The following is a 115,343-nucleotide window of genomic DNA, read 5'->3' on the forward strand; positions in this document are numbered from 1 at the left end:
ACGATGGATGCCAGCGCCGACCAAGGCGGGGCGGCGATGTTGCAACAGCCCCAGGAGGGAGACAACTCCGCGGCTCAAAAAACACTGCCTAGTTCAGCTCACGATGGCACGCGGGACGCGGCCATGCACGTCGGTGAGGCGGTAATCACGGCCTGCATAGCGATAGGTCAGGCGCTCGTGATCGATGCCGAGCAGGTGCAGGATGGTGGCATGCACATCATGGACGTGCATTTTATCGACAGCGGCTTTGAAGCCGAAATCGTCGCTCGCGCCGTAAGCAGTGCCGCCGCGTGCTCCACCACCGGCGAAGAACATGCAGAAGCCATGCGGATTGTGATCACGGCCATTGCCATTCTCGCTGACGGGCGTGCGACCGAATTCGCCCCCCCAGACGATGAGCGTATCCTCCAGCATGCCGCGCTGCTTCAGATCGCTGATGAGTGCAGCGATGGGGCGGTCGATATCTGCTGCGAGTCGGCGTGTGGTGGCATCATGATTGGAGTGCGAGTCCCAGGGCTGACCATTGCCATAATAGACCTGCACGAAGCGCACCCCACGCTCCACCAGCCGCCGCGCCATGAGGCAGCCGTTGGAGAAATGGCTGCTGCCATAGAGTTCACGCACCTTGGCGGGCTCCAGATTCACATCAAAGGCATCTGTGGCAGCGGATTGCATGCGGAAGGCGGTCTCCATGGCCTGGATGCGGCCATTGAGAGCGACATCCGCGCCACCGCGGAGGGCGAGATGCTCCGCATTGAGTGCCTGCATGAGATCGAGCTGTCGCCGCTGATCGGTGCGGGCCATTTTCTCATTATGCAGCCAGGGGATCATCTGACGTGGATCGAGATTGCTGTGATTGATGTAGAGCCCCTGATGCTGAGCGGGCAGAAAGGCACTGCTCCAGAGGATGGAGAAGCGCACCGGCCTGCCGGGGCACAGAACGACGTAGGAGGGCAAATTGGCGTTCTCATTGCCTAGGCCATAGCTGAGCCATGCGCCCATGCTCGGCACCCGCTCGGTCATGGTGCCATTATTCATGAGTAGCAGGGCGGGGCCGTGATTCGGATTATCCGTGTGGCAGGAGCGCAGCACGCAGAGGTCATCGGCCTGCGTAGCGAGCTTTGGCAGCAATTCACTGATCTCCAGGCCGCTACGACCGTGCTTGGAGTATGCGTAGGGACTGGCCAGCAGGCCACCGGTGGGCCGCTCCGTGCGTAAATCGGCCCCGGCGGGCTTTTGACCCGAGTATTTCACCAGCGAGGGCTTGGGATCAAAAAGGTCCGGCCCAAATGGCCCGCCATTCATGAAGAGGTGAATGATGCGCTTCGCTTTGGCTGGAAAATGGGATCTGGGCAGCCCACCTGCGGCCTCCAGGCTCGATGCCAGCCCAAGCGCCCCCATGCCGCCGCCCATACGGGCTAGCAGCTCGCGGCGAGAGAGTGCGAACAGCGTTTCAGAATTCATGCAGACATCCACTACGCGATGAGGCGGGTATTTTGTTCCGTGATAAAAAGGCATCGCCATGCACGACTCCTGCATCCCATGCGCTCGATCCTTTTCCTTTTCGCCCTCAGCCTCTCCATCGCCTCCGCCGCCTTGCCGCCGGAGAAGCGTGTTCTTTTCCTCGGTGATAGCATCACGCAGGGTGGTGGCTACATCGAGATCATCGAGGCCGCACTCATCGCCCAGCATCCAGATTCGCAGATGGAGATCATCCCGCACGGCCTCAGCAGCGAAACGGTGAGCGGCCTGAGCGAGGAAGGGCACGCCGGGGGCAAATTCCCCCGCCCTGACCTGCATGAGCGGCTCGACCGCGCTTTGGAAAAACTGAAGCCCCAGCTCATCTTCGCCTGCTACGGCATGAATGATGGCATCTACCTCCCACTCGGTGCCGAGCGCACCAAGGCCTACCAAGTCGGCATGCAAAAACTACGTGCCAAAGCTGCCGCAGCCGGTGCACGCGTCATTCACCTCACACCGCCGGTTTTTGATCCGGTGCCCATCGCGGCCAAAGTCGTGCCTGCGGACAAAGTGGACGGCTCACACCCCTTTCAGGGCTACAATGAGGTGCTGGACTTTTATAGCGACTGGCTGCTCGACATGCGTGATGAGAAAAAATGGGAAGTCCTCGATGTGCACGGCACGATGGCGGCTGCGCTGGCTGAAAAGCGCAAGAGCGACCCGCAGTTCACCTTCTCACGCGATGGCGTGCATCCAGGCCCAGAGGGCTACGTCCTGATGGCGCGGCCAGTGCTGGATGCCTGGGAGCTAAAAATCCAAAACGACGGCACTCCAGCGCATCTCAACGGCGCAGCGATCCTCGCAGTGATCAAAAAGAAGCACGCCATCCTCCGCCCAGCCTACCTCACGCATGTGGGGCATAAGCGCCCCGGCAACGCCGCAGGCCTGCCTTTGCCAGAAGCACTCCGCCAGGCCGCCACGCTCGATGCAGAGGCCCGCAGGCTCGCCAAATCGACGCAGATCGAGTTCCCCGATCTCAAAGGCGAGTGGAACGGCTACGCCAAGCACGAGCTGAGCATCGCGGGCAAGCCCGTCACCGTCATCGCACCGAAAAAAGCCGCCGCTGGCCGTCCGTGGGTCTGGCATGGCGAATTCTTCGGCCACAAGCCCGCGCCAGACATCGCGCTGCTCGGCAAAGGCTTCCACATCGTCTATATGAAGATCAATGACATGCTCGGATGCCCGGCAGCCGTCGCCTTGTGGAATCAATGCTACGCAGGGCTCACTTCCAAGTATCAGCTCGGTCCAAAGCCTGCGCTGGTGGGCCTGAGCCGTGGTGGGCTGTATTGCTACAACTGGGCCATCGCCAATCCGACGCATGTCGGCTGCATCTACGCCGATGCACCGGTCTGCGACTTCAAAAGCTGGCCCGGCGGCAAGGGCAAAGGCAAAGGTGATCCGCGCAACTGGTCGTTCGTGCTGAAACTCTGGGGCTTCCCAGACGAAGCTGCCGCACTCGCCGCAAAAGTGAACCCAGTGGACAATCTGGAGCCACTCGCCAAAGCCGGCGTGCCGCTGCTGCATGTCTTTGGCGATGCCGATGATGTGGTGCCCTGGGATGAAAACACCGGCCTCATCGAATCACGCTACAAAGCCCTGGGCGGCAGCATCACGCTGATCCGCAAGCCCGGCATCGGCCACCACCCCCACGGCCTGGATGACTCCACTCCGATCATCGACTTCATCGCGAAGCATGCGGCGAAGTAGCGGTCCCTACGATTAGGATATTTACCCCTCATGATGAAATGGAGCGAGCTCTAGCGAGTCTGGGCCTATCCTTTGATCATTAAACCTTACGCTGGGATGAAAGCCATACGATGCATACCACGGTGAGTGCGCCGCCTCCCCATAGCAGCCAGGAGGGGGAATCGGATGTCGTTTGTGGGGCATTCTGCTGAGATGACGGCGCTGCGGCGCTTTTCTTGGGTGGGTGTGTTTTGACCCACTCCTTCATGTCGATCTTCATTGGTGGAGGTTCCTCGGGGACCGTGGTTTTCGCAGGCTGCCGATATTTCGCGCTGGCGTCAGAAGCCCACCAAGCCTTGAGACGTTTGAGGCCGTTAGTCACATCAGCAATGAAGCCGCCGTTGGCCTTTCGTAGGTCAATAACAGGCGAGTCGTCTCCGAGTGCGAGGTCAAGGTGCGGGACCACATCAAAAGCCATCGCCTGACTGTGACCGATAAATGGGTAATCGGACTTGCCTCGGATCTCATCCGTGCGGCGCATGACTTCTTTGATTTCCTCTGGGGTGAGCTGCCCGCGCGTGTCGTCTAAAAAGCGTGCAAGTTGCTGAATGGCTTCCGGGCTTTTGATCCTCTCAAGTGCTCTAAAGTTCGCCTGGCGCAAATAGCTTGGGTGCTTGTCTAGCTCATCCCCCAGCAACTTTGCGTGACCGGGGACTAGTACCAGCAACCTGCTCACATAATCGAAGACCTCATTACTATATTCTTCGCGAACAGGCTGCGGCATCCCAAATCTATTTTCAGCTTCGTTAGTTTTACCAAATCCAAACGCGACTCGGCGCGACAGCTCCCAATATTGCCACAAAAGCCGTGCGTCCTTGGACAAGTATGCCTGATAAATGCCACTCCAATCTCCCTTGCTGACCAACACGATTCGTTGCTCATCCTCTTTTTGTTCAATTCCGCTCGGGAATTCGGTATCGTCGGTTAGTTGGGCATCCAAAATCGAAAGAACCGTTCCTCTATTTCTCGCAGTCTCTTGTGAGATGGCTCCATTTCCTCCGAATAAACACATGCATAGAATTGCTGTTATCGTTTTCATGGATTTGGACTCACTGACCACATTAAACCTTACGCTGGGATGAAAGCCATACGATGCATACCACGGTGAGTGCGCCGCCTCCCCATAGCAGCCAGGAGGGGGAATCGGATGTCGTTTGTGGGGCATTCTGCTGAGATGACGGCGCTGCGGTGCTTTTCTTGGCTTGATATGCTTTGAGCCACTCTTTCATGTCGATCTTCGGCGGGACGGGTTCGGGCGCTAGCTGGGCAGCGGGGGGCTGGCGGTATTTGAGGCTGGCATCCGATGCCCACCATGTTTTCAGCCGCTTCCGCGCCGCGATCACATCCGCCAAAAAGCCGCCATTGGCTTTACGCAGATCCAGAACAGGAGAATCATCCTCCAAAGCGAAATCAAGAAAACCGACCATGTCATAGCAGAGTCCCTGCCCGTGGGCGACAAAGGGGAAGTCAGACTTGGACGACTGCTCTTGCGCCCATTTGATGTAGCGGTCTTTTTGCTCCTTCGTCGGCTCGCCTCGCTCGTCATCGAGAAAACGAGCGAGCTGTTGGATGGCTTCCGGTGTTTTCATTTTGCTCAATGCACGTAAGTTTCGAATTCTGACATCACCCTTCAATGGATAACGATCGATTTCGTCTGCCAAAAGCAATGCATGCCCAGGTGTTTTCGTTAACAGCTCTGTTATGTAGGTGGAGACATCTTTGCTATATGATTCTCTCGCGGAATGCGGCAATCCAATTCTACCTTTAGAATCATTTGTTTTGCCAAATCCAAACGCGACTCGGCGCGACAACTCCCAATATTGCCACAAAAGCCTTACGTCCTTGGATAGGTATGCCTGATGAATGCCGCTCCAATCACCCATGCTGACCATTTCAATCCGTTGTTCATCCTCTTTTTGTTCAATTCCGCTCGGGAATTCGGTTTCGTCAGTTAGTTGAGCATCCAAAATCGACAGAACCGTTCCTCTATTTCTCGCAGTTTCTTGTGAGATGGCTCCATTTCCTCCGAATAAACACATGCATAGAATTGCTGTAATCGTTTTCATTGATTTAGAACTCAGTTTAGTTGTTATCTCGATTTTGAAGATAGGAAGACTCGTGTACCTTTTTCCAATCCGCCTTCACCAAGCGCTTGGGACTGGCGTAGCTTTTGGGACCAAAGCGACCGGTCATCAAGCGTGCCTCGCTATCACTGTGGCGCACGTAGCCAGCGTAAGGCACCGGGCTGAAGGTGAACTTATCGATCATGTCGGGGCTCTGTGTGTGCCCCAGTCCCAATAGGTGGCCGATCTCATGCGCGATGATCCAGTTCTGTTTATTGGAACTGCCGCTAACATCCACCGCTGAGGCCACCCAGGCGACGTTTTCCATTTCCAGCCGCAGTGCCCCGCTGGCCCAGCCCCGGTAACTCCAGGATTGCAGGTCATTCCGGTTCAAATTTGAAGGGTTCGCATCTGCTAGCCACTCATGCACAGCCACATTCCCCCCGCTTGCCACCACGTAGATATTCACGCCGCTGTTATCCGGCGCAGAGGCCGCCAGGATGGCATCCTCCTCCGCGCTACGGCGGTCTTGCATGGGCGGGCGCCCTGCGATAATATCTAGTCGGTTGTCATTGATGGTATCATCTGTGCCGGTGCCATTGGGCAGGCCCAGTCCCACATCAAAAGGCACCGTCTGTGCGTCCATGAGGGAGACCTCGCACTCAATATTGGCCTGCACGAGGTAGATGCTATCGAGGTATGTTTTCAATACCGCTACGTCCGGCACATGGGGTGGAGCGCTCACATCGCTTCCATTCTGGCGGCTAATACGGTGAATGAAGACCTTCAGCAGCTTCGGTGGCAGCACACAAAAGCGGGCGGCACACTGGATATTGTCGGGGTCCGCAGCGCCCCCTCTGGGAAAACCCCAGGGGTTGCATAGTTCTTGGACACACCCATTTTCAAATAAGCGGTATCGCCCACTTGGCTGCCGACGAAAGGGATCACGCTGGGCCCGGCCGGCTGTGGGAGCTGGACATCCGGCGTGACATTGCCCACGACCTGGAAGACATTCACACCTGGCTGGCTGCGACTAACGAAGCCGATGTTCCGTTGCTCGTCCTTTGGGAGCATGATCCAGAGCTGCGGGCCGTTGGTGCCGTAGGAGACCGTGTCAAAGGCGAAAGACTGGCCCGTCTGCATGTATAGGTCTGGCCGGGCGAGCACATGGTAACGCTCAATATTGTCCTCCATATCTTGTTCCAAGGTCACTCGGTCCCCCACCGCAGTGCAGACTTTGTTCGGGTCCATCTTCAGTACGCGAAAGCTCACCTCCGAGATTTCCACATCAGGATTGGATGGAGCTGCCGGGTTGCGCGTTTTTTTATACTTGTAGTCCAGCACGCGGATGGCGTTTTCCCAAGGCACCTTACTGCCATACGCGATGCCTAGTCCTACGCGTTCACGGGCACGGCTGACCTTCCCGCTGATACTCAGGTTCGGATTTGTTCCAAACACGTGCTTCGAATAGCCAGCGAAGGTGTATGGATTGAAACGAAAGTCTTTATCCTGCCCAGCCTGTGGCGGATAGACTAGGCTTTGCCACTTCTCAGACCACTTGGGTGTAAATTCTTCATACGTGCTACTGCCAGGTGCTATCGTATCATCATCCCATGATAAATCAGCATAAATGCCCACAGGTGGGCTATCGGGATCCGTCTTGAACCAATAGTTCTCGACCATCATGCCATGGGTGGCCAGATAGACCACAGGCTGCGGTGGGTTCTTTTCCGCCTCCCCGCCAAACGCAGGTGCGGGATTACCATTGTTTGGATCATTGCTATTGGCGACCTCATCCCCATCAGACACGCCATCATTGTCACTATCTGCTAATAAGGGATTGCTACGCACCTCGACGGAAACCTCCAATTCGTTGCTCAAACCATCACCATCAAAATCCGCCTTGCCAACGGACCCGACATAGAACTGATCGGTGTACATCAAGCGCACGAACTGCCGCTCCTCATTCGAGGTCAGCGAAAAAGTCAGCACCGCATCACCACCTGCCTCCACCATCGGCAGGAAACTCCAACTCCCTACCGCCAGCGTGCTGCTCGATTGCATGAAATACGACCGCCCCGCCTTTCCCCACCATTTGATGAGAACTTGCCCGGATGTCGCCGTGGACTCTGCCCGCAAGCCCTCACCTGGATCAGTCGCCGTTTGGGCGAATGACACCGCACCCTGGCCCAGCAGCAGCGCCAGCACCGCGACGAACTGCCATACTTGAAGCCCTACGCTCTTCGCACCCGCACTCATGGCTGCACCTCCCCATTCGTCGAGTTCGTGGCTGCATCCTCGCTGGGAGGCGGAGTCGGAGACGACGGCGGATTTGGGGGAGGAGTCTCCACCTTCCAGAACTGAATGATCGTATCCTTCGGCTTCGCGGGCGGAGGAGGATTAGCCGCCAGCTCCGCAGCCGCAGCGGCAGCCGCCGCCTCACGCTGCGCACGCCGGGCCACCAGCGCCTCATAATTCGCCTCCACATACGCATGCAGCGCATCCAGCTCCAAGCAGGCCGCATCCGCCTCCACCGCAGAGCCCGTGAAATCCTTCAGCACATACCACGCCCGCTTCCCCGGAGGCGCTACCGCCAGCACCTCCCCCCGTCTCGAACCGCTGCACCCCACTGAGCAGATTAAAATCCACACTGCTCCAAGCCGTCACCAGCCTGCCATCATGGTTCCACTGCACCTCCGTCAATGAGCCCTCATAGACCCGCGCCGTGACCAACATCATGGATCGCATCGGCTTTGGCACCGAGCCATCCGCCCGCGCCGCCGCAGCCTGAGCCGCCTGCTGCGCCGCCTTCGCATCCTGTGCCGCCTTCATCTGCGCCAATTGCTCCGCCGTCGGCGGCTCGATACGCTGCATCGTGAGTAGTGATCCATCCGCCTGCCGCACCGTACTCTGCACCATCACCCGCGCCGAAGGCACGAGCCGCGAGGCCCCTTCGTCCGTAGCTTGCTGCGCGGCAGCGCCGCCCGTCATCGAACCGAAACACATGCAGGCCAACGTGCCTGCGAAATTAAAGAGTGAGAATGTCATTTTCATGGCGCTACTGGAGTCAAAACAGGAAGAATATTGTTTTGGGCCATAAAGAGGGCGCGAACCTGTCACGCCCCCACTTCAGGCACCGTCAAGCGCCTCTCACAGTAGGCGCAGCAAGCCGCGCCCCATGGTGGTGCGCTGCCTCTGAATACTGTGAGCGTGTGGGCGGATGAATTTGACGGTTTCGAAGTGGCCCCGCTGCCCTAGCGGGCAGCACGCAAATTGGTTTATGTCAGTGGTAAATCGTTCTGGGTCGTAAAAAACGTGGGTAGGTGTTTCGGCGGCGGTTGTACCGGAAGCCACTCATGGAGGCAAGAAAAAGATGAATGTGACATCCCGGATGTTTGGCTCCCACCTAGGATCAGCCTCCAGAGCCCGCTTTGCCCCGTTGCGTGCTTTCGCGGCTCAGAAAGAGACTGCCGCACCCGATTGCCGAAAGCAGGCTGCCGTTCCAGGCACGTTTGACGCTGGATTTTTGACCCGGACACGGCGGTGGCAGGGCTGCGCGGCTCCCGTTTGGTGTTGCCACGGCGGTGGCAGGGCTGCACGGCACCCGTTTGGTGCTGCCACGGCGGTGGCAGAGCTGCACGGCTCCCGTTTGGTGCTGCCACGGCGGTGGCAGGGCTGCACGGCTCCCGTTTGGTGCTGCCACGGCGGTGGCAGGGCTGAACGGCTCCCGTTTGGTGCTGCCACGGCGGTGGCAGGGCTGCGCGGCTCCCGTTTGGTGCTGCCACGGGCGTTTTGGGGTATTTTGTCGAAATACAGTGGGAGAGGCTCAAAAAAGGACTCTTGACCTAAAACGGCGATTTATGGTAAAACGCCTGCAAATCCGTCTGAAATACTGTCGGGCAAGTGCACGGCGGGGGCGGGTTTCACGACCAGCAACTCGAACGCTGACTTTCCCACCCCCCGCAACCACGTGGCACGCTTCGGACAAGCCTATTTTGGTACCGGCACACGCTTCGGAGAGGACAGCCCGCGCTCCATCCCACGAACACGCACCATGGCCTCCAACCGTCTCCCCGATCAACGTGACCGTCTTTTCGCCCTCGCTGAGGATATGATCGACGGTCTCACCGCCCACGAAGCCACCATCGGCATCAAACAAAACACCGGCACCGTGCTGCGCCCGGCACTGACTGCCGCCCGTAGTGCCGAAACCACCTTTGGCGAATGCCAGGTACTCAAAAAAGCCGCCAACGCGGCCCTCACCAGCGCCGATGCCTCTGGAAAAATCTTCCTCAACAACGCCCGCAAGCGCCTTTCCAAATTCTTTGGCGAATCCGCCAGCACCGAATGGGCCGCCGCAGGCTGGCCACCTGGCACCACCGCTGCGCCCGCTACCCAAGACCAGCGTTTTGACCTCATCGCCAGCCTGCGGGCCTACTTCACCACGCACCCAGAGCACGCCAGCGCCGACATGGAGGTCACGGCGGCACTCGCCGATGCGGCGCATATTGCCATCAGCAATGCCCGCGCCGCCCTGGGCCAAAAAATCACCGAAAACGGTCAAGCCAAAGCCACCCGCGACAGCACCGAGCGGAATCTGCGCATCCGCATGAGCGGCCTCATCACCGAGCTCGCCACCCTGCTCAGCGATGAGGACCCACGCTGGCATGCCTTTGGCCTGAACCGCCCAGCGGATGCGGAGACGCCGGAGTCGCCCAGCTTCACCACTGCCGTGCCCGGCCCGAACCATAGCCTGCTGGTGGACTGGGACGACAGCCTGCGTGCTGACCGCTGGCGTGTGTGGATCAAAGTCATCGGCGTGGATGCCGACTTCCGCGCCGTGCAAACCGTCACCGAAAGCGATGCCACGATCCCCGGCCTAACCGCCGGTGCCACAGTGGAGGTACGTGTGACCAGCGTGAACGAGGCAGGCGAGAGTAGCCCTGGTCCCGTCGCGAGCGCGGTGGTCGGCTAGCCCTCCGCAGGTGATCTTACTCGTCCTCCAACTCCTACTCCCGGAAGCGCGGGCCAAACTGTCGGGCGAAAGCCTGGAGACGCCCCTTCCGGGAGGAAGAGTAAGAGAAAGAGTCGGAGGAAGATTCAGAAACCAAGAACGAAGAACCACGAACCAAGAACACATCATGCCCTACGACCCCAACTGGCCGCAAAACGGCCTCCTCATCGACGGCGATCGCTTTCGCGAGCAATTCGCCTCCCTCAAAACCCTCATCGACGCCATTCAAAGCGGCATCACCAGTGTGGAAGTGGACAGCGTCAGCACCTTACCACCGGGCAGCGCCGCCAGTGTCGGCATCAGTCTCAATGGCAGCGTGCTGCACTTCAGCTTCGGCCTGCCAGAGGGCCAACAAGGCCCCCAGGGCAGTAATGGCAACGATGGGGGCACTGGCCCCCAAGGCCCGCCCTTCGCCAGCGCAGTCGTCGATAACGTCAACACGCTCGATCCCGGCCAAAACGCCACCGTCAGCGTCAGCTTCGACGGGTCGAACGTGCACTTCACCTTCGACATCCCACGCGGCAACGACGGCACCCAAGGCCCGCAAGGCAACCCCGGCGAAGTGACGCAAACCGACCTCAACAACGCCCAGCAAAACACCCTGAGCCAATGCAGCAACAACTCCAACAACGTGACAACTCTGGACGCACCCATGGCTGATCCCGACATGGAGTCGCTGCGCAACGCCTACAATAATCTGGTGAACGCTCTGCGGCGGTAGTGGGGCTTTGGTCGTATGCCTCACAGTGGATCAAATCAGATCAGTTTGTTTCACGAGGCCATCACCAAACCGGTCCTCGTTTCCTCCGTCGAGGAGTTTAAGGAAGATTCATTTTCCTTTTTTGGGCTCTTCGGGTGGGAGTAGGCTTTTTTGGCGGGCTTCCCATTCGGCGTAGCCTTTTTTGCTGCGGTTGCCGAGGTATTTGTAGGTGTCAAAAATGGCGGCGTTGCCGGTTTCGCGGGGGTCGTGCTCGGCTTTGAGCAAGGCATCGAGCTGGGCGCGGAGTTGGGCTTTTTTCGCGGCGTGGGCGGGGTTTGTGGCGAGGTTTTTGAGGCACTGCGGATCGGCCTGGATGTCGTAGAGTTCTTCTTCCGGCCGGTAGTTGAAGGCGAGATCGTAAAACTTGTCTTTGTGCTCGGTGATCCAGGTTTTGGTGGGGCCGTCGTCGCAGTTGCCGTAACCGGTTTCTGGATTGCAGGCGGGCCAGCGCTCGGGGTGGTAGTTGTGGCTGTAAAAGTAGTCCGTGGTGCGGATGGCGCGGACGGGATAGCCCCAATCGTTCGGTCTGCCGATGTCGTGGCGCTCTTTGCCAGCGAGCATGATTTTGCGATCTTCGATGAAACCGCTTTTTTCACTGCGGAGGATGTTGGTGAGGCTCTTGCCGGTGATCTGCGGATGCATGGGCTGACCTGCGAGCTCTAGGTAGGTGGGGGCGAGGTCGCGGACGTTGATGAAGTCATCGACGACGCGGCCGGGCTTGATCCCCTTCCCCCAGCGCATGGCGAGGGGCAGATGGTAGCCGTCTTCATAGATCTGGCCTTTCACACGCGGGAATGGCATGCCGTGGTCGGAGGTGATGACGATGAGGGTGTCCTCTAGCTGGCCGCTTTTGCTGAGCACATCGAGCACGCGGCCGATCTGCGCATCTGCCCACTCGACCTCGATGGCGTAGTCGGCGAGGTCGCCACGCACGACTTCATTGTCCGGGAAGTAGCCAGGCACATCGACATCGGCGAGTTTTTTGCCGAGGCGGACGCCACTGCCTGCTTCATAGGCACGATGCGGTTCTTTGAATCCGCACCAGAAACAAAACGGCTGGTCTTTGGCCTGCGTGGCGAGGAAGTCGGCAAAGTTCGCGGCGTAATCGGTGGGCTGGATGCCTTTGGCGGGCACTTGGAGCTTATGCATGTCAAAAGACGGGCCTGCGGGATTCCGCGTGCGGCCTTCCAGCTCAAATTTTCCCGGTCCCCAGCCTTTTCCGGTCAAACCGACCAGGTAGCCGCCTTTTTCGAGCAGGTCGGGATAGACGGCGAATTTCGGCGGGAAGATGCCGCCATGACAGACGGCTTCTTCGAGCTGCCAGGAGTTCCTACCGGTCAAAATGGTGGCTCGGCATGGGCTGCACTTCGGGTTCGAGGTGAAGGCATTTTTGAAAAGCACGCCTTCACGGGCTACGCGGTCAAAATTCGGCGTTTTGACCCAATCACAGCCGTAGGCACCTGCGTGCTGCCAGCCCCAGTCGTCAAAGATGATGAAGAGGATGTTCGGACGCGGGGCCTTTTCCTGTGCCGGTAGCACCGTGGTGAGGAACGAGGTCAGGAGCAGCAGCAAAGCGGTCAATCTCATGGTGCGATGACAACGTGTGGCGTACAGCTCGTTATCAGGCGGTGCTGAAAAACTGCTGTTTATCCCTCCCATGACTGTGCGCTCACTTTTTATCGCCTTGGCGGCGCTGCTGCCGTTTTTGACCTCACATGCTGCGAGGCCGAATTTCCTGCTCATTTTGGCCGATGATCATGGCTACGGCGATGTCTCTGCCTACCACGCATCGGATGTGCAGACGCCGAACATCGACCAGATCGGCAAGCAGGGCATGCTTTTCACCGCGATGCGGGCGAATTGCACGGTGTGCTCCCCTTCCCGTGCGGCGCTGCTGACGGGGCGCTACGCGGACCGTGTGGGTGTGCCGGGCGTGATCCGCACGCGGCCAGAGGACTCCTGGGGCTACTTCAAGCCGGGAGTGCCGACGCTGGCGGATGAGCTGCGAAAGGCGGGCTATCACACCGGCATCATCGGGAAGTGGCATCTGGGCCTAGAATCGCCCAACACGCCGAATGAGCGCGGCTTTGACCATTTTCACGGCTTTCTGGGTGACATGATGGACAGCTACACCACGCATCTGCGCCACGGGAATAACTACATGCGCCGCAATGATGAAGTGATCGATCCGCAGGGCCATGCGACGGATCTTTTCACGGACTGGACCGCCGATTATCTGCGTGAGCGAGCGAAGACGAAGGAGCAGCCGTTTTTCCTCTACCTAGCCTACAATGCGCCGCACTTCCCCATCGAGCCACCCGCGGAATGGCTGGCAAAAGTGAAAGCGCGTGCTCCACAGCTCGATGAGAAACGTGCGATGAATGTGGCCCTGGTGGAGCATCTGGATGACCGCATCGGCAAGGTGCTAGCAGTGCTGAAGGAGACTGGGCTGGAGCAAAACACGGTCGTTGTCTTCAGCGCGGATAATGGTGGCTCGCTACCCCATGCGCAGAACAATGATCCCTGGCGTGGCGGCAAGCAGGATCATTACGACGGAGGTCTGCGTGTGCCCTTTTTGCTGCGCTGGCTAGCGCAGATTCAGCCTGGCAGCCACAGCGATTACCAGGGGCTGAACTTTGATCTGTTCCCGACTTTCCTCGAGCTCGCAGGAGCGAAAATCTCGCCAGAAGTCGATGCGGTGAGTCTGGTGCCGATCCTACGCGGCGGCAGCATCCGCTCACCGCGTGATCTGTACTTCGTGCGTCGCGAAGGTGGCAAGCAATACGGCGGCAAAGACTACCAAGCGCTGATCCGTGGTGAGTGGAAGCTGATGCAAAACGATCCATTCAGCCCCCTGGAGCTCTACCATCTGAAGAACGACCCCCAGGAGAAAACCAACATGGCAACGAAGGCGCCGAAAGTCTTCAACGAGCTCTCCACCGCGCTACGCCAGCACATTCAACGCGGTGGTGCTACTCCGTGGCAGCGCCCAGCGACACATTGATTCACCACACAGCTCCTCATCATGCGCAGAACACTCCTATTCATCCTCCTCACGCTCCAAGCTCCTGCTGCTCAGGTGCATGAGGCGGAGGTATGCATCTATGGCGGCACGAGCGGCGGTGTCGCGGCGGCGGTGCAAGTCGCTCGCATGGGGAAAAGCGTCATCTTAGCAGAGCCAGGGCAGCATCTCGGTGGCATGACCAGCGGTGGACTCAGCGCGGTGGACATCGGAGATCCACGCAGCGTCGGCGGCATCGCACGGGAGTATTTCACACGGCTAGTGGGCAAGTATGGCAAGAAACTAGCCTGGGATCAGCCCTTCATCAGCAATGGTGGCCCTGCTACGGGCGGTGCCTATGCCATCGAGCCGCATCTGGCCGAAAGGGTGTTCGAGGAGATGGTGAAGGAAGCCGGTATCCGCGTGCTGCGCGGTGCCCGCCTAGCGGAGGTGAGTCGTGAGGCCGCACGCATCACTTCGCTGACGCTGGAGAATGGCGATACGATCCAGGCGAAGATGTTCATCGACACCACTTATGAAGGCGATCTGATGGCGAAGGCCGGAGTGAGCTTCACCCTGATGCGTGAGGGCAATGCGAAGTATGGTGAATCGCTCAATGGCATCCAGTATGACGCGAAGTATCAGCCCCGCTCCGGCCACCTGATGCCAGGAGCGAATGGACGCGTCACGGGTGGCCAAGGCGTGTGGGACCGGGATTTCCCGCTCGATCCGTATGTCGTCCTGGGATGCCCAGACAGCGGCACCCTGCCCCTGGTGGAGATGGATGATGTGGGGAAGCCCGGTGAGCCAGCTCCCGGCGTGCAGGCCTATTGCTACCGCCTCTGTCTCACCACCGATCCGGCGAATCGCCTACCGATCACGCCACCCGCAGACTATGATGCAAAGCGCTACGAAATCGTCGCACGCTTCATCGAGGCCTGTGTGCAAAATGGTGATGACATGGATCTGCGCTGGTTTTCCAAGCATGATCCGCTGCCCAATGAGAAGTGGGACTTCAACACGGCCACCTTTGGCGGCAATCTACCCGGTGCTAGCCATGCCTGGCCCTCGGCGAGCCATGCGCAGCGTGAAAAAATCGCCCAGGCACATGAGGGCTACCACCGTGGCCTGCTGCACTTCCTCGCCACGGATAAGCGAGTGCCAGAGAAAGTCCGCCGCGAGATGCAGCGCTTCGGTTTGCCGAAGGATGAATTCCGCGACACGGGCGGCTGGCCACACCAGCTCTACATCCGTGAGGCACGCCGCATGGTGAGTGATCTGGTGCTCACGGAGCATCACACCTTTGGCAAGCAGGTGGCGGATAAGTCTGTGGGCCTGGGCAGTTACGGCACGGATGTGCATGAGATACGCCGCATCGTCAAAAATGGCGTCGTCATCCGGGAGGGGAAGCTGGCGGGTGGGCGCGGTGGTTTCGGTCCCTATCAGATCGGTTATGCGGCGATCGTGCCGAAAGCCTCTGAGTGCGGGAATTTGTTCGTCACCTTCGCTCTGAGTGCCAGTCACAGTGCTTTTGCCAGTATCCGCATGGAGCCCGTGCTGATGATCACCAGCCAGAGTGCCGCCACAGCAGCATGCCTCGCCATCGACGAGCAAGTGCCGGTGCAGCAGGTCGATTACGACGAGCTGCGTCAGCACCTGATCAAGAGTGGCCAAGTCCTGGAATGGAAGAAGCGGCCTACAGAGCCAGCGGCTGATCTTCACCGATGACCTTCACTTCGAGATCGAGTGTGACGCCACGCTCCTCGAGGGCTTTCTCTTTGATCTGAGCGATCAGATCGAGCACTTGGCGAGCTGTGGCACCACCTTCATTGACGATGAAGTTGCCATGCACGGGCGAAACGACTGCCTGGCCGACACGGGTGCCTTTGAGGCCGAGTTCATCGACGAGCTTGCCTGCGCCGCAGAGCTCTGGGTTTTTGAAAATGCAGCCAGCGCTGGCTCCGATGGGCTGGGAGGTGCGGCGCTTCACGCGGCTAGCCTCCAAACCGGCATCGATCTGCGTCTGCGGCGCGGCTTTGCCCTCCAACACGGCTCCGACGATGTAGCGGTCCTCAAACTCCGGCACGCTGCGGTAGTGATGCTGGATTTCCGCGAGCGGCTTCGCCTGAATGCTGCCATCTGCGGCGATGAAGCGTACGCTGACGACGTGATCGAACACCTCTGCACCCATCGCTCCCGCATTCATGCGCAAAGCACCACCGAGATTCCCTGGGACCCCCTCCATCCACTCTAGGCCGCCGATACCGGCATTCCGCGCGGCGCTGGCGATCTTCTTCAAGCGAGCTCCGACACCGACGATGAGGCGCATGCCTTCCGCTTTGACTTCCTCGAACTCGCCTTTGCTCGGATGAATGACGGCTCCGCGGATGCCGCCATCTTTGACGAGCAGATTCGAGCCGCGACCGATGACCCGAATCGGCACGGAGGTGGCGCGGAGGTGCTTCACCACCTCTGCAAAGGCCGCGACGGTGTGCGGCTCGATCCAATACTGCGCAGGGCCACCGATGAGGAAGGTGGTGTGCCGATTCATCGGCTCATAGAGCCTGGCAGCACCGCCACCATGCGCATCGAGGATGGAGCAGAGTTTTTCGAGCACGGGGAGATCGCGGGCGATGCAGCGGCCGACTTCATGGACGTTCCCTGCACCGAGAGTGATGAGTAGATCGCCGGGACGCAGTGCATTGCCCACCTTATCGCGTGCGATGGGCATGGTGGGCGTGCTGCCGGTCTTGGTGTGGTCATTTTGCAGCCGCACTTCTTCGAGGATGGTTTCACCGCTCACGCCGGGCAGTGGCTTTTCACTGGCGGGATAGACATCGGTGACAAAAAGCTCGTCCACATCGCCGAAGCTGGCTCCGAACTCCTTTTTGAGCAATTGCGTGCGGCTGAAGCGATGCGGCTGAAAGAGACAGACGATGCGTTTGGCCTGCAATCCCTTCGCAGTGGCCAGTGTGGCGGCGATTTCACTCGGATGATGGCCGTAGTCGTCCACCACGGTGAAGCGCTCACTGCTGTGACGGATTTCGAAACGGCGCTTGGCTCCACGGAAGGAGCGCAAAGCATGCTGGATGGCCTCAAACGTCACTCCGCTCTTCGTCGCGAGTGCGATGGCGGCGAGAGCGTTGCTGACATTGTGCTTACCGGGGATGCCCAGCGTCGCGGTGCCGAGAAGTTGGCCTTTTTGATACACTTCGAACTCTGAGTGATCTGGCCGCATGCTGAGGATATTCGCAGAAAAGTCGTGCTCACGGCTCCAGCCGTAACTGACGCTCTGGGAGCCCGCGCAGACCTCGCTCGCGACGGGGTCTTCAGCACAGTAAACCCAGTGTCCCGGTGTTTGACTGAGTACTTGGCGGAAGACGGCCTTGATTGCCTCGATGCCATCATAGAAGTCGAGATGCTCGGGCTCGATATTAAGCACGATGGCGTGCTGAGGGTGGAAATGAACGAGCGTGCCATCACTCTCATCCCCCTCAGCCACAAACAGCTCTCCCTCGGTATCCCAATGCGCATTCGAGCCGAGGATGGGAATCTCCGCACCCACGTAGTGACTGGGCTTGAGGCCGCCTTGGCGCAAAACATGGGCGGTGAGCGCAGAAGTCGTCGTTTTGCCATGCGTGCCACACACGATGACGCCTTTTTTGTTCGCCATGACAGCCGCGAGCGCCTCTGCACGGCGAATGAGCGGGATGCCCTGCTTGTAAGCGGCTTCGTAGGCGATATTGCCCGGCTTGATGGCGCTGGAGTAGATGACCATGTCACAGTCCTCGACCTCCTTCTCCGTGTGACCGTGGAAGAACTGGAGCCCGAGCTTTTCGAGCCGCTCCGTTTCGAGCGTGGTGGCCTTGTCCGAGCCACTGACCTTATGCCCCAGGCCGAGTAGCAGCAGTGCTAGACCGCTCATGCCACTGCCTGCCACGCCGATAAGGTCGATGCGCATGGGATGACGGTGTTCTTTGAGGAGGCTGAGTACGGCGTGAGTCATAAAGGAGGCCGCCGATGGTAGATAGGACATAGGACAGGGCAAGGAGTCCCGCAGGAATGTGACGGCTCCTATCCTGAGCCTATCAAAATCGCGATTTGCTCATGATTTATGCTGCCGCATCGCTATGCATCCGGCCCCATGGAACGACTTCGACTTCTCCTCCAGCAACGGCTCGATTTGATCGCGGATCACGCGTTCAGGGACCGTGATGCAGCGGCGCATCTAGCGGCGCTGGGGCAGGTCTCGCAGGAAATCACGGCGGAGCATGCTGCACGGCGTGCGGAGCTGCCTCCACGGCTGAACCATTATCTCACGCAGGCGAGTTTTTCGAAGGCGCTGGAGTTTATCCAGCAAGGGGCGGCCTGAGCCTCAGCGAGATTGCTCATAGGCATGAGCGACGCGGAGCACGGTGGCTTCATCGAGCGGCTTGCCGATGATTTGGAGGCCGACGGGGAGATGCACACCATCGACGGCGACTTCACCGCAGGGAACGCTGATGCCAGGGAGGCCGGCGAGATTCACAGGAATGGTGAAGACGTCTTCCAGGTAGGCGGCGAGTGGGTTGTCCTTCAGTTCTCCGAGCTTGTGCGCGGGAGCGGGGCTGGTGGGGCTGAGGATGACATCGACTTTGGCAAAAGCATCCGTGAAGTCGCGACGGATGAGGGTGCGAGCCTTCTGCGCCCGGATGTAGTAGGCATCGTAGTAGCCGCTGCTGAGCATGTAAGTGCCCAGGAGGATGCGGCGCTGCACTTCGGGGCCGAATCCCTCTGCGCGGCTCTGCGTGTAATGGCTCATCAGATCCGTGGCGGTGCTGCTGCGGTGGCCGTAGCGCACGCCATCGAAGCGGGCGAGATTGGCGCTGGCTTCTGCGGGGGCGAGAACATAATAGGTGGCCACGCCCAGCTCGGTGTGAGGTAGGCTGATTTGCTCGATGATGGCTCCGAGGGATTCGAGTTTCTTGATCGCGGCATCGACTGCGGCGGTGACTCCAGCATGCGTGCCGTCGATGAAATACTCCTTTGGCAGGCCGATGCGAAGGCCACGGATGTCCTGGCCGAGTGTGGCGGTGAAATCCGGCACAGCAGCATCGAGTGAGGTGCTATCACGCGGGTCTTTGCCGCAGAGGTGATTGAGCACGAGCGCGGCGTCTTCCACCGTCTGCGTGATGGGGCCGATCTGATCGAGCGAGGATGCGAAGGCGACGAGCCCGAAGCGTGAGACGCGGCCATACGTGGGCTTCAGCCCCACGCAGCCACAAAGAGCGGCGGGTTGGCGGATGGAGCCGCCGGTGTCACTGCCGAGCGCAGCGATGGCGATGCCACCAGCCACGGCGGAGGCGCTGCCGCCACTAGAGCCACCGGGGACGCGGCTGAGATCGCGCGGATTGCGGGTGATGCCAAGTGCAGAGTTTTCCGTGGTGCTGCCCATGGCGAATTCATCCATGTTCATGCGGCCAAAGGGCACCGCACCGCCAGCGCGGAGCTTTTCGATGGCTCCGGCATCGTAGGGCGAGGAGTAATTTTCCGCGAGGATCTTCGAGGCGCAGGTGCAGGGCTGGCCGATGACGTTGATGTTGTCTTTGATGGCGATGGGGATGCCACCGAGGGGCTTTTTCAGGTCCGCGGCATCGGCTTCCTTCAGCGCGGCATCGAGATCATGGCTCAGGTAGGCTCCGAGATCGCCATTCCGCGCGGCGATGGCGGTGGCGAGCTCTTGAACAATGTCGCGGGAGGTGATCTCACCTTTTGTGAGGCGTGCGCGGAGCTGCGAGATGGTCTGGGTAGCGAGGGACATCAGTGGGTGCAGGCGTTATTCGATGACTTTGGGGATTTGGAACTGGTCGGCGATGCGTTTGGGGGCGTTTTGCAGCGCTTGCTCAGGTGAAAAGCCCGCACGGGACACATCCTCACGCAGCACATCATAGACGGGCATGGCATGCGCGGTGGGCTCCACATCGCCCAAATCATGCGCGGTGAGCGTGGCGATGTACTCGAGCACGCCATTGAGCTGCTGTTCGTAGTGCGCAGCTTGCTCAGGCGTGAGCGTGAGACGGGCGAGCTTGGCGACGTGCTGGATGTCAATATGGGCGGCGGCGGGCATGGCGGGGCGCTTTGATGGCTGCTTAGGCGTGTTTTTGCAAAAAGAAAAGGCGCAGGCCGGTGAACAGCCTGCGCCCGAAAAAAATCTCACCTCCAACGGATTACCACATCTGAGTGCGGGAATAACCAGCGTGGGAGACGGAGCCGAGGTTCTGATTGAACTCGGTGTAGCCCCACCAGTTGTCCACATACTCCTTGCGGTAGTATGGTGGGCGGTAGGTCATCTTCCAGGATGGGAAGGGGAAAGTGGCGACTTCATACACGCCGTAGAAAGCGCGGACGATGGTGCGCTTCGTGCCCTCGATCAGGCTATCAGAGAAGGCAGCGACGGGGCCTTCCTGCTGGTTGGTGTAGCGCCAGCGGGAGAAATATTCACCAGGAGCGAAGGCGAGGTTGCCGAAACCACGGCTCAATTTGCGGCTCCAGTTAAAATGATGTCCGGGAGGGGACTGAATGTCACCGAAAGCGGTGCCGACGAGCGTAGCGGCGGTCAGAGCGAGTAGAAGAAGGCGATTTTTCATGAGGCAGTGCTTGTTTAGCAAAAATTACACTGGTTTGGCAACAGGGAATATCAGGAAATTGTGCTCAAGGACAGGAATCCTTTGCTACCATCCCATCAGCGTCTAGTCTGCCCGTCCCATGAATCCAGAGGTGCAAAATCTTGTGGCCGCAGGAAAAATTTCCTCCGCCGACGCTGAAAAACTCGCCAAACTCGAACCCGGAACCGTCGTCCAGCATAAAAGCTGGGGAGTCGGCAAGATCACCGAATGGGATCTGCTCGGTGATCGGATCGGCATCGACTTCGAAGGTAAACCCGGCCACAGCATGAAGCTGGGCTTTGCCTCCAACTCGCTGGAAATCCTCCCCTCCGATCACCTCCTCGCTCGCCGCGTCGCCGATCTCGCAGGTCTCCAGGATCTCGCCAAAAACAATGCCCCTGCCCTCGTCGAGCTGGCCCTGAAGAGCCACGGCAACAGCCTCACGCTCGATGCCCTTGAAGGCCTGATCAAAGGCCTGATCGTCCCAGAGGCCGACTACAAGCGCTGGTGGGAAGGTACCAAAAAAACACTCAAAGCCCACCGCCATGTCGTCGTCCCGGCCAAGCGCAGTGAAAAGCTCCTCCTCCGTGATCAGGGTGAAAAGCCCTCCTCCATCATGGTCAACGGCCTCCTCTCCGCCCGTGACTTGAAGGCCAAGCTCGCCGCTCTCGCCAGCATCCAAAAAGACATCGACCTCTTTGAAGACCCGAAGACCGAGCTCATCCCCGCCTTCCAGGATCTCTCCGACAGCGTCCGCAAAGCCTACAAGCTCAATCCGAAAGAGAGCCTCCAGCTGCTCCTGGCCCGTGATGAACTCATCGAGAACCTCCCTGGTGCCACCGCCCCGCTCGGCAGCATGAAGCTCTCCGACCTCGTCAGCGAGACACGCACCACCTTGGCAGATACGATCAAGTCCTTCCCCTCCGCCAGCCTCGGCCGCATCTACCGCGCCTTCCCAGATGCCTTCCAGAACCGCGCTTGGGTGCCGGAGATCCTCCTCCACCTCACCAAGACCGGTGGCAAAGCCGTCGCTGAGATCGCCACCGTGCTCGATGCCAATGACGAGCTCGATGTGCTGGCCGATGCCCTGAAGAAATCCCTCCGCAACCGCGATCTCTCCTCCGACCTCCTCATCTGGATGGCCCGTGAGCGCAAAGCCCTCGCCGAAAGCGTCTTCGACATCGATCTGGGTCACGCCATCCTCGACGTCATCGACCACGATCAGATGGAAGGCGGTCCGAAGCGCACTGGACGCCTCCAGAGCCTGCTTTCCGATGACACCACCCTTCTGGGTGAAATGGTCGCAGAGGCTGAAGAGGAAGACATCCGCCTCCTCGCCAAGCGACTCCTGGGCAATACTTCCTTTGACGACCTCACCCGTCGCTCACTCATGGCCCGTATCATCAAATCCCGGCCTGAGATGGAAAGCATGATGGAGGAAAACGTCAGCGCACGGCAGGATAACCGCCTCATCGTCTCCTGGGAAAGCCTGGAGCGGAAGAAGAAAGAACTCGAAGACTTGGTCAACGTCCAGATCCCCGAGAACAAACGCGAAATCCAAATCGCCCGCGACGAAGGCGACCTCCGCGAAAACGGCGGTTACAAAGCCGCTCGCGACCAGCAGGCCGTCCTCCTGCGTATGCAGGGCAAATACGAACGCGAAATCCGCCACGCCCACGGCACGGACTTCGCTGGAGCCACCACCGATAAAATCGGCATCGGCACCGTCACCGACCTGCTCGACATCGCCGCTGGCACCACCGAGTCCCTCACCATCCTGGGTGCCTGGGACGGCGACCTCGATAAAAACATCATCAGTTACCTCTCGGAGGCCGCAAAGGCCCTCATCGGCAAAACACCGGGTGAAGAGCTCGATCTGCCGACCGATACCGGCGGCGTCCGCCGTGTCCGCGTCGGAGCCATCCGCTCCTACGTTTGATTCAAATACGACCGCAGAATGGAATCGCCATTCTGCGGTCATTTATCTCTCGGACGGCCGTTCCTCAGCTCTGAGGCTTTTGGGGCACTTTGGGCACATCAGGGGCCTTTTTGGGCACCTCGGGCACTTTGGGAGCATCAGGAGCCTTTTTCGGCACCTCGGGCAGTTTCGGGGCTTCTGGGGCCTTCTTTGGAAGATCAGTCTTTTTCGGCTCGCTGGTGGTTTTGGGCTCCGCAGGAGTCGATTTGGCTTTCTCGGTGCTTGTACTGGGCGGCGGGGTTTCTTTTTTCGCCGGGATGTCCTTTTTCGGCGACTCAGGGGGCATGGCAGGGCCGTCCAACTGGGCGGGGCCAAAATCACTCCGCGCCTTCTGATGCAGCGCCTCTGCCTCTGAGGCTTGTTGGGCCTCCAGACGGATCATGTTTGGCACGGCACCTTCGGTGAGCGGCGGCAGCAGCGGATTCGGTGCGCTAGACCAGGCTCCGAGCGTGGGCAGGCCAGAGGCATCCACGCTGGATGCGAGGCGGTCAGGATTGGTCAGGCGGTGCGGCCCGATGACGCGTAGCCGTGTACCGAACATGTAAAAAATCGTGTAGTCGTCGATCCCCTCCACCGTGCTATTCCCACGCTGGAGCACGGGTTTGCCACGCAGGATCAGCTCCTCTGAGCTCAAGAGCAATTCCTGGCACAGCGCCTTCGCGGGCTCTAGGTAGCTCATTTCGATGAAGACGCGGCCCTTTGCCCGCACGCGGCGCGGGGTGCCGTCTTCGTTCTTTTTGGTGATCTCGATTTCATCCGCCGCGATTTTGTAAAAGGGCGGGATTTCGAGGAAGTTCGCGCTCAGCGTCTTGGCCTCCGCATAGCTCATGCTCAGGAGGAAGGCGACGTCGATGGGCGAGCTGTCTGCGGCGCCTGGGGTCGGCGGCTTGCCCGCCTCATTTGCCGGGGGGACGGGCGTTTGCTCTTTGCCGTCTTTTTTTGCCTTCGGGTCAGCTGGCGCTGCCGCTGCGTCCTTGGTTCCATCCTTGGCGGCATCCTTGCCAGGAGCCTTCATGCTTTTGCAACCCAGCAGCATACTCATGAGGAGTACGCTGAGGGCAGCAGAGATGGCAAAACGGCACAAATTCATGCGGTGGGGGTGGGCAGCGTACACAATAGACGCCTTTGAGACAGTAAAAAGAAGGTTTTGCTCACCTAGAGTCTGTCAGATCTGGCCATGGCACGGCGCGGATTGGTATCTAGCACCTTCTGGAGCTCCGATTCACTCATGCCCAGGTGGCGCAGGGCGTTTTCTTTGATCCGGGGCACTGTCACGGTGCTACCGACAAAGTGACTGCCATCCGGCGAGCGTGCGACAAGATCGTCACCGATCAAAATGTCCCACCCAGCCAGCGTGTAGCGCCCAGGTCCCAGCCGGGCGGCAGAAATCGCATCCGTCACGAAAATGGTGCGCTCCAGGCCGATACCGCGCAGCCAGTTTTTCAGCACATAGAAGGGCACATGTACCCCATCTGGGATGAAGCACAGCCAGAGCCGCTCATGCAGTGCGAGCGCACGCTGGATCACATTTTCATGCCGGTGCATCTGCACGGGGCAGCCATTCCCCACATGGGTGAACATGCTCAGTCCCGCATCACAGGCCGCATTCAGTTGATCCAGACTCGGGTCACAATGCCCCGCAGAGACCACGATCCCCTGCCCTGCGAGGAAGGCCGTCGTCCGACTGCCCTCATCATGCTCGGGTGCCAGCGTGATCAGGCGTGCGAGCCCACCAGCGGCATCGAGCAGGCGCTTCGCATCCTCCACATTGGCGGGCCTCACGGCCTGGGGTGGATGGGCTCCCACGTAGCCTTTGACCGGATTGATGAATGGCCCCTCGATGTGAATCCCGGCGATGACACGCTGGGCTAGCTCATCCTTTGCACGCAGTTCCGCCAGCGCACGCATCCGCCTTTCCAAAACCGGCACCTCATCCGTGATGAAAGTCGCGAGGATCTGCTCACAGCCATCTTCGACGAGGCACTCGCACGCATGGTGCAGCGCCTCAGCCGTCAGGCCATCGCGGTTGAAGTCGGTGCCGGCATAGCCGTTCACCTGGAGGTCAAAAGGAGACATAAGCGATTTCAAAAAAGTCGTACGGGATGGATTACAGACGGCGCAGTCCGTCCTCCGTCATCGGAGTGGGGATTTCCGCGTCTATCTCATCAATACGGGCCAGCGTCGCAGCATCGAGCACCAGATCAGCAGCTTTCAGGCTCTCTTCAAACTGCGCCAGCGTCACCGCACCCACGATGGTGGATGCCACAAAGTCATGCTGCCGGCTCCAGGCCAGCGCCAGCGCCGTCACACTCACACCGAGATCAGCGGCGATGACTTGCAGCCGCGCCGTCGTCTCCAGCGTGCGCTCATTCACAAAGCGGGCCGCCATCCGCTTCTGCCGGGGCTGCCCTTTGGTGATGTAATCGGTGAACCGCGCCCCTGGTGGCAGTGCTCCGCCATTGTACTTCCCCGTCAGCACCCCACCGCCTAGCGGCGAGTAGGGCAGCAGTGATACGCCTTCCTTTCGGCACACCTGAGCCAGCTCGCTCTCACAGCGGCGATTGATGAGGGAGAAATTATTCTGCACACTCGCCATGCGGGCCAGTCCATGCTTCTCCGCCTCCCACAGATTCTTCATCACGCCCCAGCAGGTCTCATTGCTGCTGCCCCAGGCGCGGATCTTCCCCTGGTCGATCAGGGCGGTGAGCGCAGACAGCGTCTCCTCCTGCTCCATGCCGTGATCAGGCCAATGCGTCTGATACAGGTCGATGTAGTCCGTCTGTAGCCGCCGCAGGCTATCCTCACAGGCCTGAAAAATCTGCCGGCGATCCAGCGCCGTGAATCCACCACGGATCGGTGGCCGGAACCAGCCGTGGCCCGGTCCCGTCACCTTACTCGCCACGATGATCTCACCGCGCTTCTGCCCCTTCAGCCAGCGCCCCACGATCTGTTCCGTTACTCCAAAGAGCTCCGCACTCGGCGGCACCGGATACATCTCCGCCGTATCGAAAAAGTCGATCCCCGCCTCCAGCGCACGGTCCATGATGGCAAAGGCAGTTTTTTCATCCGATTGGAGTCCGAAAGTCATCGTCCCCATGCAGATATCCGTGACGACGATTCCTGTGCGACCGAGGCGATTACGTTTCATAGCGAGATTTTAAAAGTGGGAGTGAGTCCGTTGATGAGCCCGACACTTATGCGCAGCCCCGCCTGTGAAAACAAAAGAAATCCCGCTCACGCCTTTCAGATCGCAAAATCGGGCATCATCTAGTGCACAAAACCACTTTGCAGCGCCGCTCCACGCGTTAAGGCGTTCATCACTCATGCGTTTTGTGTTTTTTCTTCTGCTGGCCGCCTTCGCCCAGGGCCAGATCGTCACGGTAGGACCCGATTTCCAGCCTCCGGCCAACTCTGTTCCCACGAAATATAAATCCACCATCCAATGGCGTGCCGTGCGGCCCCTGGATGATCTGCCACGGGGCAACTGGTGGCGTGTCTTCCGCGATAGCCAGCTCAATGAGCTGCTGCGCCAGGCCACCGCTGACAATCAATCCCTGAAGGCCGCCATCGCACGCTTCGATCAGGCCCGCGCCGCCGCAGGCATCGCACGCGCGAATTTTTTCCCCAGCGCCAGTGCCACGGGCAATGCCACCAATCAGATGACCTCGGAGAACATGCCCAGCCCCTTCCCGCTCCATGGTCTGCGCTACGATGGCCCCTCCTACGACGTGCCATTGGAGTTCAGTTGGGAAATCGACTTGTGGGGGAAAATCCGCCGCCAGGCAGAGGCCGCGCAGGCAGAGGCCGCCGCCGCTGCCAATGCGATGCAGAATGTCCTCCTCGGGCTCCACGGCGATGTCGCCGCGAACTACTTCCGCCTCCGGGCACTCGATGGTGAGCTGCGCACCGTGCGTGAGGCCGTCGGATGGCGCAGACGGGCACTGGAGATCGCCCAGGCACGCGTGAAAGCCGGTGCCGGCAGTGAGCTAGAGCAGGCGCAGGCAGAGACAGAGATCGCCACCGCAGAGGCAGAAATCAGCGCCCTGCAAAACCAGCGTGACCAGCTCGAAAACGCCATCGCACTCCTCCTCGGAGCCAATCCCTCCCGTTTTAAAATCAAAACCCAGGACGCCACCCTCCCCGCACCGCCCAGCGTGCCCGTAGGAGTGCCCAGTGACCTGCTGGAGCGCCGCCCCGACATCGCCGCCGCCGAGCGCACGCTCGCCGCCACCACCGCCCAGATCGGAGCCACCAAGGCACTGTTTTTTCCCAGTGTGAAGCTCTTCGGACGCGGCGGCTTCCTCAGCGGCGATGTGGATCAGCTTTTCGAGATCACCAGCCTGAACTGGAATGTCGGCCCCAGCATCAGTGTGCCGCTGTTTTCTGGCGGAAAAACCCTCGCAGGCATGGAGCGCGTCCGCGCTGCCCATGATGAAGCCCTCGCCCACTACCGCCAGGCCGTGCTCACCTCCCTCCATGATGTGGAAAATGCCCTGGCTGCCCTGCGCAACCTCAGCACCCAAAACGAGGCCCAAGTCCGCGCCACCGGGAGTGCTCAAAAAGCCGCCGAAATGGCCAAAACGCGTTACGAAGCCGGCACCGGCCCCTACCTGGAAGTCATTGAGGCAAATCGCACCCTCCTCATGGTCCAGCGGGCGATGGCGACACTGGCTGGACAGCGCCTCATCGCCACCGTGAGCCTGATCAAGGCCCTCGGCGGCGGCTGGGACCAGACCCTGCCCGTCACCGTCCCCGCCGCCAAACTCGACCCTGAGGCGAGGAGTGTGACCTCCGAGAAAAAAGGCATCTGGCAGCGCATGCGCGGCCTTTTCCGCCGCGGAGAGTAAAAGGCTGAAAAACCGTGCGGGAGTGCCTTTTGGAGAAAATATGGAATCCGTCCTATTTTTTGGCGATTTCTGAAAATAATGAATTTCCCAAGACCTGCCAAAAGGAAGGCGACCGGAAAACCTTTTGGAAACGACCTCTCGATTTTACCAGTAGGCGGGAAAACAGTTCCCCGAGGCCTCCCAAAAGGCGGATGACCGGAAAACCTTTTGGAAACGACCTCTCGATTTTACCAGTGGGCGGGAAAACAGTTCCCCGAGGCCTCCCAAAAGGCGGATGACCGGAAAACCTTTTGGAAACGACCTCTCGATTTTACCAGTGGGCGGGAAAACAGTTCCCCGAGCCCTCCCAAAAGGCGGATGACCGGAAAACCATTTGGAAACGACCTCTCGATTTTACCAGTGGGCGGGAAAACAGTTCCCCGAGGCCTCCCAAAAGCCGGATGACCGGGAAACCATTTGGAAACGACCTCTCGATTTTACCAAGTAGGCGGGAAAACAGTTCCCCGAGGCCTCCCAAAAGGCGGATGACCGGAAAACCATTTGGAAGCGGCCTGCCGATTTTGCCAGTGCGCGGGAAAAAAACAGGCCGGTGGAGCTTTTTGCGCTCCAACCGGCCTGTGGTCATTTTTGGCAGGGCTTACGCATGAAATCGAAAACTGAATCAAGAGGCTCTTCATTTTTCCAGCAGATTCAGGGAGGCCAACAGATTCCTTCTGAAGCCAATCTGCTGGCCTCCCTGAATCTGCTGGAGATCATCTGTTTTCTGTCTTTGAGATGGAGCGTCGAGTTTGGGTGCGTAAGCCCTGCATTTTTGAGGGCTTTTTTCCTTATGCGATCATTTCCGCCACAAAGGAGCGCTCATCGACGAGTTCCTTGTTCGTCGCGGCGATCTTCGATTTGGCGAAGTCGTCCATGGCATAGCCGGTGATGACTTCGTAGCTGCCAGGCGTGGTGGTGCGCACGGGCATACCGGCCCAGACCTCTGGATCAAAGCCGTAGAGCCCATTGCTCTTCACCGCGATGCTGTGGATCGCCCCTGGAGTGACGAGCGAGCGCACATGGTCCACCAGCGCATTCGCCGCGCTTGCAGCAGAGCTAGCGCCACGCGCCGCGATGATGGCAGCACCACGCTTGCCCACCGTCTCGCAGAAGGGGCCTTCCAGCCATGCCTGGTCATTGATCACCTGAGCGGCCGCTTTGCCACCGATCGTGGCGTGGGCAAAGGCGGGGAACATGGTGGGGCTGTGATTGCCGTAGATGAAGATGTCCTTCACCTCGGTGAGGTCCACACCGGCTTTCTGAGCGAGCTGGCTCTGCGCACGGTTCTGGTCCAGACGCACCATGGCGGTGAAGCGCTCTTTTGGCAGGCGCTTGGCCTGGGAGGCGGCGATCATGCAGTTGGTATTGGCGGGATTTCCCACCACAGCGACGCGGGCATCCTCCGCCGCGACGGCGTCGATGATCTGGCCCTGCTCGATGAAGATTTTGCCATTGTCTTTGAGCAAATCGGCACGCTCCATGCCGGGTCCACGCGGCTTCGCGCCGACGAGCAGGCACCAGTTCGCATCTTTGAAGCCCACCGCGGGATCGCTGGTCTGCACGATGCCTTTGAGCAGCGGGAAAGCGCAGTCATCGAGCTCCATCGCCACACCGGCGAGTGCCTGCATCGGCTTTTCAAAAGGAGCCTCGATCAACTGAAGGATCACAGGCTGATCTGGGCCAAACATGGCACCGGAGGCGATGCGGAAGAGGAGAGCGTAACCGATCTGGCCGGCTGCGCCGGTGACTGCGACTTTAATGGGGGCTTTGGACATGTATTTCTGGGGGTGAGAACGTGAATGAGAGCGAGCCATGAGGAGCGATCAAGCGCAGAGAATGCGAAAGCCGCCCGCACCGCGCATTCCTTGGTGTGGATGCTGCACATGCTGATGTGCGGAAGCCCGCCTTGCATGCAGGGCGGCTCTTTTTACCATCGCACACACCATGTCTGCCGAAGCCATCTCCACCCGCCGATTCGTCACCGCCGCTGAAAAAGTCGATTACCTCTCCCCCTGGACGCTGGAGGAGTGGCTCTGCCGCAGCGACATCGTCAATAACCAGGAGCTCATGATCGTCCGCGCCAACATGCAGCCGGGCCGCAGCCACCCCTTTCACACCCACCCCACGCGTGAGGAATGCATCTACATCCTCAGTGGCAAAGCCGAGCAGTGGGTGGGCATGGAAAAGAAAATCCTCGGCCCCGGTGACATGGCCTTCATCCCCATGGGGGAGGTCCACGGCACCTGGAATGCCGGGGATGAGGTGCTCGTCTTCCTCGCCATCCTGTCCCCCGCCAAAGCGGACGAGCCGGGCCTCGTCGATGTCAGTGACCAGGAGCCCTGGCGCTCCCTTCGTGCCGCTTGATGGATTTCTGAATGACGAAGGCCGAAATCCAGACGAGTGACCGCCCCCCACATGAAAGTCCCTCCGCACATGCTCGATGAAATCGTCGCCTCACTCGGCGAAATCTTTGGCAACAAACGCTACGCGGACCGCGCGATCGAATTCACCTTCAAACGGCATCGCAAATGGGGCAGCCGTGACCGGCGCATCTTTGCCGAGTCCATCTACGAATGCGTGCGCTGGTGGCGCTGGTTCTGGCACCTCGCCGGACTGCGGGATGAAGACCACGCCCGCACCGAGGAGATCACACCAGAGCGCATTAGCCGCGTGTGGGCCGCCTACTGGCTCTCTCACGGCCGTGAGCTGCCCCATGAAGAAAGCGGCCCCCTTTTGACCACCGCAGACGTGCAGAAACGCTCCAAAATGAAGGTCAGCGATGCCATCCGCGCCTCCATCCCCGATTGGCTCGATGCACGCTGCACCGCCGAGCTCGGCGTGGAGTGGCCCCGGCTGCGTGAGGCGCTCAATGAGCCTGCAGAGGTCTTTTTGCGTGTGAACACGCTCAAAGCCGACCGCCGCACCGTGCGCGAAAACATGTCCGCCAACGGTTTCGAGTCCGAAAGCGTCGAAGACGTCCCTTCCGCACTGAAGCTGGTCCAGCGCCAGAACGTCTTCGGCACCGAAGCCTTCAAAAAAGGCCTCTTTGAAGTCCAAGATGCCGCATCACAGCTCATCGCTCCCTTTTTAGAAGTGGCACCCGGCATGAAGGTCATCGACGCCTGTGCCGGTGGCGGTGGCAAAGCGCTGCACATGGCCGCCATGATGCGCAACAAGGGCAAAATCCACGCCCTCGATGTCCACGCCTGGAAATTGGCCGAGTTGAAGAAACGTGCCGCCCGTGCCGGAGTGGACATCATCGAAACACGCGAGATCGAAGGCTCCAAAACCATCAAGCGCCTCGCCGCACACGCAGACCGTGTCCTGCTCGATGTCCCTTGCAGCGGCCTCGGCGTCCTGCGCCGCAATCCAGACTCCAAGTGGAAACTCAGTGAGGAGGAAGTGAACCGCCTCGTCACCCTCCAGGCCGAAATCCTCGAAAACTACGCCCGCATGGTCAAACCCGGCGGCAAGCTCGTCTATGCCACCTGCAGCATCCTCGCCAGTGAGAACGAGCGTCAGGTGCAGCACTTCCTCCACCGCCACAGCGATGAATGGCAGCTCGAAGCCGAACTACGCCGCAATCCGGTCCAAGGCGGCTTTGACGGCTTCTACGCCGCCCGCTTGATCCACATCACCGCCAAACAAGAGCCCGCTCCCGAAGAAGCCCCCATCGAGCTGCCCGCCGCAGCGTGATAGGGACTCGAATAACTCTCTAGGGACCGATTTCGGCAAGCGAGTGCTGCGGCACTCCGTACTCTGCCGCCCATGAAACTCGCCGCTTTTCTATCTCTCGCTTTTTGCGCACTCTCGCAGGCCCAGCAGCCCATCGGGGATGGCAAAGCGGACGACACCGCCGCCATTCAGCACCTCATCGACACCCAGGGCAGCCTGCGGCTCGGCAAAGGCACCTATCGACTCACAAGCACGCTCAAGGTCGATTTGGCCAAAACTGGCTTTGCCGCCATCTCAGGAGACGGCACCGCGCGGCTCGTGATGGAGGCAGCCGGACCCGCGATTCATTGCATCGGCACCCATGAGGGATCTGCCGCACCAGACACCTTCAAACCACAAGTATGGGCTCATGAACGCACTCCGATGATCGAAGGCATCGAAATCGTCGGATCACATGCCGAAGCAGATGGGATCGAAGCCACCGGGACCATGCAGATCACCCTGAGCCGCGTCGTCGTAAGAAAATGCCGCCACGCCGTGCATCTCACCCAGCGAAACCGCAACGTGCTCATCAGCGCATGCCACTTTTACCACAACACAGGCATCGGCGTGTTCTACGACAACGTGAATCTGCATCAGTCGAACATCGTCGGCAGCCACATCAGCTACAATGGCGGTGGCGGCATCGTCTCCATCGGCGGAAACGTGCGCAACGTCCACATCGGCACCTGCGACATCGAGGGCAATCACGCCAAAGATGGCCCACCCACCGCAAACATCCTCCTAGACTCCACGGGCGGCTCCATCGGCGAGGTAGCCATCACCGGCTGCACCATCCAGCACACCAACAAAGCCCCCAACAGCGCCAACATCCGCATTTTAGGCGGCGGACACGATCCATCCCTCGAACGCCGCCAAGGACGCGCCACCACCCGCGAAGGCAACGTAACCATCAGCGCAAACGTCTTCAGCGATGTGCAGGTGAATGTCGAAGTTCGTGATTCACGCGGCGTCGTCATCACCGGCAACACGTTCTGGGAAGGCTTTGCGCATGACCTCATCGTACAAGACAGCTCGAACATCCTCGTAGCAGACAACAACTTTGACCGCAATCCACGCTACCTCGTCAACGGCTTTGATAATGCCGAGAAAAACGGCGTCGTCTTCCTCCGCTGTGAAGACAGCAGCTTCTGCGGCAACACCGTGAGTGGCGTCACCAACCAGCGAGCCGCACTCGACGTCGCAGAATGCCGCCGCATGCGCCTCACCGACAACAGCATCCTCGACAGCGACGGCGCCGGCATCCGCCTCGAGAATGTGAGCCACAGCATCGTGACAGGCAATCTCATACGCGATGACCGCGCCACAGCCCCCAAAAACCGAGAAAAATCCCTCCTCATCCTCGGCGGCAAAGACACCCTCACGAGCCCCAACCTCCTCGGGAATCCCTGACTCGACTCGGACACTCCCCATTGCTTGAGAGCTCCATTCATGACTGCGGAAATTTAGCCCTCCGCATCATTCAAATCGCGCAACGCATGAATGTCGCTCTCGGTCTCCCGGATTCTCCGCGCTCCACTTCGTCGTGAAGGGCCAAACAACGCACGATTCGCTCCAAAGAACGCATCAACGAACTCCCGCGACCCAATCACCGCCCCCTCCGTGAAATGCCGCACCCGCATGCGCACCAACCACCCAGCGACAGCTTCCCACTCTGCGCCAAAACCTCCTCGGCCTGCTCCCCACTCACTCCACGCCGCGCCACAGCCTTCCCATCCGCCGTTTTCACCTCTCGCCCCACCGAAAACAGCATCTGCCGATACCCCTCCCGCGCTCCACTCTTCACCCAGTCCGTCTCCGCAGCATCACGCCCCGTCACACGACATATCCCCCGCTGGCACTCCCTATTCCCTCCCAGCGCCTCCGCATACCCACTCCACCGGTATTCCTTCGGATCACTCACCAGCCCACCTCGCACTGGATTGAGGTCAATATACGCCGCCATAGCCAGCAGCGGATTCCCCTTCCCCTCCACCAGCACACTCCGGTAACGATCCATCCACAGCGTCCCCTTCCGCTTGTGCCGCTTGTTGTACCACCGCGAAAACCGCTGCTTCACCTCCTTCACAAACACCGCCACATCACAAAAACGCCTCTTCAGCAGCCCCAACCGATGCTGCACCACCGCCTCCGAGCCCCGCTTCCGCAGTTCAGCGAATTCCTCCTGCAACTGCTCCACGAACACCTTGCTATACAGCACCCGCAGATGCCGCATCAGCCTTTCCTCCCCCTCTGGTCCACCAAACGGCTCCTCCACCCGCCTCTTCTGATCCGGCACCTCCACCAGCGCATGAAAATGGTTCCCCATCACGCAGTAAGTCAGCAACCGCACCCCACAAAACTCCGCCAGCCTCCAGAGCACCCTGCGTAGCGACTCCTTCTCCACATCATCCCAAAACACCGCCCCACCACAGGTGCGCGACATCACGTGGAAGCAATTCGTCTGTGACTCAAACCCCTTCACTCGTCGCAGAGACCTCCCCGCCTGGAGATAAGGCCCCGTCTTTGCATTCACCCCCAAGAGTTGCTCTTCGAGCGGCAGTTCTCGGATCGAATCGACAGATTGGGGAGCGGAAGCAGTGTTCATGAGGTGAAGACGTTGGAGGTAGGCAATGCAGACTTTAGGGAAAGGTTATCAGCGGCAATAACAATTATAACTTTGGACCTGGCTACTTATTCGAGACCACCCCTCAAGCTCCAAAGGTGCAGCCCTGATAAATCGTCCGCTCGCAGCGCATGAAAATTTACACTTATCAAGGCTGCTCCAACTGTAAAAGCGCCACCAAGTGGCTCAAAGCACGCGGGATCAGCTTTCAAGAAATCCCCATTCGTGAAACGCCACCGACTCTCTCCGAGTTAACCGCCATGCTAAAGGCGCATGAAGGTCAGCTACGCGCCCTCTTTAACACGTCCGGCCAAGATTACCGAGCCCTCGGCATGAAAGACAAGCTGCCGCTAATGACCGAGGCTGAAGCCCTCAAACTGCTCTCCCAGCATGGTAATCTGGTGAAGCGCCCATTTGTCATTGCAGAAGACAAACCCATCTATCTCCTCGGCTTTCACTAGCCCACTTGGGCCACCGCATTCACTGATTAGAATGTCTGCTAAAAATCTGTTTCCAGTTTAAAGTTCAAAGTTTCATGCTCCGAGGTTCAAAGAATTTTGATCGCGGTATTCCACACTTTTTGAGTGTTTCTGATATGCCTCATAACACCATGATTCAGAGAGTCTGGAACGTGAAACTGGAACTGGAGGCAAAGAGGGGGCCCCTCATCATCGAGTGTGATCGAGGCGAGCACTGACTAATCCACCTCAGACCTGTTTCACAGAGATGGGACAGGCTGCGAGGGAACGGAGCGAGCACCTTTGTTTACATATTCGATTTCGGTCAGCCCATTATCGCCATTACTATCGAGTTTACGGAAGCGCTGAGGAGCATCGGAGAGGTCGCGTTGCCGGGCGGCGAACTCATCGTAGGTGACCTTGGCATCGTTGTTCTTGTCCATTTTGTGGAACTGCGCTGCGCGGTCGGATGCATCGGTTTTTTGTTTTCCATCCACAGGTTTTTCGGTGGTTGCTGCTTTGCTGCGAATCTGAGCTTTAAGGGCAGGTTGATTGGCTAGGATGGCCTTGAGTTCAGCGACCACAGCCGGTTGGGCGGCGGCAAGGTTGACGCTCTCACCGGGATCAGTCTGATAGTCGTAAAGCTCCATCACTCCGGTGCCAGATTTGGCTTCAGGTTTGCTCCACTCGACCAGACGATAGCGGTCATTGCGCACAGCATTGCCAAGGAGGTTACCGCGTGGGTAGATGTGATTCACGAACTCCCGATGCGCCTTGGCGGGAGTGCTGAAAAGAGATGCGAAGCTCCGTCCGTCGATGTTGGGTGGTGCGGGCAGTCGTGCGAGCTCGGCCAGTGTGGGATAGATATCGACGGTCTCGACCAAAGCGGAGGTAACAGCTCCTGCTTTGCCGGGGAGAGCCACCAGGAGCGGGATTCGGGCAGCCACTTCGAAGTTGGTGTGTTTTCCCCAGATGCCGTGTTCGCCGAGGTGATAGCCGTGATCTCCCCAGACGACGACGATGGTATTGTCTGCCAGTCCATTGCTTTCCAGAGCATCCAGGACGCGCCCGACACAGGCGTCCACATAGCTGCTTGCGGCATAGTAGCCGTGGAGAATCAGGCGCTTTTGAGCTTCGCTGAGCACGGCCTTGCCTTGTGGTATGTTTTTGTATTTGCGGAGTTCATCCGTGTTTGGACCAGCGGCTTCCGGAGCGCCTTGTGGCAAGGCATCACTGGCAGGCAGAGGCAGCTTCGCCGCGTCAATGCGATCCCAGTATTTCTTGGGCGCGACGAATGGCAGGTGCGGGCAGCGGAAGCCGACGGCGAAGAAAAAAGGAGCGTTCGCGCTTTTCAGGACGGCAAGTCTCTTCACCGCTTCGGCGGCGAGGATGCCGTCTGAATAGGTATCGTCGGGCACATCTGCAGATTCCGTCGCGGCACCATACACGCCAGCACCTCGGGAGCCGCCATCGTGATCCGAGGGGCGATTCTCCGGCAAGGCGTAATAATCAACTTTGGGATGAACGGGCTTCTCCGACCAGGAGGCTGGGTCTTCATGATTGCCATGCCCTGTATGCAGGATCTTCCCCATCGAGGAGGTGTGGTAGCCCTGATTGAGGAAATGCTGCGGAAGCGTGATCGCGTCAGGGCGGGATTCACGGAAATTGGTCGAGAGATCATAGATGCCCAGAGTTTGCGGCCGCAAACTGGTCATCATCGCATTGCGCGAGGGGCCACAGACGGCCTGGTTGCAATACGCATGCTCGAACCGCAAAGAACGGCTGGCGAGGCGGTCAAGATTCGGAGTGCTGGCGTGCGCATCCCCATAGCAGCCAAGTGCGGGCTTGAGGTCATCAATGGCGATAAACAACACATTGGGCCGGATGGGGCTATCCGCCGCGTGCACGGCGCTGAGACAGAGCAGGACGAAAAGACAGCGAAGGATTCGATTCATTGTAGATGAGGCATTAAGTTTTGGAGTCGTGAGGAGGCGCTTGAGTGAACAATAAACGAGTCCTCATTTGGGTGGAGATGAAACTATTCAGGCAGTTGTTTGAGAAGCGGAAAAAAGTCGATGTAGTGCCCACCATCAAAACCGGACTGGGTGGCACGGAGTTCCTTCGCCGCTTTGCTCCGCATCTCTTCGAGCAACTGACGATGCTCATCATCCGCGAGGTTGAAAATTTCCTCGGGATCGGTCGCGAGATTGTAAATCTCCTCCTCTTTCGCTTCGCCACAGTAGGCGACGTATTTGTAATCCCCGCTGCGGATCATGGTCCAGTTGCGCATCGCCGCATCACCTTTTGCACCGCGCTCGATGTTGCGCTCGGTCTTTAGCACGCCTTGCGGGATGCTTTGACCCATGTTGTTCTGCACATTCGTCATGAGCATGGCACCACGCGACAGTCGCAGAGAAGGATCTTTTAGGAGTGGCATGAGGCTCATGCCATCCATCGTCTTCAGCGGCTCCAGCCCGAAGATGTCCAGCAGGGTGCGGACAACATCTGGACCATTCACAGGCTCCTCACTCACGCGATCCTCTGCGAAATGCGGCGGCCAACTGAAGATCAAAGGTGAGCACAGTGCGGCGTCATAAGGTGCGTCTTTTTTGTGGACGAGGGCATGCTGGCCGTAGGCGATCCCCTGATCCGAGGTGAAGATCACCACGGTGTTTTCTAGCTGACTCGTCTCTCTGAGCGCCTGCATGAGGCGTCCCACATTTTCATCGATCGCCATCACGCATTCGTGATACTGCTTGATCTCTTTGGCGACTTTCGGCCACTTTGGTTCGGGTAGGTCGCGGATGTAAGCAGGCTTGCCAGAGCGCTCCTTCATACTGACCGGCTCAGGAATATCCGTCACAGCAGCGAGGGCGTTCTTGTGCCGTTCGGCAGGCTCCGTAGGCATGTGAACTCCTGTGTAGCAAAGCCACAGATACCACGGCTTGGGGTCCTTCGGCTGCTCTTTAATGAAGTCGATCGCCAGATCGGTGTAGCGGTCCACGCTGTAGCCGCCGATATGCTTGGGGGGGCACCGTTGAAGCTCATTTTGGAGTTGTGATACATATCTCCCATGTCCTTGGACCAGTGAATGGCGGTGTCCCAGTCGATGCCAACAGCCGGGGGACGCGAGGTGATGTGCCACTTGCCGATCATGCCCGTTCGGTAGCCGTTTTCCCGCAGGCGCTGCGGCCAGAAGGGATGGTCTTTGATCTCCTTCGCCAGTTCCGCCCCCTTCAACTCTGCGCCTTGAAAAAGACCACGCGAAGCGTGAGGCAGGTTGCCGGTCAACATGCTGATTCGCGCCGGCATGCAATACGGCGCCATGTAAGCGCTCTGAAACCGCACACCCTTCTTCGCCAAAGCGTCGATGTTCGGCGTTTTCACCCATGGATAAGCATCGTTCAGGTAACAGCTCACGGTGCGCACGCTTTGATCGTCTGTGAAAATGTAGAGGACGTTGGGACGCGTGGTGGAGGTCGCATCCAGCGGAGCAGCGGGCACAGAATGCAGCGCAGCGAGAGCCGTGAGGCATAGGATGGCGAATCGGCTCATGGGCGTGATTATGATTCAGGGTTGTAAGGTGCCGCAGGCGGGATGGCTCTGCTTCTCAAAGGCTTCCCACCACACAAATACTGGCGGATGACGAGTTGGTTGGTCATGTCATCGGCCTGTGGAGTGGGTGGAGGCATTCTCCGCCAGAGTCGTCCACAGCAGGGGTTGGGTGATCGCATTGTTGCGCCGGATCTCGAAGTTCTCTGGGTCAGTTTTGAGCTTGCGCCACAAGTCGAGATACTTGCCTTCGCTAAAGGCGTGGCCACCAAACAGCAGCGCTGGCTGTCGCACCGGCCAGCCGTCCCAGGCAAGAATGTCCGGCTTGCGAGGCCAGGAGGATTTGTCCGCCAGGTAGGGATAAAGAAAGGCCACTGCTTTAGCCATGCTCTTGCCGTCCGGTGTGGTGAAAGTCCATAGGTTGTCGGTGCTGGTGGATAGCAACTGGCAAAGCGCCGCCATGTTATCGAGCTGGAAGATCGAGTAGGCGTAAGGCTTGGTGCGAGCGAGTTCTAAGGGGAAGCCGCCGTCTGCCCCCATTTGCACGGTGACGAATACCTCCTTGAACTGGCGGCGGCACTCGGTCCGCAGGTCCTCATTCTCCGTAAAAGTGGCAAAGGCCGCGATTTGAAGCCAGTAGGCCACGGCGTGGTTGTTTTTCGCCTTCGCCTCGTTCTTTCCTTTGGTGCTACTCACCAGCCAGGCAGTGTAATCCGCAAACCATTGGCGCAGAGCATCGAAAGTCTTTGCAGACATGGCTTTCGAATCGCGCAGGGCAAGAATGGCCAGCGGCACCTCCACCAAGTGCAGAGTGTCGATAAGGCCGGTGCCACGATCCGGTGTAGGTTTTCCCACAATCGTCTGGGCCAGATCCAGGCTGGGATGCATCCGCGTTTTTTTGTCCAGGAAGAAAACCTCCAGCATCGCCACCGCATGCCTCGCGTAACGCTCATCGCGGGTCAAAGAATAGGCTGCGGCCAGTGCTGCGGTTGCATCGCGCATGGCTATCAGCGACTTGCGGTGCTCATTGAAATGGTCCGGGTTCGATTGCCCGTCTCTCATGATGTAAGGTTTGCCGTCCGGCTTGGCCGGATCAGGCCAGTAGTAGTCACTCATGGAGAAAAACTCATCTGCCCGGCCATCGCTGAGCGGTGCGCGATGCTGGGGGATGCTCACGGGTTCCATCGCCAAGGCCTTGTCCGCTGCCGCGAGGATGCGAGCACGATCCTGGTCTGCGACCATGCTCCCGAGTGTCTGCGAGGCTGCGGTGGTCATGACAACAGCCTTTGGGCTATCAGCCCTTGCTGCCGGTATGAAAAGGAGAAGCAACAGGACGGCTGGGAATGTTTTCGAAAGAATCATGATGGAGTGGATGCACACCCAATGTCCTGCCCGCCGAAATGGTTGCTGAAAACTCAAAAAATCTGGTGAGAAGTCCAGACCATCGTTCCCCAATCAACCGAGAAGCAGCGGGGACTCGCTGCGCCGCTCTTGATTACTCCTTCGAATCCTTCACCACAGACACTTCCAATTCATCGAAGGAAAAGTCGCCGCCGCTGCCGTTGGCCACTCTCACGCCATCGAATCTCAGACCGGGATCAGTCTGGCCTTTTACGATGGGCAGGCCCTGTACACCGCGGCCACGAAAGATCTCAAAATCACCCGTGCGCTGGCGGTAGCGCAGGGTGAAAGTTTCTTCGCTACCCTGAACGGCCAGGTCATGGGAACGACGCTGCTCTTTGTGCCCGCGATAGTTTTTGCCAAAGGTGAGCAGTTCCCAGAAATAGGAATTTCCGCCTTTGTCCCCAAAGAAAAACAGCTCGCCATCACCATCGAATAAGCTGATGCCGGCGAAACCTTTGGAGTGGAAGAGAGACATCGGGGAAACAGACTTGAAGCTGACCAGGATGACAGCGTTCTCCGCAGGCTCGATGGCGCGGGTGAAACGGCCCATGAGGTGGGTGAGTCTGGATTGCGCCGCAAATCTACCGTTATGCACGGTTGGTGAGCCGTCCTGCACCTGCCAGGAGCCTAACAAGGGCTTGCGTTCTGTGAACGGCTGATCAGGCACATGCACCAGCGATTCGCGGAACACGACCTCGGCTTCATCCATCATGGCAGCGGGCTCTAGCAACGAGGTGCCGGATACAATCTGCACGGTGTCCGCACTGGCAAGGCGGATAAGTTTTTCGCCCGCCTTCAATACGTGAGGTACCAGATCGCCCGCACGCTGGCGCACCTCCACATAGCCTTCTTCCACCTGCACCTGATGCTCCCCTTCACTTACCTGTGCGGTGAAGATCGTGCCGAGATCGACCACCTCCATCTCCGGCAGGTCCACGGCAAAGCCATTGGCTGCTGAGGGCACACGGAACCACCCAGCGCCCTGGTCCAACCTCAGGCGATTGGCTCCTGTGATGGAAAAACGCGATGGGCTTTTTAAGACAGCCTCGACGCCACTGGGCAGCCGGATGGACACGGAGCCGTCTTCCATGATCACGCCATCGCCAAACTGCAAGGCACCATCCTCCGAAACAGTCGAAGTGGCACTGCTAAAAACCGATGTCGCCGAGAACTGCACGCTCGGCAAAGCGGTGGCCGCCACTTGTTTATCCCCGGAGGCTGTTTTCGATCGCATCCACATGGGCAGCGAGGCCAGCAGCGCCACACAGGCCGCCGCTGCGAGCACAGGCCAGAGCCGTGAAACCATGCGCTGTTTGTTGTTCTGCGATGCAGGCTTAAAACTAGCCGCGGCAACCACCGTTGACCACGCATGATCGCGCAATAGCGACTCCATGCGCACCTTTTCAAGATAGAGGCTCAATAGGGCCGGATCAGCCTTCATTTTCTGCTGAAGCTCGCGTGCCTCCGTCGCTGGCAGCTCCCCCTCGATCAGCAGATCCAGGGCGCGGCTCAGTTTTTGCGGAGTATCAGGCGGTGTGTCATTCATGGGGTGGAAAGACGGCGTTGGATGCAGTCACGAATGGCGCCCCGCAGGCGAAACAATCGAGCCTTTAGCGTGCCCGGACGGGTCCCTTCTTGTGAGGCGTATGTCTCCAGCGAGGCATCGGTTGCATAACGGGCGTGCAAAAGTCGCTGATCCTCCTGTTTCAGTGTCTGTAGGCACTGCGTCAGCGCCTCTTGGTGGCTGGCTGTGACACCCATATCCATCCTCTCCATCCAGCGGTGATCGATCTGCTCCATCAATTCCTCATCCAGCAACACCACCGGTGATCGCGCCAGTTTCCTGCGCTGGTTCAGCACCAGATATTTAGCGATCTGGAAGGCCCAGGCCTTGAAGTATGTGCCTGCGACGAACTGCTCTCGCTTTTCCCACAACCGTAGCAGTGTCTCTTGTGCCAAGTCATCCGCCCCCTCGTAGCCTGGCATCAACGACCTCACATAAAGCCGCACCGCCGCCTCGTGCTCCACCAGCACACGTTCAAAGCCTCCCACATCCAATGCTCCCCGCCCATCGGCAGGAAAAGGAATGCTGGAAGTATCGGATGCCTCGTCGCCCATGGATTGATTGCTGGAGTCTCTGCTATCAAAGCACAAAACATCCCAAACACACCCAATTACACCTGCCAGTCAGCCCCTGGCCGACATTGGTCATAATCGTTTCGAGGCCATCCTCCCAGGTGCGAACTGCCAGCTATTCAGCCCAGCATCAATCAGGGTGGTCGTTGCAGTTTTACACTGAAAAAGCTGCTTCTTTGCAAGTCTCTTACCCTTTTTTCGTATCGTCACGCCTTTCGGGCGAAGAAAACCTTGCCGAGATATTGGCAGCCGTTAAACTCGCGCCCTTTACCCCGGCCCAACCACCGACCTCATGCCCAGTACAATTCCCTTCGCCTTCCTGCTCCAAAACGGACTCCCTCTCTCCATCGCTCTCGCCGCTGTTGGCCTTGTGGTAGCCTTGCTACTCATTCGCCAGATTCTCGGTTCATCTGCGGGGAATTCTAGAATGCAGGAAATCGCTGGCGCGGTCCAAGCCGGGGCCAAAGCCTACCTGAATCGCCAAATAATCGCCATTGTGCCGATCGCGCTGGTCATCCTGGTGGCGATCTGGTGGCTGCGTGATGCAGCCACGGCGGTCGGGTTCATCGTGGGGGCTGTTTGCTCCCTAGCTGCTGGCTACATCGGTATGATGGTGGCTGTGCGGGCGAATGTGAGGACGGCCCAGGCTGCGTCTGTGAGTAGCCATGGTGCTCTGAAGGTGGCTTTTAATGGCGGCGCTGTGACGGGGCTGCTGGTCGTGGCTCTGGGGCTGCTCTCGGTGGGCGTTTTCTACATGATCGTCAAAGGCATGCACCCAGAGGGTAAGCACGCCATCGACTCACTGATCGGCCTAGCGCTCGGCAGCTCACTGATTTCCGTTTTTGCCCGTCTGGGCGGCGGCATCTACACCAAGGCCGCAGACGTGGGTGCTGACCTCGTCGGAAAAATCGAGCAGAATCTCAATGAAGACGATCCGCGTAATCCAGCAACGATCGCTGATAACGTGGGTGACAACGTCGGCGACTGCGCGGGCATGGCGGCGGACGTTTTTGAGACCTACGCAGTCTCGCTCATCGGCGGGGTGCTCGTTGGCTCCCTCACCGCAGGTGCTGAGTCGGTCAATGCGACGGTGATCTATCCTTTCGTGCTTTGCGGCCTTTCCATCATTTCCTCCATCATCGGCATCGGTTGGGTGAATTTTGTGAAACAGAGCCCAACGACCTCGCTCGTCTGCGGGGTGGCTGTCTCTGGCCTGATCAGCGCCGTACTCTTCTGGTGGGCGACGGGTTCCATCTTTGGCGATAGCGTGATGCTGAACGGCGTGAGCATCGCCAGTAGCAAAATCTTCCAATGCGCGATTGTAGGCTTGGTCATGACCCTGCTCGTGGTTTGGATTACCAATTACTACACCAGCACGCATCACAAACCGGTGCGCCTCATCGCTAAGGCCTCCGAAACCGGTCATGCGACCAATATCATCGCCGGCATCAGCGTGGGACATCATGCCACATTGCTCCCAGTGCTGGCCATTGCTGCCTCCATCTGGTGCTGCTTTGAGCTAGCAGGCCTCTACGGCATCGCCATCGCGGTCGTCAGTATGCTATCGCTCTCCGGCATTATCATCAGCCTGGATGCCTTTGGCCCCATCACTGATAATGCGGGCGGCATCGCGGTGATGAGCGGCTTGCCCGAGGAAGTACGCAAGATCACTGACGAACTCGATGCTGTGGGCAACACCATGAAGGCCGTGACCAAAGGCTACGCCATCGCCAGTGCCGGACTCGCCGCTATGGTGCTCTTTGGTAGCTATGTGAAGGATTTGGAGGCTTTCCTCGGCAAAACGGTGACTTTCGACCTGATGAATCATGAAGTCGTCATCGGCATGTTCATCGGTGGTTTGCTGCCCTTCATTTTCACTGCCTACTGCATGAGTGCCGTGGGTAGCGCCGCCGGTGCCGTCGTCATGGAAGTCCGCCGCCAGATCGCGGCGAAGCCTGGCATCCTCAATGGCACGGACATCCCTGACTATGCGCAGTGCGTCGGCATCGTGACCAGTGCCGCTCTGAAGCAGATGATTCTTCCAGCCCTGCTGCCGCTCATCTTTGTCATTGGTATGGCCTTCGTCGGCTATCAGGCACTCGGTGGCGTGCTCATCGGCACTATCGTTACGGGACTCTTTGTCGGTATCGCTATGACCAGCGCTGGTGGAGCCTGGGACAACGCGAAGAAGTACATCGAAGAAGGAAATCACGGCGGCAAAGGCAGCTTTGCCCATCAGGCGGCTGTGACGGGCGACACCGTCGGTGATCCTTACAAAGACACCGCTGGCCCCGCTGTGAACCCGATGATCAAAGTGGTGAACATCCTCGCCATCTTGATCATCCCGATCATCTTCAAGAAGTAGCCGAATTCGGAGTTTTCCGCTCTGAGCTGCTGCACCCCCTCATAATTGCGCTTCCAAGCGCGAGGCTTGGTCTTACCGACATGGCATTGAAATTTCGCAGGTGAAAAAGCGACGGTGTATGCGTTACTTAGACATGAACACGATGAACCGTCGCTCCTTCCTTTCCTCTGCTGCCGCTTTTGGTGCCTCGCCTCTACTCGCCGCGAACTCCACACCGCTACACACCCCAAAGGGCAAAGCAGAGCACTGCATCTTCATCTGGCTCGGAGGTGGCATGGGGCAGATCGATACCTTTGATCCAAAGGAACTGGGTGAAAATCTGAGCAAGCCATCCAAGCCGGGATCGCTTTACAAATCGGTGGAGACAAGTGTGCCGGGAGTGCGCCTCAGCGAGCACCTCGGCAAAACGGCGAAGGTAATGGAGCATGTGACGGCGATGCGTACGGTGAATCACCATGTCATCGACGAGCACGCTTTTGCGACGAACATCGTGCATACTGGGCGCATGGTTTCTGGCAATGTGACTTATCCGAGTATCGGCAGCATCATCGCGGATCAGCGCGGGGCGGTGAACAAGGACGTTCCGGCCTATATTTTGATCGGTTACCCAAATGTGAGCCGCGGTCCGGGCTTCCTAGGAGCGAAGGCGGGCTACGTTTATCTCACAGATACAGAGACGGGCCCTGCAGGATTTACGCGGCCGGATTTTGTCGATACAGATCGTGCAAAGGTGCGTCAGGAACTGCTGAAGCCACTGATGGCACGGGCATTGAAAAACAGTGCGGCGGCAGACTACCAGATGGCACAAGAAGAGGCTCTTCGCTTGGCGGGGCCGGGCTTTATGAAGCACTTCAATCTCAAGCAGGAGCCTGCATCGCTGCGCAATGATTACGGTGGCGAGTTCGGTCAGCGCTGCCTCCTCTCTCGCCGTCTGGTGCAGGCGGGTGTGCGTTTCATTGAGGTGTCTCACAATCTTAATTTCATGAATGGCACTGGCTGGGACATTCATAATGAGGGCTTCAAGAATCAGCATTTACTCATTCAGGAGCTCGATACGGCACTTTCCGCCCTGATTCGTGATTTGAAGGATAAGAAGCTGCTGGATAAGACCCTCATCGTGGTCGCCACAGAGTTTGGTCGTCCGCCGGAGTTCGATGGCCGAGGTGGGCGCGGGCATCAGGGCACTGCCTTTTCGATGGTGCTGGCTGGTGGCGGCCTGAAGCACTGTGGTGCCTATGGTGCGACTGATGAGCTGGCAAAGAAGCCCGTCGAGAACCCTGTGCCGCTGGTGGATTTCCACGCCACGATCCATGCCGCGATGGGCATCGACCCTGGGCATGAGATGATGGACGGAAGCCGTCCCGTGCCGATCACCGATGGTGGGAAGCCTGTGGCAGCATTGTTTGCGTAAATAGCGCCCAATTCACTCTCCGCGCCGAGCACGCCGTGTGAGGCAAATGCATGCCGCACACATGAGAAGGAGCCCTCCCGCGGGCTCTGGCACGCTCGCGATGCTGCTGATCGTAGCGGCACTGGATGAGATGCGGCTGGCGTAGAAGCTGGTGGGATTGTCCTGTGGGCGGTCTTGCACCAGTGTCCAACTACTGCCTCCACCGTAATAGAGACCACCTGCATCAAAAAGAGCGGCCTGGAACTCCGAGCCGTCTCCAGGGGTGTTATTCGTGTCAAACATACCGTCGATGCCGTAATTGATGCCCGCGAGCTTCCAGAGGCCTCCATCTTCGATAAAGACAGCCCCACCGGAGTCGCCGACCGAGAGCGTCGCCTCGTGATCACTGCCTGCGGCATCAAAATCAACTGTGAGATAGCCACCCGCAGCGGAAGCGACCACATTGGTGCCCCAGCGGCTGACTCCATCACTGCCAGTATGCTTCCAGCCATGCAGCACGCTAGAGACCATGACGTCGTCACCGCGCACGCCGCCCCGTCCAGTGACGAGGAGGGTTTTCCCGGCCTCTGAGCTTCCAGTGTAGAGCGGGGCATAGTAGGGGAAGTACTCTTGGATGCGTAGCACACGCAAATCCGTGCCAGCGATGTCCCAGTAGCCGATGCCACCATTGGCTGCGGTGTCGATGGTGTAGGACATATTGGCACCTCCATTAAAAACACCCGAATGGACAAAACTGCCGCCCTGGGTGCCAAAGTGCTGCGCCGTGATAAAATACTGCGGCGCGATCATGGTGCCTAGATAGCTGCCATACTGCCCCTGGTACTGCCAACCTGCGTCCTCGTAAATCCCTGTGGGTGCAGTGGTATTGTGAGAGGAATCTCCCGAATCGTAAAAAAGCACCGCTGCTGCATCCCCGATGCCCATGAGCATCCCCAGGGCCAAAAGAGCCCTGCGAAGTTCATTGGAAAAGTCACGGAAAAGGGAAAACACGCCGTACGCTCCCACGACTTGGAAGGTCTCGCCATATTTTCTTTCTATTAAATATAAATTTTCTCCCAAATTCTGATCCGCGCATACTCCTTGCTCGACAGTTTCATTAATTTTGTTAAGCACCCCGTCCGCGAGAGTCAGCGCTCCATGCAAAGCCGCCCACTCAATACGCTTACCGCGTTGGTCATTCCCGTCGTCATCGGCACGGGACTGTGTGCGCTGTTTGTACAATTACTCAAGGGACATGAGCTATTTCAGCCCCCCGCTGTGGCGGTAGCTCCGCCAATCATCCAGACCGCATTAGCAGCCGGTGAGGTACGACGAGCCATCCCCCAGCCCGAAGAGGCCCCCACACGACTCTCCACAGCCCCTCAGGCCGATTTGGAAAAGGCCGCCAAAAAGCAATCGGCACCCAATACCCCGCCTAAAGTTACCGTTCAGCCGCTAGAGCCAGCCCACAGCACCGCCACCCACAATAACCAGGCCAACGCCAAGAAGTGGCCCGTCAACTACGGCAGCCTCCTCCAGCACGGCAGACCGATCCTTGACCCGATCACCGATTACTGGAGCCATCTCTGGCCGCGCACCGATGCCCTACCCTCGATTTATCAGGCGGTGCTCTGCTATGATTCCGAGCGGCTCACTCGACTCGCCTCCATGGGTATCCAGCCAGATGAGCGGACCCTCTTTGGCGACACCGCGCTCTGCCTCGCCGTGCGTATGGCGCAGGAGGACTGCATCCGCGCTCTCTGGCTCACTGGGGCCAAGATGGATGCCCCAGGGCGTGAAAATCAGGCTCCCATCCTCCTCGCCTCCATCCGGCGCGGGGTGAATATCCTCCAGGCCCTGCTCGATGCAGGAGTCAATCCGAACACACGATCCACCGCTCCCGTGAGCCGCGAACTGATCGAGCGCTGCTCCATCAAAGACCTGCGCAACACCTTTGAAAACGACAATGGCGTCACGCCCCTGATGTGCTGCGCCGCCAGGGGTGATGTGGAGGGAGCTGTCACACTCATGCGTGCTGGTGCATCTGCCAATGTATACACCTCCCGTCGCCATCGTTATCCGATCAATTTCGCCGCCACCCAGGGCTACCTCTTTCTCATGCGGGTGCTGCTCGGTCGTGATCCAGAGGCAGAGCCAGACACGCTCGTCACCGTGGATCTCTCCACCCAGCGTGCCTGGGTGACGAAGCAGGGCCGCGTCGTAGCCACCACCAGCGTGAGCACTGGCCGCGAAGGCTATCGCACACCCGCAGGCCGCTATGTCATCACGGACAAACACCGCAGCCACACATCCACGCTTTATCATGTCGAGATGCCCTGGTTCATGCGCCTGAATTGTAGCGCCATCGGCCTACACAGCGGCGTCGTGACAGGACGCCCCGCCTCGCATGGCTGCATCCGCCTTCCGTATAGCAAGGCGAAGCTCTTCTACTCCCTCACCGGCGTGGGTGATGAGGTCGAGATCCTTCACTGAAGCACAAAAGGTGCCTCAAGGTGCTGAGCCAGCAGTTCATTCAGAGCGCGGCGATAGGGGCTGGGCATCGGTAGTGCCACCAGCTCGGCATACGGCACCAGTCGATGCGTATCTGGCCAGTCCACTATCCCAGCTGGTAGATCATGCACCCATAGCGTCACCTTGTAGCGAGTGATGCCATAATGCGCACACAACAGCACGGGCGGCAGATGTTCCTGAAATTCTGGCGGCAGCGCAGGCAGCTTCCACAGGCCTGTGCGGCGGCTCCCAGTCTCTTTTTCTAGCAACACACCATCCTCACGGCGCAGAAAAAACACCCGCTCAGTCACCGCAGTCAGCTTCGGGCGCGATGCTTTCACCGGCAGCGCCTCTGGCTCCGTCGCACGGCAAAATGTCCGCACAGGACACAGCTCACATGCAGGCTTCGTCGGACGGCAATGCATCTGCCCCAGCTCCATGAGCGCAGAGTTCAGCGAGCGCGGATCGTCCGTCGCCTTCACCAGAGCCTCCGCACGGCTCCAGAGCAGCTCACGCCCCTCAGTAGAGTCCACAGGCGTCGCATCATTAAAGAGACGTGAAAGCACCCGCGCGATATTTCCATCCACGATTGGCTGCTTTTGACCAAAGGCGAAACTCGCCACCGCCCCCGCTGTATATGGGCCGATACCCGGCAGGCTCAAAATATCCGCAGGGTCCTCTGGAAAGTCCCCGCCATACTTCTCCATCACCACCTGGGCCAGCCGGTGCAGATGCCTCGCACGCCGGTAGTAGCCCAGCCCCTCCCACGCCTTGAGCACATCCGCCTCACTCGCCACCGCCAGCGTCCTCCAGTCGGGGAAGCGCTCCAGCCAGCGTGTATAGTAGCCACGCTCCAGCACCGTAGGGATCTGGGTCTGTTGCAGCATCACCTCAGACACCAGGATCGCATACGCATCACGCGTCCTCCGCCAGGGGTAGTCTCTCCCATGCACCAAAAACCACTCCACTAGAGCCGCGCCAGTTTCAGCTGGATCAGGAAGAAAGATACGAGTGGGCATGCCAGAGCGTTTAGCGGTGTGATTCCCTCTTCACAGCGGAAAAATGCCAATTTTCGCAGCGAAAAAAAAGATTTTGTACTTTCGCTGAAACATCCCCTGAGGTTTTGTTATAACTTATAGGAACATGTCTCGAATCACTAAAAAGACCTCATCTCTAACGTAAGCAACTCCACTGGCATCACCCATAAGGATGTCGCGGAAGTAATCGACGCATTCTTGGATGCAGTCAGCAAGCAGCTTAGTGATGGGAAGGAAATCGCCCTGCGAGACTTTGGCACTATAGGCCTACGCATCTCTCGCCGTTCTGTCGGGAGAAATCCCCTCCAGCCAGATGTGCCCATCGCCATCCCAGACCGCATGGTCGTGCGCTTTCAGCCAGGCAATAAACTGCGCGAGGCCGTCGCCAAACTCCCCGTGCCCCCACGCGGGAAGTAATCTGCTTTTTTGCCAAATCCGCTGCTAAGAAACTAACCGGCACGCGTATTGATGCGCCCCGCATGCGCATATTCCTGCTCTCCCTCCTCGCCGTCTCCTCCCTTCACGCCGCCCCACAGTGGATCTGGCTCTCCAAAGATGGCAACAAAGACAAAGCCGTCACCTTCCGCCACCGCTTTGATGTGCCCCAAAATGCACAACTCGCCAGCCTAGAGCTCACCTGCGACAATGGTGCCACCGCCAGCCTCAACGGCCAAAAAGTCCTCACCAACGCCGACTGGATGGAACCCGCCAAAGCCGACCTCAGCAAGCACATCAAGCGCGGCGAGAGCAACGAACTCATCATCAGCGCCACCAACAAAGGCGGCACCGCAGCCTTGCTCGCCCGCCTCACGCTGAAACTGCCCACTGGCCGCCAGGACATCGTCATCGAGACCAATGGCACCTGGGAAGCCGCCACAACCGGCACCCAGGACTTCAAAAAAGCCATCGTCATCCAGGAATATGGCCAAGGCCCCTGGGGCAAGCCCTTTGATGGCAAAATCGGCAGCGGCAATAACAACACTCCAGGCGAATCCATCGCCGCCGCCGACATCACCGTGCCGAAGGGCTTCAAAGTCGAAAAACTCTACAACGTCCCCAAAGACCTAGCAGGCTCCTGGGTCGCCCTCACCGTCGATCCAAAAGGTCGCCTCATCGCCTGTGACCAATACGGCAGCATCTACCGCATGAGCCTTCCCCCCATCGGCAAAACGGAAAACCTCAAACCCGAAAAACTCGCCGTCGAAATCGGCAAAGCCCACGGCCTGCTCGCTGCCTTCGATAGCCTCTACGTCATGGTGAATGAGGACGGTCAGAAAAACGGCCTCTACCGCCTCCAGGACACCAACAACGACGATCAATACGACAAAATCACCAAACTCCACACCATGGCCGGCGGTGGTGAGCACGGCCTACACAGCATGGTCGTCAGCCCCGATGGAAAGCGCATCTACTTCAATTGCGGCAACCACACCAAACTCCCAGAAGGCCTCACCGAGAGCCGTCCGGCGAAAATTTGGAACGAAGACCATGTCCTCCCTCGCCTCTGGGACGCCAACGGCCACGCACGCGGCCTCCTCGCCCCCGGCGGCTACGTTTGCAGCATGAACCCCGATGGCACCGGCCTCGAACTCTTCTGCTACGGCTTCCGCAATGAGTTCGACATCTGCTTCAACGATCAGGGCGAGCTCTTCACCTACGACGCCGACATGGAGTGGGACATCGGCACCCCCTGGTATCGCCCCACCCGCGTGAATCACTGCGTCAGCGGTGCCGACTACGGCTGGCGCAGCGGCAGTGGCAAATGGCCCCAGTATTATCCCGACTCCCTACCCACCACGCTCGACATCGGCCCCGGCAGCCCCACTGGCACCGTCGCAGGCACCGGCGCGAAATTTCCCGCCAAGTACCAACACGCCATCTTCATCAACGACTGGACCTACGGCACCATGTGGGCCATCCACCTCGAAAGCAAAGGCGCCAGCTACGTGGCCACCAAAGAAGAATTCGTCTTCGGCAAACCTTTGCCCCTCACCGATGTCGTCATCCATCCGCAAGACGGAGCCATGTACTTCGCCGTCGGTGGCCGCAAATCGCAATCTGGCGTCTATCGCGTCACCTACGTCGGCGATGAATCCACCGCACCCGCCAAAGCCACCACACTCGATGAAGAAGCCCGCATGCGCCACGCCATCGAAAATCTGCATCAAGGCCAACCCGACCCCGAAAAAGCCCTCGCAACCGCCTGGGGCTACCTGAGCCACAGCGACCGCCATGTCCGCTACGCCGCCCGCGTCGCCATCGAGAAGCTCCCAGTCGAAATGTGGCTCGAAAAAGCCCTCAACGAAAAACAACCTGTCGCCAACATCGAAGCCAACATCGCCCTCGCACGCGTCATCGGGGCCAAACCCGGCCACGAAGGCGGAAAAACCACCCAAAAGCCCAAATCCACCTCCAGCGGCCCCATCGAACCCGTACAGCTCGGCAACATCCAGCTCCAAAAGCGCATGCTCGCCGCCCTCCAAGTCACCCAGGGCCACGAACTCGCCTCCCTCCGTGCCATCCAGCTCATTCTGACCCGCCTCGGCAAACCCCAGCCAGATGTCTGCGCCGAGCTCGCCGCCCGCCTCGATCCCCAGTTCCCCAGCGACAACCCCCAGATCAACCGCGAGCTCTGCCAGATCCTCGTCGCCATCGACAGCAAGCAAGTCGTCGGCAAAACCCTCACCCTCATGGCCACCGCCAAGGATGACTTCCAAGAAGTCGCCACCGACGCCGTCTTGAGCCGCAACGACGGCTACGCCAACGCCGCCCGCGCCGCAGCCGGTAGTCGCCCGAATGCCCAGCAGATCAGCTACATGTTTGCTCTCAGAAACGCCACCGCAGGCTGGACGCCTGAGCTGCGCAAGACCTTCTTCTCCTGGTTCCCCCGCGCCCGCACCTGGAAAGGCGGCAACAGCTTCAAAGGCTTCATCGAAAACATCCGCAAAGACGCCCTCGAAACCTTCGCCCCACCCGCAGAGCTCGCCGAGCTCGACGCCCTCAGCAACAAAGTCGAAGCCACCACCGCCCTGCCCAACTACGTCGCCCCCAAAGGCCCCGGCAAAAACTACACCCTCGACGAAGCCACCACGATCGCCACCACCGGCCTGAAAACCGGCGGCCGCAACTTCGCCAACGGCGAAGCCATGTATCGCAGCATCATGTGCGCCACCTGCCACCGCTTTAATGGCGAAGGCGGCAGCATCGGCCCAGATCTCACCGGCTCCGGCAACCGCTACACCCTACGCGACCTCCTGGAGAACATCATCGACCCCAGCAAGGTCATCAGTGACCAATACGACAGCCACGAGATCACCAAAAAAGACGGCAGCGTGCTGGTGGGCCGCATCATCGTCGAAGAGAACGAAAAAGTCTTCCTCATGACCAACCCCTTCGCCCCCAACGACCACATGGCCATCGCCGAAAGCTGACATCGCCAAAAAAGGCACCCGCAAAGTCAGCATGATGCCCCCGAGCTTGATCAACGCCCTCAATCAAGACGAACTCCTCGACTTGCTGGCCTACCTAGTGAGCGGCGGGAACAAGGGGGATAAGGTCTTTGGGAAGTAGCCCAGTCTCTCGCACTGGCTCACCAATGGATTTAGGGGTTCTTCTTTTCCATTGCTTATAATGCGGTCCAGCGTCGAATCGGTGGCAGACCGTAACAAATACTCTTCATGCCAAGCCCTCAGCAAGATTACCAAGAATCTTCTAGTTTTGCACCGGCAAATTCGCCATCGAACTGTTTGGCCTCGCTAGGCGCAGAAAAAGAGTGGGTGTGGCATTCCACAGTAAGCTCGCAGAAAGAAGGAGCCGTATCTGTTCTTGCCTGCGTCGAGACATTCTTCGCCGTGTGTTTATACTGGTGGATCGCGATTCGTTTCGATACTCACTGGCATTTACTGAGTAGCGCTGCTGTCGCCCCAATGCTTCTCCTGCGGTCACCGAAATCTATTGCCCTAGGCGCGCACTGGTTTTCATCCGCCCCTTTTATCAGGCTTTCTGTTGATAAGTCTCATCTTACTTCAAACCGCATTTGGATCGGATTCATTTTCTTGATATTTTTTGGATTGGGTCTCGCTTTCACCAAATTGGTCACTGTAACTTGGCTCAGCAATTTGGAAGGGCTGCAATCAATCCTAGGTTATTTCGTCGCAGGACTGGTTTTGATTCTAGTTGCTCATGTAATTGTGATTGCTGTCTGGGGGTTACAGATTGCGTTAGATTCAATCCCAATAGTTTTGCATGTGCCGTTGATTGGCACGATAGTCGGCTCAATCTTGCCTGCTTTTTTGTGGGGTGGCAACATTGCTGGCATCACTGTAATTGTTAGCTCCATTATTGGGTCATTGGCGGTTATTGCAGCAGAGTACCTTCAACAAGGCGGTAGTTTAAATAAAAGTCGTCCATTGCTATCTTGGACATTGATGGCCTTTAACGCGATCGGGCTGGCGCTAGGATTTACTCTGCGTGCTTTGATTCTTCGCGTTATATCAACGGCAGTTACTTTACATCACGGGATCAAGTATCTGCCCAACAATTGGCGCGAGAACCAATTTCTAATTGATTCAACACATCCCGCAGAATTGATACCAGGAGTCAGAAGTCTGGGCCTTCCATTTAATGAATTCACTTCCGACGGGTTGCTCTTCATGGTGAAAAACGCCAAATTCGACAAAGAAGGTAAAGCCGAACTATTTACCTTGGTTCCACTCCTTGGAGTATGCTTTTTTCTCCCTGCCTTTCTTTATCGTCTCAATATCAAGGCCACTGCTTGGTTTTGGTGGCCATTAGCCTATCTACTCAAACCTGCACAGCTAACCGAAGTTGAATCCCAGCAAAAGCAGTCGCTATGCTGGCCTTGGACCAATCCATTTCAGAGGTTGTTGATTGTCTTTAGTGTACTTCTTGTGCTTGCCTCCCTGATCCTGCATTACTCGAATGCAGCCTCGTGGAGTCAGTTGCAGAGCATCCCTGCATTAACCGTTGCTCTTAGAATCCTACTCGCGATTGATTGGTCTCATATTACCCCGTGGCATTGGGCGCAGTGGGCCATTGCGGGATCGGGACTGGGCATGCTTTTTCTGGCGGGCAATGCCCGCAGCCACGACGTGAATGGCAATTGGAAAGAATTCAGCATCAATTATCCAACACAAATTCGCGTAATGACTGGTCTACTACGCCTCCGCACAATCGCTACCATCGCATTGTTACTCATGGGTTTCGGAGCTTTGCTAATCCACGATTCGTCTTGGCAATCTTACCATCCATTGCCGCCCACCTGGATTGACGCCATTAAAGACTTTTATCAGTTTCCGTGATTAAACGCGGCGCGACCAAGGTGTAAACACAATCACGTCTCCCTCCGCACCAGCGACACCTTCAAGCCCGCAGCCTTCGCGAGCGCGGCCTGGCGGAGGTCGCAGGTGATGAAATGCTTCACCTGGAGCTCGACGGCAGCGCCGACGTGAAACAGGTCAAAGCTGCGCAGGCCGATGCGGTGGCAGTGTGCGGTGGAAAGCTCAACGGCCCGCTCGATGGCGGACTCCCAAGGCATCGGTGTGGCTTGGAACAGGCCTTTCGCCAGGCACCACTTCAGGCGGCGTAAAGCTTCCTGTTCTTCGATTTTCGCCCGTCGTTTGATCGCCGAGGTTGCGTTAGAGGCCATGAAGGTGCGCAGACGCAGCGCATTCGTGACTTCGAGGCGATGAAACGGTGTGTAGATCAAAAACGGCCTCCCTAGGCTCCGGTGAGCATCCACCGCAGACGCATTGTCCGCGTCATGAATCAGAAGCCGGGCCAGAAAGCTGGTGTCCGCGTAGGTCTTCATCAGCGTTCCCCACGTGAAAATTCCAGCACTTGATCGAGCGAGGGCATTCCTGACTGCATTTCACCACCACCGAGCAAATCCTCAAAATGCTGCTCCCAGAGCACTTCACGGGACACGCTATCTTTTTCCGAATGAATCACCGGTGCCGTCAAATCCCACAAAGCGGCACCTCCATCCGTGATGCGCACGGCATGACCACTGCTGGTCATTATCTTCACGGACTTCGGGTCGCGCAGTAAGGTGCGGAGAGGAATGGTCTTCATGCGTCTGACGTTACCGTCTGACGCGTGTTGAGTCAATCGTGAGACTCAACCTGATTGGGACCATCCAGCCCGAACTCGCCGTGGCCATTTTCACCGACCTTGACCTTTTCGCGGGTTTCGTGGTATTCCGCTGCTGCATGAATACACGTTCTTTTCTCCGACTGGGCCTTGTCGTCACATTCTCATCTGTTTCGACGCTCTCCGCGAAGGACGATGTGCGACTCTCCTACCCATCCAAAGTGGCTGCGGCCAAAGGCAAGGAGCGTGAAAAGCTTTTCACGGAATGGATGACCAATCAGGACATCACTGCTCATGTCGAAGCGATGGGCAAAAAGGGGCAGCAGATCCTCTTTTTCGAGTACAACGCCCCGCGTGACAAATGGCGTGCCCTTTTCTCCAACAAAGTGGACTTCAGGGGCGGCTACTCCTGGTGGGTCTTTTACGGTGAGAAGGAAATGGAATCCAAACTCAACAACGAAATCAAACTGGGCCGCCAGCCCGCCTTCATCACCCGCGAAGGCAACGCCTACGCCATGCTTTTCGTCACCCCGGAGCATCTAGCCTCCGCACGCAAGGAGCTGGACGCCCTCGGCATCGGCGAACCGAAACTGAAAAAATAAGCATCCAGCTCCCATGGAGCAGCGACGACTCGTCGCTCCTCCATCACACCGCCACTTTCATCAGCTCCCCAGGAACGACGATGACCTTTTTGGGGATAAAGTATAAAGTAACTATGCTTGTGGTTTGCTATGCTATTGCAGGTTTTTTGAACGCTGCGGCATGAAGAGGGTGAACGTTTAGCTAAGATGGCGAACAAGGGGGGGGGCGTGCAAAGGCCTTTTTCACTCGGATTCAAAAATGCCGCCGTGCTCGCGGACGTAGGCCAGGTTGCAGGGCGACATGGGGGACGGCGGGCTCTGGATTCTGTTGGTTTACGACCCGCCCCTTGCGGGCGGTGTTGTGTGTCTGGTTTGCACGCAATCCTTGCCAGTTTTTCATTCAGCGCCTAGAACTGCGCTTTCCTAGCCTATATTACTTTTTCATCCCATGAGCCACGCCAATCCTGCTAAAAAAATCATCAACGATCCTCTCAAGTGCGCCGACGAGCTGTTTGACGGACTCGTCCTCGCTTACGACGGCAAAGCACGCCGCGTCGGCACCCGCTCCATCGTGATGAACGAACTCCGGCCAGATGCCCCTGCCCTCCTCGTTGGTGGCGGTGCTGGTCATGAGCCTATTTACCACGGCCTCATCGGCAAAGGCATGGCCGATGGCGCTGCGGTCGGTGAAATCTTCGCCGCACCACCGCCAGATATCGTCCTGGAGGCCACGCAGGCGGTGAATCGCGGCAAAGGTGTCCTCTTCCTCTATGGCAACTATGCGGGTGATGTGATGAATTTCGACATCGGGGCCGAGCTCGCCGCAGAGGAGGGCATCACCGTCAAAACCGTCATCATCAATGACGACGTGTGCTCCGCACCGCCCGCAGAAAAAGATAAGCGCCGTGGCGTCGCCGGACTCGTCCCCATCACGAAGCTCGCTGGCGCAGCGGCACAGACCGTTGATTCACTCGATGAACTCGCCCGCATCGCCCAGAAAGCCGTCGATATGACCCGCACTGTGGGCGTCTCCACCAAGCCCGGCTCCATCCCCGCCACGGGCAAGCCCACCTTCGAACTCGCAGACGACGTCATCGGACTCGGCATGGGCATCCATGGTGAAAAAGGCGTCGGCCTCATCCCCATGTGCACCGCAGACGAGCTCGCGGCGAAGATCCTCGACCTCCTCTTCGCCGATGACCTCCCACTCGGCGCTGGCGACGAGATCGTCTTCTTCGTCAACAGCCTCGGCAGCACCCACATGATGGAGTTGCTCATCCTCCTGCGTGCCGCACGTCCCATCCTGGAAAAACGTGGCCTCAAAGTCCACCAAACCATCGTGGACAACATTGTCACCTGCCAGGAGATGGCCGGCGTCAGCTTCAGCATCACGAAGCTCGACGCAGAGCTCAAAAAGCTCTGGGACCTCCCCTGCGAGAGCGTCGGATACACCAAGCTGTAATCCACCCACCGCAGCCTTCCGGGCAAAAAGGGCCGCCATCACAAGAATACCACCATGCGGGACTTTCCGTAGCGCATCGCTACGCCCGCATCCGTATCCTTTCCACACACCATGAAACGGATCGCCATCATCCTCTTTGCCCTTTGCCCTTCGCTCTTTGCCCAGAAGGACGGAATCCAGACCAAGACTACCTACGCCAAGGCCTATGGCGAAACGAAGAACGCTGTCGCGGTCGATCCGGCCAAGGACCTGCCGCGTTATCCTGCCATGGAGCCAAAGGACGCCATCGGCACCTGGCAGGTCAAAAAAGGCTTCCAGCTCCAGCTCGCCGCGCATGAGCCGCAGGTGCGTGATCCCATCGCCATCTGCTTCGACGAGCGTGGGCGCATGTTTGTCTGCGAAATGATCGACTACAGCGAGATGCGGGACGTGACGCCGCACCTCGGTCGCATCTCCATGCTCCAGGACAAAGATGGCGATGGCTACTACGAGACCAGCCAGGTCTTCGCCGACGACCTGCCGTGGCCTACAGGCCTCATCTGGGCCAATGGCGGCCTCTTTGTCGGCGCCACGCCGGACATCTGGCGCTTTGAGGACAAGGACGACGACGGCAAAGCCGAGGTGCGCGAAAAAGTCTTCACGGGCTTCGGCACCGGGCTGAAAATCCTCAACGTGCAAGGCCTCATGAACAGCTTCCAATGGGGACAGGACAATCGCGTGCACGTCCTCGCCGGTGGCGGCAATCGCGGCGTCATCACCAGCCCGAAGCGTGGCGATTTGAAGGGCATCGAGCTCGGCGGGAAGGACTTCTGGTTTGATCCGCGCACGCTCGAGTTCGGGCTCGAAGGCGGCGGAGCGCAATACGGCATGAGCTTCGACAACTACGGCCGCAAGTTCGCATGCTCGAACAGCGACCACCTTCAATACTGGGTTTACGACGACAAGTATGCGAACCGCAATCCCTACTACCAGATGCCGCCTGCCAAACAGAGCATCGCGGCCGATGGCGGCGCTGCGGAGGTCTTCCGCCTCAGCCCGGATGAGCCCTGGCGCATCATCCGCACCCGCTGGCGCATCGCCGGCGTCGTCAAAGGAGCCGTCGAAGGCGGCGGACGCGTCAGCGGCTACTTCACCGGAGCCACCGGCACCACCATCTATCGCGGCGACGCCTACGGCCCCGACTTCGTGAACAACAGCTTCACCGGCGACGCAGGTGGCCAGCTCGTGCATCGCAAAATCATCAAACCCAGCGCCGACGGCATCTCCTTGATCGGCAAGCGCCCCGACGACGAGCACGGCTTCGAATTCGCTGCCTCCAAAGACACCTGGGTCCGCGTCGTGAATTTCGCGAATGCCCCCGACGGCTGCCTGCACATCTGCGACATGTATCGCGAGGTCATTGAGCATCCCTGGAGCATCCCCGATGAGATCAAAAAGCACATCGACCTGAACAGCGGCAACAACCGTGGCCGCATCTACCGCATCGTGCCGGAAGGCTGGCAAAGAGCGAAAGGCGAAGAGCGCAAAGGCAACATCGCCGGGGCCAGCACCGAAGAGCTCGTCAAACTCCTCGCCCACCCCAACGGCTGGCACCGCGACACCGCGCAGCGCCTGCTCTTCGAGCGTCAGGACAAAGCCGCCGTGCCGATGCTGGAGAAGGTGCTGACTGGCGACAACACCCTGGCTAAACTGCATGCACTCGGAGCATTGGAGGGACTGCAAAGCTTACAACTCGACTTTCTTGTTGGCTTACTCAAAGACACGGACGCGAGGGTGAAAGTAAAAGTGATCGTGAAACTGGAGAAGCTCGTTCAAAACGAAGAATCTCGCTCAAAAGCCGCCGCCTTGATCCCTGATCTCTTCGTTGACGCTGATGCCCGTGTTCGTTTTCAGGCTTTGCTTTCGGTTGGAAGCATTTCTCAGACCCCAACTGGCCAAACCGCCGCGTGGGACATCTATCAGCGGATGGCGACTGTGCTGGATGCACAGCGTGGCAACCTTTGGCTTGAGTCCGCTATTCTGTCGGCCCCGCCTGAGATTTCCAGACTCGTCTTGCACACGATGAGCCAAACCTTTTCCACCTCAGACCGAGGCTCGGAACGTGCGGTTGCTGCGCTGGTCAAATCAGCCGCATCACAGGTGACGGAAGCTCAGAGCCAACTCGGCCCTCAACTCATGAAGCAAGTGACCGTTCAGTTTCCCAAACCTGAAGTCATACGAGCTCTGGCAGAAGGCCTCAAGCACGCTGGAACATCCATCGAAAAGCAAGATCGCGATAAAGAGCTCGCCAAACTGTTCGCTCGGTCGATTCAGCAAGTCGCAGACAATTCATTGTCCGATAATAACCGTCTCGACGCCATCGAACTCCTCGGAGTGTCATCGTCCAAAGAAGCCCTCAACGCCCTCATCGCCTGTTTGGGCGAAAAACAGCCGGAGAGCATCCAAACCGCTGCAATTCGTGTTTTGGCGCAAATTGGCTCCGCAGACGTGACGGCGGCTTTGATCGCGAATTGGCTGCATTATGGCCCGAAGGCCAAAACGGCGGCTTTGGAGGCGCTTTTGGCGCGGGATGACCGCGCGGTGGCTTTGTTGGAGGCGAAGGTAGTGAAGCCAGAAGCGTTCTCCGCAGCGCAGGTGCAGTCACTCATCAAGCACAAGTCCCCCAAAGTGGCCGTAGCGGCCAAAACAGCCCTCGCAGCCGTCATTCCGCCGTCACGCGAGGAGATGGCGGCGAAGTTCAAACCGGCCGTCGCTGCGAAAGGCGATGCGGCAAAGGGCCAAGTCCAGTTCATGGCACGCTGCTTTGCCTGTCACAAAGCAGGAGCTACCGGACTCGCCGTCGGACCGGATTTGATCACGGTGAAGACAAAGGGCCGTGAGGCGCTGCTGGAGGCCATCTTGATGCCGCACAAAGAAGTCGCCTCCCAATTCATCGCCTACACCTTCAATACCAAAGACGGCCAGACCTTCGCCGGCATCATCAGCAATGACAATGCCGCTAGCGTCACCATCAAGATGATGGGCGGCATCGAAAAGACCCTCCAGCGCAGCGACATCAAAGGCAGCAACTCCAGCGGCCAGAGCCTCATGCCCGAGGGGCTGGAAACCGGCATGACCGTTGAGGACATGGCGGATCTCATTAGCTTCATCGAGGGACTGTGAGTGGGCTTAAAAACCCTCCAGCACGATCTTGCCGCGTGATTGACCACTTTGGATGAGAGCCTGGGCTTTCTTGAGATTCTCCGCGCAGATTTTCCCGAAATGCTGGGCGTAAGTGCTGCGCAGGATGCCGGCATCGACTAGAGCGGCTACTTCTTCCAGCAATTGGTGCTGCGCGATCATGTCTGGAGTCTGAAACATGCTGCGGGTGAACATCAGCTCCCAGTGCAGGGCGATGGATTTCTTCTTGAGCAGCTTCACGTCGATCTCGGGCGGATCGTCGATGAGGCAGAGGTGGCCCTGCGGCGCTAGGCACTCCACGATCTGCGCCCAATGCCTATCCGTCTGCGTGAGTGCCGCCACCTGCGTGACCTGTGGATGGCCGATGCGGCGCAGCTCCTCTGAAAGTGGCCGTGTGTGGTCGATGACGTGGTGGGCTCCGTTTTGCAGCACCCACTCATGAGACTCGGGCCGCGCAGCAGTGCCGATGACGGTGAGGGCTGTGAGGCGTGAGGCGATCTGGGTCAAAATACTGCCGACACCACCTGCCGCGCCGATGATGAGCAGGCTCTCACCGCGCGGCTGCTTGCCCGCCGGGATGCGCAGGCGCTCAAACAGTAGCTCCCAGGCCGTGATGCTGGTCAGGGGCAGTGCCGCAGCCTGGGCAAAGCCGAGCGATCGCGGCTTCCGGCCCACGATGCGCTCATCGACGAGGTGCAGCTCACTTTGGCAGCCAGGACGCGTCACATCACCTGCATACCACACTTCATCGCCCGGTTTGAAGAGCACGCAGTCCGGCCCGGTGGCCCGCACGATGCCTGTGGCATCCCAGCCCAGGATGGCGGTCTGTCCAGCCGGTGGTTGGGCCCGCAGGCGGACCTTTCCATCCACGGGATTCACGGCGACAGCACGGATCTCCACGAGCAGATCACGCCCCGTGGCGATGGGCTCGGGTGCCGTGAAGTCGATGAGGGAGTCTGCGTGCTCGATGGGCAGAGATTGGCAATAACCTATGGCTTTCATGGTGCGGGGATTATCGCCGACCAAACCGAAATTCCTCTTGAACACAAATACGCAATCGTGGTCTGCTACGTTGCTATGAAAAAGCCCTCCCTCCTCATGCTCACCCGTCTCGCCATGGCCGCGCTGGTCGCCATGCTCGTCACCAGTTGTGCCAGCAACAATACGCCACAAAAGCGTATCGAGCGTAATCCGCAGCAATTCATGAGCCTGAGCCCCAAGGACCGTGAATTAGTCACCAATGGTGCGATCCGCGAGGGCATGAACAAGGAGGCCGTCTTCCTGGCCTGGGGGCTGCCTTCACAGACATCCGTCGGACGTAGCGGTGGCCGTGAGATCGAGCAATGGACCTATCAGAGCCAGCGCCCAGTGCGTGTGATGACCACCGGCTTCGGCATGGGAATGGGATATGGCTATGGCTATGGCATGGGTGGCTATGGCCCCTGGGGCTACGGTTATCCGGGATATGGCTGGGGCCCCACCTTTGGCATGGGTTCCGACATCGTCTATGTGCCCTACACGTCAGGAGTCGTGAGCTTCCGCAATGGCCGCGTCTCCGAGTGGAAGGCCGCTCTGCGGTAAAAGCCCGCCGAAAGCTGCGAGTCCACGATTTGAGCCACAGAGTCACCCTCTGTGGCTTTTTCGTCTTCACCTCCATGACCTCTGCTGTTGCGCTTGGCCCGTTTCTGGCTCCTGTCGCCCACTTTCCATCCCCTAAAAACCTACCAGAATGCCCGTCGCCACCCCCGCCCAATACCGTGCCATGCTCGATGCCGCCCAGAAAGGCGGTTATGCCTATCCTGCGATCAATGTCACCTCCCTGCCTACGATTAACGGAGCCCTGAAGGCCTTCGCAGAGAGCAAATCCGACGGTATCATCCAGATTTCCACAGGCGGTGGCGAATTCGCCTCTGGCACCTCGGTGAAAGACATGGCCCTGGGAGCTATCGTGCTGGCCGAGGCCACGCATATTCTGGCCGAGCGCCACAATGTGCTCGTCGCCCTCCACACCGACCACTGCCACCCGAAGAACGTGGAGAAGTTCCTCAAGCCACTGCTCGCCGCCACCGCAGCACGCAGGAAGGCCGGAAAGGGCAATCTTTTCAATTCCCACATGTTTGACGGCAGTGAGCTCTCTCTGGCCGACAACATGAAAACCAGCGTCGAGCTGCTGAAGCAGTGCGCCGAGCTCGAAATCATCCTGGAAGTGGAAGCCGGCGTCGTCGGTGGCGAGGAAGATGGGCACGACACCAGCGGCGTGGCCAATGACAAGCTCTACACCACCCCTGAGGACATGGTCGTGGTATATGAAACGCTCTCGAAGCTCGGACGCTTCATGTTCGCTGCCACCTTCGGCAACGTGCACGGCAGCTACAAGCCCGGTGCCGTGAAGCTGAAGCCAGAAATCCTCCGTGATGGCCAGGCTGCCGTCACCGCCAAATACGGTGCCTCCGCAGAGATGGACCTCGTCTTCCACGGCGGCAGCGGCACCCCGCTGGAGGAGATCCGCGAGACGCTCGACTACGGCGTCATCAAGATGAACATCGACACGGACACTCAATACGCCTTTACCCGCCCCATCGTCGATCACGTCATGAAGAACTACGCTGGCGTGCTGAAGATCGACGGCGAAGTGGGCGACAAAAAAGCCTACGATCCCCGTGGTTATCTGAAAAAAGGCGAACAGGGCCTCTGCGACCGTATGAAACAAGCCTGCGACGACCTCCGCAGCACGGGCAAGACCATCTTTGGCCAAGTCTGATCCCCCAGCACCTCCACATCCCCTATTCCACCATGAAAACCACCACTCTCCTCTTCGCTGCCTTCATCTTCGTCTGCGGCTCCTGTGGCAAGCACTCCTGGGAAAGCACCCAAAAACTGCACGAAGGAATGCATGAGAAGCATGACGCTGCCCATGCAGCCCCTGATGCCCACGCGGCACCAGATGCCCATGCTGCCCCCGCCGCAGAGCACAAAGAGGCCGCTCCCGCTGCCAAGCACTAGTCGGCATTTCATTGCACAGTGCTCAGTTGTTTTGAGCACTGTGCTGATGCCAGCATGAAGCACCGAAGGCCCACGGCGATTATTGCCGATAAATCAGCACCACATGGCGTGAGTGGCTGCTACGGGCGAAATCATTGCCAAAGCCAGCGCATTGCAGCCTGCCCGGCTCCACGCCCAGCTCGATGAGGCGCTGGCGCACCCCCAAAGCACGGCGATCACTCAGCACGCGTGCATGATCCTCTGGCAGATCAGGCGTGGTGTATCCGACCACGAGGTAACGCGTTTTGGGCTCTTTTTGCGTGAGAGCGACGAACTGGGCCAGCACCTCCTCATGCTCGCTCGTGACGCCGAGACTGCTATCCTCAAAATCAAGCGGTGCACATGCCGTGCGCAGCGTGGTGTCTAGCGGTGAGGAGAAGCCCGCCGCAGGCGGCAGCGCATAGATGACAGAGGCTTCATCTGCACTGCCCACAGTGCCTCCAGGCAGCATGGAGCAGGCTGTGAGGCCTAGCAGCGCCATACTAGCGGACAGCAGCCGCACCGTGATATTGAGAGTGAGTGTGTTGAACATGCTTTTTCCCAGATGGGGCCTCCTTAACGCATCCAGCGTGGTTCGGTGATGTGTCCTTGGTTTTTCACGATCACCCGCCGTGTGCCAGCGGCGATGTCATGGACGCAGAGCTCACCATGATGCGTGTAACAGAGGTAGCGCCCATTCGGGCTCCAGCTCGGGTGCATCGCCCCGCCTGCCTGCACGAGCTTGGCACGACCTGCGGGGTAACTTTTCACCACCACGACCCATTCTCCACCACTGCGGGCGGTGAAGGCGATCTGCCGACCATCTGGCGACCACTCAGGATCGGTGCTCTGGCTCCAGCCACTGCGCCAGCGGGCCAGTCGTGCTGCCTCGCCTTCTTTTTGTGGAATATCGGCGATGTAAATGACGGGGCCACGGCCATCGTCGTTCGAGTAAGCAAGACGCCGCCCATCGGGGTGCCAAGAGGGGCTACCGGGTGCCCCGATGCTGTCACTCACGCATGCAGCTGTGTTGCTATTGAGATCTGTGATGAAAATCTCTGGATTGCCGATGAAACTCATCACCAGCGAAAGCCGCGAGCCCTCTGGCGAAAAGGCCGCCCCGTGACTCCCGCCTGGCGTGTCACTGATGGCACGATCGAAGCCGGAATGAATGTCAATGATCCGCGTGCTGGGGAATCCGCTGCGATACGTCGTGTAGGCCACCATGGAGCCATCTGGAGAGAGGGTGGGTGCCACGGCACCGTGCCGCTCATGCGTGAGCTGCTGCACATCACTACCACTTGCATCCGTGATGTAGATTTGCTTCGAGCCACCTCGGTCGCTGACGAAGACGATGCGGCTCGTCGCCAGCCCTGGTCGCCCGGTGGAGCTGAAGATCACATCGTCAGCCAGCGCCTTCACATTCTCATCGAGCCCCGGTGCGGCGTAGCTGCGCTCGAAGAGCAGCTTCCCCTTTGCATCCTTCAATAGCCCCTCGACGCGGCCACCCACGGAGCTGCCCGTGAGGACAAAATCCGCCGGTGCTGAGTCGAGCACGACAAAGAACTCCCGCGAGGAGAGCAACTCCTCCCGCAGGCTCGATCTGGCACTGCTGCCAGTGCTGCCAGAGAACGCTCCTAGGCGCAGTCGCGGTAGTGGCTTTTTGATCTTGGCGGCTGCCTCTGCCGCCTCCGCATCGGAGAAGAAGTCCATCCCCGGAATCCGCCGCCACCAGGATGCCTTGGCGGGCTCTGGGGTGCTCTCCTGGGCATTTGCCGCCATATTTGGCAGGCAGACCAGCCCGAACAAACAGGCGGCAAGTCGGAGCAACGACGGAAAAGGGCGGTTCATGGAAGCAGGATGAAATTTAACTCTAGATCGTAGCTCTCTTTCGGGAATTGCGAAGGAAGTTTGGACGGGATTTGGCGTGTGCGGGCCGCAGCATCGAGGATGGAGCTATCCAGTGCATGCGAGCCGGATGGAGAGGTCATTTGGGATCGGATGATGCGTCCACTGCGGTCGATAGAGATCGTCAGCGTGGCAGCACGCTGGTTCGAGAGCACATCGTCCAGAGCGGGAGCTGTCCATGCCGTGTAGAAGGCGGAGTTCACGGCATTATCCACCTCATCCATGTTCAGCCCCGGCGGCAGCGGCTCTAGGGCTGGCGCTGTGGCGGGCATTTTCGGCGCTTCGGGCGGACGCAGTGTATTGAGCCGGGCGATGTCCATCAGGCTGGCCTTCTGCATCGGCGGTGCGGTATTGACGGTGGTGCTGGACACCGCCACGGGCGATGGCGCAGGGGGCCGAGCACGGCGCAGGGTGATGCTGCGGTTCGCGGCAGGCTTTGGCACCGCAGCTCCGGCAAAAAGTGGTGCCGCAGTCTCCCTCACGGGGGCTTTCGCAGTGCTCGCAGGTGCCTCGGGAGCAGGCTCCGGCTTTGGCGGCATGGGTGGTGCCGCTGGGGCTGCGATCAGGGTGGCTTTTGGCAATGCTGGGGCCTCTACCTTGGGCTGTTGTGTCTTGCTGGGCACATTCGCTGCCACAGAGAGCGGCTTATCAGTCGCTAGCGGCAAGTGATTGATAAAATCCGCCGGACTCATCCACACCAGCGTGTCCTGCACCAGCCCGGCATGCTGCCGCTGCCAGCTCCATGCCACCACTGCGCCACCCACCACATGCATCGCGGTGACGATGAGGAAGGCCGGGATCAGCGGCTCGATTTGCAGGACTTGCGGGCGTTTCATCTTGGTGATCAGAGAAAGAATCGTGTCATGGCTCATCCGCATGGGTAGCGATCGCCGTGCGGTTCACTCCGGCCTCCTTCAGCATATCCATCATCTCGGCGAGCTGCTGCATATCGAGCGCACGGTGCATGCGCAGCTCCACTCCCACTTCCGGTCGCTTCGCGGCTAGCTCCTTGAGGGCGCTGGGCAGATTCGTGCGTGGCAGCATCGCTCCATCGAGTGTGACAGAGCCATCCTTAAAGACAAACAGCCGCACGCTACTCTGTGGCGCGGGGACTGCGGCAGACTGGGGGCGCATACCCCGCGCACTCAGCAAGGAAGGCTCATTTTTGAGTAAAGGAGCCGCTAGCACAAAGACGAACATCAGCACCAGCACCAGATCCACCAGCGGAGCGAGGCTGATCTCAGTGATGAGGCGGGGTAGATGCCTGTTCGAGTAGCGTTTCATGGGAAAAGGCGGTCTCTCAACGTGCTGCTGGCACTGGGGCGGTCACGGATGCAGCTCCACCGCCAAAAGCTGGCATGCTAGGGCTTCCGAATGCGCCCAGAGATGGCAGTGGCTCTGCCGTGAAGCGGTGATCTACAAACGCTCGATCTAGGGCGACCGAGAGCTCTGCTGCGAAATTATCCAACCGCACAATCATCCCCCGCACACGACTGACGATGTAATTGAATGCGACCATACCTGGTAGCGCCACGATCAGGCCTACCAGCGTGGTGATCAGCGCCGCAGATACCCCTGGAGCCAGAGCAAAGATGCCCAGCTCGCCGCCTTGCTTCACTAGCGCTGTGAAAGCATCCAGGATGCCCCATATCGTGCCCAGCAGGCCCAGATAGGGAGCCGCATTCACCGCCGCAGATGCCATCCCCAGGTGTGACTCCAGCCGCAGGGCTGCCTGCGCCACATCGCGCTCCATCACGGTCTGCACCGCACTCATTTGTGAAGGCGTCACCCGCCCTGCTCCCTGCAACCGCGCTGCAAAGCTCTCCCCAGGCTCATCCACACCGACCAGATGCCAGGCCATCTCACGGCAAGCATCATGATAGATCAGATCCAGCGGTGAACGCTCATAGTGCTCATCTTTTTGGAAAAGCGCCAGCGGATGCCCACTCTCACGGAAAGCACGCAGGAACATCAAATTCGCACTCTGCGCACGACGGATGAGGAACAGCTTCGCCAGTAAAGCTGCCCACGCACAAACAGAAAGCAGCAGCAGCAATCCGATGACGACCCACCCGGCGGTAGAGATGTGCTCAAGGCCAAATTGCAGCCCTGGAGAGAGAAAATCGAGTTTAGACATGAGACGCGGTGTCTGAAAATAACGTGCGCTAGATAAGGGTTACGCCCTCCCGGATCAAGGCCGCGTTTTATGGTCACGCAGCTACAAGGAGCACTCTCTACTTCAGCGAGGACTCACAGCCCGCTTTCTGGAGCAGATTCTGCGTGATACGCTGCACCCGTGCATCTGGGCCATGCGGGCGGCTCCAATGCGACCACGGCAATGTATGCCCCGGCGGCATCGACAAGTCCTGGCACCAAAAGATGCTCGCGGCATTGAAGACGAAGTTATTCTTCGGCCCCGGATAGATCGTAGCCTCCCATGTGGAGGGCTTCACGCCCCCGACCCACGCTTTGCCAGCCGCGACCACTTCCAGTGCCGGAATCGCCGCTGGATCGCCGTGATACTCCCAGCCGACGAGCCCAGGGATGCGATCACCCTTTTTCACCCCCGTCCCATCAAAGATCCAATGCTCCGGCTGCGTGATGATCCAATCGCCACCGCCATTGATCGGGCTTTTATTGCGTGCCCCCATCAGCAGCCCCTCATCCGGCCCAGTATGTGGAAATGGGCCATTCTTCTCATGCCTTTCCTTCACATAGGGCTGGTCGCCGCCATACGGCCCACCACGGAAGATGATGCGATTTGGCACCCCGAGGCTGCTCTCGCGAAAGGGCGTCACCCAGCACACGCTGTTGCCAGAGAGGAAGAGCAGGTTCACGCCCTCATCACGCATCTTTGCCACGCTGTCATGCTGGCGGATGTCCCAGTACTCATCGTGGCCGATGCTGATGAAGCATTTGCAGCGCAGCCCATGCTCTGGCGTGAGCATGTCACTGTTTGAGCAATACGTGACGTCATATCCGTGCTGCTCCAGCCAGTAGCTCATCGGCTGCTCGAAACTCAAAAACTCACCGGAGCCGACCGAGAGCGGATCATTCACGATGCCGGTGAACTGCGACTGACGGCCATAGGGCCGATCAAAGCTCACATCCGCCCACGGCCCCTGATTCCCTTTCGGGTGCGTGTACACCGAGTAATGCGACGGCCACTGATTGTAGGCCTGCCAGGTGTTATCACTGCACTGAAAGAGCACATCCGCTGCGCGGCCATCCCGGACGATAAAAATGACGTAGCTCTGCCAATACGGCTCATCCGCCTCTTGGGGCAATGTCGTGAGCCTACCGAGATACACGCCACTGAGCCAATCGGCGGGGATTTGCAGCGTGGTGGTCGTTTTCCAGCGGCATTCGTGCAAATCCTTCGCTCCAGGCTCCGGCGTCCCCTGCACACTACCCTGGAACTCGCCGCAGTCTTTGACCAAACGGGCTCCCTTGCCGCCATAGTAGCCTGTGCGGAAGATTTCGAGCTTAAAGCGACTCACCGGACTGGTGGAGACGTAAATATCCAGCGCATCGCCAGCCTTCACACTCTGCCGCGAGCAGTAGCCCTCGATCGCCGAGCAGCGCATGCCATCCCGCGTATCCAGCTTGACCCGCGTGAGCTGCCAATCATCCGCACCCGGCTTGGCATTCTCCTCCACGATGAGTTTCGACGGTGCCGCGCAGGCGATGGCGCAAGCGAACAAGAAAAGGATGGTCTTCTTCATAGATCACCCGAAAAAACGCTCGCAGCGCAGGATGCTTGCCGCAGAAGGCACCTAGTTGGTTTTCGGAGGGGGGGGGGGGGGGGGGGGGGGGGGGGGGGGGGGTGCCCTCACACCATCGGCAGCAGCTTGCTCAGCGTGAAAGTCACGATCAGCCCGATCACAGAATCCGCCGTGAGCTGCACGCTCCAGGTGCGCAGGGTTTCCTTTTCGGTCATGCCACTGAGGCGATTCACCACCCAGAAACCGCTGTCATTCATCCATGAGCAAAACATCGCTCCGAAACCGATCGCCGTGAAGAGATAGACGTGATGGCAGCCCAGCTCACCGCCCGCGAGCATCGGTGCCATGATCGAGGAAGTCGTCAGCATCGCCACGGTGGCAGAGCCCTGTGCCACACGCACGACCGCAGCCACCAGCCAGCCCAGGAGGATCAAATTCAGGCTATAGCCCTGCGCCACGGCCTTCACGGCATCGCCCACGCCAGCACTACGCAGCGCCGCACCAAAGGCCCCACCTGCACTCGTGATCAGGATGATCATCCCCGCAGTCTCTAGCGGTGGCCCGACCAGATCCTCCAGCTTCTTGAGTCCGAATTTACGCTGCTTGGCCAGCACAAAGAGCGAAATGGCCGCGCCGATGAAGAGCGCGATGTTTTTATGCCCGATGAAGTCCACCCAGGCACGCACTGCGCTGAATCCATGCTCGCCACCGAGGGCATTCACCATCGCCACACCCCAGGCGGCATTTTTCGCTGCACCAGCATGCGCCAGCTCAAAAAGGGTCGTCATGCTAATCAGCAGGATCGGCAGAATGACCGGTGTGATGCTCCAGAAGAAGCTCGGCAGCTCACTCTCCGGCTTGGCACTAACGCCTTGGAGCTCATCGAGATTCACGCCATTACCGGGACGCAGCGGCACCACCGTCTTTTTATTGAGCCACTGACTCACCATGAAGCCGAAGGTGCAGGTGATCGCACCGATGAGCAGCCCGCCCAGCAGCGACTCACCCACATTCAGATGCAGATCCTCCACCACCGCCACCGGGCCCGGATGCGGCACCGTCATCGAGTGCGTCACCGTCCCGCCGCAGCACACCGCCATGATGTACAGCGTGTAGTCCTTTCCTGTGCGCATGCGCAGCGCCATGGCCAGCGGAGCCATCAGCATGAACATCGTATCGAAAAAGATCGGCGCACTCAGCACGAAGGTGCTCCACAGCAGTGCCCAGCCCGCTCTTTTTTCACCAAAGAAGGCCAAAAAGCGCCGCACCACCTTATCCGCACCACCGCTCTCCATCAGGCACATGCCGATGATCGCCGCCAGAGCGATAGAGATGGCGATGTCACGTGCCGTATCGCCCAGCCCCTTCGACACCATCTCCACCACGCCCACCATGGACGTCAGATTCTTCTTGGAGCCATCCTTTTGCACGATGTCCCAGGATTCCTTATTCGTGAGTAGTCCCGCCAGCAGCGCCGCCAGCACCAGCGCCACAAAGGCATGCATGCGTAGCTTGCTAATGCCGATGATGATGAATGCCACGCTCAAAGCGAGGACGACGAACGGCCAGGAATCAAAAGACGGGGCGGTGACAGCGAAGGGAGTCATGAGGGCCGGGATGCTGAAGGTTTTCCGTCCTTTCATCCACCTAAAAATCACCCAGCAGCTCAGTTTCGCCTTCCCCCTTGCACGCGGGCGGAAAGTGCCGACTCTACGCGCCCTTTTTCCGTCCACTTCCATGATCCCAAACGCCTACCGCACCCTCCACTGCAACGCCGTCCGCAAAGAGCACATCGGCCAGAATGTCACGCTCTGTGGCTGGGTAAATAGCGCCCGCGACCACGGCGGCGTCATCTTCATCGACCTCCGCGACCGCGAGGGCCTCACCCAAGTCGTCTTCCGCCCAGAGGAAAATGCCGCTCTCGCGGCTCAGAGCCATGAGCTCCGTGACGAAGACGTTTTGCAGATCACCGGCAAAGTCGCCGCCCGTCTCACCGGCACCGAAAACGCCAAACTGCCCACTGGCGACGTCGAAATCGTCGCCACCGAGTGCAAAGTGCTCAACAAAGCCGACGTGCTGCCCTTCCAGCTCGACCGCGAGCTCTCCAACGAGGACATGCGCATGAAATACCGCTACCTCGACCTGCGCCGCGAGCGCATGAACCGGAACATCCGCACACGGCATAAAATCACCAACGCCGCCCGCAACCACCTCGACGCCGCAGGCTTCATCGAGGTCGAAACACCGATTCTCAGCAATCCGACACCGGAAGGTGCCCGCGACTTCCTCGTCCCTGCCCGCCTGAACCCCGGCAAGTTCTACGCCCTGCCGCAGGCTCCGCAGCAGTATAAGCAGCTCATGATGGTCGCCGGTCTGGAGCGTTATTTCCAGATCGCCCGCTGCTTCCGCGATGAAGACCTCCGCGCCGACCGCCAGCCGGAATTCACGCAGATCGACATCGAAGCCAGCTTCATCCAGCGTGATGACATCGTGAACCTCGTCGAAGGCCTGCTCGTCAGCATGTTCAAAGCCGGCACCGGACGCGACATCCCGTCGCCCTTCCCGCGCATGACTTATCAAGAGGCCATGGACCGCTACGGCTCCGACAAGCCAGACACCCGCTACGGCAATGAAATCGTCGATATGGCCGATGTCTTCGCCAACAGCGGCTTCAAGATCTTCCGCAGCACCATCGAAAACGGCGGCGTCGTCCGTGCCATCAACGCGAAGGGCTTCGCTGGCATCACCACCGGCCAGATGATCCGCCTCAACGAGATCGCCACACAGGCTGGCATGAAGGTCAAGCAGCTTGCCTTCATCAAAGTGGAGCGCGATGCCAACGGCGTGCTCGAGTACAAATCCCCGCTGTGGAAGTTCTTCAGCGAAGACGAGCAAAAAGCACTCATCGCCAAACTCGGCGTCGTCGAAAACGACCTCATCTTCTTCTACGCCGGCACTTGGCAGGAAGCCTGCGACATCCTCGGCCGCGTCCGCACCGAGATCGCCAACATGACCGAACTCACCAAGGACAGCACCGCCTTCAACTTCCTCTGGGTCGTCGATTTCCCGCTACTCGCCCACGATGCGGAAACACAAAGCTGGGTGGCCGTTCACCATCCCTTCACCCGTCCGAAGACCGAGGACATCCCGCTCATGGAAGCCGGTGAATACGCCAAAGTCCGTGCTGAGGCCTACGACGTCGTCTTGAACGGCTACGAGCTCGGCGGCGGCTCCATCCGTATCCACGAAAAGGACCTGCAAGCCAAGCTCTTCAGCGTCCTCGGCGTCACCGAGGAAGAACAAGCCCACAAATTCGGCCACATCCTCGACGCCTTCCGTTTTGGCGCACCTCCACACGGCGGCCTCGCCCTCGGACTCGACCGCATCGCCATGCTCGTCAGCGGCGAGGACAGCATCCGCGAAGTCATCGCCTTCCCGAAGAACAACAAAGGCAGCGACCTGATGACCGACAGCCCCACGCAGATCGACTTCAAGACCCTCCGCGAGATCTACATCCAGAGCACCTGGAAAGAAAAGAAGCCCGAGGCCTAAAGTAGCCTTGTTGCTGTGCAACAAGGAATCCCCCCTGTTCCGCAGGAACAGGGCTACTTTCTCAAGGCAGCCATCAGAGCCTCTAGCTCCTCGCGCACATCGCCGGACTCGCTGACGGTTTGCGCGATCTCGGTCTTCACCGACTCACGAAAACGCCTCCGCAGCCGATGAATGGCCACTTTGACGGTATCCACACTCATGCCGAGTTTTTCCGCGGCGGCGGCCTGCGGCGCAGAATCGGTCAACCAGGGCCGTAGGGCCTCGAACTGGGCAGTTTTGCCCTCCGCAGCCATTTCGGCCTCCATGCGGCCCATCGCACGCGCCAGCACGGTCAGCGCCCATTGGCGATCAAACTCGGCATCGGGCCATTCGGCACCCGCATCGACGATTTCGGCCTCCGCGTCGATTTCGGCATGTACTGCACCTCCGCCACGCTTCGTCGCGTGGGCCTTATCCCGCTGATCGGCGGCGAAGTGCTTCAAGGCACCAAGCAAGTAGCTGCGAAACTTACCCCGCAGCGGGTCCGCCCCCTCGATGGCACCACCCGCGAGCAGTTTGGCGAAAAAATCATGCGCCAAATCCCGCGCCGCATCCTCCGCACGCCCATCCCGCCGCAAAAACGCCACCACCGGCACATAATAGGCCGCACACAGCTCACTCAGTGCCGCCCTAGCCTGCGGATCATCTCCACGCGAGCGTGCGACGAGCGTCCAGCGAGTGTCATGGAAGGAGGAGGTCATTCTGGGATGATGATTTGATCATCCGGCTCCAATTTAAAATCTCGGTCCTTGCTTCCCTCGGAAAGGTTTAGTGAAATAGTCTTCCCATTGCGAATCAGTCTCGTTTTATGGAGTTGGGCACCGCGAACCGAAACTCCCCCGCACCATTGAATGGCCCGCCATATCGTCATGCCGTCTTTATATGGAAGTGGTCCATTTTTTTCGGCTCCAGATACGAGGTAAACCATCGAAGGCTCATCTTCATCTAATAGAGGAGGGATAACCACGTTTTCAAATACGACCGTCTGATAGGTGCGGTAGCCACAATGAAAAGACTCGATATCCTTGAGACGAACATGAAAACTTGCCTGAACATTGGCACTGGAATAAACTTCATTGGCAGGATCGATCCAGGTATCCTTTTTGGACAGGGCAGCCACAAAATAGCGCCGCGCATCATCCTGATTGCTCCAGGAAATGAATGCATACTTACCATCCCTTTCCCCCACGTCGTTGAGCTGACAACCGGCCCCCAAAGGCAAACCAACCCGTGCATCCTTTCTCACAGTGAAACGCTCTTTGGCTGGACCGATGCAGTAGCGTAGGGTGACTCGTACCGATTTCGGAAGCTTCCCGCGCACTCCTGGGCTGAAGGCAAAGGATTGATATGGGACCTCTTCCCAAAACTTGAAATGAGGCCCCATGATGTCGGCGTCATGACCAGGTGGAAACTGCAAGGGAGTTCCGTCCGCTGCTGTGACTTGCATTTGCAAACCACTATTCCTATCAAATTCTGGATGATAAAAACAGAGTTGGAACAGGCAGGTATCTTTCGCACTGCCCCCGAAACTGAAAGGATGTTGAATCAGCGCTTTCATGATGGCTGGACTTAAAGGCTCTTCGTGAAGACTCCCATCCGGCTTGTAAATGGTTAGAGGAGGCACGGTTTGCTGCCCAAGCTTTATCTGTGTGAAGACCAGCTCCGGTTTTTGGTCTAATGCCAGATAACTTCCATCCCCCGAAGGCCCAGGCAGGGTGATCAATTGAAAATCTTTCGAGTCGGAGGTCTGCGCACTAGCCCCATTCGAGGGATTGAAAGGCTTTTCGTCTGGTGACAGCGGTGGCAAGACCACACGGTCCCATGTGATTCTTTGAATCTTTCGTGCTCGCGTCCGAAAGCCGTCCACCGTGTCGAAGCCCGTCTTAAAAGTGAAATTCGCAATGGACCTGTTCTCCTTTGTGCTGCTCGAACTTCCATTTGGAGACAACCAGGTGCCGTCTTTGCGGTGGGCTAACACTTGCGTTTGCCATTCATTCACGGGTTTTGTCCAAGATAAAAAGGCTTCGCCCTGGTTGTTTTCACCCAGACCCGCCAACTCGCCTCCATGGCGAAAGGACATGAAACCACTAAAGTCGGCAGACACCCGGTTTCCCTCTTCCCATGGCCCGATGGTGTATTCGAGGGTGACGCGAATCTCTCGCGGCAAACTGTCACGCCTTCCCAAACTGATGGTGACAGAATGCAGCGATGACGTGGGCTGATCGGACCAGAGTTCAGGCGCATGCGTCATGGACTGCGTCTGCGGAACTGGAATAATGCTCTGACCTGTCAGCGACTCGATCCGAACCTGCATGAGGCTGTGTGGATCAAAATCTGGGTGCTCGAACCACAACTGCAACCAGCACGCCTCAGCATCCTCAGCCTCCTTATCGGTGACTTCACTGTGGGAGATGAGGGGCTGGCTCACCGTGTCGTCCACTGACACGCCATCAGGTGCATAGACCGGCCAGCGCCATGCTGTGTTGTTGATTTTTATCCGCGTAAAGCGCAGCACAGGCTTCTGCTGCAAGGCCTTGGCGCTGACCTTTTCATTCAACGGCATGATGCCCGGTGACTTTTCTAAACTGGCAATAGCAGCAACAGGTTCAGCATCCGGCGTGAAGTGCGAAAAGAGCATCTTGCCGATCACTTTGCGCCAATTCACGAAGAAGGTCTCGGGTTTGCCGCCGCGCTTGAGGACGAGGCCGTCGGGCTCGCGTCGTTCCACTCGGGCGATCCAGGGTTGGCCGTTGTCGTGCTCATAGACGACGAGGTTGCCGGTGGAGAAGCCGTTGTCGAGCTTGCTGGCGATCCAGTGGCTGCCTTTGGCCACACCAGGTTCATTCCCTGCGGGGATGAGGTAGGGCTGAAGGATGAAGCTCTTGATGAAGAGAGCGACGATGACAGCGATGACGGTTTTCCCACCCACTTTGGCGAGGCGGGATTCTTTCCGTGCCGGGCCACTCACGGGGTGATGACGCAGCCACCACCAGCAGGAAGTCAAAACGACGACTGCGGAGGTGATGGTGAGTGCCAGCGCGGCCCAGGGATAGCTGGGCTGATGCCGTGGGAGCTGATAAAAACCAGCGAGGCCTGCGATGATGATGCTGATCGACCATTCGAAGAGCTTTTTGCCCGCATGGGCATTCGCTTGAAACCAATATTCATCAGTGGCCAGCGTGGCGCGGGTGCGCAGGCCGTAGAGGCGATTGCGCCCGATCATGCGCAGCCATAGCGGCACAGCGACGAGATACATAGCAACTCCGGCCAGGGAGATCGCGACCGGAACCTCGATCAAATAAAACCGCGAGTGCTCCGCCACCATCTGTTGCCAGCGCTGCCAGACCCAAAAGAGGACAAAACAAGGCAGCACCATGCTCAGGGCGAGGAGCCAGAGTCTTTTCTCATGCTGCACGATGGGCGAGGGTGCAGGACGCCCACCACCTGCCCCCTCCACCTGCGTTTTGAATTCATCCACGCTCTGCTGGCGGCGGCTGCGCTCCTTCTCCAGGGCGCGGAAGACGATCTCGTCGATGTTGCCGCCGACGCTCGACAGTGTCGATGGTGCGGCGAAGCGGCCCAGGGGCAGCTCGCCGGTGAGCATCTCATAAAAGACCACACCGAGGCTGTAGATGTCTGCGCGGTGATCGACGCTGCTGGGCTGCTCGATCTGCTCAGGGGCCATGTAGGGCGCGGTGCCGAGCCGTGCGCCGCTTTGCGTGAGCAGCATGGCATCGCCGCCTTTTTCATCGAGGATCTTCGCGATGCCGAAGTCGGCGATCTTTACCTTGCCCCGCGAATCGAGCAGGATGTTCTCCGGCTTGATGTCGCGGTGCAAAACACCCTGCGTGTGGGCAAACTGAAGCGCATCGCAGATGGCGGGGATGATGCTCAGGGCCTGCTCCGGCGTGAATCGGCCTGCACGCATGGCCTGACGCAGGTTCACGCCATCGACGTATTCCATGAGCAGGTAGCAGAAGCCGCCGCTCTCACCAAAATCATGCACGGCGACGATGCTGGGGTGACTGAGCCGTGCGAGCACGCGGCCTTCGCGGGTGAAGCGCTCGGCGAAGCCCGGCGTGGCCGCGAGGGACTGCGGCAGCACTTTGAGGGCGACGGTGCGGTCGAGCTTCGGCTGGCGTGCCTTGAAAACTGCGCTCATGCCACCGTGGCCGATGAGGCTGAGGACCTCAAGATCGGGGAATGCGGCGGTGATTTCCTCTAGCGTGGGCAGATCGAGCGGGGTGATGGGCAGTGTGTCCGCACCATCATCGGTAGGCATGGCGGCGGCGGCCATGAGATCGGCGGGATCGAGTCCGTGGAGGGGATCAGGTGATGGAGCATTCATGTCACCGGCTGCTTGGGGGGGAAGCGGTGGCGGAGGTTACACCGAATTCGGCCTAGGGGGCGGTTTCGATGCCTTCGGAGCCGCTGCGGGCTGCCAGTCGCCCGATTTGGCCTCAGCGGGATTCAGGACCTGAATGCCGGGACGGGTGAACTCGATGCGCCGCTGCCGATACAGGGCACCCAGGGCCTGTTTGAAGGCTTTTTTGCTCGCATCAAAGGTGGCGCGGATTTTCTCCGGCGGGCTGTCATCATCAAAGGGGAGCCGCCCACCGTTTTGTTGCAGTGCGGAGAGGATCTGATCGGTGAGGGAGGCCACCCGCTGGTAGCCAGAGGCATCCAGGCTGAGGTCGATCTTCCCGCCGGGATGGATCATCATGACGTAGCCCTTCACCTGCTGCCCAATGGTCAGTGGAGCGCCGAGGTTCGTGTGATAGAGCAGTCCGAGGTGGGTGCCCTCGATGATGGCATTGTAGCCCAGCGGCGTGCGGGCCGCGATGAGCAGACGTACTTCCTGCTGGGGCTTAAAGGGTGGCCGCGCCTTGCTCAGGTGCCGATTCAGCCGTGTGGAGGCGATGATACGATCCGTTTTTTCATCCAGCAGGACATACACGACGACTTTTTCCCCTGGCATCACCTTCTGCTCGCCCTGCTCGCGAAAAGGCAGCAGCAGATCCTTCGGCAGCCCCCAGTGGAGGAAGGCCCCGATATTCCGGTTCACACTGACGACCTCCAGCGTCGCAAACTCGCCCACCATCGCCAGCGGTCGCTCCGTGGTGGCGACCAGCCGGTCCTCCGAGTCGCGGTAGATGAAGACATCCAGCATCTGGCCGATATCGGTGCCACGCGGGATGTAGCGATTCGGCAGCAGGATTTCCCCCAGCTCCCCCGCATCCAGATACACGCCATGTGGCGTGCTGTAGAGCACCGTGAGCGAGTTGCGTTGGCCGATATGAGTCATGAGGAAAGAAGTGAAGAGGGAGTAAAGCACCCGGATGGGCATCTCCAAGCCCTGCACCAGTGGCGGCATGAGTCCGCTGCCGCAAGTGCCCGAAGCAGTCGATAAGCCTACACTATCCCCTTTCGTGAGAGCCACGGATTGACCTCCACACGGTGGGCGGGGGGGGAACCGATTGCGGAGCCGGGAGGCTTGTTGGCAATCTCCCCCACGGCGATTGCGGAGTCGGGAGACTTGTTGGCAGTCTCCATCACGGCGATTTCGGAGTCGGGAGACTTGTTGGCAGTCTCCACCACGGCGATTGCGGAGCCGGGAGACTTGTTGGCAATCTCCACCACGATGATTGCGGAGTCTGGAGGCTTGTTGGCAATCTCCCCCACGATGATCGCGGAGTTTGGAGGCTTGTTGACAGTCTCCGCCACGGCGATTGCGGAGCCGGGAGGCATGTTGGGAGATTCGGGAAGACCGATCGCGGAGTTTGCACGCTTGTCAGGAGACGGCGAATCGGGCAAAATGAGGCATGAGCACGCCCGCTGCGCCTCCCACGATCCCCGCGCCACCGCCGCAGGTCATTCCGGCGGATACCGTCTATGCCGCGCTGGGCGATCCCACCCGCCGTCGCCTTCTTCAGATCCTTGCCGATGGCCAGGGCAGCACCGCCACCGTTCTGGCCGGAAACGTCGGCAAGCGTCTCGATGCCACCCTGAAGCACCTCACCGCCCTGCGCGGCGCAGGCCTCGTCATCACCGCCGAGAACCCGCAAGACGGCCGCCGCCTCCTCTACCACCTCGCCCCCGCCATCCCCGCGACCAAGACGGATCGCGGCTGGGAGATGGACTTCGGGTATTGTTTGGTGCGGGGGTGAGTGTTGACTCGAAGGCGGCGTGAAGCTCACTATCCCGTTCAACAGTAATCCATTTGGCCGGAAAAATGAAAAAAGTCGCACTCACTTCAGAACACACAGCTGAACTTCAACGCATGCGCGAGTTCATCGAACAAGGGCTGGCTAGCGATTCTCCAGAACATCGGACTGCGGCAGAGAGGCTCACGCTCCTGCAAGTACTATTCGATCAACAGAAGTTCCGCAGAGATCAGACCGCAGAGATCTCTGCCATGGGAGTTCTATTGGGCGATGCCTTGGTGAATGTGTTGAATCTTGAATGGTGCCTGGTTGAAGATGAACTTGGCACCGATTTCGCGGTTGCCCCCGAAGGTAAGAGCGTCTTTTCGTTCCCTATGTCAGTGATCCACAAAAGGTATCTGGTAGAAAGAAATGTGAATGTATTTTACACCTTGTTGGAATTGCCGAGGTGATGGCCCAGCAAAGTTTGGAAGAAACGACGGCATCTTGAGCGCCAAAGGCGCACCCCATACCAGCCTGAGCCAACGGCCCAGGGGTGAACGCGAAACCCCAGACCTAGGGCTGAAACCCGACCCATGCTCGCCTGGTTGTGCGCATAGCACGGGCATTCAGCCCTCCCCCCTGATCTCGGCTTCGCCTGGGCCGATGGCCCAGGCTGGAATTGTTCGCGCCTTTGGCGCTAAAAACTAGGCCCGTGCTCACCGCGACTCAATCCCACACATAGGCCTCGTCATACGTCACACCGTATTTGTTCAGGAACGCCCGATACTCCTCCTGAAAGGTGCGGACGCGATGATGCTCCTCCTGGTTGTCGATGTAGGTGGTGAGGGCCATCAGGTCCGCCGGAGCCACGGAGAAGCAGCCGTAGCCGCGTTGCCAGGAGAAGTCGCTCAAGGTGGCGGATTGGGTTTTGAGCCATTTGGAGGATGAGGTCTTCAAGGTCTCGACCAACTCGGCGATGGTCAGGGTGCGAGAGAGTCGGATGGCGAGATGCACATGATCGGCCACGCCGCCAACGCGGTAGGCTTCACAACCGGCGTTTCGTGCGACCTCGGCCAAATAGGCGTGGAGGTGCGGTCGCAGCGGGGCGTCGAAGCGAGGCAGACGATCCTTGGTGCTGAACACCAGGTGGACGATGACGAGGCTGAGGGACTGCGGCATGGCTGCAGGAGCATGGGGCGGGCTTTCAGCCCTTCACCTTGTTTTTTGCGGCATGTCCTGGGCCGTTGGCCCAGGCTGGTATCGTTCGCGCCTTTGGCGCTGAGGGATGGCTTTTCGCCTGCCTTGCCAGATGTCATGTGGGTGATATTTTCCTATCATGACAAGCATGAGCCTCAATCGATTCGCAAAAGTCCTCCTTCGTGGAATTGGCGTTGTGTTAGCGTTGGCACTGCTCTTTTGGTTTGCTCCGTTTCTCGGGCAATCTGCTCTGCGAGCACTCACTTCAGATTCCGTCGTCCAAGATTGGAAATCTGAGTTTGTACGGCTTGACGCCGTTTTTCCACGGAAGGCCGCCAATGAAACACGCAGGTTCGAAATCATCCGAAAACTCAGACAACGAGGCATTGCGACCGATGAAGGTGTCGATGAGTCCATCGACCACAAGGACACTCCTTACACTATCTTCATCCGAGGATGCCGGAACTGGGAAAGGCTGTTTGGTTGGTAGCGAATCATACTGCAACGCACCCCGAGCCGGAGGCTCGAAAGAAATTAGCCTGGGGTGAAGCGAAGCGGAACCCCAGGAATGACGGATGTCTTCACGCGATACGTGGCGACCCGGAGGGTCGCGAGAAGGGAGCGCGGATGTTTGCGGGAACGAATGGCCGCACGTCCGCTTCTCGCACCCTTTCAGGGCGCGAGGCGGGAAGGCGGTGGGAGGCGCGGGAGTCCGGTGGTTGCACCACCGGCTATTTTCTTTCGAGCCTCTGGCTCGGTGGAACGGAGGCGTAGCGGAAAAATTGCAGTCGCTGCCGGAAAACCACGCTGAGCGAGAATGATGCGCCAGCAAAGTAGTCATCTCGCTCCGCGAGATGAACAGATGGCTGTCGCAGGCCCCCAGCGTCATCGAAGGTCGTAAATCATTGAGTCTTCGATGCACCATGGCTCCTCTCGCGGAGCGAGAGGGCTACTTTGCTTCGCCGAATCGTGGCGGTCGTGTTGATCAACTCACCAGCGGCAGCAACTTCCCGAGCAACTCGCTGATTTTCACGCGTTCCTGCTCGCCGCTGTCGCGGTGGCGCAACGTCACCGTGTCGAGAAGTTCGGGGCCTTTTTCGCCGCAGGTTTCGAAGTCGATGGTGACGCCGAAGGGGGTGCCGACTTCGTCCTGGCGGGCGTAGCGGCGGCCGATGGACGCGGTCTCGTCGTAGAAGCAGTTCAGGTGCTTCTTCAGCAGCGCATAGACCTCGCGGGCCTTGGCGACGAGCTCGGGCTTGTTCTTGAGCAGCGGGAAGACGCCGACTTTGATCGGGGCGACACGCGGATGCAGGCGCAGGACGGTGATGACTTCCTTCTTGCCCTTCTCATCGACCTTTTCGGTCTCGCTGAAGGCCTTGGCGATGACGGCGAGCGCCATGCGGTCGAGACCGGCGGAGGGTTCGATGACGTGGGGGACGTAGCTGCCTTTGAAGAGACGCTCGAACCACGCACGCACGGCGGCCTCGGGCATCGGCTCGCCCTTGGTCTTCGCGGCTTCGGCGGCGAGGCGTTTCTGGATGAGGGCTTCCTTTTGCTCGTCGGTGAGCTTGGCGGCGGCGGTTTTGAGTTCTTCGTCGAAGATCTCCTGTGACTTGGTGCTGGCGGTCTGGTGCGCGGACAAATCGAAGTCGCCACGCGCGGCGATGCCTTCCAGCTCTTCCGTTCCAAACGGGAACTCGCACAGGATGTCCACGCAGGCGCGGGCGTAATGGGCGAGGTCGGCGGGCGTCTGCCAGTAGTATTCGAGCACGTCGCCGAGGCCGATGCCTTGGTAGAACTTCGTGCGCTGATCCACCCAGTAACGGTGCCACAGCTCCCAGCCCCAATTCGGCTGCGGTTCGCTCAAATCGGCGCCTTCATGCCATTTCGCGACCTCGCCACTGATGATCTCGACGGCTTCGTCGGGCTTGATGAAGAACTCGAGTTCCATTTGCTCGAACTCGCGGCTGCGGAAGGTGAAATTCTTCGGCGTGACCTCGTTGCGGAAGGCCTTGCCGATCTGGCCGATGCCAAACGGCACCTTTACGCGGCTGGAGTCGAACACGTTCTTGAACTGCGCAAAGATGGCCTGCGCGGTTTCCGGGCGCAGGTAGGTCACGTCGTCCTCGGTCGCGGTGGGGCCGAGGTAGGTCTTGAGCATGAGATTGAAGGGACGAGCCTCGCCGAGCATGCCACCGGTCTCGGGATGGAAATCGACGCTGCCATTCACGGCGTCGATTTTCTCCTCGCCGACCAATTCGATCTCCTCGGGCTTGCCAGCAGCTTCACCGGCGTTTTGCGCGATGAGGGCGCGGATGCGTTTGCGGAAGCTCTCGATGTGCTCGCCATTTTTCAGCAAAGCGGAGATGGCACGGTCCCAGCGCCAGCCATTTGGGGCTTTGGCGCCGCTGTATTTCATGACGACGCCGTCCTGCGGATCGACGTGATCGGCGCGGACGCGTTTGTTCGTCAGCGAGCACTCGCGCATGAGGTCGGCGAAGGTATCGACGTGGCCGCTGGCCTTCCAGATGGCGGGATTCATGAGGATGCTGGCATCCAGGCCGAGCACGTCCTCGCGTTCGCGGGTCATGGTGTTCCACCAGGCGGTGCGCAGGTTGCGCTTCAGCTCCGCGCCGAGCGGGCCGTAGTCCCACACGCCGCCGCAGCCGCCGTAGATTTCGCTGCTTTGATAGATGAAGCCGCGGCGCTTGCAGAGGGAGACGATTTTCTCCATTTGGGCCTGGGATGCTTTGGGGTCGGAGGACATGGCGGGTGTATGTAGGATGAAGGTGGGCCGCAGGGCTGGAATGCCCCCGGCAAGGGGGCGCGAAGGGAGCACTGCGGAGAAGCAGGGGCAAGTGCGGATTAATCCCGTTATGGTGCGGGATCAGGCCTTTGCCGCAGAGACGAGGCGTGCTGCGTAGGCTCCGTCGATGCCGGTTTCGGTGGGGAAGCTGCTTTGCTCCGTCTCCAGTCGCAGGTGGGGCATGGATTCGAGGATGCGGCGGATGAGTTGGCCATTTTCCTCCGGGTCGATGCTGCAGGTGCTGTAAACGAGCACACCACCGGGGCGCAGCACGCGTGCGGCGCTGCGCAGGAGGCGCTCTTGGGCGGTATTTTGCTCTGCAAAGCTCTCTGCGGTCAGACGCCAGCGTACATCGACGCGGCGGCGCATGACACCGGTGTTGCTGCACGGTACATCGAGCAAAATGGCATCGAATCCGCCCTCTGCCCAAGCGGGGAGCTCCTCAGCGGCCCAATCGTGCTGCTCGATGTGCGCATTGGTGACGTGGAGGCGCTTCAGATTGCTAGCGAGGCGGCGCAGGCGTGCGGCGGAGACATCACAGGCGATGATCTCGCCCTGATTCTGCATGAGCTGGGCGAGGAAGGGCGGTTTTGCCACCAGGGGCGGCGCAGGCATCGAGCACGCGGGCGTTTTTCGCCGGAGCGAGCAGGCGTGGTGCCAGTGCGGTGCTGGGGTCCTGGATGTACACTTTGCCGGAGGCCAGATCATCACGCGGCAGCTCCTCACAGAGGATGAAGTCGTCAGTACTGGTGGCCATCTCTGGGTGCAGGTGATTCACACGAGCATGCATGGGAGCGTGCTGCTGATTCCACTCGCAGAGTGCGGCGGTCTTTTCTTCACCGTGCTGGGCTAACCAACGCTGCACGAGCCACTTCGGGTGCGAGGTGCGGACTTCGAGCGGTAGGGCGGCCATGTTGGCCTTCAGCTCATCTTTTTCACGGCAGCCACGGCGGAGGATGGCATTGACGAATCCCCGCGCACGGCCAGCGGCGGCTACGGTCTCATGCACGGCGGCGTGCTCAGAGATGCCGATGAGGACGATCTGGCAGATGCCGATGCGCAGCGCCCAGCGTGTGCGGTGGTCGAGATGGCGATCCCCGGTGAAGGCGTCGATCCAGTGATCGAGCAGGGTGAGATTTCGCAGGGTGCTGAGGACGATCTCACGCAGCATCGCCGCATCGGGCGTGATGAGCTCGAACTCACGCTGGGCGAAGTCGAGCAGGTCGGAGGCGTAGCGCTCCCCCGCAGCCCATTCGCAGAGCAGGTCGATGGCGATCCCGCGCACGCGGGAGTTTTGTTTTTTTCGTGGGGGGCGCGGTGGCATGGGCAAATGGGGGCCGCCTTCCTACATGATGCAGCGAATAGAGCAACCCGTGTGATTTGGCGATGCAGCGGGTGAGGTGCCGAATGCTTTGTCATTTCTCGCTCGCCACCCTTGCCAGTGCCGAATGCCTCCCTAGCCTCGCCCGCCTGTGAGTTACCAAGTTTTTGCCAGAAAATACCGTCCCCGGACCTTTGCTGATGTGCTGGGCCAGGAGCATGTCGTGCGCACGCTGCGCAATGCCATCGCGCAGAACCGCCTCGCGCACGCCTACCTCTTCGTCGGGCCGCGAGGCACGGGAAAGACCTCCACGGCACGCATTTTTGCCAAGGCTCTGTGTGCCAAAGGCGGGCCGAGCATTGAATTCGACCCGGATGATGAACTCAGCATCGAGATCGCCGAAGGTCGCTGCATGGATGTGCTGGAGATCGACGGTGCGAGCAACAACGGCGTCGAACAGGTGCGCGAACTGCGCGACAACGTGAAATTCGCCCCATCACGCTGCCGGTATAAAATCTACTACATCGACGAAGTGCACATGCTCACCGCAGGGGCCTTCAATGCACTGCTGAAGACGCTGGAGGAGCCGCCTCCGCATGTGAAGTTCATCTTCGCCACCACGGAGGCCAATAAGATCCTCCCCACGATCATCAGCCGCTGCCAGCGCTTTGATCTGCGCCGCATCCCGAACGCCATCATCGCCAAGCACCTGCTCCACATCGCCCAGGAAGAGGGCGTGCAGCTCGATGAAAAGGCCGCCTTCGCCATCGGCAAAGGGGCAGAGGGCGGCATGCGCGATGCGCAGTCCATGCTCGATCAGCTGGTGGCCTTCTGCGGTGATAAGATCGCGGAGGCGGATGTGCTGGAGATTTTCGGCTTCACGGCGGCAGAGGCCGTGGCGCATCTGGCGCGGCATGTGCTGGAGGGTGATACCGTCAGTGCTCTGCGCCTGCTGCATGATCAAAGTGAGGCCGGAAAAGACCTCTCCCGCCTGCTGGGGGACCTGATTCAGCATTTCCGCACACTTTTGGTGCAGCAAGCCGATCCCCAAGCCGCCGCCGAAGACCTCAGCCCCGAGGTGCTGGCCGAAATCATCGCCCAGGCAGAGATGGGCAGCACGGAGCAGCTCCTCCGCGTGGTGGATGGTCTCGCAGATGTGGATGCACGCATGCGCTGGGCCAGCAACAAGCGCCTGCACTTTGAACTCGGCATCATCGCTGCTGTGCAGAGCCTCAATGAAGTGAGCATCAGCGATGTCATCGAGGCACTCGAAGGCGGTGGCACGGGAGCAGCACTGCCACGTACACCGGCACCCGCTGCACGGCCAGCAGCGACACCTCCAGCGCCGCGTCCCTCCCCAAAATCCTCTGAGGAAAGCCCCGCTGCCTCCTTTCCTCCTCCTCGTCCCCTGGCAGCATCTCCGGCTCCTACTCCGGCTCCTACTCCGGCTCCTACTCCGGCTCCTACTCCGGCTCCTACTCCGGTTCCGACTCCGACTCCGGCTCCGCCGCCGCCCCCTGCCCCGCCTCCTCCAGCCCCCGCCGCTCTGGGCCTGGATACGATCGATCTGTGGCCGCGGCTCATCGAGCTGGTGCGGGAAAAGCGTCCGCTCATCCTGCCCTGGCTACAAACATCCACGTTGCTCGGCAGCCATCGCAACGTGCTCAAAGTCGGTTTCCCCGTCTCCGAGTCTTATGCTCGGGATAGCGTGATGAGGCCTGCGCAGGTCAGTTTCCTCGAAACGATGGCTCAGGAGCTCACAGGCCAGTCGATGAAATTCGAGTTCGTGCTCGATCCTTCGTTGCAGGCACCAGCTTTTAGCGAATTGGGCCTCGGACTCACGGAGGAGCCCCCAGCGCCCCCTCCACCGCCGAAGCCAAAAGCGGAGCCGCCACGCCCCGCTGCCCCGCCAGCCGCCTCAGCGCCCGCCGTGGTCGTGGAAGCGACCAAACCAGTCATCGACGAGGATTTTTACAAAGATCCACTCATCCTCGCTGCCCTGGAAAAATTCCGCGCACGACTCGTCACGGCATGAAATCGGACAAAGCGTGGGTTCCGCGCCAAAACCCTCGCACTTTGGCAAATGCGCCCATCTCGCACCTTGCAGGCTCTTTTCGCCGAGTGAGCGTACTCATGCTGATGCAGGTCGTGCTGCTTCTGGGCCTCTCTGCGGCCAGTGCGGCGGAGAACATCATTTGGCAACCGGTACACCGCTACTTCATCCATCGCCAAGCTGCCTCCATGCCGGTGGAGGGCACAAAGCGGCTGAACTCCTTCACCAGCTACACGCATCTGGGCACCGATTTCGGTTTTCACGGTCCTGCGCAGCATGAGATCGAGTGGGTGAACGATAGCGAAGTGCGCATCCGCCTCAGCCAGCAGCCGGATGCCTGGGCAGGCATGTGGCACAGCTTAGCCGGACTCGCGGTGGAGCCAGATCGCGTGCTCGATTTCACGCGTGCCTTTCCCGCCGCCCTGTCAAAGCGGCACCAGCCACGCATCACCCGACTCAAAGTGGACGCCGCAGGCCGTGGTAAACTCAAAGTCGAGCTCAAAAACGCCGCCGGGGCAGCACTCCTAGAGCGGCTGCTCCCCCTCGGCGAAAAGCCCCCCTCCATGCATGAGATCGAGCTGCGTGCGGAAGACTTCCGCGCTGCTAAAATGCTCCTCTGGACCGTAGAGCCCGGCTCGGATGCCACGGTGCGGGGACTGTGGCTCGGTGTGGATACGCCGCCGCTCGATTGGGATGAGCAAGTGTTCGCCACAAGCTACGCCAAGCTCCTGCGTTGCCACAATCCCGCCAGCGGCCTAGCACGCGACCGCGCACACCTCGCAGAGGGCTCTTTTGAGAGCATCCCAGTCACCGGATTGCTCGTTCTGGCCACGGCAGCGGCGGCGCAGGCACCGGCCGCACTCGTCACGCCCGAGTTCGCCCGCGCCATGCTGCGTCAGACGCATGCATCGCTCATGCGGGTCAAGCGTCCGCGTGGACTACTGCCGCACTTTGTCCGTCAAGTCGGTGCGGAACATGAAATCCTGCCCCACACCGAATACAGCACCATCGACACCGCGCTTTGCCTCCAGTCCATGCTGCTAGCCGCCCGCATTTTAAAAGACCATGATGTCGAGTCCGAAACACTCACCAACATCCGGCAGATCGACTTTCCCGCGCTGCGACTCCCCAGCGGCCACTACACGCACGGGCTCGATGCCAGCGGGACACGCATGCTACCGCATGGCTGGGCAGACTGGGGTGGAGAGACCGCGCTCGTCACCCTGCTCGCACGCCTCGCCAGTCCGCAGAGTCGTGCAGCGATCACGCCCTCGACACATCCTGGTAACGCTTGGCAGGGCACGGGCTTCATCACGGAGATCCAGAGCCTGCTACACCCAGATTTCGATCTCGATGAACCTGATGCCACGGATGGCGTGCGCTGGTCCAGCGTGCGCCGCCGCATGCAGGCCGCGCAGAGTTCCTTTTTCCCCAAGACCAAGCCCAGCAGCCTCGCGGCACGGCTGGGCATCTACGGACTCTCCGCTGGAGAAAATGCCACCGGCAATGCCTACTACGTCGGCGGCACGGAACTGCCAGACCAGCAGCTCATTCATCCGCATTACATGCTCATGAGTGCCGCGATCAGTGAGCAGCCCACCCGTGTGCTCTCCACGCTACGTCACATGCAGGACGCCGGCTTTTTTCCACCCTGGGGCATGGTGGAAAACCTCAGCGCAGATGGCAGTAGCTATCTCCCCATGAATGGCGGCCTGAATGCCGCCTTTGAAGCACTCGGAGCCTACCACCTCCTCACCCAGCAGCGCAAACTGCCCAACGCCATCTACCAAGCCAGCCGCGACTGCCCCCAAGTGCGCGAGGCGATGCAGGCCTTCTACCCACAGCGCCCGTGAGACACGGATGGATCTCGGAAGAGTTCTCAGTTCGCGGTTTTCACTGCGAAAGCAGGCGAGAACGGCTCGAAAGGTGTGAGTCGGTCCGTATCCCCTTCTATACTCCAATCAGACATCTAGACCAAATGCGGTATGGACGACGCGGGCGGCATTTTCGATCTCGCTTTCATCCACGATGACGGCGGTCTTGATCTCGCTGGTGGAGATCATCTGGATGTTGATGCTGGCGTCTGCGAGTGCCTTGAACATCTTGGCGGCGACGCCACTATGGCTGCGCATGCCGATGCCGACGACGCTGAGCTTGGCGATGCCGCTCTGGGTGCGGAGTGTTGCCTTTTCACCGAGATTGGGAAGCACGGCTTTCAGCGCGGCCTCTGCCTTTGGCAGATCTGCCCCACTGAGGGTGAAGGAGATGTCCGTGATGCCATCGAAACTGACGTTTTGCACGATCATGTCGATGATGACATTCGCGCTGGCGATAGCTCCGAAGACTGCGGCGCTGATGCCGGGACGGTCGGCGACGTCGTCGATGGTGACTTTCGCCTGATTACGCTCGAGGGACACGCCGCGGACGACGACGGACTCCATGCCGGGTGATTCTTCTTTCACGATGGTTCCTGGGTTGTTGTTCATGCTGTTGCGCACTTCGAAGCGCACACCAAATTTGTTGGCAAACTCGACGCTACGGCTCTGCATCACTTTGGAGCCAGAGGAGGCCATTTCGAGCATCTCTTCGTAGCTGATTTCTTCGATCTTCCGTGCGGTTTTCACGACGCGTGGGTCGCAGGTGTACACGCCGTCCACATCGGTGTAGATTTGGCAAAGGTCTGCTTTGATCGCGGCAGCCATGGCGATAGCCGTCAGATCGCTGCCACCACGACCGAGGGTGGTGATTTCCCCGCTAGCGGTCTCGCCCTGGAATCCGGCGAGCATGACGATATTGCCTTCATCGAGCATTTTCCGCACGGCATCAGGGGTGATGTTAACGATGCGTGCCTTGGTGTGGACGCGGTCGGTGGAGATGCCAGCCTGTGCTCCGGTGAGGGAGACCGCCTTGCCGCCGAGGGCATTGATGGCCATGGCCGTGAGAGCGATGGTGGTCTGCTCTCCAGTAGCGAGGAGCACGTCCATCTCACGTTCACTGGGTGCCTGCTCGGGGGAGACATCCTTGGCCAACTTGATGAGGCTATCGGTGACGCCGGACATGGCGGAAACGACAGCGACGACTTGGTTGCCGGCACGCTGCGTTTCCAAAATGCGCCGTGCGCAGTTGCGGATGCGCTCGGGGTTTCCGACGGAGGTGCCGCCATATTTTTGGACGATCAAAGCCATGCTAAAGGTGGTTGGGAAAGGGGCGCGGATACTGGCACGCCGTGGCGGGTCGTCAAAGAGAACGTTTCACCTGCGGAGAGATGCCCTGCCGATTCATTTACGCACGGCTTCGTTCCGCTGCTGGATGTAGGCATCACGTATGGCGAGGTAGGGATCGACGGCGTCTTTCCGCAGGGCGTCGTAGGCCTCGATCTGGGATGGCATGTTCCGTGCGGTATTGATGGATGGGGGCAGGTACATCCAGTCGTGATTGCCATTTTTGCTGTGGAAGTAGAGGCCCATATTGGCCGGATGCAGAGCATAGTCTCCAGCTAGTCCAGCGATCTCACGTGCACTGCTGGGGCCTAGGATGGGTAGGACGATGTAGGGACCATGAGGGATGCCCCAGACTCCGAGTGTCTGGCCGCTATCCTCTTCTGGAATGTCGGAGGTATCGACGATCTTGTCCGAGATACGCACCAAGCCGCCGACACCCGCAAAGGTGTTGAGGGCGAATTTTTTCGTCTCATGCCCAGCGCGGTCGAATTTCCCCTGGAGCATGCAGTTTACGACCCGGACGGGGTATTTGATGTTGTCGAAGACGTTATTGATGCCAGTTCGGAGGAACTTGGGCATGACTTTTTCGTAGCCTTTGGAAAGTGGGCGTAGCAGCACGGTATAGAGCCCGTCATTGAGCCAAAAGGTGGCGCGGTTCAGCTTTTCGAGTGGGTCAGAGACCTGCACGCCCGTGCCGTAGTCATCCAAGTGGTCCGCTTTGGCTGCTGCATCATTGAGGACAGATTTGGAGACTGTTTTGGACTTGGCGGCAGAGAGAAGTGGCGGTCTGGAGGCTGTGCTGCTGCGCGGTGCCGCACAGGAGACGACCATGGACGCGATGCACGCGACGGCGACGGGGAGCAGTGTGGACTTCATGATCAGGATATTATTGCTTGGCGACCGATTGCTGGAGAGACGTGATCACCGCCTGTGCTCCGCCCTTTTTATAGACGGAGTCGAGCTGGGAGCGGTAATTCGCGATCATGCTCACGCCTTCGATCACGACATCGGTGATGAGCCAGCTCCCACCGGCCTGCTCCATGCGGTAAGTGACGCTGTAACGGCTACCCTGGTAAACGAGCGTCGTGGGAGCATCCACACGGCCTGCGGCGGGTGAGGTGGCGGCTTTGTACTGGATCTGAGGCTGCTCACCGGGCGTGAATTTGTTCGCGTAAGTGCGGATGACCAGCGTGCTAAAGAGCTGCACGGCTTTGGCTTGCTCATCGGGCTTGAAAGTCCGCCAGCCGAGTCCCACGGCACGGCGAGTCATCGTTTCAAAGCTGATGTGGCGGCGCAGCACGGGGCTGACGCTGGCGGTGAGGGCGCTTTTGCTGCCAGCCTTGCTAGTGACAGCCAGCACATCATTCACGGCACTGCGTAGGCGTGCCTGCGCTTCATCTGCCGGGGCAGCATGGAGTGTGGCGGCTGCCGCCGTCAAAAAGAGGGAGAACGAGGCGGCGATGAATGCTCGGGATTTCATGGTGGTGGGGCCGGTGCTTTTTCTGAATCGTTTTCTACGCCTTTGTCAACAGATCCGAAGGCCATTTTTCCGATTAGGGACTCCAGATCGACAGAGGACTCTGTGTCGATGATGCGATCCCCGGGCTTCAAAACGGCCTCTTCTGCTCCAGGCGTCAATGCGATGAATTTATCGCCGATGAGGCCCGTGGTCTTGATCGAGGCCATCGTGTCGGAGGAGAGCTTCAGATCCGCTTTCACACGCAGACTGACGATGGCGCTAAAATCTGCCGGATCGACTCGGATGGCATCCACACGGCCTACGGGCACTCCGCTGATCAAAACACTGCCGCCAGTGCTGAGGCCGCCTGCATTGTCAAAGCGTGCCTCGATGACCATCGTATCGCCCCCGATCACGGCTCCAGCGCCCAGTTTGATGGAGAGCCAGGCTACAGCAGCGAGCCCGATGGCGACGAAGAGGCCGGTGAGGAGTTCGAGCGTGGTGTTTTTCATGGGTGATGGAAGGAATGAAAAGGACAGAATGGCAAAGTAGTCACGCAGCACGCAGCGTGCGCACCTCTTGCTCCAAAGTGCTCACGCTGTCGCGAAAGGCCACCACGGATGCCTCCGTGCTGGTGGAGAAATCCGTCGGCGTGCCCTGGAAGCACATGCGCCCATTATCGAGCAGCGCCACACGGTCACTGGCCGCGAGTGCCTCCGCGAGATCATGCGTGATGACTACGGCAGTGAACCCGAACTGGCGCTGATACTTCACGATCATGGTGAAGACCGCATTGCGCCGCAGCGGATCGAGCCCTGCTGTGGGCTCATCAAAGAGCACCAGCTCTGGCCGCGTGACAATGGCCCGCGCTAACGCTAGCCGCTTCTGCATGCCGCCAGAGAGCTGGCTGGGGAACTGCGAGGCATGCGCATCGAGCTCGAGCTGACGCAGCGCCTCCATGGCACGCTCACGGATCTCGGCATCACGCAGACGGGTGGTTTGCTCCAGCGGCAGAGCCACATTTTCCAGTGCGGTGAGTGAATCGAACAGCGCATTGCTTTGAAACAGGAATCCACAGCGCTGGCGAAAGTCTGCCCGCGTCTCTTTGCTCAATCGAGTGCCATCGAAGAAGACCTCACCACCATCTGGCTCGATCACGCCCGCGAGGCACTTGAGAAAAACCGACTTCCCTGTGCCGCTGCGGCCGAGCATCGTCACCACACTGCCCTGCGGCACCTCCAGATCGACTCCACTGAGCACGCTACGCCCGTCAAAGCTCTTCGAGAGCCCTTTGACATGCAGGATCGGCGTGGATGGCGCTGGATTCATGGGTGGCGATCATGGACGGCTTGGGTAGTCATGCAAACGAGGACACTGCCTAATCCCGCGCTTTTAGCACCGCGATCATGTCCAGCTTCCGCAGCATGCGGCCCACGACCCAGAAGGACGCCAGCGCCGCGCAGCAGACCACGATCACGGACAAAGCATAGGTGTGCATGCTGATGCGCAGCGGTAGTCGCACGGTCTCGGTGCGCAGTTGGGTGATGATGAAAGTGGCTAGCCCTTTGCCGAAAAGCAGCCCCACGGGCAATGCGGCCAGCACGAGAAGCGTCAGCTCCCCCAGTAGCACACCACCGATCTCCCTCTGAGTGAAGCCCACCACCCGCAGCGTCGCCAGATCACGCCCACGCTCACTCAGAGCGATGCGAGCACTATTGTACACGACACCGAAGGCGACGATGATCGCTAGAGTGAGGTAGAGCTTCCGAATGACTCCGATGCTCTGCCCTGTGGTATTGCGAAAAGCGGCGAGCTGATCCGCCTTCACCAGCGTGATGGCCGCACGCGGGGTGTCCTTTACCTTTCGCATGAAGTCACTCCACCGCGCCTCATCCACGCTTAAATACGCCCCGCTCACTGTCTCTCCCTCACGCATGAGGCGGCGCAGGGCGTCGATGTCCATGTAGGCTCCGATGCCGGCAAAATCCTCGATAAAACCACGCACCGGCACGCTGCGAGTCGCACGGGCACCTTCGAGTGCCTCCACCTGCACACTTTCACCGATGCGCACGCCTAGGATCTCGCCGAGCTGCTTGGACATCATGATGCCCTCATCCGGCAGGCGCAGGCGGCGGCCCTCAGCATCCAGTAGCCGATTCAGCTCCGCACTGCGTGAGATGCCGGTGATTCCCAGCTTCCGGGAGTGATGCGCATTCCGTATGCGAGCCTGCACCACACGCAGGGGCTCCGCCAGTTGCACACCGGGCAGGTGCTCCAGGTCATGCAGCGCCGATGCAGAGCCCGGCTCGGACAAAAAAACCATCACATCCTGCCGCTGCACATCATTCCACTGATAAGTGAGCAAATGGTCGATGCTATCCGCCATCGAACCCGGTAGCACCATCAGCCCCGTGGCTAGCGAGAGCCCCGCGATGGTGAAGACCGCCTGCAAAGGCCTGCGCTCGATGTTTCGCAGCGCCATGCGCAGACTCGTGGGCAGAAGTTTGGCCAGACCAGCACGCTCCAGTAGGGAGGGCTTGAAGTCCGCTGGCGGCTCTGGCCGCATGGCCTCTGCGGGCGGCAGTTTCACCGCCATCCACACTACACTGAGCACCCCCAACACGCTCGCACCCGCGCTGATGAGCAGCGCTAGCCCCCAGGCACTGTAATCCATGCGAAACACCAGCTCTGGAAAGCGGAAGAACAGATCATAAATACCCAGCATCAGCGCTCCGAACCAGCGCCCCACGATCCCGCCGATGAAGGTGCCGATCACCACGATCATGAGTGCATAGCCCAGATAATGCCGCCCCACCTGCCAGGAGGAGTAGCCCAGCGCCTTCATCTGAGCGATCTGCTCGCGTTGCAGCCGCACCAGCCGCGCCAGCACCGCATTGACCATGAAGGCCGCCACGCTCAAAAACACCACCGGATAGGCAAAACTCAGCGCACGCACCACTTTGAGTTCATCATCCAGCCGCTTCGCACTGGCGTGATCCGTGCGTGTGTAGCAGCCCTGCGCTCCATAGTCCGCTAGCAACTGATCCACCTCTGAAATCACGCTCGCAGCCACCACGCCGGGTGAAAGGTCGATGCACAGGTCATTGAAGGCTCCGTCCAAATTGTACGGCACCGCGATGCTGCGCTCATTCATCCAAAACACGCCGTAGCGCTTGTTATCCGGCAGCGTTTCACCTGGCCGCGCCTCAAACACATACTCCGGCGACAAACCGATGCCGCTGACCACGATCTCATCACGCCTGCCATTGATGATCGCCGTGAGCCGATCCCCGATGCGCAAGTGATTGGCCAAAGCGAAGGCCTCACTCACCACCGCCTCATTGCGTGCATCCGGCCGTGGCAGGCTCCCACGGCGGATAAAGAGCTGATTGAGCGTCTGCGGCCTATCCTCCGGTAATGATACCAAATGCGCCGTCGCAGGCTCGTCGATGCCCTCCAGATCCAGCGTGGCATTCACCACCACCCGCGTCTCCACCGCCGCCACGCCGGGGATCATCGCAATTCGATCGCCCAGCGATTTCGGTGCCCGCTTTAATGAGCCAAACACATCCGCCATGCGATGCCGCTGGTAGTAGGCATCTCGCGTGCTCTCCAGCGTCAGAATGATACTCCGCGTCATGATCATCATCGCCAGTCCACAGGCCATCACCAGACTCACTGCCACGATTTGCCCCTTCATACGACTCAGGTCGCGGAAGAGCTTCAGATCGAGAGGTGTGAGCATGCGTGACCGTGAAATAAACCCGCAAGCGATCGGAAACAAGGAGCGCAGAGCCGAAAGCCAAACATTCCAGCCTTGAAAACTCCCACTCCGAGCCGCATAGGCCCGGCCTTCCCCTCTTGCACTCTGCCAAACGAGCTGCCTCACGTCTGAACAAACCGCCCACCACTCGTGCGCGGGGGGATGCACTCGGCCTGGTCGATCTGGTGCTCGGGAAAAAGGAGTTCAAAACACGCACCCAGCTCGAACACATCGCCCCGCAGGCCTTTGGTTTCGCGGCGGCTCTGCTCGTGCGCAGGATGGAGAAATCCAAGCGCCGTGTGTGGATACTCTGCCCAGATGTCAAAACGCAGGACCACATCCATGCCGAGCTGGCCGTGTGGCAATGCCCGGCGCAGTATTTCCCACGCTTAGGCCATGTCATCGAGAGTGCGCTCGCAGATCCAGAGCTGCTCGCAGAACGCACCGCCGTGCTCAGCCGCATGCTGGAGGGAGAGGCACCCACCATCGTGCTCTGCGCCGACAGCCTGGATGAGCCCGCGCCCAACCTCGCCGAAATCACGGAGCAGAAACGCATGCTCAAAGCCGGTGAAAAGCTCGATGTCGAGATCCTGCTCAAAGAACTCACCGATGCCGGCTACGAGCGCAGCCCCGTCGTCACCGAGCGCGGTCAGTTCGCCCGCCGGGGCGGTATCGTGGACTTTTTCTCCTGGCAGGCTGAGGAGCCGCTGCGCCTCGAGTTTTTTGATGACGAGTTGGAGTCCATCCGCGCCTTTGATCTGCACAATCAGGCCTCCATCCGCCGCCTAGAGAGTGCGGGCATCATTTTGACGATGAACGACGGCGCGGATGACTCTGGCCGCGTGCGCCATCATCTGCGCAAAGACGATTTCATCATCCAGATCGAGGGTGAGGACAGCACCGAAGCGCACGCCCGCATCTTCAGTGGCACAGCCTCCGTGAGTGGCCTCGAAGACTTCGCCGCTGCCATTCATGAGAATCCGCTCGGTGTCTTTGATGCGTCCGATTTCGTGCTGCATGAGGCCCGGCGGGAGCTTTTTAACCGCCAGATCAGCGAATGGCATCAGGCCGGCTGGCGCAGCGTCATCTTCTTTCACAATGAGGCAGAGCGTGAGCGCTTCAACGAGCTGCAAAGTAAGCTCCCCTCCTCTGTCGAGACGAAGCTAGGCCTGCTCTATCGCGGCTTCACCGTTCCAGCGGCTAAATTGGCCGTTTTGACCGGCGCAGAGATTTTTGGCCGTCACCAGCACATCCGCCGCGTGCGCGGATCGAAGCTCGATGAGGCCGAAACACTGCGCAAAGCCCGCGATGTGCTCAGCGAGCTGCGTGAGGGCGATCTCGTCGTCCATGCCGAGCACGGCATCGGACGCTACATGGGCGTGGAGGTGCGTGACGGTGGTAAAAAGGAGGAAGTGCTCGTTTTGCACTACGCAGACAGCGCGAAGCTCTTTGTCCCGCTGGCGCATGTCCACATGGTCAGCCGCTACGTCGGCGTCGGTGGCAAAGCGCCATCGCTGAGCAAGCTCACCGAGACACGCTGGAAAAAAACACGGGCCACAGCGGAAAAAAGCGTCGAGGACTTCGCCAAGCGTATGCTCAGCGTCGCAGCGGAAAGACAGACGCTGAAGGCCTTTTCCCACCAGCCAGACACCAAGTGGCAGGTCGAGTTCGAGGAGTCCTTTCTCTATCGCGAAACGCCCGATCAGCTCCGCAGCGCGGAGGAGATCAAACGCGACATGGAGGCCGAAAAGCCGATGGATCGCCTCCTGTGCGCCGATGTCGGCTTTGGGAAGACCGAGGTAGCGATCCGCGCAGCCTTCAAAGCCGTGATGGGAGGCCGACAAGTCGCCATTTTGGTGCCGACGACCGTTTTGGCCCGCCAGCATCACGAAAACATCCGCCAGCGCATGAGCGAGTTCCCCGTGACCGTCGAGATGCTCTGCCGACTCACGCCCGCGAACAAAGAACGCGAAATAGTGAAGGGTATCAGCGAAGGCACGGTCGATATCGTGGTGGGCACGCACCGCGTGATCTCTAAGGACGTGCGCTTCAAAAATCTCGGCCTCGCGGTGATCGACGAGGAGCAGCGCTTCGGCGTGAAGCACAAAGAGAAGTTCAAAGACATCTTCCGCCTCGTCGATGTGCTCACGCTCAGCGCCACGCCCATCCCGCGCACGCTTTACCTAGCCCTCATGGGCATGCGTGACATGAGCACCATCGAGACGCCGCCGCCGAATAAGCAGGCCGTGATGACGCAGATCTGCCCCTACGACGAGCGCATCATCAAGCAGGCCATCGAGACCGAGATCGAGCGCGGTGGGCAGGTCTTCTTCCTCCACAACCGTGTCGCCACCATCGAAAAAGTCGCCATGCGCATCCGCGAGCTTTGTCCGAAGGCCCGCGTGCTCATCGGACACGGCCAGATGGATAGCGAGCTGCTGGAGGACATCATGCACACCTTTGTCGATGGTGAGGCAGATGTTCTCGTCTGCACCACCATCATCGAAAGTGGTGTCGATATTCCGAATGCCAACACCATCATCATCGACCGCGCAGACCGCTTCGGCTTGGCCGATCTGTATCAGCTCCGGGGCCGTGTAGGCCGTGGTGGAGTCCAGGCACATGCCTACCTGCTACTCCCCCGAGATGAAGTCACAGCCGGCGATGCCCGCAAACGCGTCAATGCCATCAAGCAATACGCCGGACTCGGCAGCGGCTTCAAAATCGCCCTGCGTGACCTGGAAATACGCGGCGCGGGCAATCTCCTCGGCACTGAGCAGAGTGGCCACATCGCCGCCATCGGCTTCGATCTATACTGCCAGATGCTCAAGCAAAGCGTCGCACGCATGCAGGGCCGCCGCGTCGCACGCCCGGTCGAGGTGGGCCTACGGGCAGACTTCCTCGTCATGAGCGAGGCCCTGATGCTCCAGGCCGCAAAAGGTGCCACGCCCGCATTTTTGCCCGCCACCTTCATCGAGGACGCGAAACTGCGCATCACCGCCTACCGCCAGCTCGGCGAGATCATGACCCGCAAGGAGCTCGATGAGCTGGAGTCCCAATGGCGCGATCAATTCGGCGGTAAGCTCCCCCACGCCGTCACCAACCTCCTCACCTGCGCCAGCATCCGCCTCGCCGCCGCCCACGCCGGCATCAACGACGTGGAAATCAAAGAGCGGAAACTCATCCTCTCCCGCAACGGCAAGCTCGTCATGATCGAAGGCAGGTTCCCCCGCCTCAGCTCCACCCCAGGCCACAAACAGCTCGAAGAAGCCCTGGAGATGGTGCGGTCGATGTAATCACTCCTGCTTCGTCAGCGTTCTTGGGCCTTATGAAAAACTTCCTCCTGCTTTTGACGGCTTTTTTGAGCCTAGGCATGACCGCATCAGCCAAGGATGCTAAACCGGGGCCGATGAGGCGAGCGATTGCTCAACTGGAAGCGGCGAAGACAGCCAAGGAGCCTTTGGTTTTCCTGCGAACTGCCCGGAAGGAGTTGGTGGGTGCCAAATCGAACAAGGAAGGCGAGCGCAAGGATGCCATCGCGTATGTGGACGAGGCGATCGCGTATGCGATGACAGGCGATAAGACGACGATGCAGGAAAAGATCACCAAAGCGATCAACAACGTGAAATCCGGCATCGCGAGAGCGAAGTAGCCGCCCAGTTCCGCAGGAACTGGGCAACTTTCAGCCGTTGCGGCTGTACTAGAAGGCCTACTTCGCGGTCTGGATGCGGATGCGGCGGTATTCCATCTGGCCGCGGTCGCCTTCGAGGCCGATGGGGCCTGTGGCGGGGACGGTGAGTGCATCGGTGAGTAGCTCGCCGTTGCAGGTGGCAGTGGCGGTGGTGCCTTTGACGGTGACGACGAGTTCGTTCCAATCGCCTTCCTTGAAGTTCTTCAGTTGATTGTAGGGGCCAGCGAGGAGGAGGTCACGACACTGGAGCTGCGGCTGGCGGATGAAGACGCCGCTGTCGGCGTTCGGTGTGGCGCGGAATTCCAGCTTCAGGGTGAAATCGGTGCCGAACTCCTGCGTGGTCCAGAGCTGCTGGATGCGGCGGCCCTCTGGCGGTGTGGTGACGACGAGTCGGCCATGGATCGCACGGTAGCGGCCATCGTCGCTGGTGATTTTGCCATCGAAGCTCACGGCTTCTTTGGTTTCGACAAAGACGGGCGCATCGGGCTTCGGAGCGGGGTTTTTCGATTTCGCAGCGGGCTGCTTGCGCGGTGGAGTGGGGCGTGTGCCCCAGCCGCTGAGGTTTTTTCCATTGAAGAGGCTGATGAAGCCGGGCTCGGGTGTGAAGCTGTCTGCTTTTGTCTCACTGAGGCCGAGGGTGGCAAAGATGGGCCTGAGTGCGGCGGCCCAGCGGTCATAGCCTGCGGCATTGAGGTGAAGCAGGTCTGGAAAGAACTCGGCACGGGCGTCTCCCTGAGCATCGGCAAAGAGAGTCCAGGTATCGAGCACGGTGATCTGCGGATCGCCTTTGACGGCAGCGTCGTAGAGGGCATTGACGGCCTTGATGGTGGCGGAGGGGCGTTTTTTCTTCTCCGAGCTGGGGAACATGCGGCAGAGCACGATGGGTGTCTGCGGGTATTTGGCTTTGATGGCTTGGAGGATTTTTTGCACGTTCCGACCGATGGCGGCTGCGTCGATGGCTTCCTCGATGTCATTGGTGCCCATGAGCATGACGACGGCGGCAGGCTGGAGCGTGAGCACGTCTTCAAGCCGGATGAGCATCCCGCGTGTGGTATCGCCACTGATGCCGCGATTGGCCAGCTTCATGCCGGGGAAGCGCTTGCCGAAGTCGGCACCCCATCCCTGCGTGATGCTGTCGCCGAGGAAAACGACGGCATTTTGGTCCTTGGCAGCCTCTGCGGCCCATTTGCTGCGCTGGGACTGCCAGAGCTTTTGAAACCACTCGTATTGCCGCAGCTTCCCTTCACCTGGAAGGTTGCTCTCATCGGTAGGGAGTGCCTTTTCGGGCAAAAGCTTCACGGCGGCGGCCTGGGGCTTCGGAGCGGCTTTTTGAGCCTGGAGCAACGTGGGAGCGAGTAGCAGTGCCGCGAGCGCAGGGAGGAGATGGAAGGTATTTCGCATGTGAAAAAAGGTGAGGGCAGCACCTAACGTGTGCTCGGAGTCGATTCGATCTGTCTTTGCGGACTAGATCACTGCACCCCACGGCCAAAGAGCCGCAGAAAATTCTCTGCGACGGCTTTTTCAGCCTCATCACGAGTGATGCCGTGCTGGCTGGCGATGAGGTCATAACTCACGGTGAGGTTGGCAGGATGGTTGAGCGTTTTTCCATCGGCCGCCGTGAGTGGATGCGGATTTCGCTCCGGCGGTGGATGCAGGTCTGGGGCATCCGTCTCCGCCAGGAGGCGATCAAGCGGGATGCGAGCAAAGGTGGCGAGCTGGGCTGCCTTTCGCGAATGAGCAAAGTAGGGGCTGATGGAGAAATAGGCCCCCAGCTTGATGAAAGCGGGCACCATCTCCGCCGGGCCGCCGTAGGAGTGCAGCAAGAAGCCGCGTGGCAGCCGGGGCAGCGCCCGCAGCGTCTCCTCCAGCATGCCAAAGGCACGCAGGCAGTGAATGGTCACTGGTCGGTCGAGCTCACAGGCCAGCGCATGCTGAGCGCGGAAGCAGTCGAGCTGGGCCGCGATGTCTGGCTGCTCGATCCAGCGGTCGAGCCCCATTTCACCGACAATGGCATGCGGAAAAGCCACCAAGTAGCCCCGCAGCGTGACTAGCCAGTCCTCGCGGCGTTCCTTCACATACCAGGGATGCAGTCCGAAGGCGGGACGTATCCAGGCGTGATTTCGGGCCAAATCAGCCACCAGGGGCCAATCCTCCGCACAGGAGCCATTCACCACGGACTGGATCAAGCCCGTAGCGGGCAGCACTGCGAGTAGGGCATCACGCCAGGGATCGAGGCGGTCGTCCTGGAGATGGTTATGAGCATCGTAGAGCATGGGGTTCTTTCGACCTAGACGCGGATTTTACCAGCTTATGACATCAGGATTTGCCCTTGCAAGGTGGGCTCATACGGCGATTGATGCGCCCCGTTTTTTCCCCCACCTACGAAACGGGCCTCCCGTATGCTCCCCTGGGATCATCCTATCTGGTTTGCCAGTTACATCCTTCTCTTCCTCGCCCTGTCTGGCTTCGGTGCCCACAGGATCAAGGTTCTGTACCATTTTTGGAAACATCGTGCCGATGTGCCTGTGCCGCCACGTCAGTACGCCGAGCTGCCCGTCATCACCGTGCAGCTACCCATCTTCAATGAATACGATGTGGTGGAGAACCTGCTGCGCTGCGTGACCAATCTGGATTACCCGCGTGATAAGCTCCAAATCCAGGTGCTCGACGATTCCACCGACGAAACCGCCGCCTTCGCAGAAAAACTAAGTGCCGAATACGCCGCCAAAGGCCACGACATCCAGTACCGCCACCGCACGAACCGCAATGGCTTCAAAGCCGGAGCACTGGATGAAGCCATGCCATCCGCGAAAGGCGAGTTCATCTGCATTTTCGACGCCGACTTCCAGCCGCAGCCCGATTACCTGCTCAATCTCATCCATCACTTCACCGATGAGCGTGCAGGCATGGTCCAGGCACGCTGGGGCCATGCGAACCGCCATTTCTCCCTCCTCACACGACTCCAGGCCCTCTTCCTCGATGGCCACCTCGTGCTGGAGCAGACCGCCCGCAGCCGCCACGGCGAGTACCTCAACTTCAACGGCACCGCAGGCATCTGGCGCCGCGCCGCGATCGAGCAAAGCGGCGGCTGGCAGCACGATACACTCACCGAGGACCTCGATCTCAGCTACCGCGCCCAGATTCGCGGGTGGAAATTCATTTACCTCAAAGACGTCGTCGTGCCGGCAGAATTGCCACCGGACATGGATGGCTTCAAAAGCCAGCAGCATCGCTGGACAAAGGGCTCCATCCAGGTCTGCAAAAAGATCCTCGGCGACGTCTGGCGCAGTGAGGCCCCACTCTCCATCAAGCTGGAAGCCACCGCACACCTCACCTCGAATTTCGCTTACCTGCTCACCCTCTGCACCCTCGTGCTCATGTACCCGGCGAACTTCGTCATGGGCAGCTCCTGGCAAAAAGCCGTGTTCGTCGATGTGCCGGTGTTCTTCTTTGCCACACTCGCCGTCATCGTCTTCTACCTCACCGCTCAGGGCTCCCAGACACGCGGTGGCTGGTGGCGGGCCATACCCTACATGCCCATGCTCCTCGCCCTCGGCATCGGCATGAGCATCAACAACGGCAAAGCCGTCCTCGAAGCCCTCCTCGGCCAGGAAAGCGAATTCGTCCGCACTCCGAAATACGGCATCGCCACCCAGGCCCAGGCCGCCAACAAAAAAAGTCGCTACAAAGCCGGGAAATCCATCGCCCTCTGGCTAGAGGTCGCTCTAGCCATCTACTTCGGCTGGATGATCGTGCTAGCAGGTCAGCGTGGACAATGGTTCTCCATCCCCTTCCTCATGCTCTTCTTCGGCGGCTTCGCCTTTGTCTCAGGCGGCTCACTCATGAAGCGCTTCAGCATGGAGCGCTTCCAAGCCGCCCCCGTAGCCGCCGCTTGAGGCGCTTCAGCCATCGGAACCAAGACTCTGCTCGTGGAGCGGCCACTTTGATCTATCTCGCGCCACTTTGCCGAGGTGGAGCGAGATAGCCGCGATTCGTCGATGAGTAGTCGAGGAGTAGTTACGCCAATTTGGGGGATAAGCCGCCGAGGCGCTGGCTCCAGTCCACTTTGGCGGTTAGGGCCATCAGGACGGCGAGGGTGACGATGCCGCCGAGGGTGAGGGTGAGGCCGGTGAGGCCTTTGAAGAAGAAACTGGCACTGAAGAGCACCATGTAGGCAAATTGGGCTGCGATGGCGATGCGGAACATGAATTCACCGGTTGCGGCTCGCAGATAGCCGCAGACCAAGGCCATGGAAACGACTGCGGCGATGCCAAAACTGGCCTGCACGGGGATCACATCGAGCATGTAGCTGAAGAGCAATGGGAAGGCGAAGAAGCCTGCGGCGAGTAACAGGTAATTCACCGGATGAAGGCGTGTGCCACGCACGATGCAGGTGATGACGAGCACGCCAAAGAATAGCAGCAGCGAGAGTGGGGACCAAAAGGCGATCTGGGCGGCTACGGGGCCTGCATTGAGCTCACGGGGCATTTCCACGGCGATGCCGGGTGCGGAGATGGCGTCATCATATTTCCAAATGAGTGCGAGGCCCTCCGTGGAGTCTTCTCGGTGTGTGGGGGAGCTGATGGGGTAGTTCACTTCGTCGAAATCGGTGCTCACGGCGAGCTGGAAGTCGCGGATGCGGCTGCTGTCGGCGAAGGCATAGCGCCAGACATCGGTGCCACGGCACTGGTAGCTGATGAGGACGGGGATGGACTGCCCTGGGGCTAGCTCGATGCTCTCGACCATGACGCCGTTCTCTGGTGATGCGAGCGAGCGCCGGGAGTGGTCCCCTTCTCCGAGGGTGAAGACGACTTTATCGAGCATGCTGCGTGTGGTGGGCAGATCGAGGCTGATTTGGACTTTCTGGGTGATGGAGGCGGGATTGGTGAAGGTGTAATGGCCTTCAAATTCCAGGCCGTAGGTGCGCTGCCACATCAGGCCCATTTTGACGGGTAAATAGGTGAGCCGGGCTTTCACGTCGCTGGTGGCAGGCTGGAAGCTGAGTTTTTCGCCATCGCCGGATTGGTAGCTGGCGCGTGGGTGCTGCTGCACGAGTGGTGGTCCCCAGCGCTCGCTGACGCCTTGACCGGCGGTGTCACGCATGTGGGCGGTGCGGATGCTGATGGTGCCGCCTAGGAACCACCAGGCGAAGGAGGTGAGGACGAAGATGAAGGCGATGGCGATGAGGTGTGATGTTTTCATGATGCGATGATGAGGTGGATGGTGAGAAAGCAGGTGCGTGTGGGTTTAGCGTTGAGTGGGTGTGGTCTGGCGGCGGTAGGTGATGCGTGCTTGGGGCTGCTGATCGCGGCAGAGGGCTTTGCGCAGATGCAGGCCAGGCTTGGCATCGGCTGCGGGTGGGAGTGCTTCGACGTTGCCGGAGGCAGCGAGGTCGAAGCCGCTGGGCAAGCGCACCTGCCAATCAATCTCGCGGGCAAAGAGCGGTGTCTGCGGCAGCGCGAGCTCGATTTCGCCCTCGGTAGCCTGGAGTGCGGGCAGTGAGGTGGTGAAGGAGATGTCGATCTTCGATTCGCCGCCGTCGGTGGTGGGATCATCGAGTGGGATTTCGAGCTGAGAGCCGTTTTGCAGCGTGGGGCGAACGAGTTGGTCGTTCACATGGCATTGAAGCAGGCGTGCATCCTTTGGCAGCGTGAGCTGGATGCGCATGGGTGGATCATGCCGCACGAGCAGTGAGCCCTCGGTGAGCACCGAGCCATCGCGCACGACCTGGGTGGTGTAGGTGGCGGTGGTGAGGATGGCCTCGTCATTTGCACCGCTCTCAGGCGTGGATGGATGGCTGCTGGGGTAATCGAGCGTGATGCTGCCACCTGCGGCGGGCAGTGCATGACGTCCTGCTTGGCGGATCAGGCTGGTGCCGGAGCCTGACTGCATGCGCAAGGTGTGCTCTGCAGGGAGTTCTGTGATCTCTAGGGCCGCGACGGGACTGGGAGCCAGATGCAGAGTGAGTGGGAGTGTGAGCGGAAAGCTGAGGGTGATCGTCTGTGGCCCGATTTGATCGGTGAGCAGGCAGAGGTGATCGTCCTGAATGATGAGGCGTGTATCAGGAGGCTGTACTTCGACCGCGCCGAGTGCTGCACCTGCGAGCGGGATGGCCTGCCAGCCGTCCACAAAGCTCTGCGTGCTCATTTCGGCGATGATGCGGCCTTTTTTCGTATCCAGCCGCCAGAGCGAGGAAAGCAGCGCGGCGGGCACAGGCGGCTTCGGCTTTGATTCTGCCGTGGGAGTGGGCTGCGCGGCGGCGAGGAGCCGCTTGAGCTCCGCATAGGAAATGCGGACTTCGCTCTCATCGAGCTTCGGGGTGGTGGAGTCGGATTTTTGAGCTGGAGCGGCCTGTGCGGCCACCACAGCTCCGAGGAGGGAGAGGAGCGTGATTTTCATCAGGCCCGCATTTTCAACACGGAGGTGAAACCTTCATGAACGCCGCATGAAATGACGGCGGGATGTATGTGGAGACGCTACGCTGGCCTCAAAGGGGGCACTCAGCGCCTGGGCGTAGCCAGTAGAGCACGCTCATGCGCACGGCGATGCCATTTTCCACCTGTTGGTTGATGAGGCTCTTTTCGTAGTTCATGCCGGCATCGGTGATTTCGACGCCGCGATTCACGGGGCCTGGGTGCATGAGATGAAGGCCACGCTGGCGGATGATCTCGACGCGTTCGTTGGTAAGGCCGTAGTTTTTGTGATACTCGGCTGCGCTGGGGATGAAGGGCTCATCGAGTCGCTCGCTCTGCACGCGGAGGAGGTAGATGACATCGGGCTTCCATTCGAGGGCGTCGTTCCAGTTGCCGAACTGGGGGATCTCCGCTGGCACGTCACGCGGCATCATGGAGCCTGGGGCGAGGTAGGCGACCTGCATGCCGAGTCGGCGAAAGATGAGGCTGGTGCTGCGTGCGACGCGGCTGTGCTGGATATCGCCGACGATGAGAGCGCGGCAGCCGGTGAGGTCTGGGTGGATCTCTTTTAAGGTGAAGGCATCTAGCAGCGCCTGCGTGGGATGGGCGTGCCAGCCATCACCGGCATTGATGACGCTGGCGCGGGTGTTTTTCGCGATGAGGCTGGGGATACCGGCCTGCTTGTGCCGCACGACGATGTAATCGACGCGCATGGCCTCCAGCGTCTCCACGGTATCGAGCACGCTCTCGCCTTTGACGACGCTGCTGCTTTCGATGTCAAAGTGGGTGACGTCGGCGGAGAGGCGGCTGGCGGCGACTTCGAAGCTGGAGCGTGTGCGGGTGCTGGGCTCGTAGAAGAGAGTGAGCACGGTCTGGCCGCGCAGGGGCGGGACTTTCTTCACGCTGCGCTTGAAGAGGTCTTTGAACTGCACCGCGTTTTGCAGGACGAGCTTGATTTCGTCATCCGAGATGGAGGCGATGTCGAGGAGGTCTTTGCGGGGCGGTAGGGTCATCGGCTAAGGGGCTTGGATTCGATGGTGCAGGAGTCGCCGCTTTCGTCCACTTCCTCGAAGCGCACAGCGACACGTTCGCCGGGCTGGAGGGTGACTTTCAGTGCGGCAAAGTCGGGCTGCACGGGCAGCTCACGTCCGCAGCGGTCCACCAGGACAGCGAGCTGCACGCGGCGGGGGCGACCGTAGTCGGAGAGCTCATCAAGAGCGGCACGCACGCTGCGGCCCGTGTAGATCACTTCATCACAAAGGACGACGTGGATGCCATCGACGTCGAAGGAGATGTCGGAGCCCTCTAGCCGTGGCACCATCTGAAAGGTGCTCAAATCATCGCGGTAGGGCGTGATGTCGATGGTGCCGAAGTGGACCTTCACACAGCCACGCCGCTCAAGTGCGGCGGCGATGCGGCGTGCCAGCGGCACCCCACGGCGGTGAATACCGACGAGAGCGATCTCGGTGGCGTCCTGATTGGCTTCGCAGATGCTTTTTGCCAAATTTTCGACGCCCTCGGCCATCTGGGCCTTCGTGAGGAGTGTGCGCGGGGTGTCTGCCATGTGTGCGTGGGATTCGTGCGTCGATTCGGCAGAATGTCAACGTGTGGAGTACATCAGAAGTTGAAGGATCGGGGTTAGGTGGTCCATTCCGTGCATGCCCGCCCCCAAGCTCTCCGCCGCTCAAATCCGTGAATCACACGGCCTCGTCCGTGTCGCTGCTGTGTCGCCCGAGCTGATTCTGGGCGATCCAGTGAAGAATGCCCAGATCATCACGCGTGAGGCGCTGGCGCTGGCCCGCGAGGGCTGCCGGGTGATCGTTTTCCCAGAGCTGTGCCTCACGGGCTACTCCTGCGCGGATTTGTTTCACACGACAGGCCTGCGTGAGCAGGCGCTGCGTGCGCTGAGTGAGGTCGCGGGCGAGCTGGCGGAGTGTGGTGCGCTGGTCGTGGTGGGACTGCCGCTGCATCTGGCAGGTCGGCTTTACAATGTGGCGGCGGTGCTCGGCGAGGGAGAGGTGCTGGGCTTTGTGCCGAAGTCCTACTTGCCGACCTCGGCGGAGTTTTATGAGCGGCGCTGGTTTTCACCTGCTCAAACGCTGCGAGAGGATGAAGTGGGCATCACGGAGGATGTCAGTGTGCCCATCGGCACGGATTTGCTCTTCCAACTGGCCGAAGTGCCGGGTTGCGTCGTCGGAGTCGAGATCTGCGAGGATCTCTGGACGGTGAATCCGCCCTCCGGCAAGCTGGCGCTGGCTGGGGCGACGATTTTGGTCAATCCATCTGCCAGCACCGAGCTGCTCGGCAAGTCGCCCTACCGGCGCAATCTCGTCGCGCAGCAGTCTGGGCGCTGTTTGGCGGCTTATGTGTATGCCGGCGCGGGTGCGGGTGAATCGTCCACGGATGTCGTTTTCGCGGGGCATAGCCTCATCGCGGAAAATGGCAGTGTTTTGGCCGAGACGGAGCGTTTCGCCTTTGAGACACGCAGCGCGGTGGCAGATGTGGATGTGCAAAATCTGCTGCATGAGCGGATGCGCAGTGCGGTCTTCCGCGATGAGCAACAAACGCTCAAAACACGCACGGTGGTCTTTAACGGCGGTGACGCGGTCGCTAAAAAAGACGAGCTGCGTCGGCCACTCACACCGCATCCCTTTGTGCCACATGCCAAAGCGGATCGCAGCGCTGTGTGCGAGGAGATTTTCGCCATTCAGAGCACCGCACTGGCTCGCAGGCTGCGACAGACGCAGTGCAAGACAGCGGTGCTAGGCCTCTCTGGCGGCCTGGACTCGACCTTGGCACTGCTCGTGGCCCTGGAGGCCGTGCGCAGAGCGAAAGTGCCCCAATGCGAGGTGCTCACCATCACGATGCCCGGCTTCGGCACCACCCAGCGCACGCGTGGCAATGCCGAAAAGCTCGCCGAGGCTCTCGGCGTCAAGCTGCGCACCATTTCCATCGACAAGGCCGTGCGGCAGCACTTTGCCGACATCGGTCATGATGAAAGCACGCATGATGTGACCTATGAGAATGCGCAGGCTCGTGAGCGCACGCAGATTCTCATGGACGTGGCGAATCAGACCGGTGGGCTGGTCATCGGCACGGGCGATCTGTCCGAGTCCGCGCTGGGCTGGTGCACCTTCAATGGCGATCACATGTCGATGTATCACGTGAATGCCGGCGTGCCGAAGACGCTGGTGCGCTACCTCATCGAATGGTGCGCTGATGGCCCCTTTGCAGAGAAAGCAGGTGCCGTGCTGCGTGACATCGCCGCCACGCCGATCTCGCCCGAGCTGCTGCCACTGGCCGCAGATGCCTCCCTGAAGCAAAAGACGGAAGACAGCATCGGGCCGTATGAGTTGCATGACTTCTTCCTCTTCCACTTTCTGCGCCACGGCAGTTCAGCGGCAAAGATCCAGTGGTTGGCCGAAAAAGCCTTCGCAGGCAGGTACAAGCCCGCCGAGATCGCGAAATGGTTGGCGCTGTTCTTCCGCCGCTTTGCCCAGAGCCAGTTCAAGCGCTCCAGCATGCCCGACGGCCCGAAAGTGGGCACCGTCGCCCTATCCCCTCGCGGCGACTGGCGCATGCCCAGCGACTTCAGCGGCGATCTGGGGCGCTGAAAGTGGGTTAGAGTCCTACGGCAAATGAAAGATAAAAAGTCCGGCTCACCGAAGAAAAAACTTGGGATTCTTGAGGCAATCTGGTATTTCAATCCTCCCGCACATCACCTGACAAAGCTGATATTTGCCACTTTCATGCCTCTGCCTCTCTCCCGCTGCCAAACCTCCCATGCTCGACTGGCGACGCTTTGCGTCTTGGTAGCCCTCTCGATAGGCACACCCATAACTGCTAACGATAGCATTTCAGGGCTCGCCCAGCGTGAAGCCTCACGCCGCATGCAAGGTGTCACCCAAGCTTCAGCGGACATCTCCCGTGCAGACACCCTGTTTAGAGAAGGCAAGACCCAGGAGGCCCTCAGCCTCTTTGAATCTATCTACACATCTCTCCCGGACGCTCCACTGACGCAAGAAACGCGTCTAGCAGCCCGCTCCGGCTACATCAGCACCGGATGTGCACGTGCCCAAGAGCTCGCGCTCGCCGGACAAGCCGCCGAGGCATCCCAATTGCTCGATAAACTGGCTAGCATCTCCCCTAGCGACACTCGAATCAAAGCCGCGCGTAGCCGCCTTACCGATCCAGATCGTCTCCCTCCCGCTCTAACCGCCGCCCACATCGAGAATGTTAAAAAAGTCGAAGCATTGCTCCTCAAGGGCAATTCCTTCCTCGAACTGGGCGACTATGACAACGCCAACCGGACCTACCAAGACGTCCTGCGCATCGACCCCTACAACAGTGCTGCCCGCCGAGGAATGGAACGTGCCGAGCAAAAGCGCTCCACCTACTTTCGCGCTGCCTACGACCATCAGCGCTCTAAACTGCTCTCCGAAGTAGATCGCCACTGGGAAGACCCCGTCCCACCAGCCACCGCAGACCTGAACGCCATGTTCGGAGCCCGCGCCAGCAGTGTCACCGGCATCGGGCGGGAGTCCATCTTGGACAAATTACACACGTATCAGATGCCCCGTGTCGAATTCGAAAAAGCCACCATTGATGAAGTGATCGAGCTTCTCCGCCTCCGGAGCCGCGATCTCGACCCACAAGGAAAAGGCATCGATTTCGTCATCAGTCTCCCTGATGAAAACCGCAAGACGCCCATTAGCCTCAGCATGCAAAACGTCCCCATGGACGAAGTGCTCCGCTATGTCGCCCAGCTTGCAGGAGTGACCTACCGTGTTGAGCAGCATGCCGTCGTCATCAGTTCCTTCGGTGAGCAAAACACCGCCATGATCACCCGCAGCTTCCGGGTCCCACCGGATTTCATCCAAAGCACCGCTGCAGGTGCCGCTGGAGCTGCCCCGCTGATCCATTCGCCCCTGCCGCCGCCGCAGGCGGTGGCCTAACCTTCAAACGCCTCGGGGCCAAAGAGTTCCTCCAAAACCAAGGCGTCCAGTTCCCCGAAGGCTCCAGCGCCAGCTTCAACGCCGGAAGCAGCACCCTCGTGGTGCGCAATACCCTATCCAACATGGAAATTGTAGAATCTCTCGTAGAGGTTTCCAGCAGATCCACACCAAAGCAGGTGACCGTCACGGTGCGAATGATAGAAGTAAGCCAAACAAACTTGGAAGAATTAGGGTTTGATTGGCTGATGGGGGGAGTGGGCATGAATGGCAACAATGTGTTCGCAGGAGGAGGAAGCTCTGGAAATGGTGCAGCTTTACAACCCAACAATTTCGCCTTTAAAAACACTGCAACCATACCGCCAATCAACGTTACTCAGGGAGCCGATAGCTTCGACGTATACCCAGCGCAAAATGTATCCTCAGTGCTGGCAGGTCCTACCCCCTTGGGTGTCCCCCAGAATAGTCCGTCTGGGGGAGGTGGCATCATTACCGCCGGCAATCGAAGTGGAACGAATGCTATTAGCAACGATAGTATTAGCACCTTACTTCAAACAGGAAGTTCAAACGTGCAAAGCAGCGTCGCTCCCGGTGTTTTTTCCGTGGCTGGTGTCTTTACCGACCCCCAATTTCAAACAGTATTAAGAGCGCTATCGCAAAAAAAGGGGGTCGATTCGAACTCCAGTCCGAGTGTGACCACAAAAAGCGGCAACAAGGCGTCAGTTGAAGTGGTAAGGGAATTTATTTACCCAACAGAATTTGACCCCCCTCAACTACCACAAGGCAATGCAAGTGGCGGCTCTATGATTGCCACTCCGACCACACCAACAGCATTTGAAATGAGGAAAACGGGGGTTGTTATGGAGGTGGAGCCCGTCATATCGGAAGACTCGAGAAGTGTGGATTTAGTCCTTAGTCCATCACTGACTGAATTCGAAGGTTTTGTTAACTATGGCAGTCCTATACTCTCACCTGCAAGTATCTCCTATCTACCACTTTCTTGGTTTCGTGTAACTAACAATCCGTTTCCTCCACCTCCTCTTATTTCTCAATTATTAACAGTTGGATTCGCTCCACTAAGTACACCAGAGCAACTTATTACACCAAATACCATCTTGCAACCTGTCTTCAAAAGCCATAAAGTAACCACGTCTGTTACGATTTGGGACGGCCAAACCATCGTATTAGGCGGAGTGAAAATACAGAGACGCAATTTAGTTGATGACCATGTTCCCATAATGGGCGATTTGCCTTTCCTAGGAAGATTATTTAGGAGTGAAGTTTTTCAATCAGAAACGAAAAACGTCTTATTATTTGTCACAGTGAACGTCATTGATCCATCTGGACATTGAGAAGGGCACTTCTGGATAGGGGGGGCTTTTCCGAACTTGGTTATTGTGTGGTGTGGAAGAAGCGCGGCCTTCGTTGAAGGCCCTGACGCCGGGGATGCTGGTGGTGTATTTCTCATTCTCGGCTTTGTTGTTGCAGCGCAGTGACGGTTTTACCCTGGATAATGCAATAGAGTAGCTGGAGTGAAGCGAAGGGGTGTTACTATGAGGGATTGACGCGTGTGGCAGAATCACCGTGATGGTGAATCTACCGATTGAATACTCCGACAAGCCTGTGACGCCCTTTGGCGGCATGGCGTTGATGAAGCGTTTTGTGGATCAGACTGGTATCCGCGAACATCTGGCCACCTTGGATCTGCCTCAAGGCGGGTCGAATCGAGCCTATGATTCGGTGCAGATCATCGAAAGCTTTTGGCTTGGCATCTGGACGGGGGCTAGAGCTTTTTAAATAATAATGTAGAATAGTGTCAAGGTGGTGCTATAGGAAAGCATGGCCACTCTCTCCCTAGATCTTCGTCAACGCATTATCAGCACCTGCGACCGCGGTGAAGGCACGCAGGAACAGATTGCCCGGCGCTATGGGGTCTCCTATGGCATGGTCAAAGCTGCTCCAGCAGCGGCGCAAGACCGGCTGCATCAAGCCTCGACATCACCTTGCCGGACGCAAAAAGAAGATCGTGGCCGAACACCGCATCGCCATCCGCAAGCAACTCCAGCGTAAACCTGACATGACCCTGGCCGAGTTGCGCGATGCCCTGGGGCTGGAGTGCACGCTGCCCGCCATCCACTATGTGCTCGTGGATATGGGGCTGACATATAAAAAAAGACGCTCCGCGCCGCTGAACAAGACCGCGAAGACGTCGCCAAAGCGCGGCGGCAGTGGAAGCGCAAGCAAGGCGGGCTAGAGCCCTGGCGTCTGGTGTTCCTCGACGAGAGCGGAGCCAAAACCAACATGACCCGATTGAGAGGGCGTGCACCGCGAGGCAAGAGGTTGCATGCCGCAGCGCCCTGCGGCCGCTGGCAGAGCACGACGATGATCTCCTCCATCCGGCTGGATGGCACCACGGCCTGCATGCATCTGCCGGGAGCCGCCGACACGGCAGCCTTCGTGACCTACCTCGCCGAGGTGCTCTGCCCGACGCTGCGCAGGGGCGATATCGTGGTCATGGATAACCTCGCCGTGCACAAAAGCCCGCAAGTGGCGGCATTGATTGAAGCGGTGGGAGCTGAAGTAAGGTTCCTGCCAGCCTACTCGCCGGACCTCAATCCGATTGAGAAGATGTGGAGCAAGATCAAAGCCTCCCTGCGCAGCACCGAGGCCCGCACTCCTGAGGAGCTCGACCAGGCCATCAGCCTCGCCTTCTCAAAAATCACAGCCAAAGATGCCGCTGGTTATTTTAACTCTTGCGGTTATAGTATTATTTAATTTTCTCTAGCCGCTACATCCACTGCGATTGGTTGCGCCAGGATCAAACGCTTGCAGCCATTTTTGGCTATGAGAGCCTGCCAAGCTGAGCCTTCTTCGTTTTCGTGGACAGCAAAAGTTGGGTAACAACCCAAACCAGCATGAACACGAACGGAACAAAAAAAACGCACTTTCGATGAGCAGTTCAAACGCGACGCAGTCGCGCTGCTCGAAGGCGGCCGCAAGGCCGCCCAGCTCGCCCGCGAACTGGGTATCTCTCCTTGGAACCTGCGTGATTGGAAGGAACGCTACGGCACTGGAACTGCCGCAGTGAGCCAGCCTCAGGCGCGCAGCGCCGGGCTGGCGAACGCAGGAGGCTCCAGTGCCGTAGCCGCGGAGGTGGAGATCGCCGCCCTGCGCCGCGAACTCGACTCCATCCGCGCATGAACCTCGCCCAAGCTTGCCAGACCCTCGGCGTCAGCCGCAGCGGCTACCATGCCCACCTGCGCAAGCACCAACGCCCACGCCGCCGCCAGGACGCGCAGCTCGCCACCGAGATCCGCGCCGCATTCACCGCCAGCCGGGGCACCTACGGCTCGCCACGCCTCGTGCGTGCCTTGCGCGACAAGGGGTCTGCACCACGGCAACAACCGCATCGCCCGGCTCATGCGTGAGCAAAACCTCCGCGTGCGCCAGAAGCGCCGCTTCGTGCCGCGCACCACGGTGACTGACAAAACGGCGGCAGTCGCTCCCAACCACCTCCTCCAACGCAGCGCCCCCAAGCGCCTCAACGAGGTCTGGGTCACCGACATCACCTACCTGCCGACTCGCGAAGGCTGGCTCTATCTCGCCGCTGAGATGGACCTCTGCAGCCGCCGCATCCTCGGCTGGAGCACGCGTGAAGACCTCGCCACGACACTGCCCAACGCAGCTCTCGAACTCGCCCTGCAAACACGTGGATCAAAGCCAAAAGACCTGCTCCACCACAGCGACCGTGGCTGCCAATACACCAGCAGCGAGTTCCGCCAGCGTCTCAAACTGCGTGGCATCACCGCCAGGATGAGCCGCACCGCCAACTGCTACGACAACGCCACCATGGAGTCCTTCTGGGCCACGCTGAAAGCTGAATGCTTCGGCACCACCGTCCCGGCCACCCGCGCCCAAGCCCGCTCCATGGTCTTCGACTACATCGAGACCTTCTACAACCCCGTGCGCCTTCACAGCGCCCTCGGCTTCAAATCACCTGTGGCCTTCGAACAATCCATCCAAAACAACTAACCCAACTTTCCGTGTCCACGTTTTCGACGAAAGATCAAGCCAAAGTGGTTTTTTGCGCAAATCAACGTGGGAGCAGTGACGGTGGACTTCGACAGCACGGTCATCACGCGCGATGGCAGCCAGGAAGGCGCTGCCAAGGGCTACAACCCCAACCGCAAAGGGCGCAACTCGCACCATCCGCTCATGGCCTTCATCAGCCAGACACGCATGGTAGCCAACGCATGGCTGCGCCCGGGCAACACGGCAGCGTGCTCCAATTGCGTCGAGTTCATGCGCGAGACTTTCGATGAGGCGCTCGCGGGAGTGAAGGTGGGCCTCGTGCGTGGCGACAGCGGTTTTTATACTGACGAAATCCTGAGCGCGTTGGAAGAGCGCAGCCTCAACTACATCATCGCCGCGCGGGCCTACTCCAACATCAAGAACGAGGTCCACGGCATGAAGGACTGGGTGGAAATCTGCCCCCGGCATCGCAGTCAAAGAGTGGCGGCATCAGTCAGCCGATCCGAAGACCAAGGCGCGTCGGCACATTGTGGTGCGTAAGCAGATCAGTCGCCGTTCACAGGCCGGAGGCAAGTTGCTCTTCGACGACCTGCCCGACTACCGCTTTAGCCTGTATGTGACCAATCTCGACCTGCCGCTCGATCAGATATGGTACATCTACAACACTCGGGCCGACTGCGAGAACAGGATCAAAGAGTTGAAGCAAGACTTCGGCCTCGACGCGTTCTGCCTGCAGGAGTTGACTCGGTCGCCGCCTCACGGCTCCCTCGCCCTGCGGGCTGCACTGCGTGCAGTCTGTCTCGCTGCCCGCCGGGCAGCTCGGCTTTGGGCCACGGAGGCCTCGTTCCGCTTCATCATGGTAGCCTATAATCTGATGAGTCTGTTCCGGCGTTTTGGACTCAATAGTCACAATCAAGCCACCTTGGCGACGCTGCGATCCTATTACTTTGCAATAGGCGGTTGGGTCAGACAACACGCTCGAAAGCGAGTGCTCAAGCTCTCACTGCCTGGCAAAAAACGTCCCTGGATGGACGCTATCTTCCGCCAAATCGAGGCTCGCCCACCGCCGTTCGCTTACTCAATTGCATAATCCGGGTTTAATGCGTCGAGGCACTGCGATTTGACATTTTCGTGCTGTATCTTTGCATGAAGCCGCCCCCATGAGACCAACCCGCAAAACCCGCAAGCCTGTTGATGAACTCACTCCTGAAGATTTCGATACCTTCCCCATCTGGGAATTTGCCATGGGCGAAGAATGGGAAGATGGAATGGACGAAACATGGGTAAGGCCAGTTCCATCCAAGGCTATTTCCTAGGAAGGATGCTCCTTAATGGTGAGCTCATCTTTTACCATGGCAAGCGGCACTCAGGTCAGAGGTTACATGGTTGTATCTCCAGCTTGCTCCACTAAACGAAAATTGCATCACAATGGGGGGACGCTTTTTCATCGAGATCATCGTTGCGTAATGATTGACCTCAATGGTCCAGCGATTAACTACATGAAGAGAGAATGCATCGCGGACATAGAGAACACCTTCAAACTGCCTCTAATCGACATTTTCCCGATCAGATATGTACTGAATGCACTGATTGAAAAAGGGGCCGAGCCACGCAAAGGTTCGATTCTAGGTCCAGCGAAGGCGACTTGATCGTACTGCGTGTCATCAGAGTTGCTGAATGATAGCAGCCAGGATTTGACCACATCTAACCTCGATTTCCCTCAGTAACACAGACCAATTCGTAAAACTATGGCCAACGAATCAGGATTGATGGACCAACCAACAAAAAGCCCCGGCTACTCGCGAAACCGGGGCTTTGAATTTACGATTAGGACACCTGTCCGCCCCCGCTGAGAGGGGCTGAGAAGCCCCGTATGCAGTGAGGGGGGAGGTGGCGGTGTGTTC

97 protein-coding genes and 4 pseudogenes (1 of these 101 cut by a window edge) are annotated in these 115,343 nt (G+C 59.3%); 45 read left to right on the plus strand and 56 right to left on the minus strand.

Annotation, left to right across the window (positions count from 1 at the left end; genetic code table 11):
- Positions 1-2, minus strand: a 2-nt sliver of a protein-coding gene (locus IPK32_05000) for a hypothetical protein (GenBank protein ID MBK8091352.1). 1,306 nt of this gene lie to the left of the window's left edge; just 2 of its 1,308 coding nucleotides fall inside the window; only part of the start codon is in view: it crosses the left edge, with 2 bases visible at positions 1-2; the stop codon falls past the left edge of the window.
- Positions 3-93: 91 nt separating this feature from the next.
- A complete protein-coding gene (locus IPK32_05005; protein MBK8091353.1) occupies positions 94-1,413 on the minus strand; it encodes a DUF1501 domain-containing protein in 1,320 nt (439 codons plus the stop codon).
- Positions 1,414-1,542: 129 nt separating this feature from the next.
- Between IPK32_05005 and IPK32_05010 the strand changes: the two genes are divergently transcribed.
- A complete protein-coding gene (locus IPK32_05010; protein ID MBK8091354.1) occupies positions 1,543-3,228 on the plus strand; it encodes a hypothetical protein in 1,686 nt (561 codons plus the stop codon).
- A gap of 79 nt (positions 3,229-3,307) precedes the next feature.
- Here IPK32_05010 and IPK32_05015 read toward each other — a convergent pair whose 3' ends face one another.
- The 4 genes from IPK32_05015 to IPK32_05030 are packed head-to-tail and all read right to left on the minus strand — an operon-like array spanning position 3,308 to position 7,394.
- On the minus strand, positions 3,308-4,306 hold the full coding sequence (locus IPK32_05015) for a hypothetical protein (protein ID MBK8091355.1): 999 nt from the start codon (positions 4,304-4,306) through the stop codon (positions 3,308-3,310).
- 22 nt (positions 4,307-4,328) lie between these two features.
- Positions 4,329-5,333, minus strand: coding sequence for a hypothetical protein (locus IPK32_05020; GenBank protein MBK8091356.1), 1,005 nt, complete (start codon positions 5,331-5,333; stop codon positions 4,329-4,331).
- Positions 5,334-5,349: 16 nt separating this feature from the next.
- Entirely contained in the window at positions 5,350-6,075 is a 726-nt protein-coding gene (locus tag IPK32_05025; protein ID MBK8091357.1) for a hypothetical protein, read from the minus strand.
- A gap of 41 nt (positions 6,076-6,116) precedes the next feature.
- Positions 6,117-7,394: a hypothetical protein gene (locus IPK32_05030; protein ID MBK8091358.1), complete on the minus strand. Its 1,278-nt coding sequence runs from the start codon at positions 7,392-7,394 to the stop codon at positions 6,117-6,119.
- Between IPK32_05030 and IPK32_05035 the strand changes: the two genes are divergently transcribed.
- Positions 7,393-7,560 (plus strand): hypothetical protein, encoded by a 168-nt coding sequence (locus IPK32_05035; GenBank protein ID MBK8091359.1) that lies wholly within the window; start codon positions 7,393-7,395, stop codon positions 7,558-7,560. The genes IPK32_05030 and IPK32_05035 overlap by 2 nt on opposite strands.
- A 25-nt stretch (positions 7,561-7,585) precedes the next feature.
- Here the strand turns inward: IPK32_05035 and IPK32_05040 are convergent, their stop codons facing one another.
- Positions 7,586-7,891, minus strand: coding sequence for a hypothetical protein (locus IPK32_05040; GenBank protein ID MBK8091360.1), 306 nt, complete (start codon positions 7,889-7,891; stop codon positions 7,586-7,588).
- A 149-nt stretch (positions 7,892-8,040) separates the two neighbouring features.
- The gene (locus IPK32_05045) at positions 8,041-8,334 is read right to left on the minus strand and encodes a hypothetical protein (GenBank protein ID MBK8091361.1); all 294 of its coding nucleotides are present in this window, start codon (positions 8,332-8,334) and stop codon (positions 8,041-8,043) included.
- Positions 8,335-9,384: 1,050 nt separating this feature from the next.
- On the opposite strand from IPK32_05045, the gene IPK32_05050 reads away from it, so the two are divergent.
- Both IPK32_05050 and IPK32_05055 read left to right on the plus strand, forming a co-directional pair.
- Positions 9,385-10,305 (plus strand): fibronectin type III domain-containing protein, encoded by a 921-nt coding sequence (locus IPK32_05050; protein MBK8091362.1) that lies wholly within the window; start codon positions 9,385-9,387, stop codon positions 10,303-10,305.
- Positions 10,306-10,471: 166 nt separating this feature from the next.
- Entirely contained in the window at positions 10,472-11,065 is a 594-nt protein-coding gene (locus tag IPK32_05055; GenBank protein ID MBK8091363.1) for a hypothetical protein, read from the plus strand.
- 108 nt (positions 11,066-11,173) lie between these two features.
- On the opposite strand, the gene IPK32_05060 is transcribed toward IPK32_05055, so the two are convergent.
- Entirely contained in the window at positions 11,174-12,691 is a 1,518-nt protein-coding gene (locus IPK32_05060; GenBank protein MBK8091364.1) for a sulfatase, read from the minus strand.
- A gap of 70 nt (positions 12,692-12,761) precedes the next feature.
- On the opposite strand from IPK32_05060, the gene IPK32_05065 reads away from it, so the two are divergent.
- On the plus strand, positions 12,762-14,108 hold the full coding sequence (locus IPK32_05065) for a sulfatase-like hydrolase/transferase (GenBank protein MBK8091365.1): 1,347 nt from the start codon (positions 12,762-12,764) through the stop codon (positions 14,106-14,108).
- 21 nt (positions 14,109-14,129) lie between these two features.
- A complete protein-coding gene (locus IPK32_05070; GenBank protein MBK8091366.1) occupies positions 14,130-15,833 on the plus strand; it encodes an FAD-dependent oxidoreductase in 1,704 nt (567 codons plus the stop codon).
- On the opposite strand, the gene murC is transcribed toward IPK32_05070, so the two are convergent.
- The gene (gene murC, locus IPK32_05075; protein MBK8091367.1) at positions 15,802-18,111 is read right to left on the minus strand and encodes a UDP-N-acetylmuramate--L-alanine ligase; all 2,310 of its coding nucleotides are present in this window, start codon (positions 18,109-18,111) and stop codon (positions 15,802-15,804) included. The two genes, IPK32_05070 and murC, sit on opposite strands and share 32 nt — an antisense overlap.
- Before the next feature lie 138 nt (positions 18,112-18,249).
- On the opposite strand from murC, the gene IPK32_05080 reads away from it, so the two are divergent.
- Positions 18,250-18,477 (plus strand): hypothetical protein, encoded by a 228-nt coding sequence (locus IPK32_05080; protein ID MBK8091368.1) that lies wholly within the window; start codon positions 18,250-18,252, stop codon positions 18,475-18,477.
- A gap of 3 nt (positions 18,478-18,480) precedes the next feature.
- Here IPK32_05080 and gatA read toward each other — a convergent pair whose 3' ends face one another.
- From gatA to IPK32_05095, 3 genes are all read right to left on the minus strand, one after another.
- Positions 18,481-19,905 carry an Asp-tRNA(Asn)/Glu-tRNA(Gln) amidotransferase subunit GatA gene (gatA, locus tag IPK32_05085; GenBank protein ID MBK8091369.1) on the minus strand — a complete coding sequence of 475 codons (1,425 nt, stop codon included), beginning with the start codon at positions 19,903-19,905 and terminating at the stop codon, positions 18,481-18,483.
- Between the two features lie 15 nt (positions 19,906-19,920).
- Entirely contained in the window at positions 19,921-20,211 is a 291-nt protein-coding gene (gene gatC, locus IPK32_05090; protein MBK8091370.1) for an Asp-tRNA(Asn)/Glu-tRNA(Gln) amidotransferase subunit GatC, read from the minus strand.
- Between the two features lie 100 nt (positions 20,212-20,311).
- Positions 20,312-20,731 (minus strand): exosortase system-associated protein, TIGR04073 family, encoded by a 420-nt coding sequence (locus IPK32_05095; GenBank protein MBK8091371.1) that lies wholly within the window; start codon positions 20,729-20,731, stop codon positions 20,312-20,314.
- A gap of 118 nt (positions 20,732-20,849) precedes the next feature.
- On the opposite strand from IPK32_05095, the gene IPK32_05100 reads away from it, so the two are divergent.
- Complete coding sequence (locus IPK32_05100) at positions 20,850-22,688, plus strand: GreA/GreB family elongation factor (GenBank protein ID MBK8091372.1); 1,839 nt, start codon at positions 20,850-20,852, stop codon at positions 22,686-22,688.
- 64 nt (positions 22,689-22,752) lie between these two features.
- Here IPK32_05100 and IPK32_05105 read toward each other — a convergent pair whose 3' ends face one another.
- The 3 genes from IPK32_05105 to IPK32_05115 all read right to left on the minus strand — a co-directional run bounded on the left by IPK32_05105 (position 22,753) and on the right by IPK32_05115 (position 25,875).
- Positions 22,753-23,742, minus strand: coding sequence for a hypothetical protein (locus IPK32_05105; GenBank protein MBK8091373.1), 990 nt, complete (start codon positions 23,740-23,742; stop codon positions 22,753-22,755).
- 140 nt (positions 23,743-23,882) lie between these two features.
- A complete protein-coding gene (locus tag IPK32_05110; GenBank protein ID MBK8091374.1) occupies positions 23,883-24,803 on the minus strand; it encodes an N-acetylglucosamine-6-phosphate deacetylase in 921 nt (306 codons plus the stop codon).
- A gap of 31 nt (positions 24,804-24,834) precedes the next feature.
- Complete coding sequence (locus IPK32_05115; protein MBK8091375.1) at positions 24,835-25,875, minus strand: aldo/keto reductase; 1,041 nt, start codon at positions 25,873-25,875, stop codon at positions 24,835-24,837.
- A gap of 175 nt (positions 25,876-26,050) precedes the next feature.
- Between IPK32_05115 and IPK32_05120 the strand changes: the two genes are divergently transcribed.
- Positions 26,051-27,574: an efflux transporter outer membrane subunit gene (locus tag IPK32_05120; protein MBK8091376.1), complete on the plus strand. Its 1,524-nt coding sequence runs from the start codon at positions 26,051-26,053 to the stop codon at positions 27,572-27,574.
- Positions 27,575-28,401: 827 nt separating this feature from the next.
- On the opposite strand, the gene IPK32_05125 is transcribed toward IPK32_05120, so the two are convergent.
- A complete protein-coding gene (locus IPK32_05125) occupies positions 28,402-29,388 on the minus strand; it encodes a malate dehydrogenase (GenBank protein ID MBK8091377.1) in 987 nt (328 codons plus the stop codon).
- 169 nt (positions 29,389-29,557) lie between these two features.
- Here IPK32_05125 and IPK32_05130 point away from each other — a divergent pair, with 169 nt between their 5' ends.
- The 3 genes from IPK32_05130 to IPK32_05140 all read left to right on the plus strand — a co-directional run bounded on the left by IPK32_05130 (position 29,558) and on the right by IPK32_05140 (position 32,740).
- Positions 29,558-29,977, plus strand: coding sequence for a cupin domain-containing protein (locus IPK32_05130; protein ID MBK8091378.1), 420 nt, complete (start codon positions 29,558-29,560; stop codon positions 29,975-29,977).
- A gap of 51 nt (positions 29,978-30,028) precedes the next feature.
- Positions 30,029-31,309: a methyltransferase domain-containing protein gene (locus IPK32_05135; protein MBK8091379.1), complete on the plus strand. Its 1,281-nt coding sequence runs from the start codon at positions 30,029-30,031 to the stop codon at positions 31,307-31,309.
- Positions 31,310-31,381: 72 nt separating this feature from the next.
- On the plus strand, positions 31,382-32,740 hold the full coding sequence (locus IPK32_05140) for a right-handed parallel beta-helix repeat-containing protein (protein ID MBK8091380.1): 1,359 nt from the start codon (positions 31,382-31,384) through the stop codon (positions 32,738-32,740).
- 196 nt (positions 32,741-32,936) lie between these two features.
- On the opposite strand, the gene IPK32_05145 is transcribed toward IPK32_05140, so the two are convergent.
- Positions 32,937-33,773 (minus strand): hypothetical protein, encoded by an 837-nt coding sequence (locus tag IPK32_05145; GenBank protein ID MBK8091381.1) that lies wholly within the window; start codon positions 33,771-33,773, stop codon positions 32,937-32,939.
- Positions 33,774-34,084: 311 nt separating this feature from the next.
- Here IPK32_05145 and IPK32_05150 point away from each other — a divergent pair, with 311 nt between their 5' ends.
- A complete protein-coding gene (locus IPK32_05150; GenBank protein MBK8091382.1) occupies positions 34,085-34,414 on the plus strand; it encodes a Spx/MgsR family RNA polymerase-binding regulatory protein in 330 nt (109 codons plus the stop codon).
- Positions 34,415-34,671: 257 nt separating this feature from the next.
- Here the strand turns inward: IPK32_05150 and IPK32_05155 are convergent, their stop codons facing one another.
- From IPK32_05155 to IPK32_05180, 6 genes are all read right to left on the minus strand, one after another.
- A complete protein-coding gene (locus IPK32_05155; GenBank protein ID MBK8091383.1) occupies positions 34,672-36,366 on the minus strand; it encodes a sulfatase-like hydrolase/transferase in 1,695 nt (564 codons plus the stop codon).
- A gap of 83 nt (positions 36,367-36,449) precedes the next feature.
- On the minus strand, positions 36,450-37,319 hold the full coding sequence (locus IPK32_05160) for a sulfatase-like hydrolase/transferase (protein ID MBK8091384.1): 870 nt from the start codon (positions 37,317-37,319) through the stop codon (positions 36,450-36,452).
- Complete coding sequence (locus IPK32_05165; protein ID MBK8091385.1) at positions 37,271-37,966, minus strand: sulfatase-like hydrolase/transferase; 696 nt, start codon at positions 37,964-37,966, stop codon at positions 37,271-37,273. The genes IPK32_05160 and IPK32_05165 overlap by 49 nt, the downstream gene beginning before the upstream one ends.
- Positions 37,967-38,074: 108 nt before the next feature.
- Positions 38,075-39,238: an alginate lyase family protein gene (locus IPK32_05170; GenBank protein MBK8091386.1), complete on the minus strand. Its 1,164-nt coding sequence runs from the start codon at positions 39,236-39,238 to the stop codon at positions 38,075-38,077.
- 220 nt (positions 39,239-39,458) lie between these two features.
- Positions 39,459-40,913, minus strand: coding sequence for a FecR domain-containing protein (locus IPK32_05175; GenBank protein ID MBK8091387.1), 1,455 nt, complete (start codon positions 40,911-40,913; stop codon positions 39,459-39,461).
- Positions 40,910-41,485, minus strand: coding sequence for a sigma-70 family RNA polymerase sigma factor (locus IPK32_05180; GenBank protein ID MBK8091388.1), 576 nt, complete (start codon positions 41,483-41,485; stop codon positions 40,910-40,912). The genes IPK32_05175 and IPK32_05180 overlap by 4 nt, the downstream gene beginning before the upstream one ends.
- A 310-nt stretch (positions 41,486-41,795) precedes the next feature.
- Here IPK32_05180 and IPK32_05185 point away from each other — a divergent pair, with 310 nt between their 5' ends.
- Both IPK32_05185 and IPK32_05190 read left to right on the plus strand, forming a co-directional pair.
- A complete protein-coding gene (locus IPK32_05185; protein MBK8091389.1) occupies positions 41,796-43,868 on the plus strand; it encodes a sodium-translocating pyrophosphatase in 2,073 nt (690 codons plus the stop codon).
- Between the two features lie 142 nt (positions 43,869-44,010).
- Positions 44,011-45,279 (plus strand): DUF1501 domain-containing protein, encoded by a 1,269-nt coding sequence (locus IPK32_05190; protein MBK8091390.1) that lies wholly within the window; start codon positions 44,011-44,013, stop codon positions 45,277-45,279.
- A 12-nt stretch (positions 45,280-45,291) separates the two neighbouring features.
- Here the strand turns inward: IPK32_05190 and IPK32_05195 are convergent, their stop codons facing one another.
- On the minus strand, positions 45,292-46,203 hold the full coding sequence (locus tag IPK32_05195; protein MBK8091391.1) for a trypsin-like serine protease: 912 nt from the start codon (positions 46,201-46,203) through the stop codon (positions 45,292-45,294).
- Between the two features lie 213 nt (positions 46,204-46,416).
- Here IPK32_05195 and IPK32_05200 point away from each other — a divergent pair, with 213 nt between their 5' ends.
- Positions 46,417-47,751 carry a L,D-transpeptidase family protein gene (locus IPK32_05200; GenBank protein ID MBK8091392.1) on the plus strand — a complete coding sequence of 445 codons (1,335 nt, stop codon included), beginning with the start codon at positions 46,417-46,419 and terminating at the stop codon, positions 47,749-47,751.
- On the opposite strand, the gene IPK32_05205 is transcribed toward IPK32_05200, so the two are convergent.
- The gene (locus IPK32_05205; protein ID MBK8091393.1) at positions 47,745-48,788 is read right to left on the minus strand and encodes an A/G-specific adenine glycosylase; all 1,044 of its coding nucleotides are present in this window, start codon (positions 48,786-48,788) and stop codon (positions 47,745-47,747) included. The genes IPK32_05200 and IPK32_05205 overlap by 7 nt on opposite strands.
- A gap of 150 nt (positions 48,789-48,938) precedes the next feature.
- Between IPK32_05205 and IPK32_05210 the strand changes: the two genes are divergently transcribed.
- The 3 genes from IPK32_05210 to IPK32_05220 all read left to right on the plus strand — a co-directional run bounded on the left by IPK32_05210 (position 48,939) and on the right by IPK32_05220 (position 54,127).
- On the plus strand, positions 48,939-49,223 hold the full coding sequence (locus IPK32_05210; GenBank protein MBK8091394.1) for an HU family DNA-binding protein: 285 nt from the start codon (positions 48,939-48,941) through the stop codon (positions 49,221-49,223).
- 62 nt (positions 49,224-49,285) lie between these two features.
- Positions 49,286-52,237, plus strand: coding sequence for a c-type cytochrome (locus IPK32_05215; protein ID MBK8091395.1), 2,952 nt, complete (start codon positions 49,286-49,288; stop codon positions 52,235-52,237).
- A gap of 246 nt (positions 52,238-52,483) precedes the next feature.
- Positions 52,484-54,127 carry a hypothetical protein gene (locus IPK32_05220; protein ID MBK8091396.1) on the plus strand — a complete coding sequence of 548 codons (1,644 nt, stop codon included), beginning with the start codon at positions 52,484-52,486 and terminating at the stop codon, positions 54,125-54,127.
- A 32-nt stretch (positions 54,128-54,159) separates the two neighbouring features.
- Here IPK32_05220 and IPK32_05225 read toward each other — a convergent pair whose 3' ends face one another.
- Together IPK32_05225 and IPK32_05230 are read right to left on the minus strand one after the other, a co-directional pair.
- A complete protein-coding gene (locus tag IPK32_05225; GenBank protein ID MBK8091397.1) occupies positions 54,160-54,636 on the minus strand; it encodes a PIN domain-containing protein in 477 nt (158 codons plus the stop codon).
- Entirely contained in the window at positions 54,636-54,899 is a 264-nt protein-coding gene (locus IPK32_05230) for a hypothetical protein (GenBank protein MBK8091398.1), read from the minus strand. Before IPK32_05230 ends, IPK32_05225 begins: the two co-directional genes overlap by 1 nt.
- Before the next feature lie 38 nt (positions 54,900-54,937).
- Here IPK32_05230 and IPK32_05235 point away from each other — a divergent pair, with 38 nt between their 5' ends.
- The 3 genes from IPK32_05235 (at position 54,938) to IPK32_05245 (ending at position 60,122) form a co-directional block, all read left to right on the plus strand.
- Positions 54,938-55,519 (plus strand): hypothetical protein, encoded by a 582-nt coding sequence (locus IPK32_05235; GenBank protein MBK8091399.1) that lies wholly within the window; start codon positions 54,938-54,940, stop codon positions 55,517-55,519.
- A 427-nt stretch (positions 55,520-55,946) separates the two neighbouring features.
- Complete coding sequence (locus IPK32_05240) at positions 55,947-56,960, plus strand: dihydroxyacetone kinase subunit DhaK (GenBank protein ID MBK8091400.1); 1,014 nt, start codon at positions 55,947-55,949, stop codon at positions 56,958-56,960.
- Between the two features lie 111 nt (positions 56,961-57,071).
- A complete protein-coding gene (locus IPK32_05245; protein ID MBK8091401.1) occupies positions 57,072-60,122 on the plus strand; it encodes a HEAT repeat domain-containing protein in 3,051 nt (1,016 codons plus the stop codon).
- A gap of 6 nt (positions 60,123-60,128) precedes the next feature.
- On the opposite strand, the gene IPK32_05250 is transcribed toward IPK32_05245, so the two are convergent.
- Entirely contained in the window at positions 60,129-61,142 is a 1,014-nt protein-coding gene (locus IPK32_05250) for a zinc-binding alcohol dehydrogenase family protein (GenBank protein ID MBK8091402.1), read from the minus strand.
- A gap of 75 nt (positions 61,143-61,217) precedes the next feature.
- Between IPK32_05250 and IPK32_05255 the strand changes: the two genes are divergently transcribed.
- The 3 genes from IPK32_05255 to IPK32_05265 all read left to right on the plus strand — a co-directional run bounded on the left by IPK32_05255 (position 61,218) and on the right by IPK32_05265 (position 63,143).
- The gene (locus tag IPK32_05255) at positions 61,218-61,721 is read left to right on the plus strand and encodes a hypothetical protein (GenBank protein MBK8091403.1); all 504 of its coding nucleotides are present in this window, start codon (positions 61,218-61,220) and stop codon (positions 61,719-61,721) included.
- A 148-nt stretch (positions 61,722-61,869) separates the two neighbouring features.
- Entirely contained in the window at positions 61,870-62,901 is a 1,032-nt protein-coding gene (gene fbaA / locus IPK32_05260; protein ID MBK8091404.1) for a class II fructose-bisphosphate aldolase, read from the plus strand.
- Between the two features lie 32 nt (positions 62,902-62,933).
- On the plus strand, positions 62,934-63,143 hold the full coding sequence (locus IPK32_05265; protein MBK8091405.1) for a hypothetical protein: 210 nt from the start codon (positions 62,934-62,936) through the stop codon (positions 63,141-63,143).
- 79 nt (positions 63,144-63,222) lie between these two features.
- Here IPK32_05265 and IPK32_05270 read toward each other — a convergent pair whose 3' ends face one another.
- The 7 genes and pseudogenes from IPK32_05270 to IPK32_05300 all read right to left on the minus strand — a co-directional run bounded on the left by IPK32_05270 (position 63,223) and on the right by IPK32_05300 (position 70,401).
- Complete coding sequence (locus tag IPK32_05270) at positions 63,223-63,714, minus strand: OmpA family protein (protein ID MBK8091406.1); 492 nt, start codon at positions 63,712-63,714, stop codon at positions 63,223-63,225.
- Between the two features lie 23 nt (positions 63,715-63,737).
- Positions 63,738-65,012, minus strand: a complete 1,275-nt coding sequence (locus IPK32_05275) for a PD40 domain-containing protein (protein MBK8091407.1) — start codon at positions 65,010-65,012, stop codon at positions 63,738-63,740.
- Positions 65,009-65,905, minus strand: coding sequence for a TonB family protein (locus IPK32_05280; protein MBK8091408.1), 897 nt, complete (start codon positions 65,903-65,905; stop codon positions 65,009-65,011). Before IPK32_05280 ends, IPK32_05275 begins: the two co-directional genes overlap by 4 nt.
- Before the next feature lie 25 nt (positions 65,906-65,930).
- Positions 65,931-66,353, minus strand: coding sequence for a biopolymer transporter ExbD (locus tag IPK32_05285; GenBank protein MBK8091409.1), 423 nt, complete (start codon positions 66,351-66,353; stop codon positions 65,931-65,933).
- 16 nt (positions 66,354-66,369) lie between these two features.
- Positions 66,370-67,206: a MotA/TolQ/ExbB proton channel family protein gene (locus tag IPK32_05290; GenBank protein ID MBK8091410.1), complete on the minus strand. Its 837-nt coding sequence runs from the start codon at positions 67,204-67,206 to the stop codon at positions 66,370-66,372.
- A 97-nt stretch (positions 67,207-67,303) separates the two neighbouring features.
- A pseudogene (locus IPK32_05295) lies at positions 67,304-68,731 on the minus strand (hypothetical protein).
- Between the two features lie 170 nt (positions 68,732-68,901).
- The gene (locus tag IPK32_05300; protein MBK8091411.1) at positions 68,902-70,401 is read right to left on the minus strand and encodes a hypothetical protein; all 1,500 of its coding nucleotides are present in this window, start codon (positions 70,399-70,401) and stop codon (positions 68,902-68,904) included.
- Between the two features lie 130 nt (positions 70,402-70,531).
- Here IPK32_05300 and aspS point away from each other — a divergent pair, with 130 nt between their 5' ends.
- A complete protein-coding gene (aspS, locus tag IPK32_05305) occupies positions 70,532-72,346 on the plus strand; it encodes an aspartate--tRNA ligase (protein MBK8091412.1) in 1,815 nt (604 codons plus the stop codon).
- A gap of 53 nt (positions 72,347-72,399) precedes the next feature.
- Here the strand turns inward: aspS and IPK32_05310 are convergent, their stop codons facing one another.
- The 4 genes from IPK32_05310 to IPK32_05325 form a co-directional block, all read right to left on the minus strand.
- On the minus strand, positions 72,400-73,086 hold the full coding sequence (locus tag IPK32_05310; protein ID MBK8091413.1) for a sigma-70 family RNA polymerase sigma factor: 687 nt from the start codon (positions 73,084-73,086) through the stop codon (positions 72,400-72,402).
- Complete coding sequence (locus IPK32_05315) at positions 73,083-76,733, minus strand: protein kinase (protein ID MBK8091414.1); 3,651 nt, start codon at positions 76,731-76,733, stop codon at positions 73,083-73,085. The genes IPK32_05310 and IPK32_05315 overlap by 4 nt, the downstream gene beginning before the upstream one ends.
- 36 nt (positions 76,734-76,769) lie before the next feature.
- The gene (locus IPK32_05320; GenBank protein MBK8091415.1) at positions 76,770-77,690 is read right to left on the minus strand and encodes a GntR family transcriptional regulator; all 921 of its coding nucleotides are present in this window, start codon (positions 77,688-77,690) and stop codon (positions 76,770-76,772) included.
- Positions 77,691-77,797: 107 nt separating this feature from the next.
- A complete protein-coding gene (locus tag IPK32_05325; GenBank protein MBK8091416.1) occupies positions 77,798-78,133 on the minus strand; it encodes a hypothetical protein in 336 nt (111 codons plus the stop codon).
- 74 nt (positions 78,134-78,207) lie between these two features.
- Here IPK32_05325 and IPK32_05330 point away from each other — a divergent pair, with 74 nt between their 5' ends.
- Together IPK32_05330 and IPK32_05335 are read left to right on the plus strand one after the other, a co-directional pair.
- Positions 78,208-78,552, plus strand: coding sequence for a helix-turn-helix transcriptional regulator (locus tag IPK32_05330; protein ID MBK8091417.1), 345 nt, complete (start codon positions 78,208-78,210; stop codon positions 78,550-78,552).
- 65 nt (positions 78,553-78,617) lie between these two features.
- Positions 78,618-79,001, plus strand: a complete 384-nt coding sequence (locus IPK32_05335) for a DUF3806 domain-containing protein (protein ID MBK8091418.1) — start codon at positions 78,618-78,620, stop codon at positions 78,999-79,001.
- 256 nt (positions 79,002-79,257) lie between these two features.
- Here IPK32_05335 and tnpA read toward each other — a convergent pair whose 3' ends face one another.
- The 4 genes from tnpA to IPK32_05355 form a co-directional block, all read right to left on the minus strand.
- The gene (tnpA, locus tag IPK32_05340) at positions 79,258-79,710 is read right to left on the minus strand and encodes an IS200/IS605 family transposase (protein ID MBK8091419.1); all 453 of its coding nucleotides are present in this window, start codon (positions 79,708-79,710) and stop codon (positions 79,258-79,260) included.
- Positions 79,711-80,713: 1,003 nt separating this feature from the next.
- Positions 80,714-82,495, minus strand: coding sequence for a glycine--tRNA ligase (locus IPK32_05345; protein ID MBK8091420.1), 1,782 nt, complete (start codon positions 82,493-82,495; stop codon positions 80,714-80,716).
- Positions 82,496-82,615: 120 nt separating this feature from the next.
- Positions 82,616-83,101 (minus strand): RsmB/NOP family class I SAM-dependent RNA methyltransferase, encoded by a 486-nt coding sequence (locus IPK32_05350; GenBank protein MBK8091421.1) that lies wholly within the window; start codon positions 83,099-83,101, stop codon positions 82,616-82,618.
- Positions 83,070-83,819, minus strand: a complete 750-nt coding sequence (locus IPK32_05355) for a hypothetical protein (GenBank protein ID MBK8091422.1) — start codon at positions 83,817-83,819, stop codon at positions 83,070-83,072. Before IPK32_05355 ends, IPK32_05350 begins: the two co-directional genes overlap by 32 nt.
- A 187-nt stretch (positions 83,820-84,006) precedes the next feature.
- Between IPK32_05355 and dnaX the strand changes: the two are divergent.
- Positions 84,007-85,230: pseudogene (gene dnaX / locus IPK32_05360) on the plus strand (DNA polymerase III subunit gamma/tau).
- A gap of 758 nt (positions 85,231-85,988) precedes the next feature.
- A complete protein-coding gene (locus IPK32_05365; protein MBK8091423.1) occupies positions 85,989-87,761 on the plus strand; it encodes a hypothetical protein in 1,773 nt (590 codons plus the stop codon).
- A gap of 108 nt (positions 87,762-87,869) precedes the next feature.
- On the opposite strand, the gene IPK32_05370 is transcribed toward IPK32_05365, so the two are convergent.
- From IPK32_05370 to IPK32_05395, 6 genes are all read right to left on the minus strand, one after another.
- Positions 87,870-89,093 carry an aspartate kinase gene (locus IPK32_05370; protein ID MBK8091424.1) on the minus strand — a complete coding sequence of 408 codons (1,224 nt, stop codon included), beginning with the start codon at positions 89,091-89,093 and terminating at the stop codon, positions 87,870-87,872.
- 93 nt (positions 89,094-89,186) lie between these two features.
- The gene (locus IPK32_05375) at positions 89,187-90,005 is read right to left on the minus strand and encodes a VacJ family lipoprotein (protein MBK8091425.1); all 819 of its coding nucleotides are present in this window, start codon (positions 90,003-90,005) and stop codon (positions 89,187-89,189) included.
- A 10-nt stretch (positions 90,006-90,015) separates the two neighbouring features.
- A complete protein-coding gene (locus tag IPK32_05380; protein ID MBK8091426.1) occupies positions 90,016-90,609 on the minus strand; it encodes an ABC transporter substrate-binding protein in 594 nt (197 codons plus the stop codon).
- Positions 90,606-91,100: an outer membrane lipid asymmetry maintenance protein MlaD gene (mlaD, locus tag IPK32_05385; protein MBK8091427.1), complete on the minus strand. Its 495-nt coding sequence runs from the start codon at positions 91,098-91,100 to the stop codon at positions 90,606-90,608. The genes IPK32_05380 and mlaD overlap by 4 nt, the downstream gene beginning before the upstream one ends.
- A gap of 40 nt (positions 91,101-91,140) precedes the next feature.
- Positions 91,141-91,917, minus strand: coding sequence for an ATP-binding cassette domain-containing protein (locus IPK32_05390; protein ID MBK8091428.1), 777 nt, complete (start codon positions 91,915-91,917; stop codon positions 91,141-91,143).
- 49 nt (positions 91,918-91,966) lie between these two features.
- Complete coding sequence (locus IPK32_05395) at positions 91,967-94,333, minus strand: FtsX-like permease family protein (GenBank protein MBK8091429.1); 2,367 nt, start codon at positions 94,331-94,333, stop codon at positions 91,967-91,969.
- Between the two features lie 296 nt (positions 94,334-94,629).
- Here IPK32_05395 and mfd point away from each other — a divergent pair, with 296 nt between their 5' ends.
- Together mfd and IPK32_05405 are read left to right on the plus strand one after the other, a co-directional pair.
- Positions 94,630-97,647, plus strand: a complete 3,018-nt coding sequence (mfd, locus tag IPK32_05400) for a transcription-repair coupling factor (protein ID MBK8091430.1) — start codon at positions 94,630-94,632, stop codon at positions 97,645-97,647.
- A 77-nt stretch (positions 97,648-97,724) separates the two neighbouring features.
- Positions 97,725-98,003, plus strand: coding sequence for a hypothetical protein (locus IPK32_05405; GenBank protein MBK8091431.1), 279 nt, complete (start codon positions 97,725-97,727; stop codon positions 98,001-98,003).
- A 57-nt stretch (positions 98,004-98,060) separates the two neighbouring features.
- Here IPK32_05405 and IPK32_05410 read toward each other — a convergent pair whose 3' ends face one another.
- Together IPK32_05410 and IPK32_05415 are read right to left on the minus strand one after the other, a co-directional pair.
- Complete coding sequence (locus IPK32_05410; GenBank protein MBK8091432.1) at positions 98,061-99,443, minus strand: DUF1080 domain-containing protein; 1,383 nt, start codon at positions 99,441-99,443, stop codon at positions 98,061-98,063.
- Between the two features lie 68 nt (positions 99,444-99,511).
- Positions 99,512-100,315 (minus strand): TatD family hydrolase, encoded by an 804-nt coding sequence (locus tag IPK32_05415; GenBank protein ID MBK8091433.1) that lies wholly within the window; start codon positions 100,313-100,315, stop codon positions 99,512-99,514.
- A 126-nt stretch (positions 100,316-100,441) separates the two neighbouring features.
- On the opposite strand from IPK32_05415, the gene IPK32_05420 reads away from it, so the two are divergent.
- On the plus strand, positions 100,442-101,938 hold the full coding sequence (locus tag IPK32_05420) for a glycosyltransferase (protein ID MBK8091434.1): 1,497 nt from the start codon (positions 100,442-100,444) through the stop codon (positions 101,936-101,938).
- A 121-nt stretch (positions 101,939-102,059) separates the two neighbouring features.
- Here IPK32_05420 and IPK32_05425 read toward each other — a convergent pair whose 3' ends face one another.
- From IPK32_05425 to pyrR, 4 genes are all read right to left on the minus strand, one after another.
- Entirely contained in the window at positions 102,060-103,244 is a 1,185-nt protein-coding gene (locus IPK32_05425; GenBank protein MBK8091435.1) for an inner membrane CreD family protein, read from the minus strand.
- A 45-nt stretch (positions 103,245-103,289) separates the two neighbouring features.
- Complete coding sequence (locus IPK32_05430) at positions 103,290-104,441, minus strand: hypothetical protein (GenBank protein ID MBK8091436.1); 1,152 nt, start codon at positions 104,439-104,441, stop codon at positions 103,290-103,292.
- Positions 104,442-104,529: 88 nt separating this feature from the next.
- The gene (locus IPK32_05435; protein ID MBK8091437.1) at positions 104,530-105,468 is read right to left on the minus strand and encodes an aspartate carbamoyltransferase catalytic subunit; all 939 of its coding nucleotides are present in this window, start codon (positions 105,466-105,468) and stop codon (positions 104,530-104,532) included.
- Entirely contained in the window at positions 105,465-106,019 is a 555-nt protein-coding gene (gene pyrR / locus IPK32_05440; GenBank protein MBK8091438.1) for a bifunctional pyr operon transcriptional regulator/uracil phosphoribosyltransferase PyrR, read from the minus strand. Before pyrR ends, IPK32_05435 begins: the two co-directional genes overlap by 4 nt.
- Before the next feature lie 94 nt (positions 106,020-106,113).
- On the opposite strand from pyrR, the gene IPK32_05445 reads away from it, so the two are divergent.
- From IPK32_05445 to IPK32_05500, 12 genes and pseudogenes are all read left to right on the plus strand, one after another.
- Entirely contained in the window at positions 106,114-108,069 is a 1,956-nt protein-coding gene (locus IPK32_05445) for an NAD(+) synthase (protein MBK8091439.1), read from the plus strand.
- A 276-nt stretch (positions 108,070-108,345) separates the two neighbouring features.
- Positions 108,346-109,410: a tetratricopeptide repeat protein gene (locus IPK32_05450; protein MBK8091440.1), complete on the plus strand. Its 1,065-nt coding sequence runs from the start codon at positions 108,346-108,348 to the stop codon at positions 109,408-109,410.
- A 98-nt stretch (positions 109,411-109,508) separates the two neighbouring features.
- Positions 109,509-110,759, plus strand: coding sequence for a hypothetical protein (locus tag IPK32_05455; GenBank protein MBK8091441.1), 1,251 nt, complete (start codon positions 109,509-109,511; stop codon positions 110,757-110,759).
- 235 nt (positions 110,760-110,994) lie between these two features.
- Positions 110,995-111,204, plus strand: coding sequence for a hypothetical protein (locus IPK32_05460; protein MBK8091442.1), 210 nt, complete (start codon positions 110,995-110,997; stop codon positions 111,202-111,204).
- 142 nt (positions 111,205-111,346) lie between these two features.
- Positions 111,347-111,661 carry a hypothetical protein gene (locus IPK32_05465; GenBank protein MBK8091443.1) on the plus strand — a complete coding sequence of 105 codons (315 nt, stop codon included), beginning with the start codon at positions 111,347-111,349 and terminating at the stop codon, positions 111,659-111,661.
- Positions 111,589-112,182, plus strand: a pseudogene (locus IPK32_05470) (IS630 family transposase). The gene IPK32_05465 and the pseudogene IPK32_05470 overlap by 73 nt, the downstream one beginning before the upstream one ends.
- Before the next feature lie 156 nt (positions 112,183-112,338).
- Positions 112,339-112,608 (plus strand): annotated as a pseudogene (locus IPK32_05475) (transposase).
- Positions 112,605-112,835 carry a transposase gene (locus tag IPK32_05480; GenBank protein ID MBK8091444.1) on the plus strand — a complete coding sequence of 77 codons (231 nt, stop codon included), beginning with the start codon at positions 112,605-112,607 and terminating at the stop codon, positions 112,833-112,835. Before IPK32_05475 ends, IPK32_05480 begins: the two are co-directional and overlap by 4 nt.
- Positions 112,828-113,439, plus strand: a complete 612-nt coding sequence (locus IPK32_05485) for an IS3 family transposase (GenBank protein MBK8091445.1) — start codon at positions 112,828-112,830, stop codon at positions 113,437-113,439. The genes IPK32_05480 and IPK32_05485 overlap by 8 nt, the downstream gene beginning before the upstream one ends.
- A gap of 75 nt (positions 113,440-113,514) precedes the next feature.
- Entirely contained in the window at positions 113,515-113,979 is a 465-nt protein-coding gene (locus IPK32_05490; protein ID MBK8091446.1) for a transposase, read from the plus strand.
- Positions 113,972-114,529: a transposase gene (locus IPK32_05495; GenBank protein MBK8091447.1), complete on the plus strand. Its 558-nt coding sequence runs from the start codon at positions 113,972-113,974 to the stop codon at positions 114,527-114,529. Before IPK32_05490 ends, IPK32_05495 begins: the two co-directional genes overlap by 8 nt.
- Before the next feature lie 70 nt (positions 114,530-114,599).
- Entirely contained in the window at positions 114,600-114,755 is a 156-nt protein-coding gene (locus IPK32_05500; protein MBK8091448.1) for a hypothetical protein, read from the plus strand.
- The last annotated feature ends 588 nt before the right edge of the window (positions 114,756-115,343 follow it).

Source organism: Verrucomicrobiaceae bacterium, assembly GCA_016713035.1.
In the GTDB taxonomy this organism is placed as follows: domain Bacteria; phylum Verrucomicrobiota; class Verrucomicrobiia; order Verrucomicrobiales; family Verrucomicrobiaceae; genus Prosthecobacter.

Excerpts from the sequence above, each read along its gene's own strand:
- IPK32_05095 (MBK8091371.1), bottom strand. The coding sequence starts at position 20,731 with ATGAAAAATCGCCTTCTTCTACTCGCTCTGACCGCCGCTACGCTCGTC.
- IPK32_05445 (MBK8091439.1), top strand. The coding sequence starts at position 106,114 with ATGCCCGCCCCCAAGCTCTCCGCCGCTCAAATCCGTGAATCACACGGC.
- IPK32_05460 (MBK8091442.1), top strand. The coding sequence starts at position 110,995 with ATGGTGAATCTACCGATTGAATACTCCGACAAGCCTGTGACGCCCTTT.
- IPK32_05190 (MBK8091390.1), top strand. The coding sequence starts at position 44,011 with ATGAACCGTCGCTCCTTCCTTTCCTCTGCTGCCGCTTTTGGTGCCTCG.
- IPK32_05285 (MBK8091409.1), bottom strand. The coding sequence starts at position 66,353 with ATGAAACGCTACTCGAACAGGCATCTACCCCGCCTCATCACTGAGATC.
- IPK32_05485 (MBK8091445.1), top strand. The coding sequence starts at position 112,828 with ATGCGTGAGCAAAACCTCCGCGTGCGCCAGAAGCGCCGCTTCGTGCCG.
- IPK32_05465 (MBK8091443.1), top strand. The coding sequence starts at position 111,347 with ATGGCATGGTCAAAGCTGCTCCAGCAGCGGCGCAAGACCGGCTGCATC.
- IPK32_05155 (MBK8091383.1), bottom strand. The coding sequence starts at position 36,366 with ATGAATCGAATCCTTCGCTGTCTTTTCGTCCTGCTCTGTCTCAGCGCC.
- IPK32_05430 (MBK8091436.1), bottom strand. The coding sequence starts at position 104,441 with ATGAAAATCACGCTCCTCTCCCTCCTCGGAGCTGTGGTGGCCGCACAG.
- IPK32_05180 (MBK8091388.1), bottom strand. The coding sequence starts at position 41,485 with ATGGGCGACGAGGCATCCGATACTTCCAGCATTCCTTTTCCTGCCGAT.
- IPK32_05160 (MBK8091384.1), bottom strand. The coding sequence starts at position 37,319 with ATGCCTACGGAGCCTGCCGAACGGCACAAGAACGCCCTCGCTGCTGTG.
- IPK32_05250 (MBK8091402.1), bottom strand. The coding sequence starts at position 61,142 with ATGAAAGCCATAGGTTATTGCCAATCTCTGCCCATCGAGCACGCAGAC.
- IPK32_05255 (MBK8091403.1), top strand. The coding sequence starts at position 61,218 with ATGAAAAAGCCCTCCCTCCTCATGCTCACCCGTCTCGCCATGGCCGCG.
- IPK32_05365 (MBK8091423.1), top strand. The coding sequence starts at position 85,989 with ATGCTGATGCAGGTCGTGCTGCTTCTGGGCCTCTCTGCGGCCAGTGCG.
- mlaD (MBK8091427.1), bottom strand. The coding sequence starts at position 91,100 with ATGAAAAACACCACGCTCGAACTCCTCACCGGCCTCTTCGTCGCCATC.
- IPK32_05500 (MBK8091448.1), top strand. The coding sequence starts at position 114,600 with ATGAGACCAACCCGCAAAACCCGCAAGCCTGTTGATGAACTCACTCCT.
- IPK32_05100 (MBK8091372.1), top strand. The coding sequence starts at position 20,850 with ATGAATCCAGAGGTGCAAAATCTTGTGGCCGCAGGAAAAATTTCCTCC.
- IPK32_05220 (MBK8091396.1), top strand. The coding sequence starts at position 52,484 with ATGCCAAGCCCTCAGCAAGATTACCAAGAATCTTCTAGTTTTGCACCG.
- pyrR (MBK8091438.1), bottom strand. The coding sequence starts at position 106,019 with ATGGCAGACACCCCGCGCACACTCCTCACGAAGGCCCAGATGGCCGAG.
- IPK32_05480 (MBK8091444.1), top strand. The coding sequence starts at position 112,605 with ATGAACCTCGCCCAAGCTTGCCAGACCCTCGGCGTCAGCCGCAGCGGC.
- IPK32_05325 (MBK8091416.1), bottom strand. The coding sequence starts at position 78,133 with ATGCCTCCCGGCTCCGCAATCGCCGTGGCGGAGACTGTCAACAAGCCT.
- IPK32_05175 (MBK8091387.1), bottom strand. The coding sequence starts at position 40,913 with ATGAATGACACACCGCCTGATACTCCGCAAAAACTGAGCCGCGCCCTG.
- IPK32_05200 (MBK8091392.1), top strand. The coding sequence starts at position 46,417 with ATGCAAAGCCGCCCACTCAATACGCTTACCGCGTTGGTCATTCCCGTC.
- aspS (MBK8091412.1), top strand. The coding sequence starts at position 70,532 with ATGATCCCAAACGCCTACCGCACCCTCCACTGCAACGCCGTCCGCAAA.
- IPK32_05450 (MBK8091440.1), top strand. The coding sequence starts at position 108,346 with ATGCAAGGTGTCACCCAAGCTTCAGCGGACATCTCCCGTGCAGACACC.
- IPK32_05240 (MBK8091400.1), top strand. The coding sequence starts at position 55,947 with ATGAGCCACGCCAATCCTGCTAAAAAAATCATCAACGATCCTCTCAAG.
- IPK32_05165 (MBK8091385.1), bottom strand. The coding sequence starts at position 37,966 with ATGAGCCGATTCGCCATCCTATGCCTCACGGCTCTCGCTGCGCTGCAT.
- IPK32_05280 (MBK8091408.1), bottom strand. The coding sequence starts at position 65,905 with ATGAAACGCCCGCAAGTCCTGCAAATCGAGCCGCTGATCCCGGCCTTC.
- tnpA (MBK8091419.1), bottom strand. The coding sequence starts at position 79,710 with ATGCCGCAGTCCCTCAGCCTCGTCATCGTCCACCTGGTGTTCAGCACC.
- IPK32_05170 (MBK8091386.1), bottom strand. The coding sequence starts at position 39,238 with ATGACCACCGCAGCCTCGCAGACACTCGGGAGCATGGTCGCAGACCAG.
- IPK32_05320 (MBK8091415.1), bottom strand. The coding sequence starts at position 77,690 with ATGACTCATATCGGCCAACGCAACTCGCTCACGGTGCTCTACAGCACG.
- IPK32_05265 (MBK8091405.1), top strand. The coding sequence starts at position 62,934 with ATGAAAACCACCACTCTCCTCTTCGCTGCCTTCATCTTCGTCTGCGGC.
- IPK32_05300 (MBK8091411.1), bottom strand. The coding sequence starts at position 70,401 with ATGACTCCCTTCGCTGTCACCGCCCCGTCTTTTGATTCCTGGCCGTTC.
- IPK32_05005 (MBK8091353.1), bottom strand. The coding sequence starts at position 1,413 with ATGGGCGGCGGCATGGGGGCGCTTGGGCTGGCATCGAGCCTGGAGGCC.
- IPK32_05205 (MBK8091393.1), bottom strand. The coding sequence starts at position 48,788 with ATGCCCACTCGTATCTTTCTTCCTGATCCAGCTGAAACTGGCGCGGCT.
- IPK32_05420 (MBK8091434.1), top strand. The coding sequence starts at position 100,442 with ATGCTCCCCTGGGATCATCCTATCTGGTTTGCCAGTTACATCCTTCTC.
- IPK32_05410 (MBK8091432.1), bottom strand. The coding sequence starts at position 99,443 with ATGCGAAATACCTTCCATCTCCTCCCTGCGCTCGCGGCACTGCTACTC.
- IPK32_05290 (MBK8091410.1), bottom strand. The coding sequence starts at position 67,206 with ATGTCTAAACTCGATTTTCTCTCTCCAGGGCTGCAATTTGGCCTTGAG.
- IPK32_05010 (MBK8091354.1), top strand. The coding sequence starts at position 1,543 with ATGCGCTCGATCCTTTTCCTTTTCGCCCTCAGCCTCTCCATCGCCTCC.
- IPK32_05245 (MBK8091401.1), top strand. The coding sequence starts at position 57,072 with ATGAAACGGATCGCCATCATCCTCTTTGCCCTTTGCCCTTCGCTCTTT.
- IPK32_05330 (MBK8091417.1), top strand. The coding sequence starts at position 78,208 with ATGAGCACGCCCGCTGCGCCTCCCACGATCCCCGCGCCACCGCCGCAG.
- IPK32_05435 (MBK8091437.1), bottom strand. The coding sequence starts at position 105,468 with ATGACCCTACCGCCCCGCAAAGACCTCCTCGACATCGCCTCCATCTCG.
- mfd (MBK8091430.1), top strand. The coding sequence starts at position 94,630 with ATGGAGAAATCCAAGCGCCGTGTGTGGATACTCTGCCCAGATGTCAAA.
- IPK32_05130 (MBK8091378.1), top strand. The coding sequence starts at position 29,558 with ATGTCTGCCGAAGCCATCTCCACCCGCCGATTCGTCACCGCCGCTGAA.
- IPK32_05080 (MBK8091368.1), top strand. The coding sequence starts at position 18,250 with ATGGAACGACTTCGACTTCTCCTCCAGCAACGGCTCGATTTGATCGCG.
- gatC (MBK8091370.1), bottom strand. The coding sequence starts at position 20,211 with ATGCCCGCCGCCGCCCATATTGACATCCAGCACGTCGCCAAGCTCGCC.
- IPK32_05405 (MBK8091431.1), top strand. The coding sequence starts at position 97,725 with ATGACCGCATCAGCCAAGGATGCTAAACCGGGGCCGATGAGGCGAGCG.
- IPK32_05310 (MBK8091413.1), bottom strand. The coding sequence starts at position 73,086 with ATGACCTCCTCCTTCCATGACACTCGCTGGACGCTCGTCGCACGCTCG.
- fbaA (MBK8091404.1), top strand. The coding sequence starts at position 61,870 with ATGCCCGTCGCCACCCCCGCCCAATACCGTGCCATGCTCGATGCCGCC.
- IPK32_05110 (MBK8091374.1), bottom strand. The coding sequence starts at position 24,803 with ATGTCTCCTTTTGACCTCCAGGTGAACGGCTATGCCGGCACCGACTTC.
- IPK32_05020 (MBK8091356.1), bottom strand. The coding sequence starts at position 5,333 with ATGAAAACGATTACAGCAATTCTATGCATGTGTTTATTCGGAGGAAAT.
- IPK32_05275 (MBK8091407.1), bottom strand. The coding sequence starts at position 65,012 with ATGAACCGCCCTTTTCCGTCGTTGCTCCGACTTGCCGCCTGTTTGTTC.
- IPK32_05065 (MBK8091365.1), top strand. The coding sequence starts at position 12,762 with ATGACTGTGCGCTCACTTTTTATCGCCTTGGCGGCGCTGCTGCCGTTT.
- IPK32_05140 (MBK8091380.1), top strand. The coding sequence starts at position 31,382 with ATGAAACTCGCCGCTTTTCTATCTCTCGCTTTTTGCGCACTCTCGCAG.
- IPK32_05035 (MBK8091359.1), top strand. The coding sequence starts at position 7,393 with ATGAAATACGACCGCCCCGCCTTTCCCCACCATTTGATGAGAACTTGC.
- IPK32_05350 (MBK8091421.1), bottom strand. The coding sequence starts at position 83,101 with ATGCAGAATCAGGGCGAGATCATCGCCTGTGATGTCTCCGCCGCACGC.
- gatA (MBK8091369.1), bottom strand. The coding sequence starts at position 19,905 with ATGTCCCTCGCTACCCAGACCATCTCGCAGCTCCGCGCACGCCTCACA.
- IPK32_05145 (MBK8091381.1), bottom strand. The coding sequence starts at position 33,773 with ATGTCGCGCACCTGTGGTGGGGCGGTGTTTTGGGATGATGTGGAGAAG.
- IPK32_05135 (MBK8091379.1), top strand. The coding sequence starts at position 30,029 with ATGAAAGTCCCTCCGCACATGCTCGATGAAATCGTCGCCTCACTCGGC.
- IPK32_05225 (MBK8091397.1), bottom strand. The coding sequence starts at position 54,636 with ATGAAGACCTACGCGGACACCAGCTTTCTGGCCCGGCTTCTGATTCAT.
- IPK32_05375 (MBK8091425.1), bottom strand. The coding sequence starts at position 90,005 with ATGAAGTCCACACTGCTCCCCGTCGCCGTCGCGTGCATCGCGTCCATG.
- IPK32_05215 (MBK8091395.1), top strand. The coding sequence starts at position 49,286 with ATGCGCATATTCCTGCTCTCCCTCCTCGCCGTCTCCTCCCTTCACGCC.
- IPK32_05105 (MBK8091373.1), bottom strand. The coding sequence starts at position 23,742 with ATGAAGGCTCCTGGCAAGGATGCCGCCAAGGATGGAACCAAGGACGCA.
- IPK32_05125 (MBK8091377.1), bottom strand. The coding sequence starts at position 29,388 with ATGTCCAAAGCCCCCATTAAAGTCGCAGTCACCGGCGCAGCCGGCCAG.
- IPK32_05425 (MBK8091435.1), bottom strand. The coding sequence starts at position 103,244 with ATGAAAACATCACACCTCATCGCCATCGCCTTCATCTTCGTCCTCACC.
- IPK32_05120 (MBK8091376.1), top strand. The coding sequence starts at position 26,051 with ATGCGTTTTGTGTTTTTTCTTCTGCTGGCCGCCTTCGCCCAGGGCCAG.
- IPK32_05230 (MBK8091398.1), bottom strand. The coding sequence starts at position 54,899 with ATGAAGACCATTCCTCTCCGCACCTTACTGCGCGACCCGAAGTCCGTG.
- IPK32_05115 (MBK8091375.1), bottom strand. The coding sequence starts at position 25,875 with ATGAAACGTAATCGCCTCGGTCGCACAGGAATCGTCGTCACGGATATC.
- IPK32_05060 (MBK8091364.1), bottom strand. The coding sequence starts at position 12,691 with ATGAGATTGACCGCTTTGCTGCTGCTCCTGACCTCGTTCCTCACCACG.
- IPK32_05030 (MBK8091358.1), bottom strand. The coding sequence starts at position 7,394 with ATGCAATCGAGCAGCACGCTGGCGGTAGGGAGTTGGAGTTTCCTGCCG.
- IPK32_05050 (MBK8091362.1), top strand. The coding sequence starts at position 9,385 with ATGGCCTCCAACCGTCTCCCCGATCAACGTGACCGTCTTTTCGCCCTC.
- IPK32_05335 (MBK8091418.1), top strand. The coding sequence starts at position 78,618 with ATGAAAAAAGTCGCACTCACTTCAGAACACACAGCTGAACTTCAACGC.
- murC (MBK8091367.1), bottom strand. The coding sequence starts at position 18,111 with ATGACTCACGCCGTACTCAGCCTCCTCAAAGAACACCGTCATCCCATG.
- IPK32_05415 (MBK8091433.1), bottom strand. The coding sequence starts at position 100,315 with ATGCTCTACGATGCTCATAACCATCTCCAGGACGACCGCCTCGATCCC.
- IPK32_05055 (MBK8091363.1), top strand. The coding sequence starts at position 10,472 with ATGCCCTACGACCCCAACTGGCCGCAAAACGGCCTCCTCATCGACGGC.
- IPK32_05315 (MBK8091414.1), bottom strand. The coding sequence starts at position 76,733 with ATGAATGCTCCATCACCTGATCCCCTCCACGGACTCGATCCCGCCGAT.
- IPK32_05270 (MBK8091406.1), bottom strand. The coding sequence starts at position 63,714 with ATGTTCAACACACTCACTCTCAATATCACGGTGCGGCTGCTGTCCGCT.
- IPK32_05395 (MBK8091429.1), bottom strand. The coding sequence starts at position 94,333 with ATGCTCACACCTCTCGATCTGAAGCTCTTCCGCGACCTGAGTCGTATG.
- IPK32_05070 (MBK8091366.1), top strand. The coding sequence starts at position 14,130 with ATGCGCAGAACACTCCTATTCATCCTCCTCACGCTCCAAGCTCCTGCT.
- IPK32_05345 (MBK8091420.1), bottom strand. The coding sequence starts at position 82,495 with ATGTCCTCCGACCCCAAAGCATCCCAGGCCCAAATGGAGAAAATCGTC.
- IPK32_05195 (MBK8091391.1), bottom strand. The coding sequence starts at position 46,203 with ATGGGCATCGGGGATGCAGCAGCGGTGCTTTTTTACGATTCGGGAGAT.
- IPK32_05380 (MBK8091426.1), bottom strand. The coding sequence starts at position 90,609 with ATGAAATCCCGAGCATTCATCGCCGCCTCGTTCTCCCTCTTTTTGACG.
- IPK32_05150 (MBK8091382.1), top strand. The coding sequence starts at position 34,085 with ATGAAAATTTACACTTATCAAGGCTGCTCCAACTGTAAAAGCGCCACC.
- IPK32_05015 (MBK8091355.1), bottom strand. The coding sequence starts at position 4,306 with ATGAAAACGATAACAGCAATTCTATGCATGTGTTTATTCGGAGGAAAT.
- IPK32_05370 (MBK8091424.1), bottom strand. The coding sequence starts at position 89,093 with ATGGCTTTGATCGTCCAAAAATATGGCGGCACCTCCGTCGGAAACCCC.
- IPK32_05185 (MBK8091389.1), top strand. The coding sequence starts at position 41,796 with ATGCCCAGTACAATTCCCTTCGCCTTCCTGCTCCAAAACGGACTCCCT.
- IPK32_05390 (MBK8091428.1), bottom strand. The coding sequence starts at position 91,917 with ATGAATCCAGCGCCATCCACGCCGATCCTGCATGTCAAAGGGCTCTCG.